General features: G+C 55.4%; 109 protein-coding genes and 1 riboswitch (2 of these 110 only partly in view). Of the genes, 41 read left to right on the top strand and 68 right to left on the bottom strand.

From position 1 onward, the window contains the following. Window positions 1-22, bottom strand: partial view of a DUF4019 domain-containing protein gene (locus tag LOS15_RS07995; protein ID WP_263069431.1) — the 5' end (the start) only. Its footprint begins 386 nt before the window's first position; only the first 22 of its 408 coding nucleotides appear in the window; its start codon is at window positions 20-22; the stop codon falls past the left edge of the window. A gap of 173 nt (window positions 23-195) precedes the next feature. On the opposite strand from LOS15_RS07995, the gene LOS15_RS08000 reads away from it, so the two are divergent. Continuing rightward, the gene (locus LOS15_RS08000; RefSeq protein ID WP_263069432.1) at window positions 196-951 is read left to right on the top strand and encodes a class I SAM-dependent DNA methyltransferase; all 756 of its coding nucleotides are present in this window, start codon (window positions 196-198) and stop codon (window positions 949-951) included. Here the strand turns inward: LOS15_RS08000 and LOS15_RS08005 are convergent. Both LOS15_RS08005 and LOS15_RS08010 read right to left on the bottom strand, forming a co-directional pair. After that, window positions 948-1418 (bottom strand): DUF1456 family protein, encoded by a 471-nt coding sequence (locus tag LOS15_RS08005; RefSeq protein WP_263069433.1) that lies wholly within the window; start codon window positions 1416-1418, stop codon window positions 948-950. The two genes, LOS15_RS08000 and LOS15_RS08005, sit on opposite strands and share 4 nt — an antisense overlap. A 10-nt stretch (window positions 1419-1428) precedes the next feature. Continuing rightward, window positions 1429-1851: a tetratricopeptide repeat protein gene (locus tag LOS15_RS08010; protein WP_263069434.1), complete on the bottom strand. Its 423-nt coding sequence runs from the start codon at window positions 1849-1851 to the stop codon at window positions 1429-1431. 230 nt (window positions 1852-2081) lie between these two features. Here LOS15_RS08010 and LOS15_RS08015 point away from each other — a divergent pair, with 230 nt between their 5' ends. Further along, entirely contained in the window at window positions 2082-3281 is a 1200-nt protein-coding gene (locus tag LOS15_RS08015) for a DEAD/DEAH box helicase (RefSeq protein ID WP_263069435.1), read from the top strand. Between the two features lie 50 nt (window positions 3282-3331). Here the strand turns inward: LOS15_RS08015 and rho are convergent, their stop codons facing one another. The 20 genes from rho to cobT form a co-directional block, all read right to left on the bottom strand. Next, a complete protein-coding gene (gene rho / locus LOS15_RS08020) occupies window positions 3332-4288 on the bottom strand; it encodes a transcription termination factor Rho (RefSeq protein ID WP_263069437.1) in 957 nt (318 codons plus the stop codon). A gap of 185 nt (window positions 4289-4473) precedes the next feature. Then, entirely contained in the window at window positions 4474-5304 is an 831-nt protein-coding gene (locus LOS15_RS08025) for a nucleotide-binding protein (RefSeq protein ID WP_263069439.1), read from the bottom strand. A gap of 90 nt (window positions 5305-5394) precedes the next feature. Continuing rightward, window positions 5395-5712: an antibiotic biosynthesis monooxygenase family protein gene (locus tag LOS15_RS08030; RefSeq protein ID WP_263069441.1), complete on the bottom strand. Its 318-nt coding sequence runs from the start codon at window positions 5710-5712 to the stop codon at window positions 5395-5397. Window positions 5713-5804: 92 nt separating this feature from the next. Beyond that, window positions 5805-6218 carry a hypothetical protein gene (locus tag LOS15_RS08035; RefSeq protein ID WP_263069444.1) on the bottom strand — a complete coding sequence of 138 codons (414 nt, stop codon included), beginning with the start codon at window positions 6216-6218 and terminating at the stop codon, window positions 5805-5807. Between the two features lie 80 nt (window positions 6219-6298). Continuing rightward, window positions 6299-6856 carry a hypothetical protein gene (locus LOS15_RS08040; protein WP_263069446.1) on the bottom strand — a complete coding sequence of 186 codons (558 nt, stop codon included), beginning with the start codon at window positions 6854-6856 and terminating at the stop codon, window positions 6299-6301. A 470-nt stretch (window positions 6857-7326) separates the two neighbouring features. Next, a complete protein-coding gene (gene cobO / locus LOS15_RS08045) occupies window positions 7327-7938 on the bottom strand; it encodes a cob(I)yrinic acid a,c-diamide adenosyltransferase (RefSeq protein ID WP_263069448.1) in 612 nt (203 codons plus the stop codon). A gap of 33 nt (window positions 7939-7971) precedes the next feature. Continuing rightward, window positions 7972-8412, bottom strand: a complete 441-nt coding sequence (locus LOS15_RS08050) for a YtoQ family protein (protein WP_263069450.1) — start codon at window positions 8410-8412, stop codon at window positions 7972-7974. An 83-nt stretch (window positions 8413-8495) separates the two neighbouring features. Further along, window positions 8496-9809, bottom strand: a complete 1314-nt coding sequence (locus LOS15_RS08055) for a cobyrinate a,c-diamide synthase (RefSeq protein WP_263069452.1) — start codon at window positions 9807-9809, stop codon at window positions 8496-8498. Between the two features lie 64 nt (window positions 9810-9873). After that, a complete protein-coding gene (locus tag LOS15_RS08060) occupies window positions 9874-10641 on the bottom strand; it encodes an ABC transporter ATP-binding protein (RefSeq protein WP_263069454.1) in 768 nt (255 codons plus the stop codon). Further along, the gene (locus LOS15_RS08065) at window positions 10641-11612 is read right to left on the bottom strand and encodes a FecCD family ABC transporter permease (RefSeq protein ID WP_263069455.1); all 972 of its coding nucleotides are present in this window, start codon (window positions 11610-11612) and stop codon (window positions 10641-10643) included. Before LOS15_RS08065 ends, LOS15_RS08060 begins: the two co-directional genes overlap by 1 nt. Then, complete coding sequence (locus LOS15_RS08070) at window positions 11612-12502, bottom strand: cobalamin-binding protein (protein ID WP_263069660.1); 891 nt, start codon at window positions 12500-12502, stop codon at window positions 11612-11614. Before LOS15_RS08070 ends, LOS15_RS08065 begins: the two co-directional genes overlap by 1 nt. A 13-nt stretch (window positions 12503-12515) precedes the next feature. Beyond that, window positions 12516-14336, bottom strand: a complete 1821-nt coding sequence (locus LOS15_RS08075) for a TonB-dependent receptor domain-containing protein (protein ID WP_263069456.1) — start codon at window positions 14334-14336, stop codon at window positions 12516-12518. Between the two features lie 141 nt (window positions 14337-14477). Next, window positions 14478-14710, bottom strand: a riboswitch (cobalamin riboswitch). 33 nt (window positions 14711-14743) lie between these two features. Further along, window positions 14744-15172, bottom strand: a complete 429-nt coding sequence (locus tag LOS15_RS08080; protein ID WP_263069457.1) for a bifunctional adenosylcobinamide kinase/adenosylcobinamide-phosphate guanylyltransferase — start codon at window positions 15170-15172, stop codon at window positions 14744-14746. Continuing rightward, window positions 15124-15777, bottom strand: coding sequence for a histidine phosphatase family protein (locus LOS15_RS08085; RefSeq protein ID WP_263069459.1), 654 nt, complete (start codon window positions 15775-15777; stop codon window positions 15124-15126). Before LOS15_RS08085 ends, LOS15_RS08080 begins: the two co-directional genes overlap by 49 nt. Next, window positions 15714-16484, bottom strand: a complete 771-nt coding sequence (gene cobS, locus LOS15_RS08090) for an adenosylcobinamide-GDP ribazoletransferase (RefSeq protein WP_263069461.1) — start codon at window positions 16482-16484, stop codon at window positions 15714-15716. The genes LOS15_RS08085 and cobS overlap by 64 nt, the downstream gene beginning before the upstream one ends. Further along, complete coding sequence (locus LOS15_RS08095; protein WP_263069462.1) at window positions 16481-17035, bottom strand: bifunctional adenosylcobinamide kinase/adenosylcobinamide-phosphate guanylyltransferase; 555 nt, start codon at window positions 17033-17035, stop codon at window positions 16481-16483. The genes cobS and LOS15_RS08095 overlap by 4 nt, the downstream gene beginning before the upstream one ends. Next, window positions 17019-18125, bottom strand: coding sequence for a threonine-phosphate decarboxylase CobD (gene cobD / locus LOS15_RS08100; protein ID WP_263069463.1), 1107 nt, complete (start codon window positions 18123-18125; stop codon window positions 17019-17021). The genes LOS15_RS08095 and cobD overlap by 17 nt, the downstream gene beginning before the upstream one ends. A gap of 5 nt (window positions 18126-18130) precedes the next feature. Further along, window positions 18131-19144, bottom strand: coding sequence for an adenosylcobinamide-phosphate synthase CbiB (gene cbiB, locus LOS15_RS08105; RefSeq protein ID WP_263069464.1), 1014 nt, complete (start codon window positions 19142-19144; stop codon window positions 18131-18133). Next, complete coding sequence (locus LOS15_RS08110; protein WP_263069466.1) at window positions 19138-19854, bottom strand: adenosylcobinamide amidohydrolase; 717 nt, start codon at window positions 19852-19854, stop codon at window positions 19138-19140. The genes cbiB and LOS15_RS08110 overlap by 7 nt, the downstream gene beginning before the upstream one ends. Next, window positions 19851-20930, bottom strand: a complete 1080-nt coding sequence (gene cobT, locus LOS15_RS08115) for a nicotinate-nucleotide--dimethylbenzimidazole phosphoribosyltransferase (RefSeq protein ID WP_263069467.1) — start codon at window positions 20928-20930, stop codon at window positions 19851-19853. The genes LOS15_RS08110 and cobT overlap by 4 nt, the downstream gene beginning before the upstream one ends. Window positions 20931-21203: 273 nt before the next feature. On the opposite strand from cobT, the gene edd reads away from it, so the two are divergent. The 3 genes from edd to LOS15_RS08130 are packed head-to-tail and all read left to right on the top strand — an operon-like array spanning window position 21204 to window position 25072. After that, a complete protein-coding gene (gene edd, locus LOS15_RS08120) occupies window positions 21204-23093 on the top strand; it encodes a phosphogluconate dehydratase (protein WP_263069469.1) in 1890 nt (629 codons plus the stop codon). Further along, a complete protein-coding gene (gene glk / locus LOS15_RS08125; RefSeq protein ID WP_263069470.1) occupies window positions 23093-24058 on the top strand; it encodes a glucokinase in 966 nt (321 codons plus the stop codon). The genes edd and glk overlap by 1 nt, the downstream gene beginning before the upstream one ends. A gap of 42 nt (window positions 24059-24100) precedes the next feature. Continuing rightward, on the top strand, window positions 24101-25072 hold the full coding sequence (locus LOS15_RS08130) for a carbohydrate kinase family protein (RefSeq protein ID WP_263069472.1): 972 nt from the start codon (window positions 24101-24103) through the stop codon (window positions 25070-25072). 58 nt (window positions 25073-25130) lie between these two features. Here LOS15_RS08130 and LOS15_RS08135 read toward each other — a convergent pair whose 3' ends face one another. The 8 genes from LOS15_RS08135 to LOS15_RS08170 all read right to left on the bottom strand — a co-directional run bounded on the left by LOS15_RS08135 (window position 25131) and on the right by LOS15_RS08170 (window position 33762). Then, entirely contained in the window at window positions 25131-26612 is a 1482-nt protein-coding gene (locus LOS15_RS08135; RefSeq protein ID WP_263069473.1) for a glycoside hydrolase family 32 protein, read from the bottom strand. Between the two features lie 179 nt (window positions 26613-26791). Further along, on the bottom strand, window positions 26792-27454 hold the full coding sequence (locus LOS15_RS08140; RefSeq protein ID WP_263069475.1) for a bifunctional 4-hydroxy-2-oxoglutarate aldolase/2-dehydro-3-deoxy-phosphogluconate aldolase: 663 nt from the start codon (window positions 27452-27454) through the stop codon (window positions 26792-26794). A gap of 40 nt (window positions 27455-27494) precedes the next feature. Continuing rightward, the gene (pgl, locus tag LOS15_RS08145; RefSeq protein ID WP_263069477.1) at window positions 27495-28160 is read right to left on the bottom strand and encodes a 6-phosphogluconolactonase; all 666 of its coding nucleotides are present in this window, start codon (window positions 28158-28160) and stop codon (window positions 27495-27497) included. Between the two features lies 1 nt (window position 28161). Then, window positions 28162-29655, bottom strand: coding sequence for a glucose-6-phosphate dehydrogenase (gene zwf / locus LOS15_RS08150; RefSeq protein ID WP_263069479.1), 1494 nt, complete (start codon window positions 29653-29655; stop codon window positions 28162-28164). A gap of 438 nt (window positions 29656-30093) precedes the next feature. After that, on the bottom strand, window positions 30094-30804 hold the full coding sequence (locus LOS15_RS08155) for an anti-sigma factor domain-containing protein (RefSeq protein ID WP_263069481.1): 711 nt from the start codon (window positions 30802-30804) through the stop codon (window positions 30094-30096). Further along, window positions 30801-31379, bottom strand: a complete 579-nt coding sequence (locus LOS15_RS08160; protein WP_263069483.1) for a sigma-70 family RNA polymerase sigma factor — start codon at window positions 31377-31379, stop codon at window positions 30801-30803. The genes LOS15_RS08155 and LOS15_RS08160 overlap by 4 nt, the downstream gene beginning before the upstream one ends. Before the next feature lie 125 nt (window positions 31380-31504). Beyond that, window positions 31505-32026 (bottom strand): DUF3455 domain-containing protein, encoded by a 522-nt coding sequence (locus tag LOS15_RS08165; RefSeq protein WP_263069485.1) that lies wholly within the window; start codon window positions 32024-32026, stop codon window positions 31505-31507. Window positions 32027-32229: 203 nt separating this feature from the next. Continuing rightward, window positions 32230-33762 carry a carbohydrate porin gene (locus LOS15_RS08170; protein ID WP_263069486.1) on the bottom strand — a complete coding sequence of 511 codons (1533 nt, stop codon included), beginning with the start codon at window positions 33760-33762 and terminating at the stop codon, window positions 32230-32232. A 420-nt stretch (window positions 33763-34182) separates the two neighbouring features. Between LOS15_RS08170 and LOS15_RS08175 the strand changes: the two genes are divergently transcribed. From LOS15_RS08175 to LOS15_RS08200, 6 genes are all read left to right on the top strand, one after another. Next, entirely contained in the window at window positions 34183-35454 is a 1272-nt protein-coding gene (locus LOS15_RS08175) for an ABC transporter substrate-binding protein (RefSeq protein ID WP_263069487.1), read from the top strand. A gap of 14 nt (window positions 35455-35468) precedes the next feature. Further along, window positions 35469-36455 (top strand): carbohydrate ABC transporter permease, encoded by a 987-nt coding sequence (locus tag LOS15_RS08180; protein ID WP_263069489.1) that lies wholly within the window; start codon window positions 35469-35471, stop codon window positions 36453-36455. After that, a complete protein-coding gene (locus LOS15_RS08185) occupies window positions 36455-37297 on the top strand; it encodes a carbohydrate ABC transporter permease (RefSeq protein ID WP_263069491.1) in 843 nt (280 codons plus the stop codon). The genes LOS15_RS08180 and LOS15_RS08185 overlap by 1 nt, the downstream gene beginning before the upstream one ends. 66 nt (window positions 37298-37363) lie before the next feature. Further along, entirely contained in the window at window positions 37364-38980 is a 1617-nt protein-coding gene (locus tag LOS15_RS08190) for an alpha-glucosidase family protein (protein WP_263069493.1), read from the top strand. A 65-nt stretch (window positions 38981-39045) separates the two neighbouring features. Next, window positions 39046-40152, top strand: a complete 1107-nt coding sequence (locus LOS15_RS08195) for an ABC transporter ATP-binding protein (RefSeq protein WP_263069494.1) — start codon at window positions 39046-39048, stop codon at window positions 40150-40152. 200 nt (window positions 40153-40352) lie between these two features. After that, complete coding sequence (locus LOS15_RS08200; RefSeq protein WP_411537746.1) at window positions 40353-41384, top strand: LacI family DNA-binding transcriptional regulator; 1032 nt, start codon at window positions 40353-40355, stop codon at window positions 41382-41384. A gap of 28 nt (window positions 41385-41412) precedes the next feature. Here the strand turns inward: LOS15_RS08200 and gap are convergent, their stop codons facing one another. Further along, the gene (gap, locus tag LOS15_RS08205) at window positions 41413-42417 is read right to left on the bottom strand and encodes a type I glyceraldehyde-3-phosphate dehydrogenase (protein ID WP_263069497.1); all 1005 of its coding nucleotides are present in this window, start codon (window positions 42415-42417) and stop codon (window positions 41413-41415) included. Between the two features lie 245 nt (window positions 42418-42662). Here gap and pyk point away from each other — a divergent pair, with 245 nt between their 5' ends. Beyond that, the gene (gene pyk, locus LOS15_RS08210) at window positions 42663-44129 is read left to right on the top strand and encodes a pyruvate kinase (protein WP_263069498.1); all 1467 of its coding nucleotides are present in this window, start codon (window positions 42663-42665) and stop codon (window positions 44127-44129) included. A 22-nt stretch (window positions 44130-44151) separates the two neighbouring features. Next, the gene (locus LOS15_RS08215; RefSeq protein ID WP_263069499.1) at window positions 44152-44628 is read left to right on the top strand and encodes a methylglyoxal synthase; all 477 of its coding nucleotides are present in this window, start codon (window positions 44152-44154) and stop codon (window positions 44626-44628) included. Between the two features lie 35 nt (window positions 44629-44663). On the opposite strand, the gene cra is transcribed toward LOS15_RS08215, so the two are convergent. Further along, entirely contained in the window at window positions 44664-45638 is a 975-nt protein-coding gene (gene cra, locus LOS15_RS08220) for a catabolite repressor/activator (protein WP_263069500.1), read from the bottom strand. Window positions 45639-45875: 237 nt separating this feature from the next. On the opposite strand from cra, the gene ptsP reads away from it, so the two are divergent. The 5 genes from ptsP (at window position 45876) to LOS15_RS08245 (ending at window position 53843) form a co-directional block, all read left to right on the top strand. Then, entirely contained in the window at window positions 45876-48746 is a 2871-nt protein-coding gene (ptsP, locus tag LOS15_RS08225) for a phosphoenolpyruvate--protein phosphotransferase (RefSeq protein ID WP_263069501.1), read from the top strand. Next, on the top strand, window positions 48746-49717 hold the full coding sequence (gene pfkB / locus LOS15_RS08230; protein ID WP_263069502.1) for a 1-phosphofructokinase: 972 nt from the start codon (window positions 48746-48748) through the stop codon (window positions 49715-49717). Before ptsP ends, pfkB begins: the two co-directional genes overlap by 1 nt. Further along, entirely contained in the window at window positions 49714-51453 is a 1740-nt protein-coding gene (locus LOS15_RS08235) for a PTS fructose-like transporter subunit IIB (protein ID WP_263069504.1), read from the top strand. Before pfkB ends, LOS15_RS08235 begins: the two co-directional genes overlap by 4 nt. 255 nt (window positions 51454-51708) lie before the next feature. Beyond that, entirely contained in the window at window positions 51709-53376 is a 1668-nt protein-coding gene (pgi, locus tag LOS15_RS08240; RefSeq protein ID WP_263069505.1) for a glucose-6-phosphate isomerase, read from the top strand. A gap of 86 nt (window positions 53377-53462) precedes the next feature. Then, a complete protein-coding gene (locus LOS15_RS08245) occupies window positions 53463-53843 on the top strand; it encodes a gamma-glutamylcyclotransferase (protein WP_263069507.1) in 381 nt (126 codons plus the stop codon). A 68-nt stretch (window positions 53844-53911) separates the two neighbouring features. On the opposite strand, the gene LOS15_RS08250 is transcribed toward LOS15_RS08245, so the two are convergent. Both LOS15_RS08250 and LOS15_RS08255 read right to left on the bottom strand, forming a co-directional pair. Then, window positions 53912-54877: a nuclease-related domain-containing protein gene (locus LOS15_RS08250; RefSeq protein WP_263069509.1), complete on the bottom strand. Its 966-nt coding sequence runs from the start codon at window positions 54875-54877 to the stop codon at window positions 53912-53914. A gap of 176 nt (window positions 54878-55053) precedes the next feature. Continuing rightward, window positions 55054-55455 (bottom strand): lysozyme inhibitor LprI family protein, encoded by a 402-nt coding sequence (locus LOS15_RS08255; RefSeq protein ID WP_263069512.1) that lies wholly within the window; start codon window positions 55453-55455, stop codon window positions 55054-55056. Window positions 55456-56031: 576 nt separating this feature from the next. On the opposite strand from LOS15_RS08255, the gene LOS15_RS08260 reads away from it, so the two are divergent. Then, window positions 56032-57111, top strand: a complete 1080-nt coding sequence (locus tag LOS15_RS08260) for a PA0069 family radical SAM protein (protein ID WP_263069513.1) — start codon at window positions 56032-56034, stop codon at window positions 57109-57111. 38 nt (window positions 57112-57149) lie between these two features. After that, a complete protein-coding gene (locus LOS15_RS08265) occupies window positions 57150-57443 on the top strand; it encodes a winged helix-turn-helix domain-containing protein (RefSeq protein ID WP_263069514.1) in 294 nt (97 codons plus the stop codon). Here LOS15_RS08265 and LOS15_RS08270 read toward each other — a convergent pair. From LOS15_RS08270 to coxB, 4 genes are read right to left on the bottom strand one after another with little or no spacing between them, the layout of a single operon-like run. Next, complete coding sequence (locus LOS15_RS08270) at window positions 57364-59667, bottom strand: heavy metal translocating P-type ATPase (protein WP_263069516.1); 2304 nt, start codon at window positions 59665-59667, stop codon at window positions 57364-57366. The two genes, LOS15_RS08265 and LOS15_RS08270, sit on opposite strands and share 80 nt — an antisense overlap. Window positions 59668-59682: 15 nt before the next feature. Further along, window positions 59683-60027, bottom strand: a complete 345-nt coding sequence (locus LOS15_RS08275) for a hypothetical protein (RefSeq protein WP_263069517.1) — start codon at window positions 60025-60027, stop codon at window positions 59683-59685. Between the two features lie 17 nt (window positions 60028-60044). Then, complete coding sequence (gene ctaD / locus LOS15_RS08280) at window positions 60045-62570, bottom strand: cytochrome c oxidase subunit I (protein WP_263069518.1); 2526 nt, start codon at window positions 62568-62570, stop codon at window positions 60045-60047. Continuing rightward, on the bottom strand, window positions 62567-63628 hold the full coding sequence (coxB, locus tag LOS15_RS08285; RefSeq protein WP_263069519.1) for a cytochrome c oxidase subunit II: 1062 nt from the start codon (window positions 63626-63628) through the stop codon (window positions 62567-62569). Before coxB ends, ctaD begins: the two co-directional genes overlap by 4 nt. A gap of 36 nt (window positions 63629-63664) precedes the next feature. Between coxB and LOS15_RS08290 the strand changes: the two genes are divergently transcribed. After that, entirely contained in the window at window positions 63665-64123 is a 459-nt protein-coding gene (locus LOS15_RS08290; RefSeq protein ID WP_263069520.1) for a DUF2231 domain-containing protein, read from the top strand. Window positions 64124-64159: 36 nt separating this feature from the next. On the opposite strand, the gene LOS15_RS08295 is transcribed toward LOS15_RS08290, so the two are convergent. The 8 genes from LOS15_RS08295 to LOS15_RS08330 form a co-directional block, all read right to left on the bottom strand. Next, window positions 64160-64585, bottom strand: a complete 426-nt coding sequence (locus LOS15_RS08295; protein ID WP_263069521.1) for a CopD family protein — start codon at window positions 64583-64585, stop codon at window positions 64160-64162. A gap of 81 nt (window positions 64586-64666) precedes the next feature. Next, window positions 64667-65548, bottom strand: coding sequence for a DUF2797 domain-containing protein (locus tag LOS15_RS08300; RefSeq protein ID WP_263069522.1), 882 nt, complete (start codon window positions 65546-65548; stop codon window positions 64667-64669). Continuing rightward, entirely contained in the window at window positions 65532-65816 is a 285-nt protein-coding gene (locus tag LOS15_RS08305) for a YeaC family protein (protein ID WP_263069524.1), read from the bottom strand. Before LOS15_RS08305 ends, LOS15_RS08300 begins: the two co-directional genes overlap by 17 nt. 14 nt (window positions 65817-65830) lie before the next feature. Beyond that, the gene (locus LOS15_RS08310; RefSeq protein WP_263069526.1) at window positions 65831-66679 is read right to left on the bottom strand and encodes a rhomboid family intramembrane serine protease; all 849 of its coding nucleotides are present in this window, start codon (window positions 66677-66679) and stop codon (window positions 65831-65833) included. A gap of 207 nt (window positions 66680-66886) precedes the next feature. Continuing rightward, complete coding sequence (locus LOS15_RS08315) at window positions 66887-67873, bottom strand: metallophosphoesterase (protein WP_263069528.1); 987 nt, start codon at window positions 67871-67873, stop codon at window positions 66887-66889. Between the two features lie 2 nt (window positions 67874-67875). Further along, entirely contained in the window at window positions 67876-68808 is a 933-nt protein-coding gene (locus LOS15_RS08320; protein WP_263069529.1) for an NAD(+) kinase, read from the bottom strand. Window positions 68809-68900: 92 nt separating this feature from the next. Continuing rightward, the gene (locus LOS15_RS08325; protein ID WP_263069531.1) at window positions 68901-69770 is read right to left on the bottom strand and encodes a carboxylate/amino acid/amine transporter; all 870 of its coding nucleotides are present in this window, start codon (window positions 69768-69770) and stop codon (window positions 68901-68903) included. 97 nt (window positions 69771-69867) lie between these two features. Beyond that, the gene (locus LOS15_RS08330; protein ID WP_263069533.1) at window positions 69868-70401 is read right to left on the bottom strand and encodes a YqaE/Pmp3 family membrane protein; all 534 of its coding nucleotides are present in this window, start codon (window positions 70399-70401) and stop codon (window positions 69868-69870) included. Window positions 70402-70603: 202 nt separating this feature from the next. On the opposite strand from LOS15_RS08330, the gene LOS15_RS08335 reads away from it, so the two are divergent. The 7 genes from LOS15_RS08335 to LOS15_RS08365 all read left to right on the top strand — a co-directional run bounded on the left by LOS15_RS08335 (window position 70604) and on the right by LOS15_RS08365 (window position 82424). Then, complete coding sequence (locus tag LOS15_RS08335; RefSeq protein ID WP_263069534.1) at window positions 70604-71011, top strand: CBS domain-containing protein; 408 nt, start codon at window positions 70604-70606, stop codon at window positions 71009-71011. Window positions 71012-71282: 271 nt separating this feature from the next. After that, the gene (locus LOS15_RS08340; RefSeq protein WP_263069536.1) at window positions 71283-71651 is read left to right on the top strand and encodes a hypothetical protein; all 369 of its coding nucleotides are present in this window, start codon (window positions 71283-71285) and stop codon (window positions 71649-71651) included. A gap of 41 nt (window positions 71652-71692) precedes the next feature. Next, window positions 71693-72520, top strand: a complete 828-nt coding sequence (locus tag LOS15_RS08345) for an AraC family transcriptional regulator (RefSeq protein WP_263069537.1) — start codon at window positions 71693-71695, stop codon at window positions 72518-72520. A 203-nt stretch (window positions 72521-72723) separates the two neighbouring features. Then, entirely contained in the window at window positions 72724-75915 is a 3192-nt protein-coding gene (gene putA, locus LOS15_RS08350) for a bifunctional proline dehydrogenase/L-glutamate gamma-semialdehyde dehydrogenase PutA (protein WP_263069538.1), read from the top strand. Window positions 75916-76163: 248 nt separating this feature from the next. Then, window positions 76164-77654 carry a sodium/proline symporter PutP gene (putP, locus tag LOS15_RS08355; protein WP_263069539.1) on the top strand — a complete coding sequence of 497 codons (1491 nt, stop codon included), beginning with the start codon at window positions 76164-76166 and terminating at the stop codon, window positions 77652-77654. Window positions 77655-77746: 92 nt separating this feature from the next. Beyond that, the gene (putA, locus tag LOS15_RS08360) at window positions 77747-81412 is read left to right on the top strand and encodes a bifunctional proline dehydrogenase/L-glutamate gamma-semialdehyde dehydrogenase PutA (RefSeq protein ID WP_263069540.1); all 3666 of its coding nucleotides are present in this window, start codon (window positions 77747-77749) and stop codon (window positions 81410-81412) included. 385 nt (window positions 81413-81797) lie between these two features. Further along, entirely contained in the window at window positions 81798-82424 is a 627-nt protein-coding gene (locus tag LOS15_RS08365) for an OmpW/AlkL family protein (RefSeq protein ID WP_263069541.1), read from the top strand. Between the two features lie 129 nt (window positions 82425-82553). Here LOS15_RS08365 and LOS15_RS08370 read toward each other — a convergent pair whose 3' ends face one another. Then, the gene (locus LOS15_RS08370; RefSeq protein WP_263069542.1) at window positions 82554-82886 is read right to left on the bottom strand and encodes a YqcC family protein; all 333 of its coding nucleotides are present in this window, start codon (window positions 82884-82886) and stop codon (window positions 82554-82556) included. Window positions 82887-83182: 296 nt separating this feature from the next. Here LOS15_RS08370 and LOS15_RS08375 point away from each other — a divergent pair, with 296 nt between their 5' ends. The 4 genes from LOS15_RS08375 (at window position 83183) to LOS15_RS08390 (ending at window position 86198) form a co-directional block, all read left to right on the top strand. Beyond that, a complete protein-coding gene (locus tag LOS15_RS08375) occupies window positions 83183-84229 on the top strand; it encodes a DUF3549 family protein (protein WP_263069543.1) in 1047 nt (348 codons plus the stop codon). A 43-nt stretch (window positions 84230-84272) separates the two neighbouring features. Beyond that, window positions 84273-84713, top strand: coding sequence for an ATP-dependent zinc protease (locus LOS15_RS08380; protein ID WP_263069544.1), 441 nt, complete (start codon window positions 84273-84275; stop codon window positions 84711-84713). Between the two features lie 41 nt (window positions 84714-84754). Then, a complete protein-coding gene (gene rimK / locus LOS15_RS08385) occupies window positions 84755-85663 on the top strand; it encodes a 30S ribosomal protein S6--L-glutamate ligase (RefSeq protein WP_263069545.1) in 909 nt (302 codons plus the stop codon). A gap of 88 nt (window positions 85664-85751) precedes the next feature. Next, window positions 85752-86198, top strand: coding sequence for a hypothetical protein (locus LOS15_RS08390; RefSeq protein WP_263069546.1), 447 nt, complete (start codon window positions 85752-85754; stop codon window positions 86196-86198). A gap of 3 nt (window positions 86199-86201) precedes the next feature. Here the strand turns inward: LOS15_RS08390 and LOS15_RS08395 are convergent, their stop codons facing one another. The 7 genes from LOS15_RS08395 to LOS15_RS08425 all read right to left on the bottom strand — a co-directional run bounded on the left by LOS15_RS08395 (window position 86202) and on the right by LOS15_RS08425 (window position 93064). After that, window positions 86202-86987, bottom strand: coding sequence for a vancomycin high temperature exclusion protein (locus tag LOS15_RS08395; protein ID WP_411537718.1), 786 nt, complete (start codon window positions 86985-86987; stop codon window positions 86202-86204). 57 nt (window positions 86988-87044) lie between these two features. After that, window positions 87045-87614: a putative Fe-S cluster assembly protein SufT gene (sufT, locus tag LOS15_RS08400; RefSeq protein ID WP_263069549.1), complete on the bottom strand. Its 570-nt coding sequence runs from the start codon at window positions 87612-87614 to the stop codon at window positions 87045-87047. Between the two features lie 22 nt (window positions 87615-87636). Beyond that, the gene (locus LOS15_RS08405) at window positions 87637-88902 is read right to left on the bottom strand and encodes a cysteine desulfurase (protein WP_263069551.1); all 1266 of its coding nucleotides are present in this window, start codon (window positions 88900-88902) and stop codon (window positions 87637-87639) included. 14 nt (window positions 88903-88916) lie between these two features. After that, window positions 88917-90257, bottom strand: a complete 1341-nt coding sequence (gene sufD, locus LOS15_RS08410; RefSeq protein WP_263069553.1) for a Fe-S cluster assembly protein SufD — start codon at window positions 90255-90257, stop codon at window positions 88917-88919. After that, complete coding sequence (gene sufC / locus LOS15_RS08415; RefSeq protein ID WP_188640460.1) at window positions 90254-91003, bottom strand: Fe-S cluster assembly ATPase SufC; 750 nt, start codon at window positions 91001-91003, stop codon at window positions 90254-90256. Before sufC ends, sufD begins: the two co-directional genes overlap by 4 nt. A 74-nt stretch (window positions 91004-91077) precedes the next feature. Continuing rightward, complete coding sequence (sufB, locus tag LOS15_RS08420) at window positions 91078-92520, bottom strand: Fe-S cluster assembly protein SufB (protein WP_263069555.1); 1443 nt, start codon at window positions 92518-92520, stop codon at window positions 91078-91080. 79 nt (window positions 92521-92599) lie between these two features. Beyond that, the gene (locus LOS15_RS08425) at window positions 92600-93064 is read right to left on the bottom strand and encodes an SUF system Fe-S cluster assembly regulator (RefSeq protein WP_263069557.1); all 465 of its coding nucleotides are present in this window, start codon (window positions 93062-93064) and stop codon (window positions 92600-92602) included. Window positions 93065-93351: 287 nt separating this feature from the next. On the opposite strand from LOS15_RS08425, the gene LOS15_RS08430 reads away from it, so the two are divergent. Further along, complete coding sequence (locus LOS15_RS08430) at window positions 93352-93555, top strand: putative motility protein (protein WP_263069559.1); 204 nt, start codon at window positions 93352-93354, stop codon at window positions 93553-93555. 101 nt (window positions 93556-93656) lie between these two features. Here LOS15_RS08430 and LOS15_RS08435 read toward each other — a convergent pair whose 3' ends face one another. The 4 genes from LOS15_RS08435 to LOS15_RS08450 all read right to left on the bottom strand — a co-directional run bounded on the left by LOS15_RS08435 (window position 93657) and on the right by LOS15_RS08450 (window position 95613). Then, on the bottom strand, window positions 93657-93998 hold the full coding sequence (locus LOS15_RS08435; RefSeq protein ID WP_263069561.1) for a zinc ribbon domain-containing protein YjdM: 342 nt from the start codon (window positions 93996-93998) through the stop codon (window positions 93657-93659). Window positions 93999-94069: 71 nt separating this feature from the next. Further along, a complete protein-coding gene (locus LOS15_RS08440; RefSeq protein WP_263069562.1) occupies window positions 94070-94546 on the bottom strand; it encodes a YbhB/YbcL family Raf kinase inhibitor-like protein in 477 nt (158 codons plus the stop codon). 76 nt (window positions 94547-94622) lie between these two features. After that, a complete protein-coding gene (locus tag LOS15_RS08445; RefSeq protein ID WP_317629641.1) occupies window positions 94623-95192 on the bottom strand; it encodes a hypothetical protein in 570 nt (189 codons plus the stop codon). A gap of 52 nt (window positions 95193-95244) precedes the next feature. Beyond that, window positions 95245-95613, bottom strand: a complete 369-nt coding sequence (locus LOS15_RS08450) for a thiol-disulfide oxidoreductase DCC family protein (protein WP_263069564.1) — start codon at window positions 95611-95613, stop codon at window positions 95245-95247. A gap of 72 nt (window positions 95614-95685) precedes the next feature. Between LOS15_RS08450 and LOS15_RS08455 the strand changes: the two genes are divergently transcribed. Then, window positions 95686-96147 carry a flavodoxin family protein gene (locus LOS15_RS08455; protein WP_263069566.1) on the top strand — a complete coding sequence of 154 codons (462 nt, stop codon included), beginning with the start codon at window positions 95686-95688 and terminating at the stop codon, window positions 96145-96147. Between the two features lie 158 nt (window positions 96148-96305). Beyond that, window positions 96306-97394 (top strand): histone deacetylase, encoded by a 1089-nt coding sequence (locus LOS15_RS08460; protein WP_263065223.1) that lies wholly within the window; start codon window positions 96306-96308, stop codon window positions 97392-97394. A gap of 66 nt (window positions 97395-97460) precedes the next feature. Here LOS15_RS08460 and fadA read toward each other — a convergent pair whose 3' ends face one another. Next, a complete protein-coding gene (fadA, locus tag LOS15_RS08465; protein WP_263065224.1) occupies window positions 97461-98639 on the bottom strand; it encodes an acetyl-CoA C-acyltransferase FadA in 1179 nt (392 codons plus the stop codon). A gap of 23 nt (window positions 98640-98662) precedes the next feature. Beyond that, window positions 98663-100837, bottom strand: a complete 2175-nt coding sequence (fadB, locus tag LOS15_RS08470) for a fatty acid oxidation complex subunit alpha FadB (RefSeq protein ID WP_263065226.1) — start codon at window positions 100835-100837, stop codon at window positions 98663-98665. 262 nt (window positions 100838-101099) lie between these two features. On the opposite strand from fadB, the gene LOS15_RS08475 reads away from it, so the two are divergent. Then, window positions 101100-102254, top strand: coding sequence for a DUF2914 domain-containing protein (locus tag LOS15_RS08475; protein ID WP_263065227.1), 1155 nt, complete (start codon window positions 101100-101102; stop codon window positions 102252-102254). 75 nt (window positions 102255-102329) lie between these two features. Further along, on the top strand, window positions 102330-102782 hold the full coding sequence (gene slyA, locus LOS15_RS08480; protein WP_263065228.1) for a transcriptional regulator SlyA: 453 nt from the start codon (window positions 102330-102332) through the stop codon (window positions 102780-102782). Window positions 102783-102793: 11 nt separating this feature from the next. Here the strand turns inward: slyA and LOS15_RS08485 are convergent, their stop codons facing one another. Further along, window positions 102794-103333 carry a preprotein translocase subunit YajC gene (locus LOS15_RS08485; RefSeq protein WP_263065230.1) on the bottom strand — a complete coding sequence of 180 codons (540 nt, stop codon included), beginning with the start codon at window positions 103331-103333 and terminating at the stop codon, window positions 102794-102796. A gap of 145 nt (window positions 103334-103478) precedes the next feature. Here LOS15_RS08485 and LOS15_RS08490 point away from each other — a divergent pair, with 145 nt between their 5' ends. Beyond that, complete coding sequence (locus LOS15_RS08490) at window positions 103479-103931, top strand: universal stress protein (protein WP_263065232.1); 453 nt, start codon at window positions 103479-103481, stop codon at window positions 103929-103931. Between the two features lie 53 nt (window positions 103932-103984). On the opposite strand, the gene LOS15_RS08495 is transcribed toward LOS15_RS08490, so the two are convergent. Beyond that, window positions 103985-105907: an ATP-binding cassette domain-containing protein gene (locus LOS15_RS08495; protein WP_263065233.1), complete on the bottom strand. Its 1923-nt coding sequence runs from the start codon at window positions 105905-105907 to the stop codon at window positions 103985-103987. Between the two features lie 154 nt (window positions 105908-106061). On the opposite strand from LOS15_RS08495, the gene LOS15_RS08500 reads away from it, so the two are divergent. After that, window positions 106062-107075, top strand: a complete 1014-nt coding sequence (locus LOS15_RS08500) for an AraC family transcriptional regulator (protein ID WP_263065235.1) — start codon at window positions 106062-106064, stop codon at window positions 107073-107075. A gap of 4 nt (window positions 107076-107079) precedes the next feature. Here LOS15_RS08500 and LOS15_RS08505 read toward each other — a convergent pair whose 3' ends face one another. The 5 genes from LOS15_RS08505 to LOS15_RS08525 form a co-directional block, all read right to left on the bottom strand. Next, window positions 107080-108732 (bottom strand): fatty acid--CoA ligase, encoded by a 1653-nt coding sequence (locus LOS15_RS08505; protein WP_263065237.1) that lies wholly within the window; start codon window positions 108730-108732, stop codon window positions 107080-107082. A gap of 77 nt (window positions 108733-108809) precedes the next feature. Further along, window positions 108810-109997, bottom strand: coding sequence for a beta-ketothiolase BktB (bktB, locus tag LOS15_RS08510; RefSeq protein ID WP_263065239.1), 1188 nt, complete (start codon window positions 109995-109997; stop codon window positions 108810-108812). 34 nt (window positions 109998-110031) lie between these two features. Next, a complete protein-coding gene (locus tag LOS15_RS08515) occupies window positions 110032-111174 on the bottom strand; it encodes an acyl-CoA dehydrogenase family protein (protein WP_263065241.1) in 1143 nt (380 codons plus the stop codon). A gap of 2 nt (window positions 111175-111176) precedes the next feature. After that, window positions 111177-112730, bottom strand: a complete 1554-nt coding sequence (locus LOS15_RS08520) for a fatty acyl-CoA synthetase (protein ID WP_263065243.1) — start codon at window positions 112728-112730, stop codon at window positions 111177-111179. 39 nt (window positions 112731-112769) lie between these two features. Then, a complete protein-coding gene (locus tag LOS15_RS08525) occupies window positions 112770-113999 on the bottom strand; it encodes an ABC transporter substrate-binding protein (protein ID WP_263065245.1) in 1230 nt (409 codons plus the stop codon). A 221-nt stretch (window positions 114000-114220) separates the two neighbouring features. Between LOS15_RS08525 and LOS15_RS08530 the strand changes: the two genes are divergently transcribed. Further along, on the top strand, window positions 114221-115072 hold the full coding sequence (locus tag LOS15_RS08530; RefSeq protein WP_263065247.1) for a TatD family hydrolase: 852 nt from the start codon (window positions 114221-114223) through the stop codon (window positions 115070-115072). A gap of 13 nt (window positions 115073-115085) precedes the next feature. Further along, window positions 115086-115343, top strand: the 5' portion of a protein-coding gene (locus LOS15_RS08535) for a hypothetical protein (protein WP_263065250.1). The gene runs 222 nt beyond the window's last position; the window shows 258 of its 480 coding nt (coding positions 1-258); its start codon is at window positions 115086-115088; its stop codon lies beyond the right edge, outside the window.

A 115343-nucleotide genomic window follows, 5' to 3' on the forward strand; every position in this document is an offset into this window, starting at 1 on the left:
AAAGGGCAAGTACTTTGCGCATGGCGGGCTCTTTTCGCGGCAGGAGAAGTTAATGACTCTTTACATTATCGGAAAGTTAGCGCGATTCTTTAGCCGTTGCATTCATTAGCCACGGTGGCATCTTGCTTCTCAAACCCCAACCGCTCGTTTACTATGCGCCTTCTCATTTATTTCAGCCCTCACCATTAGGCCACTATGTCCGTCAACGCACTCTACACCGACCTTTCCGGCTACTACGATTTGATGTGCGTCGACATCGACTACCAGGCCCAAAGCCACGCCATTCGTCGCCTGCACCAAATTTTTGGCAACGAAGGCAAACGCCACTTGGATTTAGCCTGCGGTACCGGCCCCCATGTGCGCCATTTTCTGGATGCGGGCTACACCAGCAGCGGGTTGGATATTAACCAACCGATGCTGGATCTCGCCGCCCAACGCTGCCCAGAGGCGCACTTCTCACTGCAAGACATGAGTAGCTTTGAGGTCGACGAGCCGCTGGATCTCATCACCTGCTTTCTGTACTCCATCCACTACAGCGATGGCCTAGAGAAGCTAAGCGCCTGCATTGCCAGCGCCCACCGCGCGTTAAACGAAGGCGGCGTGCTCTACTTTAACGGCGTGGATAAGCAGCGCATTAATAACGAGCTCTCCGTGAAGCACACGGCCACGCAGGCAAACGCCACGTTCAGCTTCCGCTCGGGTTGGCACTACAGCGGCCAAGGGGCGCGGCAGTCGTTACGGCTGAGCATTGAGAAAACAGAGGCAGGGGCAACGCAGGTATGGAACGACGAGCACCCCATGGTAGCGGTCAGCTTTAGCGAACTTATCGCCCTGCTGGAGCCCACCTTCGAGGTGCACGTATTTGAGCACGACTACCAGACCATCACACCCTGGGATAACGTCTCAGGCAATGCGATCTTCGTGTGCGTAAAGCGCGAGAGCCTTGCTTAGCCTTTATCGTTCGGGCGCAGCTGAAGCTGAATGCCCATCAGGAAATTGCGTAGCATTTGATCTTTGCACTCACGGTAATTCTTATGGCTCGGCTTGCGGAAAAACGCGCTGAGCTCGTGTGCGCTAAGCGGCAGCCCCACCTGATCAAACACTTCCAGCACGTCTTCCGCTTTCATGTTGAGCGCAATCCGCAGCTTCTGGAACACCATGTTGTTGTTGAGCTGCGACTCTGGCGCAGGCACTGGCCCTTCACGTTTGCCGCGCTTAAAGCTGATAAAACCGTTTAAAAACGCGGCCAGCTCCCGGTTTTTCATAGTCACGAAAGCGTCGTCATCGTCTTTCTTCAGCCACGCGGTGACCTGCGGCTGGGTAACGGGCACTTCTGCCAGCGCGAAGATATCCACGATGGTGTTATCTTTTAAATCAAAGGTGTAGCGGATACGGCGAAAAATATCGTTATTGGTCAAAATCAGGTTCCTAACCGGTAGTTAATGTTGCCAGCAGCTCATCAATTTCTGCTTTGAGTTCGTTATCTTCAATAGTGTGGGCACTGGCTTGGGCCTGCTGCAAACGTTCAATGGCCGCTTGAGTATCGCCCAGTTCCACTTGCAGCGTTGCCATGGAAAAACCAATCGACGCAATATGGTCGTTCGACTGCTTGGCCACCGCCTTATCCAGCGCTTTTTGGTAGATAGGCAGCGCGTCTTCTAGCTCTTCGGTAAAGTCGGCGAGGGTTTCCCACTGCTCCGGGTGGTCTTTCTCGGTGTTCTCGTGCTCAGAGCAGATCGCCTGTAGCTCGGCGTACAGTGCTTCAAAGGTGGCGCGGTCATCTTTGGCAGCGGCCTTCATCAGCTTTTCGGCGAGCTCATACACTGCCTTGTAAATTTTGGTGTTAATCATCGACCACTACCCCTATTGCTTAAAAACGAATGACTCAAAAACAGACTGACCACAAACCCGACAAGCCTAGGCTTCTGGGCGAATGAGGGCATTATACCTTGTGGGGATAGGGGTACGGGGGAAGGTTGGAGGGAAATAAACGAGTATTCGAGCTACGAACTGCTAATTTTACGCTATGCTGCACCACTTTTTATTTTCGACACCCCTTACGACCTTTGTCAGAGCTACTAATGCCCTTCTCAAAACTAGGCTTATCCAGCCCGCTAGTTCAAGCCATTGCTGAACTTGGTTACAAAACACCCACGCCCATCCAGGAACAAGCGATTCCTGTCGTTCTTTCGGGTAAAGACTTAATCGCCACCGCACAAACCGGCACCGGTAAAACCGCTGCCTTTGTGCTGCCGCTGCTGGAAAAATTCAGCAAAGTAGCAGAACCGCTGCGCGGTAAACGCATTCGCGCACTGATCCTGGTGCCAACCCGCGAGCTAGCGGTTCAGGTGGAAGCCAGCGTAGCCCAATACGCGAAGCATACCCAGCTCACCTCGATGGCCGCGTATGGCGGCGTAGATACTGCGCCGCAAAAAGAGCGCTTAATCGAAGGGGTGGATATTCTGGTCGCCACACCGGGCAGGCTGCTGGATTTAGCGCATCAGCGCGCGCTGCACTTTGATGAACTGCAAGTCATGGTGCTGGACGAAGCAGACAGAATGGTGGATATGGGGTTTGTGGATGACATCCACAAAATCATCGTGCGCCTGCCTGCAAACCGTCAGAACCTGCTGTTCACCGCCACCATGACCAACGACGTGCGCGCCATCGCCCACGCATTTTCAGACACCAAGATGACCGACATGGCGGCCGACATTTCCATTACGCCCAATGTCCGCGCCGCCGCCACGATCAAACAGTGGCTGATCACGGTCGATAAAGACACCAAGTCCGCCCTGTTGAGCCACTTGATCAACGAGCAAGAGTGGGATCAGGCGCTGATTTTTGTCGAGAAAAAACACAGTGCCGCCAAGCTGGTCGCCCAGCTGGAAAAACGCGGTATTAAAGCGGATTCCATTCACGGCGGCAGAAGCCAAGCCATGCGCGAGACGGTGTTGGCGCAGTTTAAATCGGGCGAACTGAAGTACTTGGTGGCCACCGGCGTCGCCGCGCGGGGCCTGGATATTGGCGAACTTAGCCGCGTGGTGAATTACGATTTACCCTTCCAGCCAGAAGAGTACATCCACCGCATTGGCCGCACTGGCCGTGCGGGTGCCTCCGGTGAAGCGATCTCGCTGGTCGATATCAGCGACTTCAAAAACCTGTGCGCGATTGAAAGGCGTTTGAAAAACACGATTGAACGCAAAGAAGTGGAAGGCTTCCCGGTCAAAAAAGCCGTGCCCGCGTCTAACTTGAATCACGTTAAAAAAAGTAGCCGTTAAGCGCTAACTAAGAAGCTCACCTTTAAGAATACAGAGGGTGAGCTTCACCTCTACTCAGCGGGCGAAAAAGCGCTCAACAGCTCCGCATTCGTCAGGTATTTCTCCAGCAGCGTAAGCAGCTTCTGAGCGCCGTCAACAGGCTTAAGCGGTGTTAACGCTCGGCGCAGCGTGCGTACTTTTTCAAGATCTTTTGCATCAATTAACAGCTCTTCTCGGCGGGTACTGCTTTTGGCAATATCAATTGCCGGGAAAATCCGTTGATTGGCCACGTCCCGTGATAGCACCAGCTCCATATTGCCCGTGCCTTTAAACTCCTCAAAAATCACCTGATCCATACGGCTTCCCGTATCCACCAGCACGGTGGCCAGAATGGTGAGCGAGCCGCCGTTTTCGATCTTTCGCGCCGCGCCAAACAGCTTGCGGGGTATTTCCATCGCCCGGGAATCCAACCCACCCGACATGGTACGCCCATTGCCCCGCTGCTCGGCATTATGAACCCGCGAAAGCCTTGTGAGTGAATCGATCACGATCATCACATCATGCCCCTCGCCTGCCTGCTTACGCGCCGTATCCAGCAACTGATCGGCCATCCGTACATGGTGCGCGTAGCTTTCGTCTGACGACGAGGCATGTACCTCTGCCGACACACTGCGCTTAAAATCGGTGACTTCTTCAGGGCGCTCATCAATCAGCAAGGCATACAGTTTTATATCCGGGTAAGCCTCTGCCACGGCTTGGCAGATATGCTTTAACAGCGTCGTTTTGCCAGAGCCGGGCGGTGCCACAATTAACCCCCGCTGCCCCATGCCGATGGGCGTAATCAAATCCATCGCCCGCAGAGTGCGCGGCTGATCAATAGGCGCTAGATACAGGCGTGGGGAAGGATGAATGGCGGTGCCGTTGAGGAAGCGTGTTATGGGGTCGTTGGAGGTTGGTTCTTCGGCTTCGGTGGTGGGTTTGGGCTCTGGTGGTCTTTTGGTTTTGAGGCTTAGGGTTTTGCGGGTCATGGTAGAGTGGATTGCCTTTTAAATTTGGGTGTTTGTCGGTTTCCGTGTGGTTAACCATGTCCTTGGATACGACAGGAGGTGACGTCGAGTGCATCATTATTACTTCTACTAAAATTTAACGCCGAGCTTTGCGGCTGGTTTAGAGCGCAGCGAAAAACCAGTCCGACAACAGCGCTTTGTTAGCACTAGAATGGGAGATCACCACCAAAACTTTCCGTCGGCTTAGTAGCTTTTGGTTGCAGATATTCCTCATTCTTCAATAGCTCATCTACACCCAACTCTGTGATTGAGTAGGCGTAGAAATCATAACCGTCCAGATGATCAGTCTCTACGGTTTTACTTATCAACCCCATACGCTCGAGTTTAATAAGCGAAATCTGCAGAACAGCGTCGTTAACCCCACGAAAGCTATTAGATATTCTATGAAACGGCAAACCAACCGGATCGGCAACATGGCTTTGTAGGCAAGTGGCTAGAATTTTGTAGTCCTGTTCTTTTAGCTCATAGCTGGCAGGGTTGGCTATGATAGTTTTGGATTCAGAAAGGCTTGCATGATTTATAAGTCCAAGCCTTTCTACCTCAGATTTAATCAAAGAGCATGCTCTATTAGTTGCTGAAACCAGATCGCCATCAGATCGGCTTGCGTCGTAGTCCGCTGGTGTTACACCTAACAAATCTGTTGGCAAGTGCATATCTACATCACGCGGCTTTAGGACAAAGGATCGAGACTTCCCAATTGCACCAACAAAAAGCCCCATTTCGAATATCACATTGTCCCTGACAACATGCTTACTTCTGCTCCTAATTATGCTGATATCGTCGGGTGCAAAAATGAACAATGCAAAATCAACAGCTGATGATTTCTCAACCAAATCTTCGATCGTTGAAGATGAAAGCTTGAATGTGCCATTTTTCCAAATGGTCACTTCAAAATCGTGATCTAGATTGACATTGACTGCCTCAGCGATAGGAAGGCTTTCAGCTGAAGACGCAATAAATAATCGTGGTTTTCTCAACTCATGACTCCGAACTCAATTGGGTGCTAACGCCGAGGTAACCAGACGCTTTGAAGCGTCAGCATAAAAGCTGTCCAGTTGACCAACTGGTTAAATACCGTACTCACGCTCAACCTTAGCCACCCGAACCCGAAAACTGGAATACCATTGCTGATGGCCAAGTCGCTGGGCCTCTCGATGCTCAGCATTTTTCTTCCAGTTGGTGATTGCTTCAAGGGTTGCCCAATACGACACCGTAATACCTAAGCTCTCTCTAGCAGACTCAATGCCCAGAAAGCCGGGTTGCTCTGATGCCAATTCCACCATTCGTTCAGCCATTTCAGCGTACCCATTTTCACCCTCCGTGCGATGGCTGCTGAAGATCACCGCGTAGTATGGAGGTTCAGGTGTGTTGGCAATCTCTGACATAACTCCCTCTAGGCATTTAACGCCGCCAACACGCACAGCTTTGTAGTGGAGGCGTAGCCGCAACGTAAATGCTGTCGCTGTGCTTGGCCTTGTTAAGAGACACCGGCGCCGTTACTTATTGCGCTGCTAATGGCCGCTGATATAAGGACTCCCACTGCTTCGGATGTTTTGGATTTTGCAAACCTAGCGAGCCTCTCGCCGATGGATTCCGAACCCTCCAACGAGCTAGGAACTCGACGAAGAACTTCCAGCCCCTTCTCGCTAAGGACGACTTCAACTTCGTATCCGTCCATTGATGAGAAGTCTTGGCTAATCCAAATATATCCAGCGGTCTCTAGCCATTTGACTGTGTGTTCAAAGTATTCGGAGAAGTTGAAAGATCCCTCGTAATCATCTTCATCAATAGTTTTCTCCAGGTAATCGCCCGCATCGAGCCGCAACGGAACCGGGAACTCTTCATACAGTGTCCCAAATAGTAACCCAACTAAACGATTGAACTTTTCCATAAAGTGACTCTTAACGCCCGCCATAAACGGCGCAAGGAACGAGCGTCCGGCGACCGAAGGGAGCGAATTTGATGGCTTTGTTAGAGATCATGTGCAGCGACCAGGCCGACGATTTCTTGCGGCATGTTTCTTGGGTTGATTACCGAACCTAGCTTAGCTTTGAGGGCGGCAACTAACGCCCATACTTTGAGCCTCATGTTGGCGATGACATCGATAAAACTCTCGAACTGTCCACTTCCCATGGACACATTTTCACCACCCAGCTTCTCTGCGGCCGTGCAAGCCTCATTGAGCGTGTGAGAAATCTCTTGAACCAAAACCTCGCAAGAAGGGTTTGCCCACACTCCCTTGGAATGGTCTCGAATCACATTTCGCACTTCATAAAGGCTTTTCATTGCATACATTGGAATTTCGTCATCTCCGCAGGTAGAAAACAACCTTCTTGAGTCCATCTCTACAACCACGGAATGAACTCGATTCAAATCAGCATCTTGGAGCTTAATGGGACCGAATGAAAAATTTCCGTTTGCGGCAGCCTGACGAAAACTGGCTATAAAGTTGTTGATAAATCCGGAAGATCGAGAGAGTAACTCCTCGTCCGTAACATTCCCGTTTACATGAAAATTGCGAAGCGACACTCGGCTTCCTCCGTATGATCTCTAACAGTGATTATATAGCCTGCCGCATAACACCATTGAATGTGACTGCGCGTTTATTGGTGTTATCTAGCCGCTCTAAAAAACGTAAACCACTATTTTTAATAGCATTACCAATCTCTTCTGGCAGTATACCCAAAATTCGCGTGCCGGCTCGTTTTTACGATTTAATCATGCTTTATTGATAAATTTGGCTTAGGTCACGTGATGCTGCAAAAAATATTGAGCTAGCGCAGTTTTTGGCCGCGGTGGGGAAATTGGGGAGGGCTCGCACTGAATATCCCCCCACAGGGTGGGTATCTTGATCCAGTGGGAGGATTGGGCTTTGTGGCTTTATCGTCGCGAGCTAAAGCTCCCTCCCACAGCTTCAGGCCGCCACCAGCCATAGCGCAGGGTAATGAGGATTCGATGATATTCCCTTCACCATTCACAACTTACACTTATCCCCTCACTTAAAGCTCAATCCCCTTCTGAGCCTTAATACCTTGATCTTTAAAAGCGTGTTTGACCACTTTCATCTCAGTGACGGTGTCGGCGAGGTCGATGAGTTGTTGGGGGGCGTAGCGGCCGGTGACGATGGCGTGCTGCATCTCGGGGCGAGCTTGTAGGTCGTCGAGCACTTGGTCGAGGTCGAGATACTCGTAGCGCAGGGCGATGTTGAGTTCGTCGAGCAGTACCATGTGGTAGCTGTCGTCTTGGAGCATGCGCTTGGCTTGTTCCCAGGCGGCGTTGGCGGCGGCGACGTCGCGTTCGCGGTCTTGGGTGTCCCAGGTGTAGCCTTCGCCCATTACGTGGTAGTCCACGTTGGGTAGGTTGCGGAAGAAGGCTTCTTCGCCAGTGCTGAACGCGCCCTTAATAAACTGCACCACGCCAACCTTCATGCCGTGGCCTAGGGCGCGGGCGAGCATGCCAAAACCGGAGCTGCTTTTGCCTTTGCCGGGGCCGGTGAGCACCAGCAAGATGCCCTGCTCTTTATCGGCGCGGGCAATGCGCTCGTTCATGATTTTTTGCTTGGCCGCCATGCGCTGGGCATGGCGTTCCGGGGTTTTGGCATTGTCGCGCATGGGGTTTCCTTGGGGTGTTCTACGTTTTACGAGCTACGCTTTCAGCACGTAGCGCAGGGTTTCCACGACTTGATCGGTGGTGGTGCACCAGGCTTGCGCTTGAGCGTCGACTTCTTTCAGCGGGTGAACAATCTCTTCGCTGTGCAGCGTGATGTAGGGCTTGGCCAGTGCCGCGCAGTAGCCTGCATCAAACGCGGCGTTCCACTGTTTGTACTTGTCGCCAAAACGCACCACTACTAAATCCGCTTGTTCGATCATGGTGCGGGTGCGGATGGCATTTACTTTGGAGGATTGGTGGTCGCGCCAGAAGCCGTTCTCGGGTTTGCCCAGGTGGTCGCCTGCGGCATCAGAAGCGTCGTGGTCAGTGACCGGGGCGGTAAATACGATATCCAGCCCAGCGGCGTCTGCGCCACGCTGGATCTCTTCACGCCAGTCGGTGTGAATCTCGCCGGAAAGGTATACGTAAAAGCTCATGGTGGCTCCTCAATAGTAAATGTGGGTATTTAGCCGCCCTATCATAGCCCACATACGCTTTATGAAAAAACATTCCAAAAAAATTACTGGGCCACCATTTTTGGCGCCTGCCCGGTAAAAATATCCGCTACCAGCTTAGGCGCCGAAGGGAAGTAGCCATGGAAGTAGCTGGCTACCAGCGCGCCCTCACGGTAGATAGGTTCGGCTTCGCTACCGGCCAGTTTGCGGGTGCGCGCCAGCGGCTGCATGGGGGTTTCCAGGAGCGAGTGATGGTAGGTGTGGCCGCGCAGTTCGCCACTTTGGGTGTGCAGGCTTTGTAGCCCCAGCGCGGTGAGCTTACCGGCCATTTTGGCGGTGCCGGGCAGCAGCCCTAGCATGGCGTGGGCGCTGCCTTCGCCATCCACCAACTGCTCTACACAGCTCATTAGCCCGCCGCACTCGGCGAGTATTGGCTTGCCTGCGCGGTGGTGGGCGCTTATCGCGTCGCGCATGGGCTGGTTGGCGCTGAAGCGGGCAGCGTGAAGTTCCGGGTAGCCGCCGGGCAGCCATAGGGCATCGCATTCTGGCAGTGCTGCGTCGTTAAGCGGTGAGAAGAAGCGCAGCGTCGCGCCCATCTCTGCTAATACATCGAGATTTGCGCGGTAGATGAACGCGAAGGCGTCGTCTTTGGCGATGGCGATGCGCACGCCGCTTAGGTACTGCGGTGCGGGCGTGGGGGCGTCGGCGCTCAGCGTTACCCGTTTAGGTAAACGGCCTAGCCCAGCTTCTTCCAGCACCTTGGCGGCGGCATCTAACTGGGCATCCAGGCCGCTGAGTTCGCTGGCTTGCACCAAGCCTAAGTGTCGGTCGGGGATTTTCATGGCATCGTGGCGAGGAATCGCGCCCAGCAGCGCTATGCCTTCCGGCATGCTCTCATCCAGCAGTTTGCCGTGGCCAGGGCTGCCGATTCGATTGGCAATCACTTCGTGGATAGTGAGGTTCGGGTGGTAGTTGGCAAGGCCTTGGGCCACCGCGCCGAAGGTTTGCGCCATGCCCCAAGCATCAATGACTGGCAGCGCGGGAATGCCTGCCAGAATGGCTAAATCAGCGCTTGAGGGCGAGCCGTCGAACAGCCCCATGGAGCCTTCTACCAAAATCACGTCGGCTTCTTGGGCGGCTTTGGCTAGGCGCCAGCGGCACTCGTGCTCGCCGGTCATCCAGGGGTGCAATTGATAAACTGGCTGGCCGGAGGCGATTTCTTGCACCATGGGGTCTAGGTAGTCGGGGCCGTGTTTGAACACCCGCACAGTGCGGCCCGCATTACGGTGTAGCCTTGCTAAAGCGGCCGTTACCATGGATTTTCCCTGGCCGGAGCCGGGGGCGCTGATTAACGCCGCGTGCGCTTCACCTTGCAACATGACCTTTCCTCTTTTACACACGCTTGTTGCTACAAGCTTTTTGAATTTATCGTGACGTCAGGTGTTACTGAATGGGTACAAACACCGGCGCACCTTCAACCTGGACAGTCGCCAAGCGCTGCTGGTAGAGCCTTTCCAGTGCGCTGGGCACCAGCATGGAGTCTCGCCGCCCCCAGCAGGCTTCACCGTTGGGATACAGCAGCAGAATGTGGTCGCACCAGCGGGCGGCTAAATTTAGGTCGTGCAGGCACATCATTACCGCGCTGCCTTGGGCGGCCAGCTCGGCCATTAGCGCCATCACCGCGCTTTGGTGGTGTAAATCGAGATGGTTAGTGGGTTCGTCTGCCAGCCAAATCTTCGGCGCTTGGGTGAGTACCGTGGCCATCGCCACCCGCTGGCGCTCGCCGCCGGAAAGCGTGCTCACCAAACGGTCGCGGAGGTGCGCTACATCTAACCTTTCCAGCGCCGCTTCAGCCTGTGCGTAGTCGTCGGCACCCTCCATCTGCCACAGGGAAAGATACGGGTGACGACCAATCAGCGCGGTTTCCAGCACCGTGGCAGGAAAGCCATCCAAACGTTCTTGAAACACCAGCCCTAGGCTTTGCGCCACCTGCCGCCTGCGAAGCTGGCTAAGCGGTTTGTTATTAAGCAGCACCTGCCCGGAACGGGGGGTGTTTAACCCAGCGAGCGTATGCAGCAGCGTGGTTTTACCCGCGCCGTTAGGGCCTAACACGCCCCACACCTGCCCCGGCTCAAGGGTAATATTCAGCGCCGTGCCACTTTCGCGTTCGGGCACGTCAATGATGAGGTCGCTGGTAGAAAGTACACTCATCAGCGGCTCCGGTAGAGCAAAAACAAGAAAGTGGGCACGCCTAATAGCGCGGTAATCACCCCAACCGGAAGCTGCTCTGGGGCAATCATCGTGCGTGCCAGGGTATCCGCCAGCACTAGCAAGGTGCCGCCTGCCAGGGAGCAGGCCGGTAAAATTAAGCGCTGGTCGTTGCCTAGCAATAGGCGCAGCAAATGCGGCACCACCAGCCCAACAAAGCCAATGCTACCGGCGGTGGTGACCGCTGCCGCTGTGAGCAGGCTGGCAACGATATAGATACCCCACTCTAGCGGGCGCACATCCACTCCCAACGCGGCCGCCTGTTGAGGGCCACGGGCTAACACGTTCAAGCTTCGCCCAAGCGGTATAAGCACAATGCAAATCACGAATAAAAGTAGCAACGGCGGCCACGGGGTGCGGGCGTAGGAGAGATCGCCCATTAGCCAATACAGCATGCCCGGCAGCCGCTCGGCGGGGCTTAGCGCGAGCATCAGGGTAATCACCGCGCCCCAACCTGCTGCCACCACTACGCCGGTGAGTAACAGCCGCGAGGGCGTCCAGCCGCCGCTGCCGTGGGCTAAACCAAACACTAAAAACGTGGAGAACAGCGCGCCGGCAAACGCCGAGCCTGAAATCAGTACACCGCCCACGCCAGCCAGCATGGCCGCCAGCGCACCAATGGATGCCCCACCAGAAAGCCCGAGCACGTAAGGGTCCGCCAGCGGGTTGCGTAGCAATACCTGCATCAACGCCCCCGCCACGGCCAGCAGGCCGCCCACCGCAAAGGCGGAAAGCGCCCGGGGAAGGCGTAAATCAATTACCATGGTGCGCGCCAGCGCATCGCCCTGCCCTTGTACCACCGCCCAAAGTTGACCAACGGAAAGCTGCGCACTGCCCACCGCTAAGGCGAACAGCATAGCGGCCATGGCGATCACCACCAGCAGGCTAAGGGGTTGCCACAGGCGCGCAGCCATTAAGAGGCCCTGCGCTTTTGTCGGGATTGTTCGAGTTTGTCACACAGAATCTGCGCGCCTTCCAGCAAGCGCGGCGTGGGCCGCTGAATAAGGGAAGGCGGTACAAAATAGAGGCTATCTTCCGCAACGGCCGTTAGGTTGGAATACTGTTCCCAGTGGGTCAGCCAGTGGCGGTTCTCTTCGCCCATCCCCCCGGCAATGATGGCTTCCGGGTTGGCAGCCAGCACGGCCTCATCGTCCAGCCGTGGCACTAATCGCCGCTGATCGCCAAACACGTTGTCACCCCCGCACAGCTGAACTACCTGGCCAATCAGGTGCTCGTCATTAACGCTCATCAATGGTTCATCCCACACTTGGTAGAATGTACGTACTGGCTCGCGCCCAGCGTAGCGAGCGGTTAATTCGGCCATTCCTGCTCTGAAGTCATCGGCAACGACCTGCCCGGCGGCTTCGGTGCCCGCTAGCCGCGCTAAGCGCTCAATGGTATCGGCAACGTTTTCAACCGTGCGTGGCTCGATGTAAAACACCGGCATACCCAGCGCTTCTAAGGTTTCCATCTGTTCGGCGGGGTTTCCAGTCACCCAGCCGATCACTAAATCTGGCGCCAGCCCCACAAGGGCTTCTAAATCAATGCGCGTATGGCTCCCCACCGAAGCGACGTCCTGGGCTTCTGGGGGGTAATCACTGTAGCTCACCACGGCAACGACTTGGTCGCCTGCGCCTGCGGCGTAGGTCAGCTCTGTTGCCCCTGGGGAAAGCGTGGCAATACGCCGTGCTGCGTTGTGCAGGCATATTTCACGGTCACGATCATCCACCACGCAGCGTGAATGGTCGTGGCCCTGCGCCTGTATGGTCATGAGCGAAAACGCGAGGCCCAAGGCCCCGCGCATCAACCCACGTTGGCTACTGGCCAAAGTGAACACTTAGGAACCCTGCTCGGCCTGCGTTAATGTAATCACGCGTTGTTTCATACTCTTTATCAAAGGCATTTTCTACCGTTACACGGGCCGTCCAGAGCGGTGCAAACTGCCATCCCGCACGTAGATTAACCAACCCATAGCCACCCAATCGCTGCGTATTAGAGGCATTATCATAGCGGTGACCTTGTGCTACTAAGGAGCCCCCTAGTGACCAATCGCCAAGCTCACGGTCGGCATCCAGTCGTAAACTTTGGCTGGCACGGCGGGCTAAGCGGTTGCCCGTCTCCTGGTCTTCTGGGTCCAGGTAGGTAAAGGCGGCTTGCAGTACCCAGTCGTTGACTTCTACGCCGCTTGAAAGCTCAGCACCGCGAATACGCGCATTATTAACGTTTTGCGGCGCCCATAAACCACTTGGCGTGGGTGCCCAGGCAATCAGGTCGTCATAGTCGTTTTGGAAGACGGCCACGTCCCAAAACCACTGGCTGTATTGGCCGCGAACGCCCACTTCCACGGTTTCAGAGGTTTCCGGGTTAAGATCAGGGTTACCAGAATTCGGCCAATAGAGATCATTAAAGCTCGGGGCTTTAAACGCCGTACCTATACTGGCGCGCAGCGTGTGGTAGTTATCCAGATCGTAGCCCAGCGCCAAGCTGCCGGTCACTTCATCACCGTAGGCTTCGTTGTCGTCGTAACGCAGGCTTGCTTGAACAGCGAACGGCGAAAAGTCGAGCAGCGCTTGGGTAAATACCGCGGTGTTATCGCGGCTGGTGACCTCAAACTCGTTGGTGCTTGAAACGCGGTCTTCGCTGATTTCAGCGCCAGCAATTACCTCATGGGCGCCAAACTGGATATTGTTCTGCCAACGGGCGGTTTGGGTGCGGGTATCAATCACCGACCCACCGAAGTTATCCACCGTATCCAGCTCATCGCGGGCTTCGCTAAGGGTTAGGCGGCTGCGCCAGGTATCGGTGACCGGCAACTCGGCATAAATACCCGCCACCTGCTGGACGAAGTCATTCTCACCGCCGTCATATTCGTTGTGACCGCGAGCGCGCAGCGCCAGCACGCCGATTTCCGTGCCACTCTCAAAGGTATGTGCAACCCGGGCCAGCGCCGAGGTGTTGTCGTAGCCTTTATCTTCGCCACCGCGGCGAATGGGCTGGCCGTCGGTGTTGAAATGGCTACCGGCAAAGCTGTAGCGGGTGCCGCCTTCGCGTCCAGAGATACCCGCGCTTACCCGCTGGGTATTGAATGAACCACCGCCTACTGAAATATTGGGTTGCGAGCCCTGTTCGTCACCATCAGGGGTAAAGAGCTGTATCACGCCGCCAACGGCATCCGCGCCGTAAAGGCTACCCCGCGGGCCACGCACGATTTCCGCGCGGTCAAACATGCGGGGGTCTAGATATTGAAAAGCAGCCCCTCCCGCCGTGGCGGAGCGCAGGCGGATGCCATCAATCATTAGCACGGTGGCATCGCCGGGCGCACCCCGCAGATAAACGCTGCTGCTTTTACCAAAACTGCCGTTGCTAGTGACATCAACGCCCGGCTGGCCGCGCAGAAGATCGGTCAGGCTGGTGGGGTCTTGGCGGCGAAACGTCGCTTCATCAAGCACACTTACGGAAGAGAGGCTTTCGTTGGCGGTGCGGGGTGCTAACGCAGCGGTGACAACAACCGGATCAAGCGCGGCTAATTCCGTCGTCGCTTCGGCGTACTGGGCCTGGGCTGAAAAAGAGATGGCTAACGGTAGGGCAGCCATACTAAATGCCGCCCGTTTGGCGGTGGTGTGAAAACGGTGGTTCATGGAAGGGTCCCTTGCTCACTGTGCTCACCCGCACAGCGTGTTTTTTTGACCGAGCAGGGGGAAACCAAGGGAATATGGGCAATTTGAAAACCGCCGGCATCACCCTGAGCCGCCCTCCGCGTCTCGGTTTGAAGTGGTTCTTTAGAACCATCACTCTTAGGCCGGTCTCCGGGCTGACGAGCGAAAGGCCGCTTTTAAAAGCACAAACCCTTTCTGAACGACCACCTTCCCATGCGTTAGCACAGTGGCGTCTTATAGCCGTTCTTATCTCGATCACCGTTGCGGGGGCAGCGTTGGATTTAAAAAAAGTTCACCAACTTCCCGTTTAACTGATAGTGGTAGCCACCATCAGCACCTGAGAGTGCGCGTAAACTAGCAACTTGCTGGGGGTTGGTCAATTTTACTGCCTAGCCCTTCAGCAGCTGAACTAGGCCGTGCCTCACATACCACACCTGCTCGGCTTGGGCCGCTGCATCTTGGTTAAACCAACCATTGGCATCGCGCAGGCGGCGCTGTTTGGGCTGCATAGGCACAATACCCCGCCCTACTTCCGTGGTAATGACAAGTAGCGGCGCGTTTAACTCGTCGGCACGCTGGCCTAGCGTGGCTAACTCGCGCTGCCACTGCGAACGTAAGGCATCGTGTTCAGTGGCATCGAGAGCAGAGGCTAGCCACTCAAGCACGCCGTTGATAACCAGTGGCCGTTCAGCCTCCAGCGCTTGATGGCAATCGCTCAAGGGGTGAACATCATTAAGCGGCCACCAGCGCGCTGCAGGAAAGCGAGCGGTTACGGTGTCGCGCTTTCCTGCGCAGGCACCGCCGATGAAGAGCTGCATTGCCATTCCCCTTTTCCCTGTGCGTTGTGCTGATAAATAAGCTGCCAGCGCCGACCTTGAGCTTGATGGACAATGCCATCCCAAAAACCAATGGTTTCAAAACGCCGGCGCAGCTCACGAATCACCCCGCCGTGGGTAACAGCGAGAATTTTTTGGTGATTACCCGCGTGGGCATTGGCGGCAAGGTCGTCGAGCCAAGCATCCAGGCGCGCACGTAGCTGGCCAGAGGACTCACCGCCAGGAATTTGCAGCTCGCCGACGCTATCAATCCAGGCGCGGTAGTGCGGAAGCGCTTTTAATTCGTCGTACACTTTACCTTCGTAGTCGCCAAAATCCAGCTCGCGCAGGCGCGGCTCCAAGCTCACTGCCGTGCCCGGCGTTGCCGCCCGGGACCACGCAAGAGTTTGTTGGCAACGCTGTAAATCGCTTGAATAGATCGCATCAAAACGCTCATCGGCCAGCAACTCGCGCAGTGCCAGCAGCCCTGCTTCAGCGTCAGGAAACAGCAGCGGAATATCTTGCTGGCCTTGATAGCGGCGCTCTAAATTCCAGGCGGTGATACCGTGGCGAACTGCCACCAGCTCCACACTAAGATCAGTAACCAAAGCTCTCCTCCTTCAATGGTGGCGCCAACCATATCGCCGTTAATACCGTTAAACAGTCGCATCATGAGCCCGCGCACCAGCACCACAAACACGATGACCGTTAGCCACATGAATAGTGCGGCAGGCGCTAATAACGCGATGAACGCCAGGGGCAATAGGGCCAACGCGACGTCTTGGCCGCTAAGCGACTGCTGCCAGCTCCACGCCAATCCCTTTTGCTGAGCACAGGGTGTTAGCACCAGTAGCGCAACGCCCGCCCAGCGCCCTAGCCCCGGCACTATCAACAGCCACCACAACGGCGCCTGATAAGCGACCAACGCCCACAGCAGCACCGCCTTCCAAGCGAGTAGAAACACCAGCGCTAGCATTCCAAAGCTACCGATTTGCGGGTCTTTCATGATCTCCCAGCGGCGCGCCAACGGCTGATTACTGCCTAGGGCATCGGCGATATCCATCACACCGTCTAAATGCAGCCCCCCCGAAAGCGCCACCCACACGCTTAATATGGCCAATGCGGTGATGGGGGCGGGCACGTTTTGCATAGCGTACGCTATTAGCGTCAGCACGCTGCCTATCATCAACCCCACTAATGGATAGGCGCGCACGGCCCAGCGCCGGGTGTCGGGTGTCCAGGGAACGGCTATGGGTATCGGAATGCGGGTGAGAAACTGCAGCGCCAGCAAGGTACCAAACAGGGCGTTTTTCAAATTCTCCCCTCCTTCGCATGCTCAGACGGCTGATCTTTCCACTCCAGTGCACAGCCTGCGGTCACCTCGACTACCGAATCGGCTTCCGCTGCCAGCCAACGGTGAGCCCGCTGGAGAAAGGCCAAATAGCGCCAGGTTTCAGCATCGCTGGGCGGCAGCGCTTCATTGATATCATTAGAGACAATCACCACATACACGCTGCGCGTTCGCGCATCCGCGAGTGCATTAGCCAACAGTGCTAAACCTTCATCTTCGTTTAGCTCGCTGGCATACAAGACCTGGCTAGCCCATAGCGTTAGGCAATCCAACAGTACCGCGCCTCCGCTTGGCACGTTGGCCATCGCTTGATCAATGGCCAGCGGTGCTTCAATGGTTACCCATTTAGCGTGACGGCTTATTTGATGCCGGGCGACGCGGTCAGCCATTTCGGTGTCATACACCTGGGCGGTCGCAATGTAGTAGACGCTGGCGCTGCCCGCCGCGCTGAGCACACGCCGTTCGGCAACGTCACTTTTACCGGAACGGGCGCCCCCGCTAACAAAGACAATCATGCAGCACCTTTAGCAATCGATTATTAGCAGGCCCATCGCGCAGCGCTAAACGCAGCCAGTCACCGTCCAGGCCTGGAAAACTATAGGTGTGACGCGCCAGCACTCCGTGACGCAGCAAACGTTCAAACAGTCGCGCGCTGGTCATTCCCTGAATGCGCTTTGCAGCCTCAGGCCGCACCAGAAAAAAGCAGCTGTTACTGGGCACCACGTCAAGCCCTTGCGCTTTCAGTGCTTCGGTCATGCGTGGCTGTTCGCTAGCCAACCACTGCTGGGTTTGGCGAGCAAACGCTCTATCTGCCAGCAGCGGAGCGACTAGCTCAGCAGCAAGGTGATTAACACTCCAGGGCGGCTGATGGGCAGCCATCGTTGTGATTAACGACTCACTGGCCAACACATAGCCTAAGCGTAGCCCCGGCAAGGTGTAAAACTTAGTCATGGATCGCAGCAGAATAAGCTGAGGGTAGCGCTCCATCAGCGGTGTTAACGCATCCACTCCCAGCGCTAAATCGATAAAGGCTTCATCCACCACCACCTGGGTAGCGGTTGTTTGCGTATGCGCCAGCAGGTCCTTAATCGTATCTAACGACATCAGCGTGCCGGTTGGATTGTTGGGGCGGCAGAGAAACACCACGTCGGCGTTTGTGGCTTTCTCCAGCAGGTCGTCAACCTCGCAGACAAAATGCGGCGCGTGCAACACATGCTCGGTCATGTTCAAGCGGTGAGCAGAACACGCCCTGACGTATTCCCCGAAACTGGGAGCTAATAATAAGGCCCGCCCACCGGCATGCAACGCAGCGGCCATAAAAATGGCTTCCGCCCCACCATTGGTGAGTAGCACCTGCTCCGGCTGAACGCCGTTATCGGCAGCGATCGCTTGCCTTGCGGCGCGATAATCGGGTGCGGGGTAGCGGCTTAGACCATCAAACCGCTGAGCAAGCCAAGCGGCCACCCACTTGGGCGGCCCCAACGGATTAAGGTTAGCGCTAACATCTTCAAAGGCATGGTAGGCGGGCAGCCCAAAGTGTTGAAGTAGCGCTGTGACTTGACCACCATGGGCTGGCCAATTAACAGCGTTATTCCTATTGGACATCCCGCTCATCTCCATATCCATACCTCCATCAGCACACTCATCAACACGCTCATCAACACGCTCATCAACAGGAAAAACAGCAGCCAAGCGCCGTGCATTAAGCGCACGGTGGCCGTGATATGAACTAAGCGCAGCGGCTCAAGGGGTTCACCTAGCGTAGCGCGATGGGAAGCCACGCCTTGATAGAAATTGGTGCCACCTAATTGCACGCCGAGTAAACGGGCCACCATGGCTTCCGGCCAACCAGCATTCGGGCTTGGGTGGCGCGGCGCATCGCGGCAGGTGCCTTGCAGCGCGCCGCGCCAGCGTAGGGATAAAACGCCCGAAACACTCAGTAGCAGGCCAGCGAACCATAGACACAGCGCGGTTAACCGCGCGGGAATCCAGTTGGCCACATCATCCAGCTTGGCAGAGGCAAAACCAAAATCGGCATAGCGTTGGTTTTTGTAGCCTACCATTGAATCTAGGGTATTCACCGCCTTGTACGCTAGCGCCAGCGGCGCCCCGCCAATCAGCGCAAAAAACAGCGGCGCGGTAATGCCATCCACGGTATTTTCCGCCACGGTTTCCACTGCGCCACGGGTGATGTCTGCCTCATCTAAGGCTTGGGTATCGCGCCCGACAATCATTCCCAGCGCCTGGCGTGCGGTGGGCAAGTCGCCTTTACTAAGCGGTGCTGCCACCGCGCGGGCCGCATCGCCCAAGCCTTTAATCGCCAGCGTCGTGGAAAGCAGCCAAAGCTCAGCGATCAACGCCAACCCGGGGTGAAGCCTGGCGAGCACGACGAGAAACAGCCAGCTAACCAACCACACGCCGCCGACCACCATCACGGTTAAGAAAGCGCCGCTTACCCTGCGCTGCTGCGCCGTGCCGCGATTCCATAACTGCTCATAACGGCTAATCATACTCCCGATGAGCACCACCGGGTGTGGCAACGAGCGCGGGTCGCCCACTATTAAGTCAATGCAAATCGCGATGGCGACAAGCCCAACGGTTGAAGTTAACAGCGGCGTTAGCACGTTGGCGCCCTCTTCTGTGAAAGCGACAGCGAACCCAACATTGCCTGGTAAACCGCCTGGCCTAGTGCTCGCCCAAGAGGGGTGCCAGAACCGGCGTAGGGCGTGGTGTCGCCACGCTGCGTTGCCGCAATGGAGATGCTATCAGTAGAAGTACCCGTGGCAGGCGTTCCGCTATACGGATCTTTGACGCCTACCTGCCTAAGCGCCTGCACTTTGGCCTCCGTGACCGATAAACAGGCGTTCACTAACGCGCCGTCCGTTAGCTGGGCATCTAAAAAGACAAACGTATTAATGGTGCCAACCTTAGGCGTGGCGCGCAGCGCCAAGCGCGGGTCGTCTTGGATTGAAACGCTAATATCAACGGCATTGCCCACCCCGGCGGTAACCAGCGCCATCACGCCATTGGGTAGATTACCCAGCGGCCTGCTAACCACGCAGGCACTGTTTAAATGCACGGCGGTCATCATGGCTACCGATGCCAGCGGCAAGCCTTGGGCCAATAACCACTGGGTTAAGTCTTCGTTTGGCGAGTGGCCATCGTAGTGCTTATCAACGTGGAAATTCGCAAAATGACGCACCCTGCCAAAACCCTCTCCCACTAACGCGCTGCTCAGCACCCGCAGCGGCATCGCGGAGGTGATCGCTAGGCACTGCTCGCTGCGGGCAAGCGATAAAGACTGGCTAAACGGCAGCGTTTCCACCGCGCTCACCGTGCAGCTTTATTGCTAATGCCCGCATCGGCAAAAGAGGCCATTTCGCTGAGCATGGCGGCCGCCGCCTGCAGTAGCGGAAACGCCAGCGCTGCACCGCTCCCTTCGCCAAGGCGCATACCCAGTGAGAGCAGCGGCTTAGCGTCAAGCGCTTCTAGCGCCGTGGCGTGTCCCGGCTCATGTGAACGGTGACCAAAAATCAGGTAATCGCGGACTAACGGGCAAAGGCGGCAGGCCGTGAGTGCTGCCACGGTGGCGATAAAGCCATCCACAATAGCAGGCGTACGATGCGCCGCCGAGGCTAAATAAGCGCCGGTCATTGCGGCAATTTCAAGGCCGCCCAGCTTAGCAAGTACGTCTAAGGGGTCATCGGCGTTGGCTTGGCGGGCGCTTAGCGCACGCTCAATTACCGCCACCTTATTCGCTAGCTGAGCGGTATTTATTCCAGTACCTGCCCCCACTACCTGGGCCACCGGCACACCGGTAAAGGCTGCTAGCATGGCACTGCTGGCAGTGGTATTGGCAATGCCCATTTCGCCCACAATAATGCAGTTGGCCCCTGCTTTTTTTGCGCGCTCAACCGCCGCCACGCCTTGTTCAATCGCCGCTAAGGCCTCATCGGCGTGCATGGCATCTTCAACGACCATGTTGGCCGTGCTCGCCCGCACTTTCGCCAGGGTAACGCCAGGCAGCGTCAGCGTAGAAGCAACGCCCACATCGACGATTTCTACCTCAGCGCCAATTTGCCGGGCAAAAACATTAATGGCAGCGCCACCCTGCACGAAATTGGCCACCATCTGGGCGGTGACTGCCTGGGGAAAGGCTGAGACGCCCTCGCTGGCGACCCCATGATCAGCGGCAAACACCATAATGTGCGGGGGGGAGACGCAAGGCTTCGCCATACCGGTGATGGCGCTAAGCTGAATGGCTAGGGCTTCTAGCTCGCCTAAGCTGCCGGGAGGCTTGGTCAGCGTATCCAGGTAGGCGCGGGTATTTTCAGCAGCGGCGGTGTCCACTGCACTGATCCGTGCCAGTAGCACTTGAAGCCGCTGTTCAGCGGTCGGCTCGTTAACCATCACAATTCTCCACAGGCTGGTGGCGAAGGATAGTAGCAAAAGCAGGGCTGCTATACTTGTGCTTTAACCGCGAAACAAGCGCTTACGCACCGCTTTTTATAACACTTCTCAAAACATCAGGCGCGACGCCGGTAGCGGCCACCATTCAAGGTAATAAAACTACAGATTAAGCTATAAATAGCCTTTTTATTGCCGTAAAGTCTCTTGTATCGACGCCGAAATATGTAAAGTAACTACATAATCGTCACCATCTCTACTTACGCAGAGGTCTCTATGCCTGGTTCAACACCCGCTACACTCAATCCTACGGTTGCCGAGGTTACCCAACGTATTCGTGAGCGCTCTGCCGAGCGACGCGCCCTGTACGAGCGTCGCATGGCCGACCAGCACAAGCGCGGCGTTCACCGCGGTGAGCTCTCTTGCGGTAACTTGGCCCACGGCTTTGCTGCCTGTAGCCCCCAGGAGAAAGACTCCCTGAAGCTGATGAACAGCGCCAACTTAGGGATTATTTCTTCATACAACGACATGCTCTCGGCGCACCAGCCGTTTGAAACGTTTCCGCAAACGATTAAAGCAGCCGCCAACGCCATGGGCTCAACCGCTCAGTTTGCCGGTGGCGTGCCTGCCATGTGCGACGGCGTGACCCAAGGCCAGCCGGGGATGGAGCTTTCGCTGTTCTCCCGCGATGTAATTGCCATGGCAGCTGCGGTGGGGCTTTCACACAACATGTTCGATGCCGCCATTTACCTCGGCGTGTGCGACAAAATCGTACCGGGCCTGTTTATCAGCGCCGCCCGCTTTGGTCACTTGCCGGCCATGTTTGTACCCGCAGGCCCCATGCCCAGCGGCTTGCCCAACAAAGAGAAAGCGCGCATTCGCCAGCTGTATGCCGAAGGTAAAGTGGGCCGTGAGGAGCTGCTGCAGGCAGAGTCCGACTCTTACCATAGCCCCGGCACCTGCACCTTCTACGGCACCGCCAACTCCAACCAGCTGATGATGGAAGTAATGGGCCTGCACCTGCCGGGCACCTCGTTTGTGAACCCAGGCACCGAGATGCGCGAAGCACTGACCCGCTACGCCACCGAACAGGCCATTCGCAACACCGAGCCCGGCGGCGAGTACCGCCCGTTCTACAAGCAGATCGACGAGCGCGCCATTGTGAACGCCGTCGTGGGCCTGTTGGCCTCGGGCGGTTCGACTAACCACACCCTGCACCTGATTGCTATGGCGGCAGCGGCGGGTATAACGCTGAACTGGGACGACTTCACCGACCTTTCAGCGGTAACGCCCAGCATCATGAAGGTCTACCCCAACGGCCAAGCGGATATTAACCACTTCCAGGCAGCGGGCGGCATGAGCTACCTGTTCCGCGAACTGTTGGGCGCAGGCCTGCTCCACGGCGACATACCCACCGTGTTTGGCACCGACCTCACCGCTTACACCCAAGAGCCCTTCCTGGAAGATGGCAAAGTGGTATGGCGCGAAGGCCCCGAGAAGAGCCTGGACGAAGACGTGCTGCGCCCGGTCGCCACGCCCTTCGCTGCCACGGGCGGGCTGACCGTCATGAAAGGCAACCTGGGCCGTGGCGTGATCAAAGTCTCGGCAGTGGCCGAAGAGCATCGGGTAGTCGAAGCGCCGGTGAAGATCTTCGAAGACCAGAACGAGATGAAAGCGGCGTTTGAGTCTGGCGACCTGGACCGCGACGTGATTGTGGTGGTGCGCTTCCAAGGCCCCAAAGCCAACGGCATGCCCGAGCTGCACAAACTCACCCCCTTCCTGGGCGTGCTGCAGGATCGCGGCTTTAAAGTCGCGCTGGTCACCGATGGCCGCATGTCCGGCGCGTCGGGTAAGGTGCCCGCCTCTATCCATATGAGCCCGGAAGCGCTGGACGGCGGCCCGCTGGCCAAGCTGCGCGATGGCGATGTGGTGCGCCTGGATGCCAACACCGGCACCTTGGAAGCCAAAGTGGATGCGGCTACCTGGGCCGACCGCGAGCGTGTGGTGGCAAACCTGGACCACTACCACGTGGGCCTGGGCCGCGAGCTGTTCTCGGGCTTCCGCCACTTGGCGATGCGCGGCGAAGAGGGCGCAGGCTCACTGGGCGGCTTTGAAGCCGACGACCTTGCCCGCCAAGAAGGCCAGATTTTTCAAGAGGACGCCTGATGCGACCGGCATTAATCGGCGATATTGGCGGCACGAATGCTCGCCTGGCGTTGGTCACGCCGGGCGAGGTGACGCCCCACGATATTCTTAATCTTCCCTGCGCCGACTACCCCGGCGTGATTGAAGCGATACAAGACTACCTCGCGCGCGTAGGCGCGACGGGCAATAACGCCCCGCAAGAAGCCTGCTTAGCATTTGCCTGCCCGGTCCACGCCGAGCGGGTAAAAATGACCAACAACCATTGGGACTTTATGAAAAGCGATGTTCAGCAGGCGCTGAATTTATCGCTGTTTAAAGTCATCAATGACTTTACCGCCCAAGCGCTGGGCGTGCCCCACGTGGGCGAAGACAACCTCGTGGAAGTGCAGCCTGGGGCCGCCCAGTCACACTCGACCCGTTTGGTTATTGGCCCCGGTACCGGGCTAGGCGTGGCCGGGGTATTCCCTGGCCAGCACGCCTGGATACCGCTACCCACCGAAGGCGGCCACGTCACCTTTGCCCCCACCGGTGCCACCGAACGCGCACTGTTGGATGTGTTTTTACAGCGCCACCAGCGGGTGAGTGTGGAGCGCATTCTGTGCGGCCAGGGGCTGTTAGAGCTGTACCAAGCCCATTGCACGTTAGAAGGCCAAGCGCCGCGCTGCGAGGCGCCTGCTGAAGTTACCCAAGCGGCTAACCAGGGCGACGCCATTGCCACCGCCACCCTGCTGCGCTTTCTGAAAATTCTCGGTGACGTATGCGGCGATGCGACCCTGACCATGGGCGCACGCGGCGGCGTGTATCTGTGCGGCGGCATTCTGCCCCGCCTGTTAGAGTGGCTGCCCAAGTGCGAACTGCGCGCAAGCTTTGTTAACAAAGGGCGCATGGGGGCTTACAACGCCGATATTCCGGTGTGGATTGTGACCCACCCGTGGACCGGCCTGCTGGGTGCCGCCGAAGCCCTACATAATGAAGAAGTTTTCTGACCCTCTTAATGAAAATACCGCCCTAACCAAAAGGAGTAACCCATGACGCCGGTGATTGCGTTCGGTGAAGCGTTGATTGATATGCTCTCTAGCCGCCTGGGTGATGACACGGGGCCAAAGACCTTTACTCCCTACGCGGGCGGCGCACCGGCCAATGTGGCGGTGGCCTGCGCACGGCTGAACGTGCCTAGCCAGTTTTTGGGCATGGTGGGTGACGATACCTTTGGGCATTTCCTGATCCGCGAGCTGAAAAGCCACGGTGTGGATACTCAAGGGGTCGTGCTTACCAAAGAGGCCCGCACAGCGCTGGCGTTTGTCTCCCGCGACAGCAGCGGCGAGCGCACCTTTGATTTCTACCGCCCACCGGCCGCCGACCTGCTTTACCGCCTGGAGCATCTGCCCCACGGCGTGTTTGAGCAGCCTGCCATTGTGCACCTGTGCAGCAACAGCCTGACCGACCCAGAGATCGCCGACACCACCCTGGCGATTGCCGCCATGGGCAAACGGACGGGCTGCCTGGTGAGCGTGGATGCCAACCTGCGCCACAACCTGTGGGCGGATGGCTCAGCGGATGTGTGGCGGGTGACCGAGCTGATTGATAGCGCGGAGCTGGTGAAAGTCTCTCTTGACGAGCTGGACTACCTGCGCGGCGACCACCCACAAGACGCGTGGATTGCGCAGCGGCTCGCCGCAGGCGTTAAGGTGGTAGTGATTACCGATGGCCCCAATCGCGTTGCGCTCAAAGGCATCGGCATTGACCAAACCGTGACGCCGCCCAACGTAACGGCGGTAGACACCACCGCCGGTGGCGATGCCTTTATTGGCGGCCTGCTGGCGGAGCTTTCCCGCTACGGTCTAACAGAAAACTGGCACCAAGATAGCGAATTTCTCGCCAGCGCCGTGGATATTGCTTGCCGCTGCGGCGCCCATGCGGTGACACGCCCTGGGGCTTATGCCGCGCTTCCCACTCACGCCGATATTGAAGCGCTTCGCAGCGCAGCGGTCACGCCGTAACGCCAAGCGCACTTGCCCGGTAAACAAGCGCGCCTCGTTAACGAGGCGCGCCGCCACGTTACTCCGGCCTGCGCTGGATAGCGCCTGCCTCTATCGCCACCTGACCGCTGATCACTGCCAGCGTCACCGGCTGGTGAACATGGTCCACAAAACTGACCTGCGTGATGGCCCGCTGCTCGGATGCCCCTTCTACCAGCATCTCCAACGTTCCGTGATCACACCACCACTCCACCGTGACCGTTCGCCCATCGACGCTGCCCGCTGCGTGGTCGCAGGCAAAGTGCTCATCAAACGCAGGCTGACTATTACTGCCCTGACGCTCGTAAAACAGCGCGATGTCCGCGCTTCCCGCCGCCAAGATCAAACGCTGTTGGTAGCCCTGCTGTAGCGATAGCGCCACCTTTGCCCTGGCTTCGAGTGATAGCGTTAGTTGGCCTCGCACCGCCGCCTGGCCTGGCAGCGCTAAACAGTGCTCCCCCACGGCGAGCGCGGAACGTGGCGAAACCGTATCCATCACACGGCCATCTTGGTAAGTTTCACGGGCGAATCGCTGGCGTAGGCGCACGCCGCAGTGAGTGGCGCACAGTGCAAGCTCGCGAGGTAGGCTCATGGTGCCCCGCCAGCCTGCTTCAGGGGATTGCGGGGCGTACTGCCAGTTATTCAACCACGCCAGCGCCAGCTGCCAACCAGGCGTGTTCGACCAGCTTTGCACCGCGTAAAAATCCCGTCCTTCATCCATCATCAGCACCGTGCCGGGGGCGTTGTCATTGGAGAAGCGCTGGCCGTCAAACTCACCTACAAAGTACTGAGTAAACGAGCCAAACGGGTTATCCGGCGTTGCGCCAATGCCGACCACCAACACCCAACGCGTCTCGGGCTCATCCGGGCCAGCGCCCTCTACCGGCAGCTCAAACAGATCCGGGCACTCCCAGGGGTGCTGGGTATGCGCGCCCTCGCCTTCGCCAAAGGCGCTGGCAAACTGCCACTCCAGCAGGTTATGGGAGATGTAAAAGTGAATTTCCTGACCACAGGCCAGCGCCATCACCCAGCGCTGGCTAGTGCTGTGCCACACCACTTTAAGGTCACGGAAGTCCTTAAACCCTGGCGGCAGCAGAATAGGATTACGCTCATAGCGCTGCCAAGTGCGGCCCTTATCGCGGCTGTAAGCCAAGCACTGAGACTGCTGGTAATCTTCCGGGTCATCAGAAAGCACCCGGTGGCCGGTGTAAAACGCCAGCAGTCCCGGCTGGCCGTCAAACAGCCCCGTCACATCGTGCTCATCCACCACGGCACTATCCGAAAAGCAGGCGCCCTCTTCGTTGGGTGCCAGCGCAATGGGCAAATGCTGCCAGTGGCACAGGTCACGGCTGACAGCATGCCCCCAGTGCATTGGCCCCCACACGGTGCTGAACGGGTGAAATTGATAAAACAGATGGTACTCGCCTTCAAAAAACACCAGCCCGTTGGGGTCGTTCATCCAGCCCATGGGCGGTACAAAATGGACCTCGGGGCGTTTGGGCTCAAAATCCGCTAACGTCATGCTTAAACCTTAACTTAATCGTTTAAGTTAGCGTATCACGACTGCTAGCGAACGGAAGCCCCCTTTAGACGTAGACACAAAAAAGCCCGAGCATGGTGACATGCTCGGGCAAACGTCTTGCTCACACGACCCGATATCAGTGAGGCAAGTAACGAGAGTGCTCGGTACGGTGTTTCAAATTAGTGGTGGAAACGCTCGGCGGCCTGACGGGCCAGCTCGCGGATGCCGTCCCAATCTTCGGCTTCAATCATCGCTTTCGGCGTCAGCCAAGAGCCACCTACACACATCACGTTGGGTAACGACAGGTAAGTTTCAGCGTTCTCGACGGTAATGCCACCGGTGGGGCAGAAACGCGCTTCAGGAATCGGTGCGCCAAACGCTTTGAGCGCTTTGGCACCGCCGCTGGATTCAGCGGGGAAGAATTTGAAGCGGCGGTAGCCGTACTGCCAGCCGGTCATCAGCTCAGAGATGGTAGAAACGCCTGGCAGCATCGGCACCGGGCTCTCTACACCATAACGGTAAAGCGCTTCAGTGGCCCCTGGAGTGACGACGAAATCAGCGCCGATCTGCTCCGCTTGGCGATATTGCGCGGGCGTCAGCACAGTACCCACGCCAATGCTGGCGCCGGGCAGCGCTTCTTTCATGCGTTTGATGGCTTCCAGGGCGCAGTCGGTACGCAGGGTGATTTCCAGAACGGTCAGACCGCCCTCCACCAGGGCACGACCCAGCGGTACGGCGTCTTCAAGACGCTCGATGGTAATCACGGGAATCACTTCTGCTTTTAAGCAAATACTGTCTAACTCGGCGGTGCGCGTTGAGGGTAGCTGTTTATCGATCGTCATAGTGAGTCTCCAAGCAAATTGTTATTGGCGAACGTGTGCGTTAAGGCGCCCAGTAAATCGCCAGCGGGCACGATAAAAAGGCGCGGATCGGCAGTGTGCGAACATCGTCGCCACTCATGGCGTTCGCCAATACGGCACGCTTATCATCGCCGGTAATATGTAGAATATGGCGCTTTGCCTGATGAAGACGGTCCGCCGAAAACGTAATGCGCGGCTGCGGCTGGCTGGGGGTGCGCACGGCGACCAGCGGCTCATCGGTGGCAAGCGCCAGGCCCAGCTCTTGGCTGTCTGGGAACAGCGAAGCCGTGTGTCCATCGCCGCCCATGCCTAAAATGACAACGCTTGCGGGCCAAGCAAGCCCTGCAGTGGCCTCTGCCACGGCCGCTACACCCTCTTCCGGCGTACCGGCATCAGAGGTGAGCGGCACAAACGTAGCCGCGGCGGCGGGGCCTTGCAGCAGGTTGTCGCGCACTAGCTTGGCGTTGCTGTCGCTGCTCTGCTCATCCACCCAGCGCTCGTCAGCCAAGGTAATCTCTACCCGCGCCCACTCGAGCGGCTTTTGCGCCAGCGCCTTGAAAAACGGCACCGGCGTTGAACCCCCGGAGACTACCAGCAGCGCACGCGCTTGGTGGCTAAGGTCGTCCGCCAGGGCTTGATAGACGGCTTCTGCTAGCTGCTCAGCGAGCGCTTGTCGTGTGCTGCTCATCTTAATAGTCCTCGTACCAGCTGCGGCCATCCTGGGTAATCATGGCAATAGAGGCCACCGGCCCCCAGGAGCCTGCGGGATAGCGGCGCGGCGGGGTTTCGCGTGATTTCCAGCCGTCGATTAGCTGGTCGCACCAGCGCCACGCGTGCTCTACTTCGTCTCGGCGCACAAACAGATACTGCTGCCCTTTCATTACTTCTAACAGTAGCCGCTCGTAGGCATCGGGGATTCGTGATTTGGGGAAAGCGTTGTTGAAATCCAGGTGCAGCGGCCCTGGGCGCAGGCGCATGCCTTTATCCAGGCCGCTATCCTTGGTGAGCACCTGAAGAGCAATGCCCTCTTCCGGCTGCAGGCGAATAATCAGCTTGTTAGCGGCAATATTGCGCTGATCGGGGTCGAAGATGTAGTGAGGCTGCTGACGGAAGTGAATCACGATTTGCGACAGCTTCTCTGGCATACGTTTACCGGTGCGCAGGTAGAACGGCACGCCCGCCCAGCGCCAGTTGGACACTTCGGTTTTCATAGCCACGAAGGTTTCGGTTTGGCTCTGGGTGTTGGCGCCCTCTTCTTCCAAATAGCCCGGCACAGGCTGACCATCGCTGGTGCCCGCAATGTACTGGCCACGTACCACGTCGCGCCCAAGTGCCTCACCGGTAAACGGTTTGAGCGCCTTGAGTACTTTTACCTTCTCATCGCGGATAGCATCAGCATCCAGATTCGAGGGCGGGTCCATGGCAATCAGGCACAACAGCTGCAGCAGATGGTTTTGCACCATATCGCGCAGCTGGCCCGCATCATCGAAGTAGCCCCAGCGTCCTTCGATACCGACTTTTTCGGCTACGGTAATCTCGACGTGGGAGATATGGTTCTGGTTCCACTGCGTGCCAAACAGCGGATTGGCAAAGCGCAGGGCAATCAGATTCTGAACCGTCTCTTTACCCAGATAGTGGTCAATACGGTAGATGCGCGATTCGGGGAAAACGGCGCCTATAGCATCGTTAATCTCTTCCGACGACGCCAGATCATAGCCAATCGGCTTTTCAACAATGACGCGGGTGTCGTCATCCAGGCTGTTACTGGCCTGTAGATTGCGGCAGATATCGCCGTAGATGCGCGCCGCTACCGATAGATACACCACCATGGGCTGCGTAGCGCCTTCTCGCCATTGGCGAATGGCGTCGTAGCCCTCTGCGGTGGCGAAATCGAGCTTCAGGTACTCCAAGCGGTTTAAGAAGCGCTCAAGACTCTCTTTGTCCTGCTCGTCTTTTTTCAGACGCTTATTCAACGCACCGCTGACCAGTTGGCGAAACGCGGCAGTGTCGTGCTCCTGGCGCGCCAGCCCCATAATCCGCGTGCTTTCGGGCATTAAGCCCTCGCGGTCAAGATGATACAGCGCAGGGAACAGCTTGCGCATGGCAAGGTCGCCCAACGCCCCGAACAGCGCTAAATCGATCGCGTGATGGGGGTCGCCTAGCGGTGCATGTGACTGGCTCATCTCGACTCCTGTTTATCATTAGGCGCTACAATGTAGTTAGATTACTTAAAATCTATCTGATTAGAGGCATTATGCGCAACATTTAATGTAATTTTACTACAAAAAATCCTCGTAACTGCCTTTCATTCACCGCTGTGTTGTCCATTTTTGGCTCTACGCCCCAAGAATACGCCACTCTACTCCTCCACAAGAAGGCGGTGGTGCAGCAATGTATTCACGACGAAGACATAAGGCACGCTCTGTCTTCGCAGTGCACGACAACAAATAAGGCACAACACAAGGTATGCACATCATGGCAATGGTTCGCACTTTTTTCACGCCAATGTTGGCTACCGTGGTCACGGCGGATATCGCCGCGCCTTCGAAGATGAATGCAGAGGGGGGAAGGGTTAAGCGCTGTTCGACTTCGGCGCTAACCTTAGGTCAGCACCTTTTGGGCTAAATCTCCACCGCGCGGCCGATAAACTCAATCGGGCCAGTGGGTAAACCAGTGGGCGAACCGGTGTCATCTTCTAGCGTGAGTTCAAAGAGTTGGTTATCTTCAAGCGGCGGCAACTGGTCTAAACGCAAACGCAGCGGTTGCCCTGGCTCTACTAGGCCAAGTGAAACCGGCGCTTGCCAATCATCCGCCTTGGTCCAGAACTCCAGCGCTTTTCCTTCGGGTACTTCGAAAGTGCCTAACGGGATCAGTTGAATCTCTTGACGGTTGGCGGCCTGCACCACCCACCCTGCTGATTGAGTTTGCGGCGCTAACAGCACCACCATATATTCCGGCGTTGCCGGCACTGACGTGACGTTCGTCAGCATTACGCCCATCGCTAGCGCGGCGGCTAAGCCCGCTCCCGCCAGCCCACGCCACAACGGTAGACTTTGCACCCAGCGACGGCGAGGAGCCAATGCTGGAGAACGCACAGCGGATGCTTGTAAGCTGCGCTCGATGCGCGGCCACAGGTAATCCGAAGGTGTGACAGGTTCGACTATCGCTGTATAAGGAGAGAAACGCTCTTCCCAGGCGGCCACTGCCTTTTGTAGCTCAGGGTCGTTGGCTAAACGCGTTTCAAAGGCTTCGCGCTCGGCCATAGACTGCGTACCCAGCACGTACTCCCCAGCCAGGGCATGAAGGTCATCGGGTTCATGTGAAGTGCTCATGCCATACACTCCCGTAGGCGAAGCAGGCTGCGCTTGATCCAGGCCTTCACCGTGCCCAGGGGCGTGCCGGTATGCGCCGCAATTTCAGCGTGGCTCAAGCCGTCGACATAAGCGTGCAGCACACAGTTGCGGCGTTCGGCTTCTAATTGATGTAAGCACTCATCCATGCGCTGGCCGGTTTGCCAATCAAATGCGTCTTCGACTTGGAAAGCGTGTTGAAAGGTATCGTCTTCGGCAAACTCGTGGGGGTCGTCAAGATCGGTGTAGACGTGGCGATCGCGCCCACGAATAGCGTTAAGCGCTAGATGGCGGGCGATGCTGAATATCCAAGTGCGAGGGGCACCTTTTTGCGGATCAAAACTATCAGCGCGCTGCCAAATGTTTAAGCAGGCATCATGGACAATATCCTCGGCCATACCACGGTCTTTCACAATGCGGTACACCACGCCCAGTAGCCTGGCGCCTTCCTGCTGATAGAGCTGCTGGAGCGCTGCCTGTTCGCCACGGGCAATGCGGGTAAGCGCATTAAGATGATCAAATTCACTGGCTATCGTTGACCCACCTTCATCAGACACATCTTCACTCCCTGATAACGCGCCGATTGCGGCCGTCGCACTGCAAGTAGCATAGCGGCTAGGGAGCCTTGATACGAGCCCCTAGCCTTACTTAACTTATGCTATGTTCGTGAGTGCTTGGGCGCTTAGTTAGACGTCCAGAAAATGTAATCGGCTTGATAAGTGACCACAGCGGTAGCGCCTTCGTTATCGGTGTTACAGCCAACGTTAGGCGCAACGCCGCCCTGAGTGTCCAGGCGCTGAATGTAGGTCACGCCATTCATGGCACCCTCGCCATCAGCCGGGTTGGCCTCCACCAGTTGCAGCGGAATGTTGCCATCGCCATTTGGCGCAACGGCTAGCTGAGTGCCGGTAATTTTAGAACCATCCAGCGCTTCCCAGGTAGCGGGCGGGCCGTAGTAGCTGCCGACTTGATTACCTTCGCGGTCATTGAGCGCGGCATGCGGGCCTTTAAATACCCAACCCAGGCTACCATCGTCCTTGGCTTCACACATGTAGGTAATCGCGCCTACCCCTACCGTTTCAAGAGCAACGCTGTGGCCATCAGGCACTTGAATGTCCGCAGGCACTTCGGCTAGCGCTGCTTGACTGAAGGATGCAATCAGAGTCGCAGCGAGGGTAGCACGCGTTAGATGTTGAATCGTCATGTCAGTCTCCTTGGGTGGTATATCAACCACTTTTGCCGTGGCTGTATAGGGGATACACACAAGAAGGCCGACTGGATGCACTCTGTCTAAAAAAAATCTCAAACCTTCTGCAGCGCCTTCATCGCAAAAAAGCCCGCGACGTGTCGCGGGCAATCGGCATTGACGAAACAGGCGAGGAACCTGCCTAGCAGGGCATCAGCGGCTTAAAACCAAATTTCACTTTGTACGCCAAAGCTCCACTGCCCACCCGTAAAGCCATCGTTACCAAAGGAGTCTTCCATGGTGTAGCCGTTCAACTCGGCATCCCAATCCGTGTAGGAGGCAAACAGCCGAATTTCAGGACGTTTCCAGAAACCGCCCACTTCTGGCTTGAAGGTAGGCGCAATAGTAAGCTTGCCGAAGTTGCCACTAACCTCATTGCGATCACTAAAGCCGTTGGGATCAAGATCCATATACTGGTAGCTACCCTCGTACTGCATCTCGAAGTTTTGAGTAATCTCGTTAGCCAAGCGTACGTTCAGCGTTGCCCAGGTGTAGCTGTCACCCTCAGCAAAGCGGTCATCGCTCACTTCAGCCAAAATAGAGGGTGCAATACGCCACTGTGGCGCGATATACGTGGTGCCATAAACGGCCAAACGCGTTGCGGTCGCATCGTCGGTGAGATCGCCATCGCTGCCCAGCGCTTTAACTTCAGCACCTAACCCCTGACCATGAAGCGCCGCCGCTTTGAAGTTACCTTCGCCCAGGCCAAAAAAGCTATCGCCATGGTACGCCACCATCGTGTGCCAACCGCTGTCGGCGGCGGTTTGGGCAGCGCCAATATCGCGCTCATCGTTATCAGCGGCCGACATCACGTTGGCCATCACCTGCCAGCTACCGAAGTAGTTATTGGAGGTCAGCACGATGTTGTCGGTATCACCGCTCCCGCCGTCTAGGCCAGGGTTTTCACGGTTTACCACATCGAAATCACTGAAGCTGCGGCCATACAGCGAGACGTTTGATTTCCAGTTATCGCCTAACTGCATATCGTAAATACCGCCACCTGTACCGGCCAGGAACACCACGTCGCTATCTAGCCAGTGGATATCGAAATTGTCACGATCAAAACGTTTACCGGCCCAAATAGAGGCATTTTCAAACGCTCCCGTAAAGCTCGGTAGGTCGCTAAATTCAGCGTAGGCTTGGCGTACGTTCAGGTTGGTATCGTCGCCCACCCAATCATTGCTGGAATTGGTACTCGCCGCCAGCATGGTGGTGTAGCGGGCGCGGGCACCGTTATCAAACTGCATGCGATAGTTAAGAATGGCTTCTGTGTAGGTATCGGGTTCATTGCCTAAACGACCTACTGCGCCACCAAGGTTGCCAACCGGCGTCACATAGGGGCCGCCATCAATACTCTTGCGGTCTTCACCAAGCAATAAGCCTGAACGTGCATATACGTTGAATGAGAAACCTTCCTCGCCGCTTGAGCGGCGCTCCACCCGGGCTAGGCGCTCTTCGATATCTGCATCCGTCGTAGCCTCTGCAGGCGCGCTGGTGGCTGGAGCAGCCGATCCCTCAGCGATTTCAGCGCGGCGCTCGGCAGCATCTGCGCGCTGCTCGGCGGCTGCAATACGCGCTTCAAGCTCGGCAAAGCGCTCTTCGAGGGTCATGTTGGCACTGGCTAATCCGCTCATGCCTAGGCTGGCAGCCGCCACCGCAATGGTCAGCGGAGTTTTAAACGCTGTTTTATGCATTGTTATAAGTCCTATTGTTTTGAAAAACATTTGTTCTGAAAAACATTTGTTCTGAAAAACATCTGCTCTGGAAAACGAGTGTTTTTAAACCGCTATTGTTCTACTCGTTATGCCTGCGCCTGCCTTCGCACCAAGCTCCCTTGAATGTTGCAAAGTAACCACTACTTTGGCGTCGGAAGCTGCAGTTACTAAAACTTAATCGATTAAGTATTGGTAAACCAACAAGCCTTTGCTAATTATCGACCAATGTCTAACCGCCCATTTATGTTAGATAAAATTCATTTATTACCTTAGACAAAAGTCGCTATTGAACTTCGCGCAAACAGACGGCTAACTGGCAACTTACTTAATCGTTTAAGTAGGCGCGGCAAGCGCTTTGATACTCATCACCCACAACAATAAACGCCGAGGAACGCCGTTATGAAAAAGACACTGCTCACGTCAGCCATTGCTTTGGCCAGTATTGCCAGCGCCACCGGGTCTGCCCAGGCGGCCGAACTAACCATTTCTTGTGGCGCGGTGGGTGCAGAGCTGACCCTTTGCCAAGAAGGCGTTCGCGCTTGGGAAGAGAAAACTGGCCACAGCGTCGATGTGGTTTCGACGCCTAACTCGTCGACTGAACGCCTGTCGCTCTACCAACAAATTCTTTCTGCCAACTCCAGCGACATCGATGTGATGCAAATTGACGTGGTATGGCCAGGCCTGCTCGCTAACCACCTGCTCGACCTGCGTGAGGTGCTGGGCGAAGAGGCTGCTGCGGGCCACTTCGACACCATCGTCACCAACAACACCATCGATGATCGCCTGGTTGCCATGCCCTGGTTTACCGATGCAGGCGTGCTCTACTACCGCGAAGACCTGCTTGAAAAGTACGGCTACGAGGCACCTACCACGTGGCAAGAGCTCACTGAGATTGCCCGTGAGATTAAAGAAGCTGAGCGCGCCGAAGGTAACGACCGTATGCAAGGTTTCGTGTTCCAAGGCCGCGCCTACGAAGGCTTAACCGTTAACGCTCTTGAGTGGGTCGCAAGCTTTGGCGGTGGCACCGTGGTAGATAACGACGGTGAAGTAACCATCAATAACGAGCGAGCCGCACAGGCGCTGGATCTCGCCGCCTCTTGGATTGGCGATATCTCCCCGGAAGGCGTGCTGAACTATACCGAAGAGGAAGCGCGGGGCGTGTTCCAGGGCGGCAACGCAGTCTTTATGCGTAACTGGCCCTACGCGTGGTCGCTGGCGCAAAGCGATGACAGCGATGTGCGTAACAAAGTGGGCGTTGTTCAACTGCCGGCCGGCGGTGAAGAAGGCCAAAGCGCTGCGGGCCTTGGCGGCTGGAACTTGGCGGTCTCTCGCTATAGCGAGCACCCCGAAATCGCCGCTGACTTGGTCGCTTACCTGACCGGCGAAGAAGAGCAGAAACGTCGCGCTATTCAAGCCTCTTACAACCCGACCATCGATGCGCTTTACCAAGACCAGGAAGTGCTGGAGGCCGTGCCCTTCTTCGGTACGCTTTACGATACTTTCACGAACGCCGTTGCCCGTCCTTCCGCCCCCACCGGAGATGCCTATGGCCGTGTCAGCAACGCGTTCTTCAGCACCGCTCATGATGTGCTGTCCGGCACCAAAGATGGCGCTCAAGCCGTCGCTGACCTTGAAGGCGAACTACTGCGTCTGAAGCGTCGCAACTGGTAACCGCGGAGACACCTATGTCGAGTTCCTCTCACCAAGACGCGCCCCTCGGGGCGCATTCCGCTATGCCTACTGCGCGTCGGCCACGGGGCACCAAAGTGCGTCGCCAACGGGTCAAAGCGGCATGGCTATTTCTAGCCCCGATGCTGATTGCATTAACGCTCGTCGCAGGCTGGCCGTTAATGCGCACGTTTTTCTTAAGCTTTACCGACGCTTCGCTTTCAGACCTTGGCGCCGCCAACCTTATCGGTTTTGAAAACTATCTGGTTTACGACGATGGCCGCTGGTACGGCGTTCTCGCCGATCCTGTTTGGTGGCAATCCGTGTGGAACACGGTCTACTTTGCAGTGGTATCGGTATCACTGGAAGTGATTTTCGGTGTCATCGTGGCGCTGATTCTGAACGCAGAATTTAAAGGCCGTGTGATTGTTCGCGCGGCCGTGCTTATCCCCTGGGCGATCCCAACCATTGTCTCTGCCCAGATGTGGGCGTGGATGCTCAATGACCAGTTCGGCATCATCAACCACCTGCTGATGACGGTCGGTATTATCGATAACCCGATCGCTTGGACAGCAAGCGCCACCTACTCCATGTGGGCGGTGATCATGGTTGACGTTTGGAAGACGATTCCTTTCGTCGCGCTGCTGGTATTAGCCGCCCTCCAAATGCTGCCTAAAGATTGCTATGAAGCCGCCGAGGTGGATGGCATTCACCCAGTGCATGTATTTTTCAAAGTCACCCTACCGCTCATCACTCCGGCCCTAATGATGGCAGTGATCTTCCGTTTGCTAGATGCCCTGCGGGTGTTTGATGTGATTTATGTATTGACCTCCAACTCCACCAGCACGATGTCGATGTCGGTCTACGCCCGTCAGCAGCTAGTGGAGTTCCAGGATGTCGGTTACGGCAGCGCAGCCTCTACGCTGCTGTTCCTGATCATCGCGCTGGCCACCATTGCCTACCTGTACCTTGGCCGCAAACAGATTCAATTGGGAGGTGACTGATGAAAAGCCGTCAGTTAGCCAAAATCGCTAAACGCGTTGGTTTTTGGGCCCTTATCGCGATCATCATGGTGTATGCGGTGTTCCCGTTTTACTACGCGGTGATCACCTCGATAAAACCCTCCAGCGACCTGTTCCGCGTGGAGCTATGGCCCTCGACCTGGAATCTAGATAACTACGCGCAGATCTTCAGCCAATCGAGCTTCGTGCGGGCGATTTTCAACTCGATCATTGTGGCCTTCAGCGTGGTGTTTATCGCCCTGCTGCTGGGCATCACCGCCTCTTATGCGCTGGGGCGAGTTCGCTTTCGTGGCCGCTCTACCGTGCTACTGGTCATTCTGGGCGTTTCGATGTTCCCTCAGGTGGCGGTGCTTTCCGGGCTGTTTGAAGTCATTCGCGCGTTGAATCTCTACAACAACCCCGCTGGCCTGATTCTCAGCTACACCATCTTTACCCTGCCCTTCACGGTATGGGTACTGACCACCTTTATGAAGCAGCTCCCCATGGAGCTGGAAGAGGCCGCCATCATGGATGGCGCAACGCCCTGGGTCACTATCACCAAAGTGTTTCTACCGCTGATGTGGCCTGCCATGGCAACCACCGGCCTGCTGGCCTTTATCGCCGCCTGGAACGAGTTTCTGTTTGCCCTGACGTTTACGCTCACCGATGCCCAGCGCACGGTACCGGTAGCCATCGCGCTACTGTCGGGCGGTAGCGCCTACGAGCTGCCCTGGGGGCCGATTATGGCGGCTTCTGTTGTGGTGACCGTTCCATTGGTGATTTTGGTGATTATTTTCCAGCGCCGCATTGTTTCCGGCCTCACCGCGGGTGCCGTGAAGGGCTAACCCACGCGACAACTCTATTGATGGGCTGATGTTTATCCGTCAGCCACTGTTTTAAGGAATTGAGTCATGCAAGACAATACGATGTGGTGGCGCGGTGGCGTTATTTATCAGATTTATCCGCGCAGCTTTTTAGACAGCCGCGGCGACGGCGTAGGTGACCTGAACGGCATCACCGAGAAACTGGACTACGTGGCGTCGCTTAACGTCGACGGTATTTGGCTATCGCCCTTCTTTACCTCGCCGATGCTCGACTTTGGCTACGACGTTAGCAATTACTGCGACGTGGACCCGATGTTCGGCACGCTGGAGGATTTCAAAGCGCTGCTGGAGAAAGCACACTCGTTAGGTCTGAAGGTGATGATTGATCAGGTGATCAGCCACACCTCCGATCAGCACCCCTGGTTCCAAGAGAGCCGCCAGGATCGCACCAACCCGAAAGCCGACTGGTTTGTGTGGGCCGACCCCAAACCCGATGGCACACCGCCGAATAACTGGCTGTCGATTTTTGGTGGCTCCGCGTGGACCTTTGATTCCCGCCGCCAGCAGTACTTCCTGCACAACTTCCTGACCAGCCAGCCGGATGTGAACTTCCACAACCCGGAAGCGCGTCAGGCGCAGCTCGACAACATGCGCTTCTGGCTGGATTTAGGCGTCGACGGCTTCCGCTTGGATACGGTCAACTTCTACTTCCACGATGCCGAGCTGCGGGACAACCCGCCGGTACCGAAAGGCGAAGCCAAAACCCTGGGCGCGCCAGAAGCGAACCCTTACACCTGGCAGCGCCACGTCTACGATCTCAGCCGCCCAGAGAACCTAGACTTCCTAAAAGACCTGCGCGCACTGATGGATGAATACCCCGGCACCACCACGGTGGGTGAGATTGGCGATGACAACCCGCTAGAGCGCATGGCTGAGTACACCGCCGGTGGCGATAAGCTGCACATGGCGTATACCTTTGACTTGCTCAACATGCCCCACTCCGCCAGCTACCTGCGCGAAGTGATTGAGCGCTTCCAGCGCTTGGCGGGCGACGCTTGGCCCTGCTGGGCAACGTCTAACCACGACGTGGTGCGCAGCGCGACCCGTTGGGGCTCTGAAGAGGACCCACACGCCTACCCGAAAGTCATGCTAGCGATGCTGTTCTCGCTGCGCGGTAGCGTGTGCCTTTACCAAGGGGAAGAGCTGGGCCTGCCGGAAGCCGATGTTCCTTTTGAACGCATTCAAGACCCGTACGGCAAAGTGCTATGGCCTGAGTTTAAAGGCCGTGACGGCTGCCGAACGCCCATGCCGTGGACCGACGGCGTGCAAGGCGGTTTTTCCAACGTAGAGCCATGGCTACCTATGGAAGCCCGCCACCACGACCTAGCCGTTAGCCGCCAGCAGGATGACCCGGCGGCCACGCTCAATAGCGTGCGTGCGCTGCTAGCCTTCCGCAGCAGCCACCCGGCCATGTTTGACGGCGACTTAACGCTGGTAGACGTTGGCAACGACCTACTGGGCTTTACACGCCAAAAAGGCGACGAAACGCTGCTGTGCGTGTTCAACCTGACCGGCCAAGAACAGCACACGACGCTTCCCGTTGAGGTGACCAGCGACCTAACGGTTGCCAACTTCACCGCCACACGAGACGGCAGCACGCTTACCCTGCCTGCGTATCAAGCCGCCTTTATGCAGGTCGCCTAAACGCCGCCCATCATAGTTAATAACGATAGCCGACCCGCCTTAGTCGAGGTCGGCAAGGAGTTACCATGGCAAGTGTCACGCTTGAAAAGGTCAACAAAGTATTTGGTCGAGATCACATTATTAAAGACGTCGATCTCTCCATTGGCGACGGCGAGTTTGTCGTATTTGTCGGCCCCTCCGGCTGCGGTAAATCCACCCTGCTGCGCCTGATTGCCGGGTTGGAATCCATCAGCGACGGCGATCTCAACATTGGCGGCACCGTGGTCAATGATTTACCGCCACGAGATCGCGGCGTGGGGATGGTATTTCAGTCCTACGCGCTCTACCCGCACATGACTGTTTACGACAACATGGCGTTTGGCCTGAAGCTGGCCAAGACCAACAAAGAGACGGTGCATGAACGGGTAATGAGCACAGCGAAGATCCTTCAGCTGGAAGAGCTGTTACACCGTAAGCCCAAAGCACTCTCTGGTGGCCAGCGTCAGCGGGTAGCGATGGGTCGCGCGATGGCCCGCGAGCCGCGCATTCTGCTGTTTGATGAGCCGCTTTCTAACCTGGACGCGTCACTGCGTGTGCAGATGCGCAACGAAATTGCCCGCCTGCATAACCGCCTTGGCTCTACCATGATTTACGTGACCCATGATCAGGTAGAGGCCATGACGCTGGCAGATAAAATCGTGGTGCTTAACCGTGGCCATGTGGAGCAAGTAGGCAGTCCCCACGAGCTCTACCAACGCCCGGCCACGAAGTTTGTCGCCGGTTTTATTGGCTCCCCCACTATGAACTTCTTGCCCGCCAAACTGCTCAGCGGCGCCGCTGAAGGCTGCCGGGTTAGCGTGGCTGGATTAGGCGACGTTACCCTGCCCCAAGCGGGCGACGGCTACTCGCAAGGCAGCTCGCTGACACTGGGCGTGCGGCCCGAGCATCTGCGTTTGGAAGCCCCGCAGGGTGACAACTGCTTTGATATCGTTAACGTCGAATACCTGGGCAACGAAGTGTACGTTTATCTGGAGCCAAAAGAGGGCACGACGCTGCTGATCCACCGCAGCGAAGCGCCCAGCCAATGGAAAGAGGGTCAACAGGTATCACTGGTGCCCGATACCGAGCACGTGCATCTCTTTGATGAAAGCGGTGCTGCGCTGATGCTCTCAGACGCTCGTTCAGCCGCTTAATCAATCAAAGCACGACCCATCACGGCCTTGGCGGTGGAGACAACCTTTCATGTGAGGGTAGTCGGCATACCACCAAGGCCGTTATTCTTGTGCGCAATCACTCAATAATTAGCCTGCGCTATAAAAACAGCCCAGGCATTGCACTTTTTCAGCCAACGCTTTTCACCTGTTTAGGAAGCTCCGTGACCGCCCCTCGCCGAATGACTCTAAAGGATCTTGCGCTCGAACTCGGCGTCTCTACCGCGACGATTTCCAACGCTTTTAACCGACCTGACCAGCTCTCTCCGCTGCTGCGTGACCGCATTCTCAAAGAGGCCAAGCGGCTAGGATATAGCGGTCCCGATGCCAAAGCCCGCAGCCTGCGTACCGGCCGCTCCAGCATTGTGGCGGTGATTCTGGCCGAAAGCCTGACTTACAGCCTCAACGACGCCGTGGCCAGTGAATTTCTCTCTGGTGTGGCCGAAGTACTGGATGCCCACGGCCACACCCTGCTGCTGCTACCCGGCCGAGGCCATGCTTCCCAGCCTCCCGGCTCGGCCAATATCGCCGATGGGTTTATTGTTTACGGCCTGATGCCCAACAATAAGCTGTTAAATGAGCTTCCCTCACAGCGCCCGCTGGTCTCGGTGGATTTCGATATTGACGGCTGCCCCACGGTGCATATCGATGACCGCGACGCCAGCTACGCGATGGCGACCCATGCGCTGAAGCAGCGCCCGCTTCGGCCTGCCATTATTAACCTGCGTTTAACTAAAGAGCACTGCAATGGCCGGGTGACCAAAGAGCACACGATGCTGCCGGATAGCAGCACCATTAGCCGCGCGCGCTTAGCCGGGTTTCACACGGCGCTCACCGAGCATGGCTTTGATCCCGACACCATTCCGCTATGGAACATTGAAGAGAACGTCTTTGATGTGTGCTCACCAGTGATTACTGAGATCATCGACCTACCCGCCGAACAGCGGCCTGACCTTTTGCTCTGCATGTCGGACCGTATTGCGCTCACCGCGCTGACGCTGGCCGAACAGCGAGGTATTCAGGTACCAGAAGAGTTACGGATTACAGGGTTTGATGGCATTGCCGAAGGGCAATACCGCGCGCCGCGATTAACCACCGTACGCCAGGACAGCGCAGGTAAAGGACGCGTGGCGGCCAACATGATTCTAGGGCGAATACCCAAAACCCAGCAGCTGCTCAAAACCGAGCTGCTGCTGGGTGATACCTGCCCCTAGACATTCAGCGAGGGATATTCAGCAAGCATTATTTAGCTGCTTTCTGCATCGCAATAGCGGTATCCAACATCCGGTTGGAGAAACCCCACTCGTTGTCGTACCACGCCATGATTTTCACCAAGCGACCATTAACGCGGGTGTGGTTGGCGTCAAATGTCGATGAGTGAGCATCATGGTTAAAGTCGATGGAAACCAGCGGCTGAGCATTTACAGCCAACACCGGAGAAGTAGCGGCAGCTTTCTCAACAATCGCGTTGATCTCTTCTTTGGTGGTATCACGACCCGCGTTGAAGGTTAGATCCACTAGCGAAACGTTAATCACCGGTACGCGCACGGCCAGACCATCGAACTTACCCGCCAGTTCCGGCAACACCAAACCCACGGCGGCAGCGGCGCCGGTTTTAGTCGGAATCATCGAATGGGTAGCGCTACGGGCACGGTACGGGTCGGAGTGATACACATCCGACAGGTTCTGGTCGTTAGTGTAGGCATGAACGGTGGTCATCAGGCCGTTCTCAATACCTACGGCGTCGTTCAACGCTTTAGCAACCGGCGCTAGGCAGTTCGTGGTGCACGAAGCGTTGGATACCACGGTGTGCTCTGCCGTGAGAATCTCGTCATTCACACCATAAACGATGGTGGCATCCGCATCCGGGCTGGGCGCCGAGATCAGCACGCGCTTGGCACCAGCAGCAATATGCTTGGCCGCCGCATCGCGCTTGGTAAACAGGCCGGTACACTCCATCACCAAATCAATATGCATGGAGGCCCAAGGTAAGTTAGCCGGGTCGCGCTCTGACGAAATCGCAATACGGTCGCCGTTCACGCTGATGCTTTCTGCATCATGCTCAACCGCAAACGGAAAGTGCCCATGAACGGTGTCATGACGTAGCAGATGCGAATTGAGAGAGGGGTCGCCCAGATCATTAATCGCAACGACCTGCACACGCTCACGGTAGCCGTTTTCGTACAGCGCACGAAGCACATTGCGACCAATCCGTCCAAAACCGTTAATGGCAACTCTTATTGTCATGGTAGCACCTCAATCAAGCAGTGGTCGTAAATGGCGTATTCCGTAAAAAAATTACCAAAAATACGTATTTAATCGCCTTTAGGTCGATTAAAACCTGCTTTAACCGCCCATAAAGGCTAAAAATTATCCAATATGTAGTAAAATTACTATATAAAGACTATCGTAGTCCAATACTTAATCAACGATTCATCCGCCCTTTTTTCCGGGCTTTGTTCAGCCCATGCTGCTCATCAGGAGTAACTACCATGTCCAACACCCCGCTCCCTGTCCCTCTCCGTCGTACCAAAATCGTCGCCACCCTTGGCCCCGCCAGTGACCGCCCCGGAGTGTTGGAAGCCATGCTGAAAGCGGGTGTGGATGTGGTGCGGCTGAACTTCTCTCACGGCTCCGCTGATGATCATCGCCGCCGTCTTACCGAGGTGCGCGAGATCGCTCAGCGCCTGGGCCGCAGCGTCGCGTCACTCGGTGACCTGCAAGGCCCCAAAATTCGTATCTCCCGCTTCACTGAAGGGGCTATCCACTTAGACATCGGCCAAGCGTTTGTGCTCGATATGGCGATGGATGCCAATAGCGGCACCGCCGAGCGGGTTGGCTGCGACTATAAAGCGCTGGTGAATGACGTTGCCCCCGGTGACAGACTGCTGCTGGACGATGGTCGCGTCGTGTTGGACGTCACCACTATTGTTGGGCAAGAAGTTCACACCCGAGTTCACGTGGGCGGCAAACTGTCCAACAATAAAGGTATTAATAAGCAGGGCGGCGGCCTGTCTGCACCGGCGCTCACCGATAAAGACAAGCAAGATCTGAAAACAGCGATCGAGATTGGCGTGGACTATTTAGCCGTCTCTTTTCCGCGTCACGCCGCCGATATGCAAGAAGCCCGCGCGCTGCTGGGTGAAGAAGGCAAAGAGATTGGCCTAGTCGCCAAACTGGAGCGTGCAGAAGCTGTGGCTAATGATGAGACGCTCGATGCCATCATTGAAGCCTCAGAAGCAGTGATGGTGGCGCGTGGCGACTTGGGCGTTGAAATTGGTGATGAAGCGCTGATCGGCACGCAAAAACGCATTATCAAGCATGCCCGCTCACTGAATCGCGCGGTGATTACCGCCACACAGATGATGGAGTCGATGATCGAATCGCCGCTACCCACCCGCGCAGAAGTGTTCGACGTGGCGAACGCCGTGCTCGACGCCACCGATGCGGTCATGCTCTCTGCGGAAACGGCAGCGGGCGACTTCCCGGTGGAAACCGTGGAAGCCATGGATCGCGTTTGCTTAGGCGCTGAGCGCGAGCGCATTGCTCAAGCCTCTGGCCACCGCATTCATGAAGGCTTTGAGCGCATTGACGAAACCATCGCGCTGTCCGCCATGTACGCGGCTAACCACTTAACGGGCGTACGCGCCATTGCCTGCATGACCTCCACCGGTTACACGCCGCTGATTGCCTCGCGCATTCGCTCAGGCTTACCAATTGTGGGTTTGGCTCACAGCCCCATCGCCCAGCGGCGCATGGCGCTTTATCGCGGTGTGGTCTCGATCCCGTTTGATACCACTCACATGGAGGCCGCCGACGTCAACAAAGAAGCCATTAAGCTGCTGAAGGCGCATGGATTGGCACGCCCTGGCGAGCATGTCATCCTTACTCGCGGCGACCATATGAACGCCCACGGCGGCACCAACACCATGAAAGTACTGGCCGTTGACGCCGAATAAATTTTCTTCAGGAGACCTCACCATGACCGACGCCCGCCCACCCCGCCAAGCCGTGCGCACGCTGCAAGCCCGCAAGCGCATTGCGCTGATTGCCCACGATGGCAAGAAAACCGAGATGCTGGAGTGGGCGACGCGCTGGCAGGATACGCTGAGCCAGCACACCCTGATTGGCACCGGCACCACCGCCGGGCGGCTTAAAACCAACCTAGGGTTAGAAGTTGAAGGCTTAATGAGCGGGCCGCTGGGTGGCGACCAGCAGATTGGCGCGCGTATTGCCGAGCAGCAGCTCGACGTGCTGATCTTCTTCTGGGATCCCTTTGCCCCGCAGCCCCACGACCCGGATGTGAAAGCGCTGCTGCGCTTGGCAGCACTATGGAACGTGCCGGTAGCGTGTAACGCCGCCAGCGCCGACTTTCTGCTCTCCTCGCCCTATCTTAGCGAGCGCTACGATATGTCGATTCCAGACGCGAACGCCTGGGCCCAGGCCCGCACGGTATAACAGGCACGCACGGTATCAACCGAGCGCGCCTTGGTTTAGCGGGTACGCAGGTGGCGCGCCACCACTTGCTGCCCGCACTGGTAGCTTCCGTTCATTGCACCCAGCGCGCACTGCAGCGTTAGCTCCGCAATTCGGTCGTAATCCTGCAACGCAGAATTCACCGGTTGAGGTAGGAAATCTAACAGGCGGTGGTCACCAAAGGTGGCTAACCGCAGCGTCTCGGGCAGCCCACCCTGGGCAAGCAGCTCATCAAACACGCCTTCCATTAGCGCGTAGGAGGCCGTCACCAGCGCATCAACCTCACCTACCGCCAAGGCTTGCCTAGCCAGCTCAACGCCCACATCACGCTCGTAACGCGCGCCGCTATAGATGACAGCCTCAACTCCCTGACCTTCTAACGCAGCCAGGAAGCCAGCTCGGCGCTCCCGGCTAACCGATAACTCGGGCATGGCATCTAGCCAGGCAATGCGCCGCGTTGCACTCGTCATCACCGAACGTGTTAGCGCATAAGCCGCTTCATGATCATTGCTCACCACGCTGGCAAAACGCTCAGGCGTCAAGCCACGGTCCATGCCCACTACGCTCCACCCTTCATCGGCTAAATCCGCGTAAAAGGTATCGTTTTCAGGCAGGCAGCTGGCGGTAATCAGCACTTCACAGCGCTGGGCGCGCAGCGCTAGGGCCAGCGTGCGCTCGCTGTCTGCGCAATCATCCGAACTCACTACCAGCAGCTGATAGCCGCGCTCGCGGGCACCGCGCTCTAGCCGCTTGGCAAGACGGGCATAGCTGATATTTTCCAAATCCGGCACGATCAACCCGATTAAACGGCTCGCACCACGTCGCAGCGCAGCGGCCTGGGGATCTATGTGATAACGGTGCTGGCGTACTACCGCCATCACCTTATCAATAGTCGCGGCACTGATACGGCGCTGCTCAGCCTGGCCGTTGATTACATAGCTTGCCGTGGTGCGCGAAACCCCGGCAAGCCGGGCAATGTCGGCAAGTGTCATGCTGGCTTCTCCCTAAATGAAGACGGCAGTTTAACAGCCGTTTTAACCCCTTCAGACAAAAGTCTAAAGAAACAACCCTTGTGCCAAAAAGTGAATCGATTCAGCATAGCCAACTAACCACAGGTGACACGATTCATCCAGCTAACCTTAACGATCTACGACTAACGTTTTATGCGCGCACCTTCGCCGCCAATCGCAGACGTTGCTGTTGCCTGACCGCGTTTACAGGAGACCCCTATGTTGACACTCGGCCCCGATGACATCTTGCTCGACCGCCATGCGGACCACTGGCAAGCTGCGCTCGACAACGCCGCCAATGCGCTGGCGGCTGCTGGCTTGGTTGAGGCCGAGTACCGCGATGGCCTCCATGCCCGTGAGGCGCAGTCCTCTACTTACCTGGGCAACGCGATTGCGATTCCCCATGGCACCCCAGAAAGTCGCCAACACGTTAAGCGTACCGGCGTGCGGGTGCTGCAGTTCCCTAAAGGGGTGCAGTGGCACGACGGCAACACTGTTCATGTGCTGGTGACCATTGCGGCACAAAACGACGAGCACCTGGACATTCTGCGCCAGCTTACCCACGTTCTCGACCGCGATGGTGTAGCCACTAAGCTGGCCAGCGCCAGCTCCGCCGCCGATGTAGCACGACTGCTCTCCAAACCTTCCATGGCACCCCGCCTGGATGCCGACACGCTGTGCATTAACTTCCCCGCCCGCGACCCGCAGGAACTGGCCCTAGCGGCGGCAGCGCGGCTACGCCAAAGCGGCTGCGTGGATAACGGCTTTATTAGTGCGGTGGCGAGCGCCCCGCCACAGTGGCTGGGCAAAGGCTTATGGCTTTCAAGCCACGCCCAAGGGGTCAGCCAGCCCGCGCTAGGCGTTGCCACCCCCGCCGACACCACGCTTGAGCATAGCGGCCATCCGGTCCATGCGTTGTTCTGCTTAGCCGCCAGTGGCGATGCTCACCGCCCGCTGCTTGAACAGCTGATGGCGGTGCTGGAGAACGGCGAAAGCGAAAGCTTTGTGGGCAAAAATAGCGCCCAGCTACTCGCAGCCCTAGCGGGTGAAACCGCCAGCACCCAGACCCATCGCGTGCGCGTATTAAATCCCCACGGCCTACACGCTCGCCCGGCCAAACAGCTGGTACAGATCGCCCGCGCCCAGCCCATGCCGATCAACGTGCGCCTGGAAGAAGGCAGCGCCACCACGGTCTCCGCCGCCAGCTTGACCAAAGTGATTGGCCTGGGTGCGCGCCGTGGCCAATGGCTGATCTTCTCCGCCGAGGGCGAACAGGCAAGCACCGCGCTAGATGCCATTGCAGCCGCTGTCGAAGAGGGCTTGGGTGAAAAAGTCACGCCGTTCGACGGGGGCCGCGATGCCACGCCCGCCGCCAACGCCAGCAAGCCTGCCGTGGAGCCGTTGGCCGCCGACAAGCCGCACCCCGGCGTGGCGGCCTCACCGGGGTTAGCGATTGCCCCGGTGTTTGTTATTCGCCCGATGCAGTTTGATTACCCGGAGCATGCCAGCGACTCCACCCAAGAGATCGCACGCTTAGAGGCCGCTCTCAAAGAGGGCGCTGCTCAGTTGCAGGCGCTGGTACACAACGCCCCCGGCGGCGAAGTGGCCGACATTCTCTCCATGCACGAAGAGATGCTCGACGACCCCGAACTTCATCAAGCAGCGATTGACGCCATCCGTGAAGGCCGCTCGGCGGAAGCGGGTTGGTGGGAAGCCATCGACACCGCCGCCCACGCCCAAGAAATGCTGGCGGACCGATTGCTGGCCGAACGCGCTGCCGACCTGCGCGATGTAGGCCGCCGCGTGCTCGGCGTTTTGTGCAATGCCACCCTTCCCGAGCCGCCTGATCACCCTTACATCTTGGTGATGGACGATATCGGCCCCTCCGATGTGGCACGTTTAGACACCTCCCGGGTTCGCGGCCTGCTCACCGTACGGGGCGGCGCGACCGCCCACAGCGCTATCTTGGCCCGTGCGCTCGGCATTCCTGCCGTAGTCGGTGCCGGTGAAGCGGTGATGGCGCTGCATAACGGCGGCATGATGATTCTGGATGGCGAGCGTGGCCGTGTAACCTCGCAGCCTTCTGAAGAGCGCCTGCGCCGCGCCGAACAGCAGCTGCTAGATCAACAGCAGCGTGAAGCGGATGCCTGGGAGCTGCGCTTTGAGCAGGCCCAAACCCGTGACGGCCATAAGGTCGAAGTGGCTGCCAACCTGGGCAACACCGCCCACGCCGCCGATGCGGTAGAGCGCGGGGCGGAAGGCGTTGGCCTGCTGCGCACCGAGTTCCTGTTTATGGCTTACTCCAGCGCTCCGGATCTCGCCACGCAAATCGCTGAGTATCGCGAAGCCACCTACGCGCTGAACGGCCGCCCGCTCGTTGCCCGTACCCTAGACGTCGGCGGAGATAAGCCGCTGCCCTACTGGCCGGTGCCCCAGGAAGACAACCCCTTCCTCGGCCTGCGCGGTATTCGTCTAGCACTGACTCAGCCAGACGTGCTGGAAACCCAGATTCGTGCGCTGTTAATGGCCGCCGTGGGTAAACCGTTACGTATCATGCTGCCGATGGTCAAAGACGTGGCTGAGTTCCGCGCGGCGAAGGCGATCTATGACCGCCTGCTCAGCGAGATCGCCCCCCAGCAGCGCGCCACCGACGTACAGCTTGGCGTGATGATTGAGGTGCCCTCGAGCGCCCTATTAGCGCCAACACTCGCCGCAGAAGTGGACTTCTTCTCAGTGGGCACCAACGACTTAACGCAGTACACCCTAGCGATTGACCGCGGCCACCCAGAGCTTTCCGCTCAAGCCGATGGCCTGCACCCGGCGGTACTGCGCCTGATTCAAATGACCGTGGAGGCCGCCCACGCTCAAGGCAAATGGGTCGGCGTATGTGGTGAACTGGCTTCCGATGCGATGGCCGTGCCGGTTCTGGTGGGCTTGGGTGTTGACGAACTCTCGGTCAGCGCACGCCAAATCCCGCTGGTCAAAGCCCGCCTGCGCGAGTTTGATCTTGCTCAAGCCCAAGCCAGCGCCCAGTTAGCGCTGAGCAAAGCCACCAGCGACGAAGTCCGCGACGCCCTGGAGGCCCACTAATGGCACGTGTGGTCTGCATTACGCTTAACCCGGCGCTGGATCTCGCCTTCAACCTGGAAGCGCTGACGCTGGGGCACGTGAACCGCCCCACTAGCGCCCAGTTAGAAGCCGCCGGTAAAGGGGTGAACGTTGCCCGGGTGCTGGCAAGCCTGGGTCACGAGGTGATCGTCAGCGGTTTTTTAGGCGCAGAGAACGACGGCCCGTTTAGCCTCGCCTTCCCCCGCTACGGCGTCAAAGATGCCTTTGTGCGGGTGCCGGGCAATACGCGCATCAATGCGAAACTCGCCGAGCAGAGCGGCCGCGTCACCGATATCAACAGCCCCGGCATGCCCATTGAAGCCGCCCATCTTGATGCTTTACGTGCCACGCTCAGCGGCCTGTTTGAGGGTGCCACCCCGCCGGACGCTGTGGTGGTGGCAGGCAGTTTGCCTCCTGGCATCGACCAGGCAGCGTTTAGCGAGCTGTTGACCTACCTGAAAGGTTTCGGAGTGCCGCTTTGGGTAGACACCAGCGGCCCGGCGCTGCTCACCGCGATTGCCGCCCAGCCAGCCGCCGTAAAGCCCAATGAAACCGAGCTGGCCGACTGGGCAGGCAGCGCGCTTGAGACCGACCAGCAGCGCCAAGCTGCCGCCGAGCGGTTACACGCCAGCGGCATCGAGCACGCGCTCATTTCAGCGGGGGCCGAAGGCGTTTTATGGGTGAGCCAGCACGGCACCTGGCAATCTACGCCGCCCACCGTCACCGCCACAAACACCGTTTGCGCGGGCGACACCTTTGTGGCTGGCATGCTCCACGGCCTGCTGAGCCAGCATGCGCCTGACGACACACTTCGCTTCGCAACGGCGCTCTCTGCCGAAGCGGTTCGCCATGTTGGTGTGGGCGACCCCCACACCAATGATTTCGACTCACTCCAACAACAGACCCGGATACGGCGTCTTGACGACACCCACACCGAGGGAGCCACGCGATGAACCTTATTCTGATTACCGCCTGCCCCAGTGGCATGGCGACCACCTTTCTGGCCGCTAAGCGCCTAGAGCAAGCTGCCACGCGGCTAGGCTGGAACGTTCATGTCGAGATGCACGGCGAGATTGCGCCACTGCAAGCCGCAAGCGCCGAGCAGATCGCCAACGCCGACTTAATCGTCGTGGCTGCCGACCACGTGCCTGCCCCGGAGCGTTTTGAAGGCAAGCGGCTGTTCCAGGCTCCTATTGCGAGCGCCCTGCCCGACCCCAGCGCCTTTTTAAGCCAAGCCAAGCGGGAAGCGCCGATTTTTAGCGCTCCGGTAGCCACTGCAGCTACCCCGGCAAGCAGCACGGGCGGCAAAAAAATTGTCGCCGTCACCGCCTGCCCCACCGGCGTTGCCCATACCTTTATGGCAGCAGAAGCGATGGCGGAAGCGGGCAAAGCCATGGGCCACCAGATTCGCGTGGAAACCCAGGGCTCGGTGGGCGCACAAAACAAACTCACCGAAGAAGAGATTGCCGCCGCTGACGTGGTGGTACTGGCCTGCGATATCGAAGTGGACCCTTCCCGCTTCGCGGGCAAACGGGTTTACCGCACCTCTACCGGCAATGCGCTGAAAAAGCCGCGCCCGACTTTAGAGGCCGCTCTCACCGACGCCGCTGTTGAAGATGGCGCTAGCGCCGCTAGCAGCAGCGCCTCAGCCAAGAAAGGCATCAAAGAGAAAGGCGTTTATAAACACCTGCTGACCGGTGTTTCCTTTATGCTGCCCATGGTGGTCGCGGGTGGCTTGCTCATCGCTCTCTCGTTTGTCTTTGGTATCGAAGCGTTTCAGGAAGAGGGCACCCTGGCCGCTGCGCTGATGCAGATTGGTGGCGGTACCGCCTTCGCGCTGATGATTCCGGTATTGGCGGGCTACATTGCTTACTCCATTGCCGACCGCCCCGGCATTGCTCCCGGCATGATTGGCGGTATGTTGGCCGCTGAGATTGGCTCTGGGTTTATTGGCGGTATTTTGGCAGGCTTCTTGGCAGGCTATGTGGCGCTCGCGGTTACTCGCTACGTTAAGCTGCCCTCCAGCGTTGAGTCACTCAAGCCGATCCTGATCATTCCGCTGGTCGCGAGCCTAGTGACCGGCCTGACGATGATTTATGTGATTGGCGAGCCTGTTGCTGGCCTTCTGAATGCGCTCACCAGCTTCCTAGCATCCATGGGCTCCACTAATGCCGTGCTGCTGGGCATTTTGCTTGGTGCCATGATGTGCTTTGACTTAGGTGGCCCGGTGAACAAAGCGGCCTACACCTTTGGCGTTGGTCTGCTGGCCTCTGAAACCTACGGCCCGATGGCGGCCATTATGGCGGCTGGCATGGTACCCGCCATTGGCATGGGCATTGCGAGCTTCGTGGCGCGCAATAAGTTCTCTGCCCCAGAGCGGGAAGCCGGGAAGGCGTCGTTCGTACTGGGCCTGTGCTTTATTAGTGAAGGGGCGATTCCGTTTGCGGCAAAAGACCCGCTGCGCGTGATTCCCGCGTGTATCGCCGGTGGTGCGGTCACGGGTGCACTCTCCATGTTAGTCGGTGCCAAGCTTATGGCCCCCCATGGCGGCATCTTCGTCCTGCTGATTCCTAATGCGATCACTCCGGCCCTGCTCTACCTGGGTGCCATTATCGTAGGCTCTCTGATTACGGGCCTTGGCTACGCGTTTATCAAACGTGGTGCCGCACAAGTGGCCGTTGCCAGCTAAACGCTGCACACTGAGGGCGAGATGTTCTTGCCCTTTTGCTTCTGCTTTTATGTTGATTGGGCGGCCATATTAGAGTCGCCTACCCCTTTAGCGTTTTATTCACTACTTTTCTTACAATTAATCGCTTCTATATGTTTCAAACAGCTCAACATGTAGTATTTTTACATAAATAATAGCGACGTTACGGGGCAGTGTTTTCGCCCTCGCCAGTGATAACGATGTACACCAGATGCAAAAACAACAGGACCGCCCGTTATGCTCCAACTCACGCGTAGTGTCACTTGGCAGGCTCTAGAACGCCTGCGCGATAAAACCGCTCACGACCGCATTCGCGACTACTTCACCCACGACCCCCAGCGCTTTGAAAAGATGAGCCTGCGGGTTGGCGGTCTGTTCTTAGATTACTCTAAGCATCAGGTATCGGATGAGGTGCTGGCCAAGCTAATTGAACTGGCCGACCACTCCGCGCTAGTCCAGCGCCGCGCCCAAATGTTCTCTGGCGATATTATCAACGTGACCGAGAACCGCCCGGTACTCCACACTGCCCTGCGCCACCTGGGCGATGAGCCAGTGTACGTAGACGGCGAAGACGTGATGCCGGAAATTACCCGCACCCGCGAGCAAATCAAACTGTTTTCTGAGGCAGTGCGCAGCGGCGAGTGGAAAGGCTATAACGGCCAGCGCATTAAAGACGTGGTCAACATCGGTATTGGCGGCTCGGACCTTGGCCCCAATATGGCGGTCCGCGCCCTGCTGAAATACCGCCACCCTGAGCTGCACTTCCACTTCGTTTCCAACGTGGATGGCACCCATATTCAGAAAGTGCTGTCGCGGCTAGACCCCGCCACCACACTGTTTATTGTTTCTACCAAAACCTTCTCCACCCAGGAAACCCTGCTCAACGCTAAAACGGCACGCCGCTGGTTCCTGGAAAACGCGGGAGAAGAGGCCGACGTGGGCGCGCACTTTATTGCCGCCTCCACCAACCGCAAAGCGGCGATGGAATTCGGCATTCGTGAAGAGAACGTGTTCGAGTTTTGGGCCTGGGTGGGCGGCCGCTACTCCATGTGGTCCTCCATAGGTTTGCCCATCGCGCTCTCGATTGGCTTTGAAGGCTTTATCGAGCTGCTGGAAGGCGCTCACGAGATGGACCGGCACTTTATTGAAGCGCCTTTCGCTCAGAACATGCCGGTACTGATGGCGCTGATTGGCATTTGGTATATTAACTTTATGGGTGCCGAGACCCAGGCCATCGTGCCCTACGACCAAGCGCTGAACCAACTGCCCTCTTTCCTGCAGCAGTTGGACATGGAGTCTAACGGCAAGTCGGTGGATATTTTTGGCCACCCGGTGAACTACAAAACCGGCCCGATTGTGTGGGGCCAAACCGGCTCCAACGGCCAGCACGCCTTCTTCCAGCTGCTGCACCAGGGCACCCGCTACGTGCCCATCGACTTTATTGCTTCGCTCAAGCCAGAGCCGGGCGTAGAAGACCACCACTTCGCGCTACTGACCAATATGCTGGCCCAGGCCAACGCCTTTATGGAAGGCAGCCAAGGCGACAGCAAAGAGCTCAGCCAGCTCGACCCCTACAGCTGCCCCGGCAACCGTCCTTCCAGCACTCTGCTACTCGACGAGCTAACGCCGAAAAACCTCGGCGCGCTGATTGCGCTCTACGAACACAAGGTGTTCGTGCAGGGCGTGATTTGGAACATCAACTCGTTTGACCAGTGGGGCGTACAGCTAGGCAAGCGCATTGCCGGAGAGATCAGCGAGCGCATCGACGCTAACGCCGCCGACTTCGACGCTTCTACCCAAGGGCTGTTAGAGCTAGTGCGCGCCCACTTCCCAGGTACCGCGCATCAAACCCAGCATGCCGCCACAGAGGCCGGGGATAAAAAACCGGCGCGCAAGAAGCGCTAGGCTAAAAGGTACGTATGCACAGCGCCTTGGCAGACTGCCAGGGCGCTTCTGCAATATCTCTTATCATATTTTATGAGGTGAACGTCATGCAGTATCTTCACCTAGCCATTCAGCGCAGCCCACGGGTTGCGGTATACGGCACGTTAAAGCACGCCCATCGCAATCATCATTGGTTAAACGGCGCTAATATGCTGGGCCAAGACCATTTAACAGAGATCACGCTTTACGACCTTGGCCCCTACCCAGGTGCCAAGTTCACGCCTTCTGCAGGCGTTACAGTGGAAGTGTATGCCATTAACGCCGAGCAGCTAGCGCGGCTAGATGAGCTGGAGGATTACCTATATCACTCCCCCGAGAAAGGCATGTACGACCGAACGCTGTTAGCGACGCAATATGGCGAAGCTTGGTGCTATATCTATAACCCAGCGGTTGAAGCAGCACCTGTGATTAGGTGTGGCGAGTGGTAAACCTAAGCTAGCGACTATGCCAGTAATGCTACATACATCCGCTAGCTGAGAAAGCGCTTACAAAGAAATTACCCTTTTTCAGCAACCTCTTCTGCTTGAAAGAGCGTAAATTTATGATTACAGCTTCTGCAGGTAGCGGTATAGATTGGGCCACTTTTATTCACTACAACGGAGCGCGATTTACACTCAGCACAAGCAGGCTTCATCGGCGTGTTTTGGTGGCAATTCCCACAGCGGACGAAATAACCATACTTACCGTAGCGATCTTCCAGCATATGCGCTTCGCCGCAATGCCGGCACGATAATAGAGTTGAGCGTGGAGCTTCCACCACGACAGACTCTCGAACGGTATTTACTACATTTTCTTGAGTGGGCTGTGAGGGCTGGTAATTTTCCCTAGCCTCGGCATCCTGCTGAATTAAAAAGTCACCTATCGCTGAAAGCTCTCGTTCGTTGAAACGGGCACGCCCTTTCAATACCGACAACGAACCTAGCGAACCAATCAGCTTATTCACGTGCTCTACCACAAACTCTGACTTCACCGTAAGCTCGGATATTCTTGCTGGCATCTTCTTACGGTCTAAAATGGCAGAGCTTGAAACGGCACATAGTACATGCCACTCTCGCCCTCCCACTTGGCCTTGAATGCCGAGAATTTTCCGCACGAACTGCTCAACATTTGCGCGTAAGAGGTTTTTCAATAAGGCCTGCTGGAGTTCAGCTTGCCGCAAGGGAGACGGCATTCCACGCCACTCTCCGCGATAGCTGCGAGACCACTCCCCTTCAGCGTTCACATTAACTTCACCACTAATGCTCTTGGATTCAATGACGATAAAACCAAATGGATAAACTATCAGATGGTCGATCTGCGCGTTTTCCCCACAGTGCGTCAAACGCAAATCATTAAAAACAAGCACTTGATCGTTATCCCCAAATTCGCGGCGCAATTGAAACGCTACATCCTTTTCTTGCTGATAACCGTAACGGCTGCGTTTATCACTTGTCGCTAAGGCATCTTTTTCCTTCAAGATCACTGTATTTCTCTCCTTAGCCAAGCTTCAAGCGCGCTCCTTTGACCCACTCTAACTAACTACCCACCCGCTTGGCCTTAAAACCTAACGTTTACCCAACACATCCCTGACAAAAATATGAGCACCCGCACACCGCTGCTGATTAAAGCATCTCACATGTTATCTACGCATGTAGAAACCTACCACCCCAGCATACTCTCCAGCTCGGTAGCACGCTGTGTAGTTTCCCGCAAAAAGCATTCATTACTCACCACCTGGGCTAGCGTGCCGCCCGCTGTGGCGTAGAAATTGCAATTGGCGTCACGGTAATTGATCCATAGCCGTTGGGCGGCGAGCAACGCTTCGCGGCGCTCTTCAGAAAGCTCACTTCGGGCATCGCTGTAGGCTGTATTTAGCCGTGCATCTTGAACGACCATTTCATCAGCAATACAGTTAAGCATGTTCACGGTAACGCCACCGGAGGCATCCATGCATTTGCTGTAGCGAGCACTATATTCATCATCGGCGCTGCTTTGTGCAGCAGCCGTGAGTGCTAAAAACACACAAAGCACAAACGTCACTAACTGATAAATTTTCTGCATAAGTACTCTATATCAAGTGTAAGAACCAGCTCAGCGCTAATGAGCTGGCGATTCGTGCTGTCTATAAATAGCGCACCGCTGTGTCGCCTTACATGCTAAACAACAAGATTAATTAATTTTAATGAGATTATCATTATGATATGCGAGGAGCTAGTTTTTCTGGGTAATACTTTTGCTTATTGGGTATAGCGGCTAAATATTCGCCACTCAAAGGATCATCGAAAATGTTAATGACTGAGGCATATGAGCGGTAATGTGAAAGTCATTACTCCAGCATATGAAATGACACGCTAAAAAATGCCGAGAAATTACTTGTCCATTGCTGCGAACATATAATTCTTGGGTCACCGTAAAAGCGTACCGAAAACGTTCACACCCTATCAGCACGAGCTATCTATTCATCGCCTCCTTCTAAATTAGCCAGTGACACTGCACTACGGAGCACTACCTTCCTAAGCTCGTTTTGAAAGGCGAAAGGTAGTTGGTTTCCAAGACCGCCTAACTCTTGCCGCGCCTCGCCAACACTTTATACTGTACAAATAAACATACTCCTTATGATCACTCACGAGGTGGCAGATGACATCACTGGATCCCTCTCGCGCTACCGTGCACAAAGGGCGCGGTGCAACCTACGACCCGGATAATCGCTTTGCGCCCACCCGTAGCGTGGCGGAGGATGACGGCTGGTGGCAGGAAGAGGCCTCTACCTCGATGGCAACAGAAGTACGCGAGGAAGCCAGCAAAAGCGCGCTCTCCTGGAACAACTCGCCGGATTTGCCCTTTGATCGTTCGCTTAACCCTTACCGTGGCTGTGAACATGGCTGTGTCTACTGCTATGCGCGCCCCTCCCACGCTTATTGGGATCTATCGCCGGGGCTTGATTTTGAAACTAAGCTGATCGCCCGCAGCGGGCTGGTAGAGCATTTAAAAGAGGAGCTTTGCCACCCTCACTATGTTTGCCGCCCTATTAATCTCTCCGGCAATACGGACTGCTATCAACCCTTAGAAGCCACCTACCAAACCACCCGCCGCCTGCTGGAATTGCTGTTAGCTTGCCGTCATCCGGTGACGCTTGTAACAAAAAGCACCCTGGTGCTGCGGGATTTAGATCTCTTGGCAGAAATGGCCGAGCATCGCTTGGTGCGGGTGTTCGTGAGTTTGACCAGCCTGGACGTTCAACTAAAACGCACGCTGGAACCTCGCACAGCCTCGCCTCAAGCGCGTCTAAAAGTCATTCGTGAGCTTAATACCGCGGGAGTGCCGGTCGGCACCTTGGTTTCCCCCATCATTCCCGGCTTAACCGACCATGAGATTGAGCGCATCTTGGAAGCCGCCAGCCGTGCTGGTGCGCGCACCGCCACCTGGATGCTGCTAAGGCTACCCCATGAGGTCGCGCCGCTGTTTGAAGCGTGGCTCCACGCTCACTATCCAGAGCGCGCTGCCAAGGTGATGAGCCTGATGCGCCAGTGCCGAGGCGGCAAAACCTACGATGCTGCGTTTGGTAAGCGCTTTCGTGGCGAAGGCGTCTTCGCTGACTTGATCGCCCAGCGGTTTCAGCGCGCTAGCCGCCAGTGGAACATGCAGCCACGCACGGAGCAGGGGCTGAATACTCGCGATTTTAGCCCGCCACGAGCACAGGGGGATTTATTTGATTAGACTGCTGGCATACTCATTATTAAGAAGACGCCCTCTCTATGTCGCTCAGCAAAACAAAATCCAGCTTTTACCGCCGCCTTTACGTGGCCCACTTGATTGAGCAGGGCGTGGCCAGTGTCCCTGCTCTTATTGAAGCCACCGGAATGCCCAGGCGCACCGCCCAGGACACCATCACGTCACTCGGCGAGCTGGATATTGAGTGTGTGTTTGAAAAAGGCGACGGCGAGCGCCACAACATTGGCCACTACACCATTAAGCAGTGGGGTGCGATTGACCCGCACTGGGTGGCCTCGAATGCGGAGCGTTTGGGGCAAGCGCTGGGTTATCGTTAACGTCAACCGTTTCCGCCCACGCTAGCCTGGCCGCGTTGAGCGTAACGCTTAGTGAACTGGCCGCCATAGCCAGCACAGCCACCAACGGTGGAATCGCCATCAACACCACTAACCCAAGGGCGAGGATGTTATACAGCGCCGAAAATGCAAGATTTTGCACCATTGCCAGACGTGTACGCTTGGCAATGCGTAATAGCCGCACCACGCCCCCCACCCCTGGCATCAACAACTGCGCGGCGACGCCTTCCCGAGCAGCCTCGCTTGCCTGCATAGGGGCAACACCAACTCCTGCGGCAGCTAAACTGAGCGTATCGTTAACGCCATCTCCCACATAGAGCGTAGGGGACGGTAGCGCGGTTAATAGTTTTGCTTTGGCTTCAGGCGAGCGTTGCGCGTAGCACGCCTCTTTGGGCAGGCCAACCTGACGACCCACCCAACTCACCGGCCCCTGGCGGTCACCGCTGATCATCGCCAACCCATAACCTGAAGTTTGTAACTGCTGTATGGTTGCTTGGGCATCAGATACCGGCTGATCAGCTAGATATAGCGTGGCAAGCCAGCCTTGGCTATCAGCCACTACCACTTGAGAGGCAAAGTCGTAAGTGGGGTCTTGGGCGCTTTCAGGCAGGTCTTGGCCTTGCCGTTCAAGCTGCCTTCCCACCCATGCGGCGCTGCCTAAATACCACAGCTCACCGTTAGTAAACGTCACTCGTTGACCTTTACCAGGGTACTCTTCTAGCTGCTCTAAAAGCGCAACCTTATCGTTTGCATGGCTTTCAGGATTGCTTGCCCAACGCAGCAGGCCGTAAGCGAGCGGATGCTCGCTTTGTCCAACGACGGAACATAGCATTTTCTGAAAGTCAGCTTGTCCTTCGGGGTGACGCAAAGCGGCATGCAGAACGCTATGCTGACCAAGGGTTAGCGTGCCGGTTTTATCAAAAGCGATGACACGCACGTTAGCGAGAATTTCCAGCGCAGCGGGGTCGCGTAGGGCAACACCTTGCTGCATCGCTTGGCCGCTGCCTGCTAGATTTGCCAAGGGCACCGCAAGCCCCACCGCACAAGGGCAAGCCACTACTAATACGGAAAGGGCGCGCACCGCGGCTTCTTCCCACCCCACCCCCAACAGCAACGCAGCGGGCAACGTTAAAAATCCAAGTATGAGCGCAGCAGGGCTTAACCAAGCGGCAACCCGTTCGGCTAGGGTTTGTAGTTCGCCCTTTTGGGCCTGAAACCGACGCATTTGTTCACAAAGCTTATCCACCCGCCGCTGTCCAACCGGTGCGGTGACCCGCAGCGTAAGGGGTGCTGCCCCACCTAGATAGCGGCAGCCCGCATAAGCTTGCTGCCCCGTAGCAAAAAAGCGCGGCACGCTTTCGCCGGAGAGTGTCGCCGTATCTATCCAACCAGATGTTTCCAGCGTACCGTCCAGGGGAATTGTCTCACCTGGGGCCACATCTATTTGTGCGCCCAGGGCAATCTCTTCAACGGGTAAGGTTACCGGCTGATGATGCTGCCAGACAGTCACCTCCACGCTGGGTAGCGCTAGCGAATCAAAAGCTCTTAAACCCCGTTGCCGGCAAAAAGTTTCGACGAGGCGTCCCACCAAAAGCAGCACAATCAGCATCACGGCGGTATCAAAATAGACCTCTACTGAGCCCCACCATAAAAGCCACACTGACACCACTACCGCCCCGACAACCCCTAAACTGACCAGCACATCCATGCCTGGGCGCTTGGCGAGTAGCGTGCGCCAACCGGCTCGGTAGAATGGCAGGCCAGCGTAAAGCACAACGGGTAGCGCAAACGCACCAGAAATCCACGCCACTACGCTCTCTATCTGAACACTGGGCAGCGCACCGGCGTATATCAGCAGCGACGCCAGCATGGTCCACATGCCAAATATGGAGCCGACGATTAAACGAAGCGTCAGGTAGCGGCTCTCTTGCTCAAGGCGCGCATGGGCATCACCAACGGCCTCAAGCTCGGTTAACCGATAGCCAATTTTTGCTACGTGAGGTGCGAGCACCGCTAGTCGAATGGCGTCGGGCTCTCCTTTAATCCACACCGTGGCGGTTGGGTAGTGAACGCTAACCTCTGAAACTCCCACCTGGCGTTTTAGCACCCCCTCTACCGCCAATGCACAGCTCGTGCACCACATACCGTGGAGGGTATAAAGCGGCGCCTCAACGACGACTTCGCGCTGAGGTTGCTCTCTACGCATAGCGAAGCACAACCTTTACAAGCAAGGGGGCACACCCACGATAGGCAACGCGACAAATACAACGCTAAGTGCTGAAAACAGGTATAGCCCTGCCGACACCGCCGCATTGAACCGCGCTCGCCCTTGATGCTGTTTCGCGGCTTGGCAACATCCCCAGGTGAGGGCCACTAGCACAGCAGTCGTCAAGAGGCTAACCATTAGCAGCCCACCATTCAACAAGGTGAATACTCCCTGCTCCGGAGCGGGAGCTGCGGCGGAACAAGCAACGGCATGCCCTCCATAAACCGCGACAAACCAGATACACCACAGCGTCAAGCCAATCACAAAGTGAAGGGGATGGGTTAAACGTAAACGCGCCATGATAGTTTTCATTGTGCTTAGCCCCCTATCACGCGGGGCAGAACAGCGAGCGCCCCTATCAATATCCAGAAGGTAACCACGTTATAACGCCACAGCTGTACCACCACCGCAGGCTCAAAAGGCGCATGGACGCCGACATAGCCATACCCCACGCGTAACCCCTGCATCACGGTAAGAATCACCGCTAAGCCACCGTGAAATAGGGCGTAGATAAGGCCAACCAGCAACACCGCATCGTGGGTGGTTTGGGTAGGCGATAGGTCGGCCGCATACAGCGCCCAGCCCGTTAAGGCGACTTGCAAGGCGCCTAGTGCACCGGCTATGTAAAAGCCAGCACCCAAACCCGCATCACGCTGCTGGCGAAGGCCGCGTATCAGTGTTGCCATTACGCCATAGCCCGCTAACACAGCAATACCAGCGCTAGCCAAAATACTTAATGAGAGCGGCGGCACTGCTGGCATGCTCCAATCGGGCGATACTGTCCAGAGATAAAACCAGCCAAATAAATAGGAAAGGAAAAAGGAGCCGTTGGCGATTAAAAATGTGGCCATCGCCCAAACCCCAGGCCCGTCCATGGTTCGCGAATGAAGTGGCGGATCACCGGATGCCACAGCAGCGTCTGGCGCCGCTCTCGGGTGCGCGCCGTTCTCCCAGGACCAGCGCAGCAGGAACACCCCGGCAATCAGCACGAAGACGCCGGCCAGCGCATAGACGCGCACCAGCAGGCTGATACACACCACCGCCAGCGCCATGGCAGCAAACAGAGGCCACCAGGAGTTACCCGGCAGGTGAATGATTTCACGCACCTTTCCAGAGATAGGGTCGGTGCCCCACATCTCACGCCGCCCATGGGTGGCTACCGCCAGTGAGTGCTTCCCTTCCGCCATGGTGACAGGCAGGTTGGGGTCATCCCACAAGGGGTGACGGGTTTCGATTTTGGGCAGGCTGACGAAGTTGTAGGCGCTGGGTGGCATGGTGTTGGCCCACTCAAGCGTGTCGGCGTTCCATGGATTCTGCTTAGCCGGCTTACCAAAGCGAAAGTGCAGTGCAATATCCAACAGCACCATGGCAATACCTGCTGACATCACGAAACTGCTGACCGACGAAAGCAGGTTATAAATGTCCCAGCCCATCCCTGTGTCGTAGGTATAAACACGGCGCGGCATACCCAGCAGCCCCGTCCAGTGCATAATCAGAAAAGTACCGTTAAACCCCAGGAAGGTGAGCCAAAACCCCCAGCGGCCTAAATTTTCCGATGGCATACGCCCGGAAAATAGCGGCAACCAGTAGTAAAGCCCGGCAATTAGCGGAAAGAACATGCCGCCCACTAATACGTAGTGCATGTGGGCCACCACGAAGTGGGTATCGTGCACCTGCCAGTTAAATGGCACCAGCGCCAGCATCACGCCGGTTAAACCACCGCAAACAAAGATGATCAAGAAGCCCATCACCCACAGCATGGGCAGTTTCATTTTCGGCTTGCCCAGCCAAAGCGTGGCCAGCCAAACAAAGACTTGAATGGCCGTAGGCACCGCCACCAGCATACTGGCCGCCGAGAAAAACGCCTGGGCTAGCTGCGGGATACCCACGGTGAACATGTGGTGCACCCATAATCCAAAGCTTATAAACCCCGTGACGATAATGGCGAAGACCACCCAGCCATAGCCAACAATCGGCCGCCCGGCAAATACCGGGATGAGCGTGGAAACAATGCCCGCCGCAGGCAGAAAGATGATGTAGACCTCAGGGTGTCCAAAGAGCCAAAACAGGTGCTGCCATAAGATAGGGTCACCGCCACCGGCCACTTGAAAAAATGGCATGCCCACGGCACGTTCAAGTTCAAGTAGCACACTGGCTAAAATTAGCGGTGGAAAACCCACCACGATCATTAACGCCATGGCGAGGATATACCAGGCAAATAGTGGCATTTTGTGCAGCGCCATTCCCTGGGTGCGGGTACGCAAGATGGAGACGACAATTTCAACCCCTGCCGATAGCGCAGAGATCTCCACAAAGGTGATGCCCAGCAACCAAAAGTCTGAGCCTAAGTCGGGAGAAAATTCGCTGCTACTCAGCGGGGTATACATAAACCAACCGCTGGAGGGCGCCATCTCCAACACGAGGCTGGACATAAGGATGATGCCGCCAAACAAGTAGCACCAATAGCCTAACGAGGTCAGCCTTGGGCAGACCAAATCTCGCGCGCCGATCATCTTAGGAATCATATAGATCGCTAACCCTTCCAGCATGGGAATAGCGAACAGAAACATCATCACCGTGCCATGCATGGTGGTAACTTGGTTATAGATATCCGGCGACATGAAGTCTTGATCAGGCATCGCCAGCTGGGTACGTACCAGCATGGCAAGAATGCCGCCGATCAAGAAAAACACCATCCCCGTGACCATAAAGCGCAGGCCCAGAGTAGTGTGATTGACGATCGTTAGCGCTTTAAGCCCTTTTGGATTGCCCCAAATTTCGTGAAGGTCGTCATGTAATTGCTGTGGATCGTGCTTGATCGCTTCTTGGTTGACAGTACTCATGGGTTAAGGGTCTCCAACCAAGCACCTAGAGCATCCAAGGTGTCCGTGTCGATATCATCGTGGGCCGGCATGCTATTGCCCGGCTTTAGAGATTGGTGGTGTTTTAGCCACTGACTCACCGCCCCCTCTTCCATGGCCATAACGCCCGCCCCCACCGTGGCGCGGCTACCCATATCCGATAAGTTCGGCCCTGTGGTACCACTACTGATGCCCGCCACTTGATGGCAGCTAGCGCAATGCGTCATGAAGGCATCGCGCGCGTCATCGTGGCTGACGTTGGCGGCAGCTACTGCACTCAGCTGCTCTTCTTGGCGCGCTGCAAGCCATTCGTTGTACTCCTCGCGAGGAAGCGACTCAACATGAAGGTGCATATGGGCATGTCCAATACCGCACAGCTCCGCACACTGGGCGCCAAGCACTGCCGGGATATCAGCCTCAAGACGGATTCGATTCACCCTGCCGGGGATCATATCTACCTTCCCGCCCAAGCGTGGTATCCAAAAGGCGTGAATCACATCCGCGCCACTGACATGGAAGTCAACTGGCTCCCCCACCGGCATGACCAGATGGTTCGCAGTTACTACTTCGCCCCCTTCGGCGCCGGGGTAGCGCACCTCAAACCACCACTGATGGCCAATTACCTCAATCACCTCGGCTGAATCGTCAATCGCCAGCATCCGCTGCCCGGCAGGTACGCCAAACGCTAACAGTGCGATAATGCTAGACACGGGTAGCACTATGCCGCCACCAAGGATCCAGCGGCGAGCAATGCGGCGCTCCTGAACGGGAGTACGCGTGACTACTCGGGGTTTAAAAGCGTAAAGCCAGAGTGCTGTTACGGCGACAAGTACCACTGTGCCGAAACTCAGCATAATCCACCAAATCAGCGTCACATCGCGTGCAGCTTGCCCAGCGGGGTCTAGAATAGATTTATCGCCCGAACATCCTGCGGCTAAGCTGGCTGCGGCGAGTATCGCCACCAACGCTATTGAGTTGACCCGTTGACGCGATACGCGTTGAATATTTGCTGAGGCCGTGTAGCCGTCGCGATCCCTCATTTGCTATTTCCCTTTGTCTGCCCACAGGAAGTGACCATGGCACCAACGCCCCAACGATCAATTAAAAGCCGCGCTTCGCTGGCTGGCCACCCATTGCATCCCGTAATGATTCACTTTCCTGTCGCCGCCTTGATGGCCCTGGTAGCGAGCGACTTGGCTTACTGGTACACCAATGACCCTTTTTGGCTGCGCAGCGGCCTTTGGCTGGCGGGCGTAGGGGCGTTTGGTGGCTGGATTGCGTCGATCGCAGGGATTATTGACTTGGTAACCGTCGCGCGCATCCGTCGTCTGATTACCGGTTGGAGCCATGCTATTGTGGCGGTGGTGATGCTCTCCCTGGCGTCGTTTAACTGGCTGCTGCGCTTTAATGAACCTAGCGCCGTTCTGCCCTGGGGGCTTACTGTATCGCTTCTCACCGGCGCACTGATTGCGTTGGCTGGCTGGCTGGGCGGCCAACTGGTGTACGAGCACGCCGTGGGCGTGGATGTTGATTAGCAACCAGGAAGGATCAAAAAAGCTTTTCATAGGCACTTAGCTCCAGTCTAGGGGCTTAGCCAGCACAAAACCCAGTACCGCTAAAATACCCGCCAACGCTAGCAGAAAGACAAGCAGTATGGCGGGTTTCACCCCTTTATAAACGCCTAATTCCAAGCGTAAGATTAGCCAGCCAAAGCATCCGTGAGCAGCTACCATCGCCACCACAGCACCAAGTTTAAGAATTAACCAACCGCCCAACAGGCCATGCAATAGAAAAAGCAGCGTACCCGAGGCAATTGCAACAAGCGCGGCTGGCGTCGCCACCGAGTTGTAAAAAAATCGCGGCATGGGGGGAGCCCCCTGAGCGAAGCCAGCATCTTTACGAAGCTGAAGAGCATGACTAAGCAAAGCGGGTAAGTACAGAAGTGAACCGCACCAGATAACCAGCGCGGCAATGTGAAGCAGTTTTAGCCAGGGCATTGCGGCTTCCTTGCGTTGCTTAGGGCTTGGGTGATTTCACTCCACTAACCTTAGTCAACCCAAGCCGCTCTGGCTAGCCGTTTAACGTACCGTAATGTCGTAACCTGTGAATTTTCGTAGGTTAATAACGCCTGTATCAAACATCAGGTACTGTCCTTTCACTCCCTGCAGCACACCCTCCACGTGGGGGTTTTTATCAAAATTGTGCGAGATCACCTTCCGGGGGAAGGTATCGACGGGGTAGTGAAAGTGCAGTGGCTTTTCATCTAGCGCGCGCACTGCGTTTGCACCGTGAGTTTCGCGTAGCTGGTTGAGCCCATCAGCCAGCTGGTAGAAAAGCTGGTCGCGCTCGGCGACTAAATCCAACGGCTCCACGTCACCTTTAAGCATGGCGCGCCAGTTGGTCCGGTCGGCCACTTGCTCTTTGAACAGCATTTCGACAAAGCCAGACTGCTGACGTGTTTCCACCTCTAAAATGGGTAGCGCCTGAATGGCACCCTGGTCAAGCCAGCGAGTGGGCATTTGCGTCTTGCGAGTAATACCTACTTTTAGCCCCGATGAGTTGGCTAAATAGACAATATGCGGCTGAAAACAGTGCTTTTCACCCCACTCAGGCTCACGGCAAGTGCCTAGGTGATAGTGGCAGGTTTCCGGCTTCATAATGCACGTATCGCACTGGGCCAAGCGTTTAAAGCAGGGATAACAGTGGCCTTGAGCAAAGCTTTTTTTAGTCGCTCTACCGCAGTGGGTACAGGCAATGGCGCCGCTCCAGGTAAGGCTCAGCCGCTCGCCAATGCACTCGTTGAGCAGAAGACGCTGCTCACCTGCCCGCAGGTGATATACCACTGAGTCACCAGGGTTAGCAGGCAATGCCGCTGCCATTTTTGTCAAACACCCTTGCGCAGTGGGTGTTTGGGCTATCACTGACGGGGTAGAGAACAGACTATCAGTCACGCGTGGCATCCCGGGCGAGACCCGCCATTTCAGGGGTAACGCCAGCGCCTGTGGCACCCGCTCCACAGGTACGGCGCTCAAGGTAGCCAACACGGCTCTCTTCGGGCACGTTATTTTCCACCTCAAAACGCATGACGGCTTCAAGGCAAAGCTCTGTCTGCTCTGGCGTTAAGCGTCGACCGTCAGGCCACTTACGTAATGACACCGCTTGTTTAAGGCTTTCATAAATAGCAGGGGTCATTTGGTTGATCATTCGATCAAAAGTCATATCACTCATCGCAGGCTCCTCGCTCAGCGTTTTCTTCGTTTAGATGAATAATACCAGCCTGACGCTAACCCCACGAGCAGACCACCCAGGTGCGCCTCATTAGCCACGTTACCAAAGCCCACGCTCTCCGCGACGTCCATCATGGTAAAGACCATCCACCCCAACATAAACACGACCAGCATTTGGGGGACAAAAAAGCCGCTGCTGGGCACTCGGCGAGACATTAGCCAAACGTGGGCTAACAGGGCGTACACAACCCCAGACATGCCGCCAAACAGCACGGTGCCGGTTACATACTGCGCCAAATTAGCGCCTATACCGGCCACCAACAGCAGCAGTAACATCGTGCGGCTACCCTGGAGCTGCTCAATTTGGCGGCCGAAGTACCATACCCACATTAGGTTGAATATCAGGTGCATCCAGCCAAAATGCAAAAACGCAGGCGACAGCAACCGCCATACCTGCCCCGAAGCAAGCGTGTCGCCAAGCGAGCCGTACACCAGCTGCCCACCAGACACGCCCACTGGCACAATAGTAAGCGCCACCACCAGTAGGTCACCAAACACACCCGTTAACGCAAAGATTAACAAGCTAATACCGATCATTAAGAAAGTGACCGGTAACTGACGGCCCATAGCAATCATATTGCGAGACGCAGCGGGTTGGACTTTAGGGGAGTCAACGATCAGCGTCTCTCCGCGATCCCAACGTGCTACCAAACGCGTTAGCTCTGTGTGCTGGCGTGGATCTGCTACCCAAAGCAGCTGCCCATCAGCCTCATCGGTAATGCGGTGCCCAATGCGGTAGTGCCACAATGCCTTACGCAGTTCGCTTGTATCTGCACCTAGGGGTAAAAGCGTTACGGGATGCATGGCGACTTCCTTATTTGCATTTACGTATTCCCAGCGTCTGCAATCGGTTTGGCCAGCGTATATAAACAAAAAAAACCGGCGGAGGGGGCCGCCGGGTAAAAAGCAAGGGATCATTCAAGGGAACACTTACTCTGATAACCGGCAACAGGGTTAGTTCAGCAGTTTTGCAAAAAATATGTAACTGTATGTATATTTTATTAGCTTTACTTAATCAAAATCAATTTCCCACGGCTTAGGCTGCGCCCGCTCTTCTTTAGGCACTTGAATCCAAACGAAATGGTCGGCGTTCAACGTTTTTTCGCCACTCCAACGGTAGGCTACTAAGCGACCATATTTTACCGCACTATAATCCAGGCAGGCGATGTTATTAGTGGGCAATGCAGGAATCCCCTCGCACCAGTAGTGGCCAATAAATAGCGGTGGCTTCTCAGGGCCATAGTAGCTTAGCCGCTTACGCTCTTGGCGCGTTAGGCTGCGAGACTCCAAATCACCGGGGAGGTTATCCGGCTGGAAGACCACATCCCCCCACTGCTGTGGGTTAGCCGACCAAAAGTGCGCTCGAAAACTTTGCCGAGTGAACCCATCTCCTGAGTGTATGGCCACGCCAGGGGGTAGCGGTATATGAGTGCCGCGCGTCAAGCGATCTAGTATGCGAAACGCCTGGGTCGAAGCGTCGGTGGACTCAACCAAGAAGCGGCTGTCCATTCGGGCATCCGGAGCACGTGCCAAGAGTTGACTAATCAGCGCGTCATCCCAGCAGGCATGCACAACACGGATGCCGTCTAACTCTAGAAAGAGTGGAATCGTTTTAAACCACGCAAGCGTATCTTCCCACTCGTTGGTAAAGTCTCGGTATTGCGCCAGGGTGTCTTCAATAATTCGGTTATGCCGAGGGGTGTGCTCACGCAGCCAGCGTCGGTTACTTCCTGGTGGGGCTGGGTGCGTATAGGCCAGAGCATTATATTCGTGATTACCCATCACGATGTGGGCTTCGCCCTCCTCCACCATCCTTCGAGCAATGGTCACCGCTAGACGGATACGCGGGCCACGATCAATTAAATCTCCCAGAAAAATAACCTTTCTGCGCGGGTGACGGTATACCCCGCCGCGCTGGTGATAACCTAATTTTTCCAGCAGAGCCGCCAAGGTGGCGCCACAACCGTGTACATCACCAATTAAATCGTAACCCTCCATACTTAATCCCCTAACCGATTGCTCCAGCCAAGTTTGCTGCGTAACACTTCATAAAAATTGTGTCCAATAGGATGCACCAGTTGAACGCGTTCGGGCTTTCGCTTGATGACCAATAAATCATCAGGCTTCGCCACCGCCCGAGTTTGTCCATCGCAGCTAATATGGGGGTAGGAGTGATTTGTTTCCCCGATGTGAATGCGTATTTCGCTGGCCGCATCAATCACGATCGGTCGACTTGAAAGCGTGTGGGGAAACATGGGCACTAGCGTCACGACATCTAGCTTGGGATGCATAATCGGCCCTCCACCTGAGAGCGCGTAGGCGGTCGACCCGGTGGGGGTAGCAATAATTAGGCCGTCGCTGCGCTGGCTATAGACAAACTGCCCGTCAATAAACAGCTCAAACTCAATCATGCGTACCGCCTTGCCCGGGTGCACAACCACTTCGTTCAGCGCATCGCCATTTCCTACCGCGACACCGTTGCGGTAAAGCACTGCGTCAAGTAAAAAACGCTCTTCAATCTCAAACTCTCCCGCCAATACTTCACCCACACGGGTTTCAAGCTCAGCGGGTGAGATATCAGTAAGAAAGCCTAAACGCCCACGGTTGACACCCAGAATCAGTGTCCCACTACGGCAGAGGGTACGGGCAGCGCCTAATAAGCTGCCATCCCCCCCCACCACGATCACTAAATCACACAGCTCACCCAGCATGCGTCGGCTGGCCTCTGGCTGACCGTGGTCAGGCACGACAGTGGCTGTACGATCCTCAACCAATACTTTGTAGCCGTTAGCCACTAGGTAGTGAACCAGGCGCTTTAACGAGTCAACTACCTTATCGCTGCCCAAACGACCGATTAAGCCAATCGTTTTGAATGGCTTACCCTCTCGCGCAAGATCAACGGGTGCAGTATGTATCGTCGAAGTAGTAGGCATGGGCGACTCTCGCTAGCATCAGCCGACATTATGTAGAGTCGGGCGTTATCGAGCAAATAAGTCGCTCGCTTGGGTTTCTGACGTAATAGAAATTACGCTGCCACAGGCGTTCTGTGCTTTAACCACCATTGATTGAGCCAAAGTGAAGCCACCATGATCACTGCCCCTAATAACAATTTAGTGATATCAGCATCGCGGTTCCAAATTACCAGGTTAACGACTAACCCTGCCGGTACTAACGCATTGTTCATTACCGCTAGCGTCCCGGCATCCACCCTGGTCGCGCCCTGGTTCCAAGCGAAATAACCCACGCCTGAAGCCACTAAACCCAACCACGCTAATACGCCCCACTGTACGGTGTTGGTCGGCAAAGCAGCGGTGTTCCCAAACAGCAGGAACGCAGGTAAAGCAACCGCCATGGCACCAATAAAGAACCAGCCAAATACGCTATGCCAAGGCAGCGTTGGCGGCAGGTCGGCGGCCAAACGCCGATAACCTACTTGCCCAATGGCAAAGCAGAGGTTTGCGCCCTGTACCACTAAAAATCCTGCCCAAAAACCACTATCAATACCGTCGTATCGAATCACCCCCGCGCCGAGCACGGCCAGCACAGCAGTCACCAAATAAATGGGGGTAAAGCGGCCAAACATAAGATCATCCAGCAACGCTATATAGACAGGCGTAAAAATGGTGAAGAGCAGCACTTCCGGCACTGACAGCAGCAAAAACGACTGATAGAAGAACACATACATAACGCCCAACTGCACAGCGCCTAAGGCCATGAGTGCCAAGCGCTGCTTGCCGCGCAACAGGCTTGGGCGCAAAAAGGGAAGGAACACTAACATCGCCAAGGTAACCCGAACCAATACGGCGAAATAGCTATCTACTTGCCCTGCCAAGTAAACACCGATTAATGAAAACGAGAATGCCCAAAGCGCCGTCACCCCGACAAGATAGCTCATCGTAAACCTCTTTATATGTAAAAGTTGACGAGGATTATACGCCTATTCATTGCGCTTCCAATGGTCGAAACGGGCTTCATCTACGTTATCGCTCTTTTTAACGCTGTTTTAACCAGCCAAAGGCGTATATGACACCAGGCAACCACGCTAACAACGTCAATAACAGGGAGACTATGATGCGCTTTGCACCTCCCCCGGTTAATCCAACCGCAAGAGGTGGCAGTAACACCGCCAGGGCACGATAGGCAAACTGCAATGACGCAGGCTCTGAGATAGGCTTGGGAGTCAGCGATGTGTCAGGTTTTACAGCTGCGCTTTGTTGGGCAGACGATGTGGCAGGCGGGGTAAAGTGCCCGACTGAGGACTGAGCTAGCGATGCTTGTGCTTTTTCATGGGCTAGCGCTTTGCGATGCGCTTCTTTATCAATTTTCTGCTCTAACGTTTCTGCACCTTCTGCCAAATCACCATGATGCTCTTCCCAGTCCTGCCAGTCGTGGGGAGTTCCTGACTTGGGCCGGTGGGAGCCGGCTCCACGTGCGCGCTCCCAGGCTTTCTCTTCCAGGGTATTCGGTCGCTCTTGGTCGCGATCAAGCCCAACACCTTGGCGGTTCAGATACTCACGTGCGTCCATTTAAGACTCCTACACCAAATAAAAAGAAGAAAAGCGTTGAAAGAACAAGCGTAACGGCTCAACGCAGACCTCGTTAAATCCCCTACAGTATGAAAAGCGTAGGCCCGTTTTGTTTCCTTACAGTGCTTAACACACTTAAACAAGCTGGCAGACGGTGCACTTTCCCTCATGGGTTGAAAAGCATGTTGCAAGGAGTGTCACCATGAATAAAAAGACCCCCGATACCGTGCGCGAAATTATGTCTCGTGACTGTTATCGTGTCTCGCCTGAGACGTCCATTACCACACTGGCGCAAGGATTAGCCCTCCACCGCTTGCCCGGCGCACCCGTTGTGGATGCTTCTGACCATTTAATTGGCTTTATCTCAGAGCAAGACGTGTTGGGACGCGTGCTAGACAGCATTTACCATGATGACGAAGCTCCTTTGGTTCGCGAATTAATGCGCCAAGAAGTGCTTACCACTACGCCTAACAAAAGTATCACTGATCTGGCCCAGGAGATGATGGGGCCCAAGCCAAAAATTTACCCGGTCGTGGAGCAGCAGCGCTTAGTAGGTATCGTTACCCGCCGGGATATTCTGATCGCACTGCTGACGATTAAACGCCATTAGGGTGACATTCGCCCTATCATGGCTGACTATTCGCTAGGCATGTTAGATGTTACCCCTCAAAAAAAACCGCTGCTTAATTTAATAAGCAGCGGAAGCAAGGGATCGAAAACAATAGCCAGAACAACACTATTAGCGACTGCTATCACTAGGTTGCCTGTACACTATCAGACACTCTGCTCAGAAAAAGTTCGCAAAACAGCAAAATTTTCGTCTTCTCAGGTGCGAGCGTATACTAGCGTTCACGGCCGCAGGAATGTAAAGGGAGCTAAATATGGCGCTTTATTTGCTGGTGTTAGGCGTCTGCTTGCTGGTGATAGGCTGCGTTTTTCTAGCGTTAATGTCCGTAGGCACACCTCGATACCGCACCGAAGCTAACGACTTGATAGCACTGTTCGACAAAGCGCTAGAGAGTCAAGTGAGTGAAACCGAGTGGAATACCATTATCGGCTACCCCATTAGGCACGATGAATATTTAGAAAATACCCGTCGTCGGGCCATGCATTTAATGGATACACATGGGCGGCGATGGCAACTCGCCCAGGGCAAATCGTTACTTAATCAAGAAGGCCATGCAGAGCTTACCGTGCTGCGTGACCACCTAGCAGCCCATACGGCACTCCGAGAGTCTCAGCAACGCTAGATGATTGCGCCATAGCCCGGAATATTCACGAGGAGATTATTATGCCTGGCAGCACTATTCGGCACATTCCGTTGGAAAGTGCCACCCAGCACCACTCCCATGATTTTCATCAAATCGTGATTACCCTGTGCGGCTCTTCCGAGTTTGAAATTGAGGGCTTAGGCGGACGCGTGAACGCTTTTTCAGGCTGTATCGTACCGGCGAATCATGAGCACTACTACTCAGGCCATGGCCATAACCGCCAGCTCATTCTCGACTTACCAGAAGATGCCCCCGCGCTAACCGGGGAGCACCGTGAGCTGGTCGCCCTATTCGATGCGCCGCGTTTTTTTGCGTTAGACAATCCGCTGCGCCACTATCTAGCGTTTGTTGAGAGCGAATTGACCCACGGATTTGACACGATAACCTCCTCTTTCCAACAAGACCGTCTTGCTGCCACGCTGTTAGGCTCCTTAAAAGCTCGCCTTGGCACAGCGCCAAGCGCGACGCAGCGCCGACTTGACCTGGACCTTATTGATCGTTTTATTCGCCAGCATCTGGCTGACGAGCTTCGAGTGGCTGATTTAGCCAAACTTGCTTATCTAAGCGAAGCGCATTTTTCAGAATGCTTTCGTGCCCAAACGGGCCTTTCACCCTGGCAGTATGTCAAAAGGCAGCGTTTGCATGCTGCCCGACAGCTTATTGTACAAAGCCGCCTGCCGCTTACCGACATTGCTATTCAAACCGGCTTTGCAAACCAAAGCGCACTTTCTCACGCATTTCGACGAAGTTACGGTCTTTCACCTCGTAAACTGCGCCAGGGCAACACGACATCAATTGTCACTCAGCCCTCTTCACCGCTCTCTACTAGCCTGCCTACCTCCTCATAATTCTCAACCAGGCCGTTGAAGGGCCGTTGGAAAGCTCAAAGAGACTAAACTAAAGTCTAAGCATCACCTATGTTGCCGTGAAATTGACACGTTTTGCCATGAAAACGACATACACCCAAGGACGGAGCGCTCTACATTCGAGCGTTAGCTTGGGCGACATGCCCTGCCATCTACTGATCTAGCTCAGACTCTCGGGGGCTTCAATGCTCAATGCAAAGAAAATGCGTGACCCTGCCATCTGGCAAACCGACCTTGATACGTTATTACAGCGTGTTAGCGACCACTACATCGTGGATGAAGACGCCTTTGTTAGCGAACTGATCAAGTTGTTGGATGCCAATCGCGAAGATTTTGCCCGCATTGAAGCCAATACCGCTGCGCTAGTTGAACATGTCCGCAAGATGGACACGGCTGTCGATACAATCGACGAGTTATTACAGCAGTACAGCCTGGATACTCACGAAGGGCTGATGTTGATGTGCCTGGCGGAAGCCATGCTGCGCATTCCGGATAAAGCCACTGCCGACGCGCTAATTGAGGACAAACTTGGCCCCGCTGACTGGCAATCACATGTTGGTAAAAGCGAATCGTGGATGGTCAACGCCTCGACGTGGGGCTTATTGATGACGGGTCGAGTGCTCAAGCTTGACCACCCCAAAGAGGGCCAGCCCGCCCACTTTATTAACCGCATGGTTAATCGCATGGGCGAGCCGGTGATTCGTCGCGCCATGTATGAAGCCATGAAAATCATGGGCAAGCAGTTTGTCTTAGGACGCGATATCAACGAGGCTCTGAAGCGCTCCAAGCCTCTGTTTAATAAAGGTTACACCTACTCCTACGATATGCTGGGTGAAGCGGCGCGTACCCGTGACGATGCCAAACGCTACTTTGATGACTACGCGCGCGCTATCGAACAAGTGGGCAAAACTTGTAAAACGCTCAGCGACAAAACACCGGCCCCTTCTGTTTCCATTAAGCTCTCTGCACTGCACCCTCGCTATGAGTTCGGCCGCCGCGAGCAGGTGCTGGTCGAGCTAGTCGATACGGTTATCAAGCTGGTCACTAAAGCACGCGAGCTGGATGTCGCCGTTACTATTGATGCCGAAGAAGTGGATCGCTTAGAGCTGTCCCTTGAGGTCTTTCGCGCGGTGTATTCCAGTAGCGCGGCAAAAGGTTGGGGGCACTTTGGCCTTGTTATTCAGGCGTACTCCAAGCGCGCCTTGCCTGTGCTTCACTACATTAATCGCCTAGCGGATGAGCAAGGTGACGAAATTCCGCTACGCTTAGTAAAAGGTGCTTACTGGGATAGCGAAATCAAAGAATCTCAACAACTTGGCATTGATGGTTATCCGGTATTTACGCGTAAGGCGTGTACTGACGTCGCGTATTTGGCGTGTGCTCAGTTCCTGCTTTCTGACGATACCCGCGGACGCATTTTCCCTCAGTTCGCCACCCACAATGCCCATACCGTTACTACCATTCTGGAGCTGGCGAACCAGGATAATCGCCCGTTCGAATTCCAGCGCCTGCACGGCATGGGCGAGGCTCTCTATGATGCTGCTCTGGAGCGTGCACCAAAAGGCACTTACTGCCGTATCTACGCGCCGGTAGGCGCCCACAAAGACCTGCTGCCCTATTTGGTACGGCGCTTGTTGGAAAACGGGGCCAACTCATCGTTTGTGCACCAGATTGTCGACCCAAATGTGCCGGTGGCATCGCTTTGCCAACATCCCATCGAGACGCTGCGCCAGCAAACAACCCTCTACAACAAGCGGATCCCGCTGCCCAAAGATATTTATGGCCCAAAGCGACGCAATTCACGCGGTGTAAACCTCAACATCCGCAGCCACTACTATCCATTAATGGAGAAAATGGCAGGGTTTATGGAGAAGCAGTATTCAGCCAAACCGCTGCTTGCCTTTGATGTTGCGGACGATGCTGCCAATACTCATAACGTAACGGTACCGTTTGACCGCCGCCAAACCGTGGGCAGCGTTCAGTGGACAAGCAAAGAGCAAGCCGCAAAAGCCCTGGATGCCGCCTGGCAGGCCTTCCCCCGCTGGGATGCGACCCCCGTTGCTGAGCGGGCAGCGATTCTGCGCCGTTTAGGTGACCTGATGGAAGAGCATATGGCCGAGCTGATGACGCTCTGCTCCCGCGAAGGCGGCAAGCTGCTCACCGACGGTGTCGATGAAATCAAGGAAGCGGTCGACTTCTGCCGCTACTACGCCATGCGTGCTGAAGAGTCGTTAGGCGAGCCCATTGAGCTACCCGGTCCCACGGGTGAGTCCAACCGTTTGATGATGGGTGGCAAAGGCGTGTTTGCCGCCATTAGCCCCTGGAATTTTCCGGTGGCGATTTTCTGCGGCCAAATCGTTGCCGCAGCGGTTGCTGGTAATACTGTTTTAGCAAAACCCGCTGAGCAGACTTCTATAGTAGCCCATCGCGTGATTGAACTGCTGTACGAAGCAGGCATGCCGCGTGATGTGGTGCAGCTACTGCCGGGCGATGGCCCTACTGTAGGCAGCGTACTGACCTCAGACCCACGTATCACGGGCGTGGTATTTACCGGTGGCACCGACACGGCGCAGATCATTAACCGTGCTCTCGCCGCCCGTGAAAACGCCCCCCTACCCACGCTGGTAGCCGAAACCGGCGGTATGAACGCGATGATTGTTGATTCCACCGCCCTACCCGAACAGGTGGTCGTCGATGTCATTCAATCCGCCTTCCAAAGCGCTGGCCAACGCTGCTCAGCACTGCGCGTGCTTTACTTGCAGGAAGATGTTGCCGATCGCGTGATCGAGATTCTTAAAGGCGCCATGAACGAGCTGCGCATTGGCGACCCTCGCGACCTAGGCACCGATGTCGGACCGGTGATTGATGAGGAAGCGCTCAAAGGATTGCAGGCCCACATCGAGAAACTTAAAGGCGAAAACCGCTTAGTGGCCGAAACCCCGATGGCAGCTGAACACACGCAGCACGGTACCTTCGTTGCCCCCGTTGCGTTCACGATTGACAGCATCAATGTCCTCACCCGTGAACAGTTCGGTCCAGTGCTCCACATTGTGCGCTACAAATCCAGTGAGCTTAACCGTGTCATTGACGATATCAATGGCCGGGGGTATGGCCTGACGTTTGGGGTACATAGCCGTAACGAATCCTTTGCCGCAGAAATAGCGCAGAAAATGCGGGTCGGAAATGTGTACATCAACCGTAATATCATCGGTGCCGTGGTTGGGGTTCAGCCGTTTGGTGGGCAAGGACTTTCTGGCACTGGGCCCAAAGCCGGAGGCCCCCACTATTTGCAGCGCTTTGTGACTGAAAAAACGATTACCAATAACACCGCTGCCTTAGGCGGAAACGCGTCGCTGCTGGCGCTAGGCGATGAGTAAACAGCTCATCAACGACAAACCAAACCTCCTGAACAGGGAACAACCTCATGGTCGAAAACAATAGTGTAAGTACTACTGATAAACGTGCCATCAACCTTTCAGACACTCTCTCTGGCGGGCGCTCGTTAGGCCTTGTAACGTAATAATAAACGGAGTCAAAAAAATAATGAGAGCCACTACCGGGTACAGCACGGTAACGGCGCTAACCGGTCGGAGCTAACTCCGTCCTGACGAACTGGAGAAACGATATGGCTATTGGTGTTTGGATCAGTCTTATTGCGTACTTTGCGCTTATGGTTGCCATCGGTATCTATGCGATGCGCAAATCCACCTCTTCATCCGAAGATTACATGCTGGGTGGCCGGACACTCAGCCCGAAAGTGGCAGCGCTTTCGGCGGGCGCTTCCGATATGAGCGGTTGGCTGCTACTGGGCCTGCCCGGTGCAATGTTCGTATCTGGCTTGGGCTCAGCGTGGATCGGCATAGGGTTGCTTGTGGGGGCGCTGTTCAACTGGATTCTGGTGGCGCCACGCCTGCGTGAACAGACCGTTCACTATGGCAATGCAATTACCATTCCGGCGTTCCTGGCAAACCGCTTCCCAACGCGGTCAATGTCGCTGCGAACCGTCTCCGCTATCGTTATCGTGATCTTTTTCGCGGTTTACACCGCATCCGGTCTAGTAGCCGGCGGCAAGTTGTTTGAAAGCGCATTTTCTGGCATTTACAACTTTGGCGATATGAGTAACTACGGCATGGGCGTTATGATCACCCTGGGCGTGGTGCTTATTTACACCGTTGTGGGCGGTTTCCTAGCCGTGAGCATGACCGACTTCGTGCAAGGCTGCATCATGATGCTAGCACTGGTGATCATGCCAGCGGTGGTGCTCTTTGGCGAAGGTGGTGGCGGCTTTTCTCAAGCCTCGCAGACGCTGAATGAAGTCGACCCCACCCTGCTATCCTGGACAGCGGGACTCACCTTCATTGGGTGGCTGTCTGCAGTTACCTGGGGCTTAGGCTATTTCGGACAACCGCACATTATCGTGCGCTTCATGGCGATTCGTACTTTGAAGGATGTCCCCATCGCCCGCAATATTGGCATGAGCTGGATGCTTATCTCCCTGATCGGTGCCGTGTCACTGGGTATCTTTGGCCGCGCCTATGCAATCCGCAACGGTCTTGATGTCCAAGACCCCGAAACGATCTTTATTATTCTGGCAAACCTGCTGTTCCACCCGCTGATTACCGGTTTCCTATACGCGGCGCTGCTGGCGGCGGTTATGAGTACCGTTTCCAGCCAGCTTCTAGTGGCATCCTCATCACTGACGGAAGACTTCTACCGCCTGTTCCTGCACAAGAATGCAACTGAGCAACAGTGTGTCGCCGTTGGCCGTGTTTGTGTCGTTCTGGTGGGTATTGTCGCGGCGATTATTGCCTCTGATGAAAACTCTCAGGTACTGGGGCTGGTCAGTAACGCATGGGCAGGCTTTGGTGCGGCGTTTGGCCCGCTGATTATTCTGTCATTAATGTGGCCGCGTACGAATGGCAATGGTGCCATCGCGGGCATGGTGGTCGGTGCGGCTACCGTCATGATCTGGATCTCGCTGGGTTGGAACGGTGAGTTCCTGGGTGGCCCTGGCGTATACGAAATTATTCCTGGCTTCATCGCTTCTTTCATTGCCATCTTGGTAGTGAGCAGCATGACTAATGACGCTGGTGAATATCAGCATATTGATCGCTAGTAACCCGTCTTGAGGCGCAGAGCGTAAAGCGCATTCAACGTATCGAGAGGGCTCCTGCGGGAGCCCTCTCGTGTAGCAAGGAGAGACCCCGTATGAACGAATCCAATCATCATCTGCATAGCGACGTGAGCGATCTACGCTCACGCATTCGCCGTAATTACGACGCCAATGAGGCAGATGTGCTGCACGGGCTTATCGAGCAGATCAAGCTATCGGAGGATGACCGCAAAAAAGTCGCCGCCGTTGGTGCCAACTACGTGGAGCGTGTGCGTAAAGAAAGATCGCCCTCGATGATGGAGGCGTTTCTAGCAGAATACGGACTCTCAACCACCGAAGGCGTTGGCTTAATGTGTTTGGCAGAAGCGCTGCTGCGCGTGCCTGATGCAGAAACGATCGATGACCTGATTCATGACAAGATAGAGCCTTCCGACTGGGGCGCACACCTTGGCAAGTCATCTTCATCAATGGTGAACGCTTCAACCTGGGCACTACTGCTGACCGGCAAGGTGCTGGACGACGATCCCAAAGGACCGACAAGGGCTCTGCGCAGCTTGGTACGCCGTATGGGCGAACCCGTCGTACGCAAGGCAGTTGGCCAGTCGATGAAGATTCTTGGTCGCCAGTTCGTGCTTGGCCAAACCATCGAAGAAGGCATGAAGAATGCCCGTGAACTCGAGAAACAGGGCTACACCTACTCCTACGATATGCTGGGTGAAGCAGCGCGCACCGATGAAGACGCGGTTCGCTATCATCAGGCATATGCCGAAGCGATCAGCGCGATCGCCGAGCAAGCCAAGGGCGACGTACGCGGCAGCCCCGGCATTTCGGTGAAGCTCTCGGCGCTTCACCCGCGCTATGAATACACCCACCGCGAAACGGTAATGGCGGAGCTTTTGCCGCGCGCTAAAGAGCTAGTGCAACAGGCAGCCAAGGCCAATATCGGTTTCAATATAGATGCCGAAGAGCAGGACCGGCTGGATCTGTCCCTCGACGTAATTGAGGCTTTGATGGCTGACCCCAGCCTAGACGGCTGGGATGGCTTCGGCGTCGTGGTACAGGCCTACGGGCGCCGCGCCGCGCCAGTGATTGAGGCGCTCTATGAAATGGCCGAGCGATTCGATCGCAAGATCATGATCCGGCTGGTTAAAGGCGCTTACTGGGATACCGAGATCAAACTCTCCCAGGAAATGGGGGTCAAGACCTTCCCGGTTTTCACTCGCAAGGTAAACACTGACGTCAGCTACATGGCCTGCGCGCAAATGCTGCTTGATCGGCGCGACCGCATCTACCCACAGTTTGCGACCCACAACGCCCATACCTGTGCTGCGGTTGTGGAAATGGCGGGTGACGACAAGGAAAGCTATGAGTTCCAGCGCCTGCACGGCATGGGCGAGTCGCTGCATCACATCGTTAAAGAGACAGAGGGCACCCACTGTCGTATTTACGCACCTGTCGGCGCGCACCGCGACTTGCTGGCCTACTTGGTGCGCCGCTTGCTGGAGAACGGCGCGAACTCCTCGTTCGTCAACCAGGTGGTGGATAGCTCGATTCCACCGAGCGACGTCTCCAAAGATCCCATCGAAGGCTTTAAGCAGCTTGGCAACGATGTTTCAAGCCCAATGATCCGGCAGCCGGGCGAGCTGTTTGAGCCTGACCGCAAGAACTCCAAGGGTTACCGAATCAACGAACCGGCCTCGATTCTGCCGCTACTCAACGCTCGCGAAGCGTTTGCCGACGCTACCTGGACGGCTGGCCCAATGCTGGTAGGCAATCCAGCACCTCAAGGCCAAGCTCGCGACGTTGCCTCTCCCGCCGATGGTTCCCGAGCCATTGGCAAGGTATATGAGGCAACACCAGAAGAAGTAGCAACCGCCCTGGATGCCGCAGAAGAGGGCTTCCGCGAGTGGTCAGCGTGCCCTGTGGCTGAGCGCGCTGCAATTCTGCGCCGCACCGCCGATCTCTACGAGGAGCACATCGCTGAACTGACCGTGATCACTACCCGCGAAGCGGGCAAAATGATGTTCGACGGTATCGCTGAAGTCCGTGAGGCGGTTGATTTTCTGCGTTACTACGCCAACGAAGGCGAGCGCCTGGAAGCAGAAGAGCCCGGTAGTGCCCGCGGTATTTTCGTTTGTATCAGCCCGTGGAATTTTCCACTGGCGATCACCACAGGACAGATTGCAGCGGCTTTAGTAGCTGGTAACGCAGTACTTGCCAAGCCTGCTGAGCAGACACCGCTGATCGCCGCTCGTGCGGTGGAACTCATGCGTGAAGCGGGCCTACCGGAAGCAGCACTGCAATTGCTGCCTGGGGATGGCCCGACAGTCGGTGGCCCGCTAACGAGCGACCCGCGTATCGCTGGCGTCTGCTTCACCGGTTCTACCCCGGTCGCGCAGATCATCCACAAAGCCCTGGCGGAAAACGCAGGACCCGACGCGATACTCATCGCCGAGACCGGTGGCCTGAATTCCATGATCGTGGACTCCACAGCGCTGACCGAGCAGGCAGTCCGCGATATCCTGATTTCCTCCTTCCAGTCGGCTGGTCAGCGCTGCTCGGCGCTGCGCATGCTGTATGTGCAGGAAGAGGCGCGCGACCGGTTGCTCAATATGCTTTATGGCGCCATGGAAGCGCTTACGATTGGTGACCCCTGGAACACCGATACCGATGTATCACCAGTGATCGACGCCGACGCCCAGGCCGAAATTAGCGACTACGTAGCCGCCCACGAGAAAGCGGGCAAGGTGCTGAAGAAGCTCTCCGCGCCAACCACCGGCACCTTCGTTACCCCCGCGGTAATCGAAGTTGGGGGCATCGAAGATCTCGAACGTGAAATCTTCGGCCCGGTGCTGCACGTAGCCACCTTCAAGGCACGGGATATCGACAACGTCGTCGACGATATCAATGGCAAGGGTTACGGACTCACTTTTGGCCTGCATACCCGCATTGACGACCGCGTACAGCAGATTGTCGAGCGTATTCATGTCGGCAACGTCTACGTCAACCGCAACCAGATCGGTGCCATTGTCGGCTCCCAGCCGTTCGGCGGCGAGGGTCTCTCCGGCACCGGCCCTAAGGCTGGCGGCCCGCTTTATGTCGCACGTTTCCGCCGCACTGCCGACACCGAGCGGGTTGAAGCGCCAGCAGGAGACGCTGTATCACTGGGCGAGCTACAGTCGGCGTTTGATGGGCTAGATGCACGTAACTGGGCAGCACGTACCAACCGAGTTGAGGTGCTGCGTAGGGCGCTTTCCGGCAAACGCGGCGTAGTTCGCAAAGCGCTTGCCGAAACAGCCGCGTTAGACATGACACCGCAAACGCTTCCGGGACCGACGGGAGAAAGCAATCGTCTATCGATGTATCCAAAAGGAACGGTGCTTTGCCTTGGGCCAACGCTGGATATCGCCATTGCTCAAGCGGTTCAAGCACTTGGCGCAGGCTGTCCGGCCGTTATGGTAGCGCCAGGCGCCAAACAGGCTGTGAAGCCATTAACCGATGCCGGAGCGCCAATAGCCGGCCTAGAGGGAAGCGTTTCCGCCAAGACACTAAGTGAGATCAAAGGTATTGCAGCCGTCGCTGCGGCGGGTGACAGCCAATGGACCCGTGAGCTGCGCATCGGGCTTGCTGAGCGCGACGGTGCTATCGTGGCGCTTGAAACTAAGACCATCTCGCCAGATCGCTATGTGGTGGAGCGCCATCTGTGCATCGATACGACCGCAGCGGGCGGCAACGCCAGCTTGCTGGCAACGGCTGAATAGGCTAGCCAGCTCATCAATCATCCATCCACCGACTGACAATCGATGGCAATGGCGTTATGTCGCCAGGAGACGGTCAACGCTACCGTCTCCTGAGCCTTTCTAACGAGAGACCTTCCCTATGCCGGGGAAGGTCTCATTTTTTGATATTTCTTTCCCCCTGCACTCCCCCAGCCTTTCCGCCACTCACTGCATCCAACCTTGCGCACGCTGCCATAGAAGGCTGCCTAACGGCTATTAAAGCCCGCTTAGGAAAAATTTAGATAAATTTTATAATACTTGTTCGCGCTCTTTGCCCTAGGTCAATAACAGCGCGGCTACGAATCGATAAACTTTTCACCATGATTTGACCCGTTACTTGATTGACTTGATCGCTAGGAGCAATGACATGCGCCATCGTACCGTACCTACCCTCATCGCCGCCGGTCTCGCGGCTGCAACACTGGCTGCCAGCAGCCAAGCCTTCGCCTATGGCGCGGGAGACTTTTTTACCCGCGTGGGTGTGGCGCAGGTAAGTCCTAAGAGTGATAATGGTTCACTGGCTGATGGCGCCTTCTCAGTCGACGTTCAAGACAAAACTGACTTTGCTTTTACGCTAGGCTACCGGTTTCACGACAAAATTGGCGTCGAGCTTCTTGCTGCCCTACCGTTTAAGCACGACATTGAGCTGAATGGCGATAACCTAGCCTCAACCAAACACTTACCGCCTACTTTAACAGTGCAGTACTACCCATTAGGTGGTACCGACTCACGTGTCCAGCCTTATGCAGGTGTAGGTGTTAACTACACGCACTTTTCTGACGAGAGTCTTGCCATTGGTAACCTGGATTTAGATGATTCCTGGGGTGTAGCAGGCCAGCTTGGTATCGACTTACTTATCGACGACAACTGGGCACTCAACGCAGCCGCCTGGTACATCGATATTGATACGGATGCAAAAATCAATGGTCAGGCCGCAGGCACTGTCGAAATTGACCCGGTCGTGGTGATGGCAGGTATTAGCTATCGTTTTTAAATGAGCATCTACCGCTAGTGCTTTGTACGCTAGCGGTAACTTCATTGACATCTAATCAGTGTCACAATGCCCAGCTCTCGCTAATGCGAACTGGGCATTTTGCATTGCGTTCAAAAAACGAGCAGAGCGTTAATTTTCGGTGACTAGACGATCAACCTTCTCAACCGCCTGCACGACCAGTATCTGATCGCTGGCGCGCACCTTTTCTTGGATTAAATACGCAGCCATCGCAGGGGCTATCTCGCATTTAGCTGGCATGGTGGCTTTAGCTTCAATTAATGCGTTTAGCCGGGCAATAAATACAAAACGAATCCATTGAGGAAGCGACATCGTATCGATACAAAACGGCTCCTGACTCGCAAACGCATCTGCTGTCGGGGTAGGCATACGCCATAAGTTAGCGGCCTTCATGGCGGCTTCAAGCTCCAGAAGCGCAGTTTGCAGCTGTTGATGAACGCTCATAAATACCTTAGCAATCATTGGGAATATGGAACACTGTGACGATTATTATCCCAACTCTGTGGGTAACTTGCCACTCGATGAGCGGCAAAAAGCGCTTATTCACAGATTCACAGAAAACCTGCAAGAGGCTGTGGATAAACTATGGAAAGGTGTCGCAGCCGCTACTCTCATGGGGCTTGCGCAAAGTTGCTCAAACTTTAACCAATTAATGGAAATTACAGTGATTTATCAGCTCTGATGGCTGACAGTGCCAGAACAGCAAGGTAGAGTGCAGGCTTGAAACGCGGAAGGATGTTATGCAACCAATTCAGACCCTTGATGATTTCTTTACCCGTAGCGGCGCCGACATTTCGCTATTCCACATGGGGCGGCGTGTCACCGCCTGCTCTCGAGAGACACTCCGTGCTTTTGAAGGCAGTGAGCAGGCTTGGCCAGAGCCCTGGAAGCATCAAGCGCGTCTAGGTATTGTATTTCGCCTGGGCGATATGCCAGAACCTGCCATTTGGTTTTTAGCGCTACCAATAGACGAGCAAGGCATGCTTTCGCCAGCGCAGCGAGACGCTTTCATAAACCGCTTGCTGGAAACGCTAGGCCGCAACGTAGCTAATGTAGGCTCTGGGGCACTTGAGCAAAAACAAACGGCAGACGTGGATCATTTAATGAAGGATAATCCCCTCGCCTTCACGCCCGAGATAACGTTTCAGGCGATGCTACATGCTCAGGCAACACTCACATTAGAGGCACCTGCTAGCCAACATCTAGAGCCTGTTGAAGCCTACTTGAGCGGACAGCAAAATATTGATTGGCAGGCACTCGGCTTACAAGGCTTTGCGGATTATACCGCGCGCCTTGATAACGACACGGCCAACACGCTGGCACAGCGTATCTCTCACTTTCCCGTCAGCGTCCTCCAAACGCTATGCCACTGCCTAGAGCATCGGCCACTGAGCGAATCGCTGGTCAATGCGTTGTGTGAGCGCGGAGAGCAGGCAGCAAGCGAGGGTGATTTAGAAACGTTGTGCGCTTGTGTCCGCGCCATAGGCAGCACTGCCAGTATAAGCGCCGGCGCTTGGTACACCAGCCTGCTGAATGACCGTGCAGCTTGTGGGCCTGATTTATTCGCCGCGATAGCAGGACGTGGCTGGCTATTACTGGAAGATGCTGAGCGACTGCCGCTTTTTTTACAACGCCTTGCAGAAGATAGTCGTGCTAATTTTTCTGCCGTCGTAAAAGACATCGCTTTAATACCCCGTCTACGCTTACCCGTCATGATGGCACTACGTGACGCATCAACGGGATCAGCCGTTCAACAGCGTTTAAATGCCATGCTGCCCCGCACGTGACGATGGGGAGCGTTTTGATGGATTCCCATGCAAGGAGTGAGCTGTGAAGGAATTACCCTATCAGGCCAAAGCAGTCATCGGCCGTCGTGAGATGGTGACATTACCTGAACTAGGACTTCACCTCTGCTGTAAGGCAGACACCGGCGCACGCACATCTGCGCTGCATGCCGAAGAGATTGAAACGGATGAGGATGCCGAAGGTCAGCTATGGGTCAGCTTTATTACCCACAGCGGAGGTCCGGAAACACCCGCTCACCGTTACCGCCTGCACCTGCATGACCGGCGCCGGGTAACCAGCTCGAATGGTCACAGCGAGTGGCGCTACGTCATACGCACCCCTATGCAGCTGGGAAAACTAACTTTTCCAGTTGAACTTACCCTGACTGACCGTAGCAATATGCGTCACGCCATGCTGTTAGGTAGGCGCGCGATGCGTCGCCTATTAGTGGCACCCGGCGCTGCATTTTTGCACGGTGAACCCTAATTTAATGATTAAACGCCTATTCTTTTCGCCCGGAGCCCTGCATGCATATTGCCCTGCTTTCACGTAACCGCAACTTATACTCTACTCGTCGGTTAGTTGAAGCCGCCGAGCAGCGGGGTCACACCGCACGCGTTGTTGATACGCTGCGTTGTTATATGAGCATTGCCTCGCACCACCCCTCTATCCACTATAAAGGTGCAGAGATAGAGCCATTTGATGCGGTGATTCCCCGTATCGGCGCATCCGTCACGTTTTATGGCTGTGCGGTACTACGTCAGTTTGAAATGATGGGTACTTACGTTATTAATGATTCGGTCGCTATTACCCGCTCACGGGATAAGTTGCGCTCGCTTCAACTGCTGTCTCGTAAAGGTCTGGGTTTACCGATTACTGGTTTTGCGCACTCGCCGGACGACATTCCCGATCTCATCACCATGGTGAAAGGCGCACCGCTTGTCATCAAACTCCTCGAAGGTACGCAAGGGATTGGTGTGGTCTTGGCTGAAACGAACCAAGCTGCTGAATCGGTCGTTCAAGCCTTTATGGGCATGAAAGCCAACATCATGGTTCAGGAATATATCAAGGAAGCGCGCGGCGCCGATATCCGTTGCTTTGTGATTGGCGATAAGGTGGTGGCTTCCATGAAGCGCCAGGCGGCTGACGGCGAGTTCCGCTCTAACCTGCACCGTGGCGGCACTGCGAGTGTGATTCGTATTACGCCTGAAGAGCGCTCAACCGCTATTCGTGCGGCTAAAGCAATGGGATTACGTGTCGCAGGGGTTGATCTATTGCGCTCTAATCACGGACCAGTAATTATGGAGGTCAACTCATCGCCCGGTTTACAGGGTATTGAGAGCGCTACCGGCAAAGATATTGCGGGCATGATCATCGAGCATATTGAAAAAAACGCTACGCCCGTGCGTAAAGCACCGCCCAAGCCTAAAGGCTAAGGGGAAAAAGCAAAAATAATCGTCTTTGGGGGTGGCAAATCAGACCGCCCACCCCCACAATCTGCGTCACCGAAGGAGGTAGACGCTCATGTTTCTCGACAATCGCCAAGTGGCGATGGACAGCGTGCTGGAAGCGCTGGCCGATAGTATTGATTATTTCCAGGATAATATCGAACGCCTGCGCCCGTCGCTACGTGATGCACTCAAACCGCACTATACCGAGCGGTTAGCGCAGATGCGTAAGCTTCAGGAGCTTGCCCGAGCGCATTTAAAAATGCTGCCAAGGGATGCCGATGTGGAGAGAGATGACTTTTTGTGGCTCTGGAGTCGTTTAAAAAGCTTCGTCGGTAACGATAGCCAAGTATTGATCAATGAGCTGCTGGAACAAGAGCGTGTTCTGATGCAAGCCCTCTCAACGCTATTTACCCATCCACTGCCCGATCCCATCGAGCCCATTGTGGAAGAGTGCATGCAGGGTTGCCGGAAACTGATACGTGAGCTTTATAGCCTACAAAAACGTAAGGCGCATCGCTGATGACTAACGCCCTCCAATGACAGGCGGATAGTAACGTCGCACAAGCTCTGTAAGGGTGTCAGCACGCTGCCGGTTCTGTTCTGACTCGCTATGCTCGGTATAGTCGCCTTCCGATTGGCGAACACTGTCATTGCGGAGCGTTTCTTGCAAACGGGCATCAGGCTGATGTAGCTCGATAGGTTCTGGCGGGCCAAGAAAATAAGGCTCTCTACCCCATATATAAAGATCCCCAAGGGTGGCTACTCTCGCCACCCACTCGCGGGCGATTAATCGCCACTCCCCTGCCACACGCTCCTCTTCAGCTACGCAACCTATTACCTTTATACCTAGCGCACGGGCAATAAAGATTGCTCGCGGCAAGTGCCAGCTTTGGGTAACCAACAGTGCTTCGTTAAGTTGGAACACATCCCGCGAACGCGCTAACGTGTCGTAAGTGCTAAAACCAGCAAAATCCATTGTCATCTGTGCTGCAGGAACGCCGCGACGATAGAGTTCACGCCACATCGCCCGCGGCTCATTATAGGCTTGAGTGCGGTTATCCCCCGAAAGCAGCAGATGGTTTACGCGCTGCTCTTCAATCAAACGGGCAGAGGTTCGCATACGCGCGTGAAAATGAGGGTTTCTTACACCACTGCGCGTCCAGTGAGAGGTGCCAAACACGATGGCGACGTTATGAGGTCGACACTCCTGCAAATGGCTATCAATATAACGGGCGGTGCTCGCAACGACCCAAAGATTGCCAGCAATAAATAATAATGTCGCCAACAGCAAAAAAGCAGCTAGCGACATTATCAAACGCTTAAAAAATACGATTATAGTGCTGTGCATCCCTTTCCCCAGCCGGGGTTAGAACATTCCGAGCTCAAGCTTAGCCTCGTCGCTCATCATGTCACGGCTCCAGGGAGGGCTAAAGACAATTTCGGTATGCACCTTATTAATTTGCGGTGCGCCCAAAATTTTATTACGTGCATCGGCAGCAATGACGTCTCCCATTCCGCACCCTGGGGCAGTCAGCGTCATGCGGATGGTGACCATGCGTTCACCGCTGATTAATCGCTCAAGGCGGCAACCATACACCAGCCCAAGATCCACGATATTTACCGGTATTTCAGGGTCGAAACAGGTGCGAAGCTGCTCCCATACAAAGGCTTCGATTTCTTCGTCGCTGGCACTTTCTGGCAGGGTAGGCTGCGGCAACGGCTCCAGCCCTAACGCATCTAAATTGCGCCCTTCAATCAGGTAGAGGCGCCCCTCAAAACCAACGCTCACCGTACTGCCTTTGGCTTGCATAACGCTAACGATACTGTCTTCAGCCAAGGTTTCCGTTTTACCAAACGGAATAGCAATGGCCTCTACATCACGTTGGAGCGGCAGCTTCTGACCGCGTTCGAGGCTGGCAACTTGCTCGATATCCATAACTATCCTTTAGTGACCGCCCTTAACGCACCATACCAATAACACGATTTAGCGCTGCGACAAATCTATCTACCTCATCAAGGGTATTATACGCGGCAAATGACGCGCGGCATGTGGCATCCACACCAAAATGATGCAAAAGCGGCTGGGCACAGTGGTGTCCGGTGCGAATTGCCACACCCAACTGATCAATGAGTAGACCAATATCTTGGGAGTGAGCACCCTCAACCACAAAGGAAAGCACTCCTGCTTTATGAGGTGATGTACCCAGTATCCGCAGGCCCTCGATGTTACTCACCGCCTGAGTCGCATGGTTTAGCAGCACCGCTTCCCAGGCACTAATGGCTTCAACGCCTACGCTCTCCATCCACTCAAGTGCCCTGCCTAAAGCGATCACTTCGGCAATAGCGGGCGTGCCAGCTTCAAACTTATGTGGCGTCTCAGCAAAGGTAGTCCCTGCATCAAAGGAGACGGTTTTAATCATCTCTCCGCCGCCCTGCCAAGGGGGCATTGCGTCGAGTAGCGCTTTTTTCCCATAAAGCACGCCAACACCCGTTGGCCCATACACCTTGTGGCCAGAAAACGCATAGAAGTCAGCATCAATGTCCTGCACGTCTACTTTCTGGTGAGGTGTTGCCTGGGCGCCATCAACTAAGATTAGCGCACCGTGCTGATGAGCGAGCGTTGCCATTTCCTTCACTGGATTAATAGTGCCCAATGCATTGGAAACGTGGTTCACGGCCACTAGCTTAGTGCGTTCACTGAGTAGCTCACGATAAGCGGGCATATCCAGTGCGCCGCGCTCGTCAACCGGGATGACTTTCATCGTAAAGCCGCGCTCAGCCGCCAGCAGCTGCCAAGGCACAATGTTGGAGTGGTGCTCCAACATAGAAATCAGCACCTCATCTCCCGGGCCGAGATTTGCCCGGCCCCAGCTTTGCGCCACTAAGTTGATCGCCTCGGTGGTACCACGCGTAAAGATAATTTGACGCGCGTCTTCCGCATTGAGAAACGCTTTAACCCGGTGACGCGTGCCTTCAAACGCTGCTGTGGCTTCGTCTGACAGGGTATGCAAGCCACGGTGGATATTGGCGTTATAGCGCGAATAGTAGTCGCTGATGACCTCAATAACTTGGCGAGGCGTTTGACTCGTCGCCGCGTTATCGAAATAAATCAGCGGCTTGCCATGCACTTCCCGGTGCAATATCGGGAAGTCTTCGCGCAGCGCAGCGACATCAAAGGGTTCATGGGTATGCGCTTGCGGCTTCTCAATCACGGAATGGGGCATCGATAGCTCCTTGGTTAATCGTTGAGCGAAACAGCCGCTTCCACTAAGCCTGCTAAGTTGAAGCGCTCAGGCAGCTTGCCTGCTACCGCCAGCTCAACCCGCTCGGCAATTACGTCAAGTGCCACTTGTTCAAGCACTTCACCTGCGAATGCCAAGGTCAACAGGCCCCGTGCCGTTGCTTCATCAATACCACGGGTACGCAGCGCGTAAATCGCGTCTTCGTCCAACTGTCCGGTCGTTGTGCCGTGGGAGCACTTCACGTCGTCCGCGTAGATTTCAAGCTCAGGCTTGGCATCAATCTGCGCACGATCTGACAGCAGCAGGTTCTGATTGCTCTGGAAGCCTTCAATCTTCTGGCTGTCACGCTTCACGTACACTTTGCCATTAAAGACACCGTGGGCGCGGTCATCCAGAATGCCTTTGTAGTTCTCGTTCGAGAACGTCAGCGGCGCGTTGTGGTTTACCTTGGTGTGGTTATCCACGTGCTGGCGACCCTGACCAAAGAACAAACCATAGAAGTTCGTTTCAGCGCCCTGGCCATTTAAATCACTAATCAGGTCGTTGCGCACCAGCGCCCCGCCCAGATTCAGGTTGTAGGAGGTGTAACGGCTGTCGCGGTTCTGCTCGACGTGAATGCTCGCCACATGCATATCACCCAGCGGTGCTTCCTGGAGCTTATAGTGATTCAGGATCGCTCCACGATCCAGCATCAGCTCGGCCACCACATTGGTGAAATTGGCGGCATCCGCCTCGCCGGCATAATGCTCAATCAGGATAGCTTCACTACGTCCGGCCGCTTCCACCAAAATGCGCGGATGGCTCATCACCGGCGTGCCTGCACGGGAAAGAAACTGCAGCAAAATGGGCTTTTCGACCACCGTGCCCGGCGCGATGCGTACTACCGCACCCTCTTCCATAAATGCCGTATTCAATGCTGCAAAGGGTGAGAAGTCCACACCGGTTAAGCGTCCTAAAGGGCCACCAACCGCTTCGTGATTCTCCGTGAGCGCTTTGGAAAGCGGCATGACCTGTACGCTGCTCGGCAGTGCCTCTAAATCAGACAGCGCGGCAGAAAAGACACCATCCACAAACGTTAGCCGGTAGGCATCCAGCGGCAGCGTGATGGCAGCCGCTTGCGCCTGGGAGAACTCCGCGTTATCGGCCAGGGCAAAATTGCCCTTGGCGATGGCGCGCACGTCGGTGTACTTCCACTCTTCGTCGCGGCGAGTCGGGAACCCCATCGCATCAAAACGAGCAGCCCCCGCCTGGCGGCGGGCAGCAATCCAGGTGGGCTCGCCAACGCGCTGCTGGCTACGCGTGGCTAGCGTGTCCAAAAACGTTTGCGTATCGCTCATGCTACGGACTCCTCAATGCCTTCGTAACCATTGGCCTCAAGCTCTTTGGCAAGCTCAGCATCGCCGGTTTTGACGATACGGCCGTCCACCAGGACATGGACCTTGTCCGGTACGATGTAGTCCAGCAGGCGCTGGTAGTGAGTGACCAACAGAATGGCGCGCTCTTCGGCACGCAGACTGTTCACGCCATCGGCAACGACTTTCATCGCGTCGATATCGAGGCCTGAGTCGATTTCATCGAGCATGGCAAGCTTCGGCTGAAGTACCAACATCTGCAGAATTTCGTTACGCTTTTTCTCACCGCCAGAAAAACCTTCGTTCACCGCGCGCTGCAGGAAGCTGGCGTCCATTTTCATAAAGCCGAGCTTCTCTTTTACAAGCTTCATGAATTCTGGAGCGGGCATTTCGCCTTCGCCACGGGCAACACGCTGGGCGTTAAGCGCAGACTTCAGCAGGTAGATGTTTTTGACACCCGGGATTTCCACCGGATACTGGAAACCCAGCAGCAGGCCCGCTTGGGCGCGCTCTTCAATTTCCATTTCCAGCACGTCTTGACCTTCAAACGTGATGCTGCCTTGAGTCACTTCGTAGCCATCTTTACCAGCGATAACCGCTGACAAAGTGGATTTACCCGCGCCGTTGGGGCCCATGATGGCGTGCACTTCACCGGCATTGATGGTGAGCGTCAGGCCTTTCAGAATCTCTTTACCTTCGACGGTGACGTGTAAATCGTTAACTTGCAACATAATAATCGCCTTATTAATGCTTTCGGGTCGCAGTCGCGACGCGCTTAAATAATTAGCAAGAAACCGGAGTTCTTTTAACCCACGGCGCCTTCTAGCGTTACGTTGAGCAGCGCTTCCGCTTCAACTGCAAACTCCATCGGCAGCTCTTGGAAAACATCTTTACAGAAGCCGTTCACAATCATGCTGACCGCATCTTCTTCTGAGATACCGCGGCTCTGGCAGTAGAAGAGCTGGTCTTCACCGATTTTTGAGGTGGTGGCTTCGTGCTCGATGGTCGCCGTGCTGTTACCAATTTCCTGATAAGGGAACGTGTGGGCACCACACTTGTCGCCAATCAGCAGCGAATCACACTGGGTAAAGTTACGCGCGCCCTTGGCACGCGGCCCGATTTTAACAAGACCACGGTAGGACTGGTCGCTCTTACCCGCCGAGATGCCTTTAGCCACGATATAGGAGCGCGTGCCTTCACCGATGTGAATCATCTTGGTGCCGGTGTCAGCCTGTTGACGGCCATTGGTGACGGCAACGGAGTAGAACTCACCGATGCTGTCTTTACCGCGCAGCACGCATGAGGGGTATTTCCAAGTGATCGCCGAGCCGGTTTCTACCTGTGTCCAGCTAATGCGCGAACGCTCGCCACGGCAGTCGCCACGCTTGGTCACGAAGTTGTAGATACCGCCTTTACCCTCTTCGTCACCGGGGTACCAGTTCTGAACGGTCGAGTATTTGATATAGGCATCGTCCAGCGCTACCAGCTCTACGACCGCTGCGTGCAGCTGGTTCTCATCGCGCATAGGCGCGGTGCAGCCTTCCAGGTAAGAGACCTGGGCACGGTCTTCACAGATAATCAGCGTGCGCTCAAATTGGCCGGTATTAGCAGCGTTAATGCGGAAATACGTGGAGAGTTCCATCGGACACTTCACACCTTCCGGTACGAAGACGAACGAACCATCCGTGAATACGGCGGAGTTCAACGCAGCAAAGTAGTTATCCGCTACCGGAACAACCGTACCCAGGTACTGCTTAATCAGTTCAGGATAATCACGGATCGCTTCGGAAATAGAGCAGAAGATAACGCCAGCTTCTGCTAACTCTTTTTTGAACGTCGTTGTCACAGACACTGAGTCAAATACGGCATCTACCGCAACGCCTGCCAAGGCCGCCCGCTCATGCAGCGGAATACCCAGCTTCTCATAAGTTTCCAGCAGTTTAGGATCAACTTCATCCAAGCTTTGGGGGCGGTCTTCAGGGCGCTTGGGCGCACTAAAATAGGAAATTGACTGGTAGTCGATGGGCGGATAATCCAGGTGAGCCCATGAGGGCGACTCCATCTTTAACCACTGGCGATACGCATCTAAGCGCCACTCCAGCATCCACTCCGGCTCGCCCTTCTTTTTAGAAATAAAGGCAATGGTGTTTTCATCCAGGCCAGGTGGCAGGGTGTCGCTCTCAATATCTGTTACAAAGCCTTCTTTGTAATCGCGACGAACCAACTGTTCCATTTCTTCGCTTGCCATGGTGATACCCTCCGGGGCAGTTGGATGGCGAGAGGTGCTCGCCGTCAATTAGTCAATACAGCCTGTCTGCTGGGCTTGTTTAAGCCGAGGCAGCGGACAGGCTGATCGTTTGAATTGGTAGCTGAACAGGCAGCTTGATCGGCGTGGTATCCGCCAAGTGCGCGAGCGTTACGCTTTCTAAAAGCGTTCGAATGGCGAGCGAGACGCGCTGCCAGTTATCTGACACTCCGCAAGTGGCCGCAAGCTCGCACTCACCTTCCGCTTGGCTGCACTCGGTCATCGCCACCGGCCCTTCAATAGCTGAAATAATTTCTGCTGTCGTAATATGCGAGGCGGGCCGTGCGAGGCGATAGCCCCCCTGCGCACCGCGCTGAGAGTCCAGTAAGCCTGCTTTCACCAGCATCTTCAGCGTTTTACTGACTGTTGGATGGGGCAGTTGAACTGCCTCCGCTAAATCAGCCGCCGTATGCGACGCCTGGGGATAGCGGGCAATTTGTGCCATTACCACCGCTGCATAGTCTGTCAGCCGAGAAAGCTTAAGCATGTGAACTCCCGTTCGCCGTTGCAATTGGCCTAGCTGTTAATTGGGTACCATTTTAGTCCTGTATAAATTTGATGTGAAGCCCTTGAGCAAAATCGTTAGCAATATGGGCAAAATAACAGCACGTTCGGCTCTAATCGCATCAAAAACAACAATCATTATCATTTAAAAAACTATTATTGATGCTCGCCTTTTCGCCCATGGTTTACATCAATACTCAACCTCTGATAGCTTCAAAGATTATTAGATGCCAATAATGTAAAAGGCATTGGGATCGCACAGGAGGCTTTATGGATTCAGTAGTTAACAACATGGTAGGCGCGTCAATGGCGTTGCAGCAGGCGCAAGTCGCTCAACAAGCACAACTCAGCGTTTTTAAAGATGCGTTAGATGGGCAAGCGGCACATATCTCCGCATTAATGGACACGATTTCCATGGAGCCACAGCTAGCAACAAGCGGCAGCGTAGGCACATTGATTAACACAACGGCTTGAGCACGCTGTCTAGCCATTTGATGCGTAGGTAAATAAAAATAGCCCCTTAATTTAAAGGGGCTATTTTTATTTCGACGTTAGATACTGGTGGCATCCGTTCGTTACGCTTTCTTAACAAACTCAGACTTCAGTTTCATCGGGCCGATACCGTCAATTTTACAGTCAATATCATGATCACCCTCGACGAGTCGGATACTCTTCACCTTGGTACCCACTTTAACTACTAGCGAACTGCCTTTTACCTTTAAATCTTTAATTACCGTCACGCTGTCACCATCAGCAAGCACGTTACCATTGGCGTCTCTAACACTCTTTAACGTCTCTTCTGAGCTCTCTTCCGACACTTTCGACCACTCATTGCCACACTCTGGGCAGACGTACTGCAAACCATCATCGTAGGTAAATTCTGAGGCACAGGCAGGACAGTTGGGTAAACGACTCATGTAAAGCTCCAGCGCTAATAAAGCGAAGGAGCCTACACGGCTTTAATAAAATGTCCAGCCGATACCTGTCATCAATCCCGCTGAAAAGTACCCACTAACCGATTCATGCCTAATAGATTTGGCTCCACTTCTTTAAGCAGCTCAGCAAGTGTTAACCCTTCAGGTAGGTTAGTTTGATGATCTAATGCCAGGACCCAAAAATAATAGAGGTGCGGGCCATGACCTTCGGGAGGCATTGGGCCTCCATAGCCCTGATTGCCAAAATCGTTGGTACCTGCAGTACCCAAGGCCGTTTTTTCAGTGAGCTGAACAACATCACTTGGCAAGTTATAAAGTACCCAGTGAACAAACCCATAGCTGCCCTCTTTAACGAGCGGAGCATCGGGGTCATGGCAAATCACAGCAAAGCCTTTTGTGCCTTCTGGTGCGCCCTGCCATGCCAAGGCTGGCGATATATCATCGCCAACCCCGGTATATTGAGCGGGAATAGGTTGGTGATTCCCAAACGTACTACTTGTAACCTGCATTGAGGATAAGGCAAAACCCATGCTGCTCTCCTTGGTACCGGTGACTTGTGCGTTGTGTGCTATTGAATGTAGCTAAGTAATGAATGTAGCTAAGGTATTAGGGCGAATCCAGTAGAGCGCTATGCCGCTGCCACCACTGCCGAGCAATACGGGTGTTTTCAGCATTCCCTGCTGGATCAAGGACCGTTTCCAACTGAATATAATCACCTCGGGTTCTGGCCATTAATAGCGGGTCTTGGGTGGCGAGCTGCAGCGCGTAAAGCACCAGCATCCGCTCGTATGCATTTTGGGTATCAAGCTGTGCAAACAGCAGTGGCACCGCTGGCAACCCAATTTCTCCTAACCGTTCAGCGGCGATATACCACGTTTTAGGATTATCACCGTCTCCATAACTGGACACAAAACGCCTGTCAGCAAGACGGCTGACATAGTACGCCGCCTCTTCTTCAGGACTGATGAATAACGGCGGCACCCAATCGGTGGCAGTCGCTGATATACGCTGAGAGGGCTCCTGCGATGCAGGCGGTGCTTCTAGCGGCGCGGATGTTTTAGCCGGGTCAGAAAGCGGCAATCCTGTTGACGTTGGCTGTCCTGCACAGCCTACTAGCCCGCTCACCAAGATACATCCCCCCGCTAGACCTACCCATTTAGCCTGTCGCTTCATCATTTAATTCCCTATGAACGGTTCACAAATATTTAAACACTCCATTTGCGACAACTTACCCGCGCCCTTCACGTTTCAAACGCCGCTGCACCCAGCCATCGTAGTACCAGCGCAGAACCGCTTTAATACCCGGCAAACCGATAATCCAGCCAACGGGTCGTAACATGGGGATGCGCGCCATCAGCAGCTGATAGGCCTCTATTCCTTCGATGATACAGCCATCGGCTTTTTCAACATGCAATGAGCGCAGCGCCGCCTCTGGCGCTATCCCCTTTTCACGTAACGCCTGCTGATGCTCAGTCACATCGCACCACCGTATATCGCTTGCACGCTTACCAGCCCAGCGCTCAAATCGAGCACGATCCTTGCGGCAGCCGGGGCAAATACCATCGTAGTAGACGTTGATAACCGCGTGATTAGTCATATAGGCTCTCACTAAAGCTGTACTTCATAGTGTGCCACTTCCGCCATACGACGCAACTCAGCAGGCTTTCCCATGAAACGTCTCTTAATCATTGCTCATGCCCCTTCTGATAACACCCAAAAAATGCTTCAGGGAGTTATCAATGGCGCGTCTGATTCAGATATAGAAGGTGTGGAAGTCGTCTCTCTAAACCCGCTTGAAACCCAGCCTGAGCACATTAACGCAGCTGACGCCGTTATATTGGGAACCACCGAAAACCTGGGATACATGGCAGGTTTGATGAAGGATGTTTTCGATCGGTGCTACTACCCTTGCCTAGACAAAAACGAAGGCTTGCCGTTCGCCTTTTATGTGCGTGCCGGCCACGATGGAACAGGCACCCAACGCGCCATTGAAAGCATCACAAAAGGCATGCGATGGAAGCTAGTGCAAGCGCCACTGATCTGCAGGGGAGAGTTTCAGGAGGTTTTTCTTGAACAGTGCGAAGAACTAGGCCTTTCGATGGCCGCTAGCCTTGAAGCTGGGATTATCTAAGCCGAGTGCAAACTTTACGTTGCGTGTCGAAAATCACATTGTATAACCGTGACAAGCCTGCCTTACTGTAAGAAAGCACGGTGCAACGGCAGCCTTAAAAACCTGATGGTCACCACTGCCCTTGCTACTATTCAACGCATGTCTTCCAGGTAGCGATTATGCACAACGTCATCGCTTTTTATGATGATCGCGTACTGGCTCACGAGCCTAATATTGACGCCGATTTTTTACCCGAACGGATTGATAAACGTATTCGCCACCTGTTGGCTGGATTGCCTGTTCCGTGGAAATACCCTGAGCATCCTGGCCGTTTGAAAGCCATTCAACAGCTGCTTGAGAAAGCGCCAATCGAGGGCTTAACCATTGAGGGCGGCAAAGCCGCCACCGCTGAACAATTAGCCCGCGTCCACACCACTTCTTACTTAAGCGATATTTTTAGCTTAAGAGGCAAAAATGCTTGGTTAGATGTCGATACTACTGCAGTTTCACCCGGCAGCGTTGATGCCGCTGAAGTAGCAGCAGGCACGGCGATTGCAGCGGTAGAGGCGGTAATGGAGAAACGCACCAAAAGCGCATTCGCACTTGTACGCCCACCAGGCCACCATGCGGAACCCGTCCGCGCAAGAGGCTTCTGTTTATTCAATAACATCGCCGTTGCCGCTGCCCATGCACGCAGCGCCTTGGGCTGTGAAAGAGTGCTGATTATTGATTGGGATGCCCACCACGGCAACGGTACGCAGGATATCTTTTGGGCCGACCCTGACGTGATGTTTTTCGATATACACCGCGCTGCCCCCTTCTACCCGGGATCAGGCCATCTAGAAGAGGTTGGCGCTGGCCTAGGAGAAGGCACTACCATCAATGTCCCCCTACCTGCAGGCGCTGGAGATGAAGCATACCTCAAAGCGTTTCACGAGATTCTGGCGCCAGCAGCTGCGTGGTTTAAACCCGATATTATTCTAGTCTCAGCAGGCTTTGACCCACATTGGCACGATTTAGCGCTTAATGTTTCCTACGAGGGGTTTGGCGCTCTCACAGGAGCCGTACAAGCCATGGCCGAGCAGCATTGCGAAGGCCGTTTGGTCTTTGTGCTAGAAGGGGGTTATAACCTGGAGTCCTTAGCCAATGGCACTCGTGCGGTGCTTAGAGTATTAGCGGGTAACACCGTGCCTATCCCCGATACCTGCGGGATTGCAGACGTCCAAGCAGCGGCTAACTTTCATCGTAATGCATTTCAAACGAAATAACCGAGCGGCAATAAAAAACGGCACCCAACTTAGCTTAGGTGCCGTTTTTGTTGAAAAGCGCCGCGTTTATCTTAGACGTTCAAACACGGTCGCTACCCCTTGCCCCATACCAATACACATGGTGGCAAGACCCAGGGTGGTGTCGCGCTGCTGCATGACATTAAGCAGCGTGGTGCAAATGCGCGAGCCTGAACAGCCCAGCGGGTGGCCCAGAGCAATAGCGCCACCATGTAGGTTCACTTTTTCGTCCATCGCATCAAGGAAGCCCAGGTCTTTTAAGACTGGCAGGCCTTGAGCCGCAAACGCTTCGTTAAGCTCAACGGTTTGAATATCCGCAGCGGATAACCCTGCCGCTTTCAGTGCTTTCTTCGACGCAGGCACCGGGCCGTAACCCATAATAGACGCATCACAACCAGCCACACCCGTTGAAAGCACTTTGGCAATCGGCTCAAGCCCCAGGGCCTGGGCGCGCTCGTAGCTCATTACTGCCATGGCTGATGCACCCACCGACAGCGCTGATGAGGTACCTGCAGTAACGGTACCATTGCGAGGGTCGAACACTGGCTTAAGGCTTGCCATAGACTCAAGGCTGGCCTCCGGGCGAATCACTTCATCGTTTTTAACCAGGACTTTAAAGCCGCGCTGGTCATGGCCTTCGACACCAATAATTTCGTTATCGAAGTAGCCTTTCTCCATCGCCGCCTGGGCACGCTGGTGGGAGCGCACGCCAAACTTATCCTGATCTTCACGAGAGATGCCGTGCATCTTACCCAGCAGTTCAGCGGTAAGCCCCATCATCATGGCGGCTTTCGCCGCGTGCTTGCTGGCAGCGGGGTTAACATCAACGCCGTGAGCCATGGGCACGTGCTCCATGTGCTCTACCCCACCGATTACGTAAAAGTCGCCCATGCCCGCTTTGATGTTGGCAGCGGCGATGTGCAGCGCGGTCATTGAGGAGCCGCACAGACGGTTAACGGTTTGCGCGGGCACCGAACGAGGAATGCCGGTCATAATCGCCGCATTACGGGCGATGTTCATGGACTGCTCTAAGGTCTGGTTAACGCAGCCCCAAATCACATCATCCACTTCGGACGGATCCAGATTGGCGTTACGGGCAAACAGTGCCTGCATCACTGCAGCGGAAAGGTTCTCAGCGCGCACGTTACGGAACGCACCGTTTTTAGCTTTTGCCATGGCGGTACGTACACCGTCAACCACCACGATATCTCTTGGGTTCAAACTCATCTTCTATCTCCTATGCGTGGTGGTTAGGCCTGGTTACCAGCGTAAAATTGCTCATTATTTTGAGCCATCTGGCGCAGTTTCTCAGTCGGTGCGTATAGCGGGCCTAACTCATCCGCAAGGTTTTCAGCCAGCTTCACAAACTCAGCAACGCCCATCGCGTCAATGTAGCGCAGTGCGCCACCGCGGAAGGGAGGGAAACCAATACCGTAGATCAGTGCCATATCGGCTTCAGCAGGCGTCTCAACGATGCCATCTTCCAAGCAGCGAACGGTTTCCAGGCAAAGCGGTACCATCATGCGAGCAATGATGTCTTCATCCGTAAACTCTTTCTGCTCTTTGACGACTTCTTTGACCAGCGCGTAGGCCTGCTCGTCGGTGACTTTCTTTGGCTTGCCTTTCTTGTCTTCCTCGTAGGCATAGAAGCCTTTATCGTTTTTCTGGCCCAGGCGCTTGTTGTCGTACATCACCTGAATAGCGGTTTTGCCATCCCGCGCCATACGATCGGGGAAGCCTTCCGCCATCACCTCGTTAGCGTGGACTGCGGTATCCAGACCGACGACGTCTAGCAGATAAGCAGGGCCCATGGGCCAGCCGAACTTCTCCATTACCTTATCAACACGCTGGAAATCAGCGCCTTGCTCAACGAGGAAGCTAAAGCCACCAAAGTAAGGGAACAGTACGCGGTTAACCAAGAAGCCGGGGCAGTCGTTAACCACGATGGGGGTCTTACCCATGGCACGCGCATAAGCAACCGTTGCCGCCACAGCAGCGTCTGAGGTCTTCTCACCGCGAATAACTTCCACCAGCGGCATACGGTGCACTGGGTTGAAGAAGTGCATACCGCAGAAGTTTTCAGGACGCTTAAGGTTTTTAGCCAGACGATTGATGGAAATCGTCGAGGTGTTAGAGGTCAGAATGGTGTTTTCGCTGACCAGGCCTTCCACTTCAGTCAGGACGGCGTCTTTCACTTTCGGGTTTTCAACCACGGCCTCAACCACAAGATCGACGCTTTCGAAATCACCGTAAGAGAGCGTAGGACGAATATTGGTCAGCTTTTCGGCCATCTGCTCGGTGGTCAGCTTTTTACGCTCAACCTGCTTGGAGAACAGCTTACGCGCCTCTTTCAAGCCCAGCTCAATGGCTTCCTCATTGATATCTTTCATAACAATGGGCGTGCCTTTACTGGCGCTCTGGTAGGCAATACCACCGCCCATAATACCCGCACCTAGTACGGCGGTTTGCTTAACCGGCTGCGACTGTTTCTCGTATTTGCTGCCTTTTTTCTTTACGACTTGGTCGTTAAGGAACAAACCCACAAGGTTAAAGGCAACGCTGCTCAGTGCGAGTTTGGCAAACGCTTTTGCCTCAATCGCTTGAGCACGGGCACGTGTTTCACCGGCACCTTTTTGAATGACTTTGATGGACTCTACTGGCGCAGGATAGTGAGGGCCCGCCTTACCTGCCACGTAACCTTTGGCGGTTTCAAACGCCATCATTTGCTCAATTGCATTAAGCTTCAACGGCGACGTTTTCTCTTCACGGCGGGCCATGTAATCCAGCTCACCGGCATTAGCTCGGTCGAGGATATCCAGCGCCGCTTCTTCTAGCAGCTCATGGGCTACCGCCGCGTCTACTGCTCCCACCTTAAGCGCTGAGTTGGCGCGGTTTTCAGTGCCACCCGCAATCCATTCGATAGCGTTATCAGCACCAATCAAGCGCGGCAAACGTACACAACCACCCCAGCCCGGCAGAATGCCAAGCTTGGTTTCAGGCAGGCCAATTTTGGCTTTTTCACTCATCACGCGAAAATCGGTGGTCAACAATACTTCACAACCACCACCTAACGCTAAACCATTGATGGCCGTTACTGTGGGGAAAGGCAGGTCTTCAATGGCATTGAAGATATCGTGTACCTTGAGATTCATCTCAACCAGGTACTCTTCACCTTTATCAAATAGGCTATGGAACTCCGTAATATCGGCACCGACGATAAACGCCTCTTTGCCACTACGGATCAGTAAGCCTTGCAAATCGCTTTCGCCTTGAAGCGCTTTAACAGCCTCCCCCAATTCAGCGACTACACCGCTGGAAAGTTTATTGACGGACTCATCTTTCAAATCGAAAGTGAGTTGGGCGATGTCATTGCCACCTTGGGTCTTACGACGCTCCACCGTGATGGCATTGCCTTGATAGATCATCCGCGCTCTCTCCACAAGTTCGGGCTAGCCCCTTATATCGGACCCGCCTCGCATTTCATACGGTCGTTTGATTGTGTAAGCTTGGTTGAGTTACTGCAGAACGTCAAGCCCTGACTTTCGGCTAACACGCTTAGCGGCTATGACTCAGCGTAGCTTGAGGGGTTCAGTAGAAAAACCTCGCTTTGGATTGAAGTAACCTGCCACCATGCGATGCTCGCGCTAAACTAAATCACCCTGCTGTTTTACTGAGACCCCTTCTGCTATGAGCGCCCTGCTTACCCCCTCGCGCATTACCTCTCTACAGAATCGCGTTGAGCGCCTGGTCGAGCGCTTAAAACCGTGGAGCTGGCTGTGGCCACCTATGGCGTTTGCCGCTGGCTTGGGCAGTTTTTTCTTGGTCGACCGTCAACAGTGGCTGGGGGCAGCGTTAGCGCTTGGACTGCTGTTCGCTTGGCTGCTGCTGCTTTCAGAAAGTTTAATCAGCCGTTGGCTTGCAAAGCGTGGGCACCCCACGCTGCCTCGGGGGGTGACAACGTTTATCGCCCAAATGATTCACCAAGAAACGCTCTTCTTCACGCTACCGTTCATTTTAATCACCACCGTGTGGAACAGCGGCCAAACATTATTTGCCGCCCTGGTAGTAGGCATGGCGGCACTCTCGATCATTGACCCGCTCTACTACAAGCTAGCGGGCCGCTGGCGTAGCCTCTACTTTATTTTTCATGCCCAGTGCGTCTTTTTGGTCGTCCTGGTGGTTTTGCCAATCATGTTTTATCTCACGACTCGCCAAAGCCTACAACTAGCGCTCGTGATCACAGTACTGGTGGCCCTACCTAGCTTTTGGCATTTACTCAATAAACGCTCGCTGAAGCACTGGTGCCTATTTCTTGGGCTAACGTTGGTGCTTGCTTACGCCGCTTGGTTGGGCCGTATTTGGGTGCCACCCGCCAGCCTCTGGATGACCAGCAGCGCGCTTTCACCGGCCTTCAACATCCAACAGCGCCAACCGCAGGGTTCGATTGCGCTTACACCACAGGCATTACAAGCCAACGGCCTATACGTTTACACCGCCATACGAGCGCCCCGGGGCTTAAGCGAAACGATTTACCATACCTGGTACCACAATGGCGCGCCTATCGATGCGGTAGAGCTCGCCATTAATGGGGGACGTGAACAGGGCTATCGGGCTTGGAGCCATAAGCTCAACTTCCCCGCCGACCCTTCTGGAAAATGGCGCATCGACATTATGACCGACGGCGGCCAGCGGTTAGGCTTACTGCGTTTTAACGTATCGGAGGATCCTGACAAGGCCTCACTTGCCGACAGCCACATTAACGCAAGCGGGCTAAGCGGCCTCAATTTGCGCCGTTTTATTCCTGGCAGAAGCGACGATGCCGACCCGTCAAGTGAGAATTGAATAACAGAACACCTTGCAATCAGCGGTTCAGCTAATGACAATTCCTCCACTTACACTTATTGGTAGCCAATTGCTATGCCGTCATCCATTGGTTTTCGACTCGCCCGCCTGCCACATTTGTGGCGCTCTATCATCGACCGCAGACTAGCCCCCCTGGGGCTAACACAGACCCGCTGGGTTACGCTTTACCACCTTTGGAAGTTAGGGGAAGGGAACCCTCAGTGTGATTTGGCTCGCGCAATCGGGGTTGAAGCGCCTTCATTAGTCCGCACGCTAGGCCAGCTGGAGGAGCAGGGCTTAGTCGAGCGCCGCGCCTGCGATAATGATCGGCGCAGTAAGCGCATCTATCTCACGTCTGCGGCCATGCCCTTACTAGAGCAAATCGATAGCGTAGTGCTAGAAGCGCGTAAAGAGATGCTCGCCGGGTTAAACGAAAATGAACTCGATAAGCTGGATGAGTGGCTGGCACTCATCGAGGCTAACGGCCTCGCGATTCAAGCGCGGGATCAAGAAAATCCAAGCGCATAATGACCTTAGCACTACAAATGACGGCCGACACTCTGCGTTTGAAGCGGCTTATTAACGGGCTTATCGGAAAGGCCGCTTAGCGACCGTTTAAGCTGTTCAAAATCATCTAAGTAGGTGGTGAAACGCTCTGCGTTTTGCGACTCCCACCACCATAACGTGAGCGAACCGGGGGTCGACTCGATGACTAATGCATCTTGCGGCAGCCGCTCTAGCAGTGCTTTGAAAGGCTCGGTGGCGTTATCGGGCAGTGCTCGTAAAGGCGCAATACGCCACCGCCAGCCCGCGTGATACAGCTCAAGCGCATCGCTGGCACTCACATCTCTTAGTAGTACAAACGTAGGGCCGGGAGCTCCCTGCGGATAGTACCACCGGTAGGCTGGCATGGTGCCTCTAAAATGATGCAACGGGGGCTTATCCATCTTAATGGTGACCCCCTGTTTTTTGGCACTTTCACGTAGCGCCATCTGGCGTTTTTGCTTCGGGCTGGGCTTGAGCCACATTACTGGCGTAATGATAAACATCAATATCGCAACAATAATCAACCATTCCATTCTAACCCCACCTCTTCCGGACAAACTGCGTTAGCTACTTGAAAAAACCATGATATAGATCGTTGTTAAGATTGCCTGAGACGCCTAAAGTAAAGGACATCTAACAAAGCTCCTTCTTTGTTACTGAACGCTAAGGAGAAAAGCCATGAGCTATCGCCATATCCTGGTAGCCGTCGATTTAACCAAAGATTCGCACAAAGTGTTAGAGCGGGCGGTGGGCATTTCAGAACGCAACCAAGACGCTAAAATTTCCATTATGCATACGCTCGAGCCCTTGGGTTTCGCCTATGGTGGCGATATCCCTATGGACCTTACCAGCATTCAAGACCAGCTGGATGAGCACGCAAAAAAGCGCCTTGCTGAAATTGCCGCGCCGCATATTTCGCAAGCCGACCAGCATGTCGTTGTGGGCATGCCCGACACTGAGATCCACCGCTTTGCCGAAGAGCACGACGTTGATTTGATCGTGGTAGGCTCCCACGGGCGTCACGGTTTTGCTCTATTGCTCGGTTCTACATCCACCGGCGTTCTGCACGGCGCCCAATGCGATGTGCTTGCGGTGCGCGTAGGTAAAAAAGGCGAAAAAAGCGACGAGTAAACCATCTAACACCAAAGGCCCCTCCTGGGGCCTTTGGTGCTTAACGCGACTGACTATTCACCGTTGGCCATGGCCTCAAGCTCCATCCAACGCTCCATCGCCACTTCCAATGCCTGCTGCACCTTCTCAAGTGCTTGCAACTTGGCAGTCACCAACGCGGCTTCTTGCTGATAAAACGCCGGATCGCCAATCTCCTGCTCAAGTGACTCAACGTCACTTTCTAAGCGCTCAATCTCAGCGGGTAATCCATCCAACTCTCGCTGGAGCTTATAGGAAAGCTTGACGTTTTTTTTGGCGGGCTCCGCTGCTGCTGAGACCGGTGATATTTTTTCAACCACCTCGCTAGTGGGCTCCGTTTGCTGACGCGCGGCTCCATCCCAAGGCGCTGGCGGCAACTTCCCTCCCTGGCGAATCCAGTCCGTGTAGCCACCCACGTACTCACGCACGCAGCCCTCGCCTTCGAAGGCCAGCATGCTAGTCACCACGTTATCCATAAAGGTCCGGTCGTGGGAGACCAGCAGCAGTGTGCCGTCGAAATCCAGCAGCAGCTCTTCAAGCAGCTCTAGCGTTTCCATATCCAAGTCGTTGGTCGGCTCATCCAGCACCAGCACGTTGGCAGGCTGAGTAAACAGCTTGGCTAACAGCAGGCGGTTGGACTCGCCGCCCGAGAGCGCTTTAACTGGCTGGCGTACGCGATCCGGTGTGAACAGGAAGTCCTGCAGATAGCTCATCACGTGGCGATCTTTACCACCCACGCTGACCCGGTCGCTGCCTTGAGCGACGTTATCGTAGACGGTTTTTTCAAGTTCCAGGCCGGCGCGCAGCTGGTCGAAGTAGGCGACCTTCAAATTAGTGCCTAACTGCACGCTGCCCTCTGTGGGTTCCAGCTCCCCCAGCAGAATTTTCAGCAGCGTCGTTTTGCCGGCGCCGTTGCGTCCCAAGAAGCCAATGCGATCGCCGCGCATTACTTCAAGGTTTACATCACGCAGAATAACCTCGTCTCCAAACCGTTGCGTGACACCTTTCAGTTCGACTACCCGCTTACCGGTGCGCTCACCGCTATCCACTGTAAGGTTGGCCGTACCTTGGCGTTCACGGCGCTGGCTACGCTCCAAGCGCATTTGCTCCAGCTCGCGTACACGACCTTCGTTACGCGTGCGACGCGCTTTAACCCCCTGTCGTATCCAAACTTCTTCCTGAGCCAGTTTTTTATCAAACAGCGCATTTTCTCGGGCTTCTACCTCTAACTCATGCTGCTTGCGCTCTTGATACTCGGCGTAGGTGCCGGGATAACGACCTAATTTGCCTCGGTCTAGCTCAAGAATATTAGTCGCCAGCTTGGATAAGAAAGCCCTGTCGTGGGTAATCAGTAACACCGCGCCGTTAAAGGCGAGCAGTTGCTCCTCCAACCACGCGATGGTGTCTAGGTCCAGGTGGTTGGTAGGCTCATCCAGCAGCAACAGGTCAGGCTCTGAGACCAGCGCACGCGCCAACGCAACGCGGCGGCGCCAGCCACCGGAGAGCGCACTCATCTCAGCCTCAGGCGGTAACCCTAAACGGGTGAGCACGACATCGATACTCTGGTGAAACGACCAGCCGTCAATAGCCTCAATACGGGTTTGCAGCTTGGCCATGCGATTCATATCAGGATCGGGGTCATTGATTAAGTGCTGGTACTCAGACAGCAGTTCCCCGGCCTCGGGCAGCCCCTGGGCGACCATATCAAAAATGGTCATACCGGAAGATTCTGGCAGCTCCTGGGCCAGCACACCGATTTTCAGACCCGGCGCACGCCAAATCGAGCCATCATCGGCTTGGATATCGCCCGCCACCAATTTCAACAACGTTGATTTACCGGTGCCGTTGCGCCCGACCAGCGCCAGCCGCTCGCCTTTTTCAACCGTTAGGTCGGCGCGGTTAAGTAGTACTTGGGTGCCATAGGCGAGTTGCAGCTGTTCGAGTCGTAACAAGGTCACGCAGTGTCCTCCTTCGTCGTGAGGCGCACAGTGTAACGCATGCACTGCCTAAGAGGGGTAACCTTGTAGAGGCAAAGACCACATCGTGCTAACGTCGTGGGAATATTCGACAACCTTTACGTAGCGTCTGGGACGTTATTGAGGCAGGTGTGCAGTGACAGTAACTGTTTCGATGCACTTCGTGAACAAACTGCTGTATGGCTTAACGGACAGCGTGCCATTCCACAGCCGCTATTTAGAACAGGCGGGCATTTCGCCTTTTCTGTTAAGCGCACCCAATGGGCGAGTCACCGTTGAGCAGTTTGCCGAGCTTTATCGGCTTATCGCTCTTGAGCTAGACGATGAGACCCCACGATTTTTCTCACGCCCGCTACGCTGCGGCACTCTGAAACTACTCTGTTTAAGTCTGCTGGATGCCCCCACCCTACACGTCGCCTTGCACCGCTATACTCAGTTTTTCAGAATCATGTTGGATGATTTTAGCTACGATTTTACCGTTAACGATGGTGTGGCACGCATGGCCTTAGTGGAGCATGCCGCGCTGCCCGGTAGTCGCATTTTGATACACGAGCTGATGCTGAAACTGTTCCACGGCATTGCGTCATGGATGATTGCCCGCAAAATACCCCCTGTATTGATGGAGTGTAACTACGCGCCGCCCTCGTATAATGCTGACTATCTTTATTTCTATCCGGGCAAAGTGCGCTTTAATCAGCCTCAAACCGCTATGTCGTTTGATCAATCGTTACTGAACCACCCTATCCGGCAAACCAAACAACATCTGGCCGCCTTTTTACAGCGTGCTCCGGCCGACTGGTTTTATGTCTCATTTGAGGAGCAGCTGTTAACCCACCGAGTACGCGAACATCTAAGACGCCACTTACCTGCGGCGGCCAACGTTTCCCATGTGGCCGACGCGCTGCACATGTCGGTACGCACGCTGTCACGCCGATTAAAGGTAGAAGGCACACATTTCCAAGCCGTCAAAGATGAGTTTCGTCGAGATTATGCGGTTCAGGCACTAACCTGCAGCGCTCAGCCGCTTGCCTCTATTGCCGACACCCTTGGATTTGAAGACTTAGCCTGCTTTAGCAGGGCCTTTAAGCAGTGGACCGGCAATTCGCCCGCCGCCTATCGAAAAGCCCCGACGGCAGGCATCAAGCGATAGCCGTTTATATTTCCGTGCGGATACGCTTTTTATCCAGTTTGCCGACGCTGGTTTTGGGAATTTCATCGACCATACGGATAAGCGATGGAATGCCCCAGCGGTTGATAGCGCCCTGCTCGACGAACTGCTCCATAAAGGCTTGCACCTCCTCTGCCGTGGGTGGGTTCTTCAGATCGCTGGGCACCACTAACGCAGCCGGGCGCTCTCCCCATTTATCATCGGCAACGCCAATCACAGCCACCTCAGCAACGCCTGGGCACTGGCTGATATAGCTTTCCAGCTCAAGCGATGAGAGCCACTCCCCGCCGGTCTTAATAACATCTTTAATGCGGTCACTAATGGCTAAGAAGCCGTGCTCGTCAATGGAGCCCACATCGCCCGTATGTAGCCAACCATCACGCCATAACTCTTCGCTGCGCTTTTCTTCTTTGTAGTAGGCCTGAGTGAGCCAGGGTGCTTGGGCACGTACTTCGCCGACACTTTGGCCATCATGGGGTAGCGGTTTGCCGTCAGTATCGACCACTTGCAACTTCACCAAGGGCACTGGTAGGCCAGCCTTGCAGCGCCAAGGAAGCTGGGTATCGAAGTTCGCCTCACCCACCTCACGGGGCAGAATATCCGCCGTGAGCAGCGGGCAGGTTTCCGACATACCGTAGGCGCTGCGTGTATCAATACCCAGCGACCAAGCACGGCTGGCCAGCGCTTGAGTGAGAGCACTGCCGCCTACCAGCACTTTCCAGCCACTTAGGTCTACTTTTTTCGACGCAATCGCATCCGCACTGACCACCATGTTCAGCAGCGTGGGGACGCAGTGAGAAAAATCGACCTTTTCACTGACCAGCAGCTTCACAAGCATCTCGGGCTCGTATTTTCCGGGATACACCTGGGTGGCCCCCATCAGCGTCGCGGTATAGGGCACGCCCCATGCATGCACATGGAACATCGGCGTGATGGGCATGTAGACCTTATCACGATTGAGCAGCTCAAAGCCCGGCGCCTGGAAGGTACTGGCTTCACCCAGGGTATGCAGCACTAACTGTCGATGCGTAAAAAACACCCCTTTGGGATTACCGGTAGTGCCTGTGGTATAGAACAGCGTGGCCACGGCATTTTCATCAAAGATAGGGAAATCGTAATGACTGAGTTGCTCACTTAATAACGCCTCAAACTCCCCCACCAGAGGTAACGACGTGTTGACGTCTCTCGCCTCCTCCTGGCACAGCATGTAACCGTGAATATTGGGTAACTTATCCGCAAGAGGCTCAAGCAGTGGCACAAAGTCTTCGTGCACCAGTACGAACACATCTTCGGCGTGCTCCATGGTGTACAGAATCTGCTCGGGCGCTAAGCGCACGTTCACCGTGTGTAGCACAGCGCCAATCATGGGAATGGCGAAGAAGCATTCAAGGTAGCGGTGGCTGTCCCAATCCAGAACGGCCACCACATCCCCTGCTTTTACGCCCTTTGCCGTTAGCGTATGGGCAAGCTGATGCACCCGTTCGCGAAAACGTCGGTAATCGTGGCGGCACTGGTCGCGATAAACAATTTGGTTGTTACCCGCCATACGCACGCCTGACTCAAGCAAGTCGCCGATTAACAGTGGAGAATTAGTCGCGGAAGGCGTTGGAGGAATAATCTTGGGCGTTATCGTCGACATAAATACTCACCTTTTTGATTGTGTTGGCAAAATTAACCTATGCGTTCAAGAAGTAACCTTTACGCCTGAGCCCAGAATCACCAGCGCTCAATCAGCAGTGCAATGCCCTGCCCACCGCCGATACACAGCGTCACTAGGCCAAAACGGCCCCCGGTACGCTCTAATTCATGCAAGGCTTTTAAGATTAAGATAGCGCCGGTGGCGCCCACCGGGTGTCCAAGCGCTACTGCGCCGCCGTTGGGATTAAGTTTTTCCAAAGGAAAACCCAGCGTGTCGGCAACGGCCATTGCTTGAGCCGCAAAGGCTTCATTGGACTCAATGACATCGATATCGTTGATGTGCAGCCCCGCTTGCTGAAGGCAGCGCTTAACGGCGGGTATTGGCCCCAGCCCCATCAGCGAAGGCTCTACACCGGCCGTTGTAGCCACCCGCAGCCGTGCACGCGGGGTTAAGCCACGCGCCTTGGCTTCCTCTGCGTGGGCCAGCACTAACGACGCCGCACCATCATTAATACCCGAGGCGTTACCCGCCGTCACGATCCCATCTTTTTTGAAGGCCGGCTTAAGACGGGCTAAATCGCTAAGCGTTACGCCTTCGCGCACGTGTTCATCGCGTTTAAAGGAGATCGTCTGTTTGCCTTGGGCAACCTCAACCGCCACGATTTGCTCATCAAAGCGCCCTTCGGCAATAGCTCGAGCCGCCTTGTGGTGGCTATCGACGGCAAACTGATCCAGCTGCTCGCGGGTTAAGCCATACTGCTTAGCAATATTTTCGGCCGTCATACCCATGTGCCCGCTGCCAAACGGGTCGCTGAGAATACCTAGGGTAAGATCCTGAATATTGGCATCCCCCATGCGTATTCCATTACGCGCCTGGGGTGGCAGCACATAGGCACCTCGCGACATGGACTCTGCCCCACCCGCTAGCGCCAGACGACTATCGCCCAGTGCAATTTGTTGGGCAGCCGACACCACGGCTTGCACACCGGAACCACACAGCCGGTTCACGTTAAAGGCGCCCGCTTCTTTGGTAGCACCGGCATTCAATGCAATGTGACGCGCAAGATACGCATCCTGGGGGCCGGTGGTAATAATGTGCCCATACACCGAGTGGTCAATATCCTCGCCCACCACTCCCGCCCGACGCAGCGCTTCCTGAGCAGTAATCGTCCCTAGCTCAAAAGGCGCCAGCGATGAGAGTGTGCCCCCAAATCCTCCAATGGCAGTGCGTGCACCGCCCAAAATGACAACGCTATCCAGCTGCATGTGAACTCCTTAATCATGGCGCACGGCTGAGGGCTTATGCGACTTTTCCCAGCAGCGAACGCGCAACAACTTCTTTCATAATTTCCGAACTACCGGCATAAATAGTTTGTACGCGGGCGTCCAAGTAAAAGCGTGAAATGGGGTATTCATGGGTATAGCCATAACCACCGAACAGCTGAAGGCAACGATCAACAGCACGGCACTGGAGCTCGCTAAGCTGTAGTTTTAGGATAGCTGCATCCGTGCTGGTCATCGTGCCATGGCGGTACTTATCGACACATTGATCAAAATACGCCCGCGCCATGTCCAGCTGCGCTTTTATTTCAGCCAGCGTGAAGCGAGTATTTTGGAAGTCAGCCACCCTCTGGCCAAAGGCGTGGCGCTGGGTCACGTAATCAAGCGTCAACGCGAGCGCCCCTTCAACGGCACCCAGCGCTTGGGCGCCTACCCCTAACCGCTCCCGGGGCAGTTCTTGCATCAAGTAACGAAAACCCGCGCCTTCTTCGCCCAGTAAGGCGCTGTGTGGCAACAACAGTTGGTCAAACGCCAGTTCTGCCGTGTCGCTGGCATGCTGGCCAATTTTCTTGATCGGCTTACCCCGCGAAAAACCAGGTAACGTCGTGTCTACCAAAAATAGCGACACCCCTTTCGCCCCTGCCGTGGGGTCGGTTTTCGCACACACGATCACTAGGTCGGCCACTTGGCCATTGGTAATAAACAGCTTGCTGCCATTCAATATCCAGCCATCAGCCGTTTTGCTTGCGCGGGTTTTCATCGCCGCTAAGTCGCTACCGGCGTGGGGCTCGCTCATGGCGATGGCGCCCAGGCATTCGCCTTGGGCCATGGCGGGCAGCCACGTTTCACGCTGCTCGTTGGTGCCTAGATTTTGAAGATAGGGCATTACAATATTGGCGTGGATGTTATAAGCGCTGGCTAACCCGCCAAAGCCTTGGCGAGAGATCTCCTCAAGCGCCAGCTGGGTAATAGCAATATCAGCGCCAGCGCCCCCCCAGGTATCGTCAAGATCAATCCCTAATAACCCGGCCGCCCCTAGCGCTCTCCACAGTGAACGGGGTATTTCTCCAGCCTCCTCCCACTGTTGGTAAAAAGGCGCGACCTCTTGCGCTAAACAGCGCGAAATCATGGCATGAAACAGCTCGTTGGTTTGGGCGTCCATGCTTACTCCTTGAGATCTTGACGAAGATGGCGCTTGAGGATTTTACCCGCCGTACTTTTGGGCAGCGTGTCGGCAAACACCACGCGCTTAGGCACTTTATAGGGAGCGATTAAGCTTTTCGCATGGTGAATCAGCTCATCTTCGCTAACCCTTTGGCCCTCTTTCACCACAACGACCGCAGTAATGGCCTCTATCCATTTTTCATCGGGCAGGCCAACCACCGCCACCTCCGAAATAGCAGTATGCTTGAAAAGGGCTTCTTCCACTTCACGACTCGCTACCAGTACGCCGCCGGTATTAATCACATCTTTAATGCGATCAACCACATACAGATAGCCTGCTTCATCGAAATAGCCCACGTCGCCAGAGTGGAACCAACCGCCCTGAAAAGCCTCGGCGGTCATATCAGGTTTATCCCAATACCCCGTCATCAACTGTGGCGAGCGGTGAACAATCTCTCCATGTTCGCCAGGCGGCACGTCGTTCATATCTAAATCGACGATGCGGGTTTCTACGGTGAGGATTGGCCGCCCTGCTGAGGCGGGGCGCTCTGTATGCTCTTCTGGACGCAACACTGTGGCTAAAGGGGCAATCTCACTCTGCCCATAGCAGTTATAAAGCCCCACCCCATGAAAGCGCTGCTGCATCTCTTCTAAAACGGGCACCGGCATGATCGAGGCCCCATAATAGGCTTTTGTAAGGCTGGTTAAATCAAACTGATCAAACGTCGCGTGGCGCAGCAGGCTGATCCAGACGGTAGGCGGTGCAAAAAACGAGGCGATATTATGCTCTGAAATCGCAGCGAGACAGCTCTCTGGAAGCGGTGCTTCCAGTAGATAAACGGGTGCACCCAGCAGCAAGGCGGGCATTAAAAAAACATGCATCTGCGCCGAATGGTAAAGCGGCAAAGCAGCCAACATAGCGTCGTTGCTGTCTATATCCAGCTCAACCATGCAGGCCATGTATTCCGCCATTAGCGCCTGATGACTCATCATCGCGGCTTTGGGCGCCGCCGTGGTGCCCGAGGTATAAAGCAACTGGGCTAAGCTACTGCCTTCCAGCGCTACCTCTGGCTCATGGTCTGCTTGAGACGTGCGTGCACAGGCCAGCACGTCAAAGTCTGTTTGGTCGCCTTCATCAGCGGCGTAAAGGGTTCCCTCTATGGTTAAACCCAAACCTTGTGTCGCTTCAGCGACTTTATCGGCTAGCACAGTATCGCTGAGCAGCCCTTTCGCCCCCGACTGCTCCAGGATATAACGCAGCTCTTCGCTGCTAAGCGCAAAGTTAATGGGCACATGCACAAGCCCGGCCTTTGTGGCTGCCAGCCAAGCAATCACGTAGGCATCTGAGTTCTTGCCGTATACCGCCAGCCGATCCCCAGGAGATAGACCCGCCTTTAGCAGGCCATTGGCAACTTGATTAGCGGCACTGTTAAGCGCTTGATAATTCCACGAACGCTCACCAAAGGTCAGCGCTGGCCGCTGTGCGTACTTGCGAGCGCTGCGATTTAACGCAGCGCCGATGGTATTACGGTGGATTAAATGCGTGTTCGACATGCCAAGTCCTTGTTAGTGTTGTGCTTGATTGGCAGGGCGTTAGCTATTAACGAGCGGGCAAACGCTTTCAGATAGCGGCCGAAACGCCTCTTCGGCGGGAATAGTGCGCACCACTCGGAAAAGGTCGTCTTCGTCTGCAGACTCATCCGGCGATTTCACCTCAACCAGATACATGTCGTGCACCATGCGGCCGTCTTCGCGGATATAGCCGTTGGTGGCAAAAATATCGTTAATTGGGGTATCTGCCATCTGTTGGCGAACCGTTTGGGTATCGTCTGTACCCGTGGCTTCAATCGCTTCTAAATAGTGGAGGGTACTAGAGTAGATGCCCGCGTGAACCATGGTTGGCATACTGCCAGTACGCTCGCGGAAGCGCTCTGCCCAGGCACGCGTTTCTTCGTTTAAATCGTAGTACCAGGCCTTTGTGAACTGTAGCCCCTGGGCATTTTCTAACCCAATGCTGCGTATATCCGTGCTGAACAGCACCATGCCCGCTAAAATTTGGCCAGCTTGAGTAATACCAAACTCTCCAGCTGTTTGAACGGCATTAATGGTATCGCCGCCAGCATTATTTAGGGCAATAACGTCAGCGCCAGACGCTTGGGCCTGGAGCATAAAAGAGGAGAAATCATTATTTGGGAAAGGGTGTCGCGCGCGCCCCACAACCGTGCCACCGTTTTCGGTAACCACACGCTCCACATCTGCCTCAAGGGCATGGCCAAACGAGTAGTCGGCACTTAACAGGTACCAGTTCTTGTAACCCTCGTCGGTAATGGCTTTTGCCGTACCGTTGGACATCGCCCAGGTATCATAGACCCAGTGGATATGATTAGGAGAGCAGTGCTCGTTAGTCACCCCAGAAGATACTGCGCCATTCACCAGGCCCAGTTTATCCGCGTCTTCTAAAAGCCTAACAGCCGCCAATGTGACCGATGATGCCACTAAGCCTGTGACCATATCGACATTGCGCTCATCAATCCATTCGCGCACAACGCTTGACCCTACATCGGGGCTATTACGATCATCAGCACTGAAAACCACAATGTTGGCACCGTGCACGCTGCCACCCACATCTTCAATCGCCATTTCAATGGCGTCTTGCCCTAGAGGACCAATGGGATCTCGATAAACACCTGACATATCAGCTAAGTAGCCAATTCGAATTTCATTATCTGAAATCCCATCGCTAGCAAAAGCACTCGGTGTAACACTGGCAGCCAGCAGGGCAGCCGATAGCGTAGAAAGAGTAAAATTTCGAGTTAGTTGCATTGTTATTAACCTGTCTATTGTTGTTATTGGATAGGCCTTAATGGCGCTTTAGGCCATGGCTCTTTTTCATAGTAAGAGTAAACATCGCTTATCTGTTTACCTATCAAGCCAGTTTTTTTGCAATTCGTGCCATTCGTTACCGTCATCTATTGTCATGATCCATTAGTCGATGCCGCTTACCATCGTTACAATAGGGTTTTGCCGTTGAGTAGGAGCAAGGTGTGGGCACACCCTATACAGATGAATTTTTACCCGACGCGCTGCAATTTCGTCCCGAGTCGCCGCTGGTGGATATTGGCGCAAACCTGACCCACGAGAGCTTTCAGCGTGACCTTGCTGATGTCATTGCCAGAGCGAAAGCAGCCAATGTGACTGCGCTGATTGTTACCGGCACTGATATCGAACATGCCGAACAAGCAGTTGCTATGGCGCAGCAGTTTAAAGGCGTATACGCAACCGCAGGGGTTCACCCTCATGACGCCAAAGGCTGGAACAGCGATGTAGCGCACCAACTGAAAGCGCTTCACGGGCAGCCTGAAGTTGTCGCTGTTGGTGAGTGCGGGCTGGACTTTAACCGCAACTTTTCGACACCTCAGGCGCAAGAGCGAGCCTTTGAAGCTCAGTTAGGTTTAGCCGTTGAAAGCGGTTTGCCACTTTTCTTGCATGAGCGCGATGCGGGCCAACGCATGAAAGAGATGCTGCGCAGCTGGCGCGATGATATCAGCCAAGCAGTTATTCACTGTTTTACCGCTGACCGCGCGACCCTGCATGGATACCTTGACCTTGACCTGCACATTGGTTTAACCGGCTGGATTTGCGACGAACGTCGAGGCCACTCCCTTCGCTCGCTGGTTAACGATATTCCCCTTGAGCGTTTGATGGTGGAAACCGACTGCCCTTATCTGCTGCCCCGCAACCTTCCTGCAAAATTGAAAGGGCGCCGACACGAGCCAGCCCTGCTACCCTGGATTGTAAAAGAAATTGCCCTTTGGCATAACGTAAGCGAAACAGAGCTAGGCGAGGCAACCACCCGCACGGCTCAGCGTTTTTTCCGCATTGACGCAGCATCTTAATAGGAGTGATAGCGTGGCTGATTATCCAGGATTTATTGCCATTGAGACGGGCGACGAAGATGGCTTGCCACTGGTTATTGCCTGGTCACTGCCGGATGGTCGTATCAAGCAGACCCTGATCCAGCCTGATGATAGCTGGATCACTGAAGATACCAATGTCATGGGGGCTTACAGTATTGAAGAGCTTGAGAGCTTGGGCGTTAGCCCGCTAGATGTAATTCGAGAGCTAGAGACTGATTATTTTTCAGCAACGCTCTATACCAGTGACAAC

Origin of the sequence: Halomonas sp. 7T (assembly GCF_025643255.1) — a bacterium.
Classification (GTDB): Bacteria; Pseudomonadota; Gammaproteobacteria; order Pseudomonadales; family Halomonadaceae; genus Vreelandella.

Coding starts and splice junctions, on each gene's coding strand:
- LOS15_RS08300 (WP_263069522.1), bottom strand. CDS start 65,548: ATGCCACGCGTGACTGATAGTCTGTTCTCTACCCCGTCAGTGATAGCC.
- LOS15_RS08325 (WP_263069531.1), bottom strand. CDS start 69,770: ATGAGCTATCTTGTCGGGGTGACGGCGCTTTGGGCATTCTCGTTTTCA.
- LOS15_RS08340 (WP_263069536.1), top strand. CDS start 71,283: ATGGCGCTTTATTTGCTGGTGTTAGGCGTCTGCTTGCTGGTGATAGGC.
- LOS15_RS08235 (WP_263069504.1), top strand. CDS start 49,714: ATGAACCTTATTCTGATTACCGCCTGCCCCAGTGGCATGGCGACCACC.
- LOS15_RS08000 (WP_263069432.1), top strand. CDS start 196: ATGTCCGTCAACGCACTCTACACCGACCTTTCCGGCTACTACGATTTG.
- fadA (WP_263065224.1), bottom strand. CDS start 98,639: ATGAGTTTGAACCCAAGAGATATCGTGGTGGTTGACGGTGTACGTACC.
- LOS15_RS08065 (WP_263069455.1), bottom strand. CDS start 11,612: ATGGCTGCGCGCCTGTGGCAACCCCTTAGCCTGCTGGTGGTGATCGCC.
- LOS15_RS08080 (WP_263069457.1), bottom strand. CDS start 15,172: ATGCAGCTCTTCATCGGCGGTGCCTGCGCAGGAAAGCGCGACACCGTA.
- LOS15_RS08455 (WP_263069566.1), top strand. CDS start 95,686: ATGAAACGTCTCTTAATCATTGCTCATGCCCCTTCTGATAACACCCAA.
- LOS15_RS08515 (WP_263065241.1), bottom strand. CDS start 111,174: ATGGACGCCCAAACCAACGAGCTGTTTCATGCCATGATTTCGCGCTGT.
- bktB (WP_263065239.1), bottom strand. CDS start 109,997: ATGCAGCTGGATAGCGTTGTCATTTTGGGCGGTGCACGCACTGCCATT.
- coxB (WP_263069519.1), bottom strand. CDS start 63,628: ATGAGGGATCGCGACGGCTACACGGCCTCAGCAAATATTCAACGCGTA.
- LOS15_RS08445 (WP_317629641.1), bottom strand. CDS start 95,192: ATGATGAAGCGACAGGCTAAATGGGTAGGTCTAGCGGGGGGATGTATC.
- gap (WP_263069497.1), bottom strand. CDS start 42,417: ATGACAATAAGAGTTGCCATTAACGGTTTTGGACGGATTGGTCGCAAT.
- zwf (WP_263069479.1), bottom strand. CDS start 29,655: ATGAGCCAGTCACATGCACCGCTAGGCGACCCCCATCACGCGATCGAT.
- LOS15_RS08130 (WP_263069472.1), top strand. CDS start 24,101: ATGACGCCGGTGATTGCGTTCGGTGAAGCGTTGATTGATATGCTCTCT.
- LOS15_RS08485 (WP_263065230.1), bottom strand. CDS start 103,333: ATGGAATGGTTGATTATTGTTGCGATATTGATGTTTATCATTACGCCA.
- LOS15_RS08060 (WP_263069454.1), bottom strand. CDS start 10,641: ATGAGTGTACTTTCTACCAGCGACCTCATCATTGACGTGCCCGAACGC.
- LOS15_RS08055 (WP_263069452.1), bottom strand. CDS start 9,809: ATGTTGCAAGGTGAAGCGCACGCGGCGTTAATCAGCGCCCCCGGCTCC.
- edd (WP_263069469.1), top strand. CDS start 21,204: ATGCCTGGTTCAACACCCGCTACACTCAATCCTACGGTTGCCGAGGTT.
- LOS15_RS08450 (WP_263069564.1), bottom strand. CDS start 95,613: ATGACTAATCACGCGGTTATCAACGTCTACTACGATGGTATTTGCCCC.
- LOS15_RS08200 (WP_411537746.1), top strand. CDS start 40,353: ATGACTCTAAAGGATCTTGCGCTCGAACTCGGCGTCTCTACCGCGACG.
- LOS15_RS08180 (WP_263069489.1), top strand. CDS start 35,469: ATGTCGAGTTCCTCTCACCAAGACGCGCCCCTCGGGGCGCATTCCGCT.
- LOS15_RS08140 (WP_263069475.1), bottom strand. CDS start 27,454: ATGACGATCGATAAACAGCTACCCTCAACGCGCACCGCCGAGTTAGAC.
- ptsP (WP_263069501.1), top strand. CDS start 45,876: ATGTTGACACTCGGCCCCGATGACATCTTGCTCGACCGCCATGCGGAC.
- putP (WP_263069539.1), top strand. CDS start 76,164: ATGGCTATTGGTGTTTGGATCAGTCTTATTGCGTACTTTGCGCTTATG.
- LOS15_RS08030 (WP_263069441.1), bottom strand. CDS start 5,712: ATGTCAGAGATTGCCAACACACCTGAACCTCCATACTACGCGGTGATC.
- LOS15_RS08165 (WP_263069485.1), bottom strand. CDS start 32,026: ATGACGATTCAACATCTAACGCGTGCTACCCTCGCTGCGACTCTGATT.
- pyk (WP_263069498.1), top strand. CDS start 42,663: ATGTCCAACACCCCGCTCCCTGTCCCTCTCCGTCGTACCAAAATCGTC.
- cra (WP_263069500.1), bottom strand. CDS start 45,638: ATGACACTTGCCGACATTGCCCGGCTTGCCGGGGTTTCGCGCACCACG.
- LOS15_RS08520 (WP_263065243.1), bottom strand. CDS start 112,730: ATGTCGAACACGCATTTAATCCACCGTAATACCATCGGCGCTGCGTTA.
- sufD (WP_263069553.1), bottom strand. CDS start 90,257: ATGAGCGATACGCAAACGTTTTTGGACACGCTAGCCACGCGTAGCCAG.
- pfkB (WP_263069502.1), top strand. CDS start 48,746: ATGGCACGTGTGGTCTGCATTACGCTTAACCCGGCGCTGGATCTCGCC.
- LOS15_RS08315 (WP_263069528.1), bottom strand. CDS start 67,873: ATGGAGGGTTACGATTTAATTGGTGATGTACACGGTTGTGGCGCCACC.
- LOS15_RS08310 (WP_263069526.1), bottom strand. CDS start 66,679: ATGCATCCCGTAACGCTTTTACCCCTAGGTGCAGATACAAGCGAACTG.
- LOS15_RS08370 (WP_263069542.1), bottom strand. CDS start 82,886: ATGAGCGTTCATCAACAGCTGCAAACTGCGCTTCTGGAGCTTGAAGCC.
- LOS15_RS08255 (WP_263069512.1), bottom strand. CDS start 55,455: ATGCAGAAAATTTATCAGTTAGTGACGTTTGTGCTTTGTGTGTTTTTA.
- putA (WP_263069540.1), top strand. CDS start 77,747: ATGAACGAATCCAATCATCATCTGCATAGCGACGTGAGCGATCTACGC.
- LOS15_RS08475 (WP_263065227.1), top strand. CDS start 101,100: ATGAGCGCCCTGCTTACCCCCTCGCGCATTACCTCTCTACAGAATCGC.
- LOS15_RS08170 (WP_263069486.1), bottom strand. CDS start 33,762: ATGCATAAAACAGCGTTTAAAACTCCGCTGACCATTGCGGTGGCGGCT.
- LOS15_RS08460 (WP_263065223.1), top strand. CDS start 96,306: ATGCACAACGTCATCGCTTTTTATGATGATCGCGTACTGGCTCACGAG.
- LOS15_RS08365 (WP_263069541.1), top strand. CDS start 81,798: ATGCGCCATCGTACCGTACCTACCCTCATCGCCGCCGGTCTCGCGGCT.
- cobO (WP_263069448.1), bottom strand. CDS start 7,938: ATGCGCGACAATGCCAAAACCCCGGAACGCCATGCCCAGCGCATGGCG.
- LOS15_RS08525 (WP_263065245.1), bottom strand. CDS start 113,999: ATGCAACTAACTCGAAATTTTACTCTTTCTACGCTATCGGCTGCCCTG.
- LOS15_RS08075 (WP_263069456.1), bottom strand. CDS start 14,336: ATGAACCACCGTTTTCACACCACCGCCAAACGGGCGGCATTTAGTATG.
- pgl (WP_263069477.1), bottom strand. CDS start 28,160: ATGAGCAGCACACGACAAGCGCTCGCTGAGCAGCTAGCAGAAGCCGTC.
- cobT (WP_263069467.1), bottom strand. CDS start 20,930: ATGGTTAACGAGCCGACCGCTGAACAGCGGCTTCAAGTGCTACTGGCA.
- LOS15_RS08335 (WP_263069534.1), top strand. CDS start 70,604: ATGAATAAAAAGACCCCCGATACCGTGCGCGAAATTATGTCTCGTGAC.
- pgi (WP_263069505.1), top strand. CDS start 51,709: ATGCTCCAACTCACGCGTAGTGTCACTTGGCAGGCTCTAGAACGCCTG.
- LOS15_RS08505 (WP_263065237.1), bottom strand. CDS start 108,732: ATGTCGACGATAACGCCCAAGATTATTCCTCCAACGCCTTCCGCGACT.
- LOS15_RS08035 (WP_263069444.1), bottom strand. CDS start 6,218: ATGGAAAAGTTCAATCGTTTAGTTGGGTTACTATTTGGGACACTGTAT.
- LOS15_RS08330 (WP_263069533.1), bottom strand. CDS start 70,401: ATGGACGCACGTGAGTATCTGAACCGCCAAGGTGTTGGGCTTGATCGC.
- glk (WP_263069470.1), top strand. CDS start 23,093: ATGCGACCGGCATTAATCGGCGATATTGGCGGCACGAATGCTCGCCTG.
- LOS15_RS08290 (WP_263069520.1), top strand. CDS start 63,665: ATGGCACCAACGCCCCAACGATCAATTAAAAGCCGCGCTTCGCTGGCT.
- LOS15_RS08435 (WP_263069561.1), bottom strand. CDS start 93,998: ATGAGTCGTTTACCCAACTGTCCTGCCTGTGCCTCAGAATTTACCTAC.
- LOS15_RS08010 (WP_263069434.1), bottom strand. CDS start 1,851: ATGATTAACACCAAAATTTACAAGGCAGTGTATGAGCTCGCCGAAAAG.
- LOS15_RS08295 (WP_263069521.1), bottom strand. CDS start 64,585: ATGCCCTGGCTAAAACTGCTTCACATTGCCGCGCTGGTTATCTGGTGC.
- LOS15_RS08345 (WP_263069537.1), top strand. CDS start 71,693: ATGCCTGGCAGCACTATTCGGCACATTCCGTTGGAAAGTGCCACCCAG.
- LOS15_RS08430 (WP_263069559.1), top strand. CDS start 93,352: ATGGATTCAGTAGTTAACAACATGGTAGGCGCGTCAATGGCGTTGCAG.
- LOS15_RS08275 (WP_263069517.1), bottom strand. CDS start 60,027: ATGGCGCGTTTACGTTTAACCCATCCCCTTCACTTTGTGATTGGCTTG.
- ctaD (WP_263069518.1), bottom strand. CDS start 62,570: ATGAGTACTGTCAACCAAGAAGCGATCAAGCACGATCCACAGCAATTA.
- sufT (WP_263069549.1), bottom strand. CDS start 87,614: ATGGATATCGAGCAAGTTGCCAGCCTCGAACGCGGTCAGAAGCTGCCG.
- LOS15_RS08395 (WP_411537718.1), bottom strand. CDS start 86,987: ATGTCGCTAGCTGCTTTTTTGCTGTTGGCGACATTATTATTTATTGCT.
- LOS15_RS08190 (WP_263069493.1), top strand. CDS start 37,364: ATGCAAGACAATACGATGTGGTGGCGCGGTGGCGTTATTTATCAGATT.
- sufB (WP_263069555.1), bottom strand. CDS start 92,520: ATGGCAAGCGAAGAAATGGAACAGTTGGTTCGTCGCGATTACAAAGAA.
- rimK (WP_263069545.1), top strand. CDS start 84,755: ATGCATATTGCCCTGCTTTCACGTAACCGCAACTTATACTCTACTCGT.
- putA (WP_263069538.1), top strand. CDS start 72,724: ATGCTCAATGCAAAGAAAATGCGTGACCCTGCCATCTGGCAAACCGAC.
- LOS15_RS08215 (WP_263069499.1), top strand. CDS start 44,152: ATGACCGACGCCCGCCCACCCCGCCAAGCCGTGCGCACGCTGCAAGCC.
- LOS15_RS08245 (WP_263069507.1), top strand. CDS start 53,463: ATGCAGTATCTTCACCTAGCCATTCAGCGCAGCCCACGGGTTGCGGTA.
- LOS15_RS08015 (WP_263069435.1), top strand. CDS start 2,082: ATGCCCTTCTCAAAACTAGGCTTATCCAGCCCGCTAGTTCAAGCCATT.
- cobD (WP_263069463.1), bottom strand. CDS start 18,125: ATGTCCAATAGGAATAACGCTGTTAATTGGCCAGCCCATGGTGGTCAA.
- LOS15_RS08260 (WP_263069513.1), top strand. CDS start 56,032: ATGACATCACTGGATCCCTCTCGCGCTACCGTGCACAAAGGGCGCGGT.
- LOS15_RS08390 (WP_263069546.1), top strand. CDS start 85,752: ATGTTTCTCGACAATCGCCAAGTGGCGATGGACAGCGTGCTGGAAGCG.
- fadB (WP_263065226.1), bottom strand. CDS start 100,837: ATGATCTATCAAGGCAATGCCATCACGGTGGAGCGTCGTAAGACCCAA.
- LOS15_RS08425 (WP_263069557.1), bottom strand. CDS start 93,064: ATGCTTAAGCTTTCTCGGCTGACAGACTATGCAGCGGTGGTAATGGCA.
- LOS15_RS08175 (WP_263069487.1), top strand. CDS start 34,183: ATGAAAAAGACACTGCTCACGTCAGCCATTGCTTTGGCCAGTATTGCC.
- rho (WP_263069437.1), bottom strand. CDS start 4,288: ATGACCCGCAAAACCCTAAGCCTCAAAACCAAAAGACCACCAGAGCCC.
- LOS15_RS08195 (WP_263069494.1), top strand. CDS start 39,046: ATGGCAAGTGTCACGCTTGAAAAGGTCAACAAAGTATTTGGTCGAGAT.
- LOS15_RS08490 (WP_263065232.1), top strand. CDS start 103,479: ATGAGCTATCGCCATATCCTGGTAGCCGTCGATTTAACCAAAGATTCG.
- LOS15_RS08405 (WP_263069551.1), bottom strand. CDS start 88,902: ATGCCCCATTCCGTGATTGAGAAGCCGCAAGCGCATACCCATGAACCC.
- sufC (WP_188640460.1), bottom strand. CDS start 91,003: ATGTTGCAAGTTAACGATTTACACGTCACCGTCGAAGGTAAAGAGATT.
- LOS15_RS08135 (WP_263069473.1), bottom strand. CDS start 26,612: ATGACGTTAGCGGATTTTGAGCCCAAACGCCCCGAGGTCCATTTTGTA.
- LOS15_RS08440 (WP_263069562.1), bottom strand. CDS start 94,546: ATGGGTTTTGCCTTATCCTCAATGCAGGTTACAAGTAGTACGTTTGGG.
- LOS15_RS08155 (WP_263069481.1), bottom strand. CDS start 30,804: ATGAGCACTTCACATGAACCCGATGACCTTCATGCCCTGGCTGGGGAG.
- slyA (WP_263065228.1), top strand. CDS start 102,330: ATGCCGTCATCCATTGGTTTTCGACTCGCCCGCCTGCCACATTTGTGG.
- LOS15_RS08185 (WP_263069491.1), top strand. CDS start 36,455: ATGAAAAGCCGTCAGTTAGCCAAAATCGCTAAACGCGTTGGTTTTTGG.
- LOS15_RS08375 (WP_263069543.1), top strand. CDS start 83,183: ATGCAACCAATTCAGACCCTTGATGATTTCTTTACCCGTAGCGGCGCC.
- LOS15_RS08095 (WP_263069462.1), bottom strand. CDS start 17,035: ATGATTGTCTTTGTTAGCGGGGGCGCCCGTTCCGGTAAAAGTGACGTT.
- LOS15_RS08320 (WP_263069529.1), bottom strand. CDS start 68,808: ATGCCTACTACTTCGACGATACATACTGCACCCGTTGATCTTGCGCGA.
- LOS15_RS08305 (WP_263069524.1), bottom strand. CDS start 65,816: ATGAGTGATATGACTTTTGATCGAATGATCAACCAAATGACCCCTGCT.
- LOS15_RS08265 (WP_263069514.1), top strand. CDS start 57,150: ATGTCGCTCAGCAAAACAAAATCCAGCTTTTACCGCCGCCTTTACGTG.
- LOS15_RS08270 (WP_263069516.1), bottom strand. CDS start 59,667: ATGCGTAGAGAGCAACCTCAGCGCGAAGTCGTCGTTGAGGCGCCGCTT.
- LOS15_RS08050 (WP_263069450.1), bottom strand. CDS start 8,412: ATGAGCTTTTACGTATACCTTTCCGGCGAGATTCACACCGACTGGCGT.
- LOS15_RS08070 (WP_263069660.1), bottom strand. CDS start 12,502: ATGCGCGGGGCCTTGGGCCTCGCGTTTTCGCTCATGACCATACAGGCG.